Source organism: Ensifer sp. 38_S197, from assembly GCF_056924495.1.
Genome location: NZ_JBXOVZ010000002.1, coordinates 2,354,317 through 2,467,648, shown reverse-complemented (window position 1 = coordinate 2,467,648; position 113,332 = coordinate 2,354,317). Strand labels below are relative to the sequence as shown.

Below are 113,332 nucleotides of genomic sequence, written 5' to 3'. Positions count from 1 at the left end.
ACCGCCAGCGACACGCCGAGTATCGCAACCTTCAGTGACTTCAGTTCACCCGCAAGCATCACAGTCTAATTCTTCCGTTCCAGCCGGCCACGCCGAACTCATCACCGCTGCAAACACAAACACCCGGGCGACCCGCCGCCGCCCAAAACTTCACCACATCCGTCGACGATATCGACGCGCCCATTCCAGAACGAAACTTCGACACATCCGCCGAAAAGACCATTTCAGTCGACCACTTGCACAAAGGCACCGGAGGCCACATCTGACATGAAGATCGACAGTCCAAGTTTCATTTCACACCAAACGCCGCAGGTTTCGTTTTCACGTTGCAGGTTTGTCCCTACTATCGCTGCTCCCTGTTTGTGGCGGGAAATGGACGTAGCCGGGACGAGTCCGATGCTAACAAACTCTAGCATTAAATGTGTTGCTGAATTGTCACATTGCGGGACGCTGCTGGCGCTTGGTTAAACACTCCACACCAAAAGAAAGGCCCGGTTGAAACCGGGCCCGGAACAGTCAGATCAACGAAGGGTCAGAACTTGATCTTGACCGAGGTCGAGACGGCCGCGAAGAAGTCGTCGTCGAAATCGTACTTCACGTCGGTACCGACGGGCTGACCCTGAAACACTTGCGGGCCGGAGCTGCCGCCCGTCAGAATGCCGACCGCACCGGCGAGGCGGAACTCGACGTTCTCAGTCGCGGCATAGGAAAGCCCGGTACCGAATGCCCAGGTATCGGTCTGCGTGCCGAAGCCGTGGCTCGTCCCACGGTCCCAGGTGATGCTGGCTGCACCGCTAAGCTTATCGGTAAACTTGTGGCCGATACCGCCCGAGATCGTCCAGCCGTCACGGTAGAGCAAGTTGAGGCTGGTGCAGGGCGTGAGCGGGCTGGCCGTACGCGGGCAGAAACTCAGAACCTGGAGTTGGCTCCAGTCGGTCCACTTGACCGAGCCGAACGCCACCCAATCCGGGGCGATACCCGACTGCACTTTCAATTCCAGCGAATCTGGCATGGAAGCGTTGCCGAAGACATCATACTTGGTGCCGATGATGGGCATCCCACCGGGGCCTCGACCAAGCGCCACATCACGCAGATCGATCGAGCCCGAGAGATTGTCGAGGTCGACGGCGCTGTTGTAGACGAGGCTCGCACGGACCGCGTATTCAGGAATTTCATAGGCAACGCCGGCACGCCATCCCCAGCCGTCACCCTCGAGATCCAGGCGACCGACACCGCTCAGGCCGAGCGGCGGGATCGCTGGCGAAACAAGACGCTCCTTGAAACCGCCGACTTCCTGATAGAAAACACCACCGATGACGCGGAACTGGCCCGGGCCGACCGCCCACTTGTAGGAGCAGGTGGCGGCGTAGTTATCGCTTTCGACCTTCGTTTCGCTGTTGTCGTTCGCGCCCGCCCAGTTAACGCCGGGATTCGAGTGCGCGCCCCAGGGCTGCGAATAATCAGCCATACAGTCGAAGCCTTCGCCGATCCCAGCCTTGATACCGACGCGCGGCACCCAGTAGCTGTCGGTATCGCGAACGCCACTGGACGGACCACCAGGCGTGCCGTTCAACGGGTTGAGATCAACGACGTTGTTGAGTTCGCGCTGCGGATTGACGTAGGTCGCCGACGCTTCTGCCGCGTAGTCCGACGGGTCGAACAGTAGGTCGATGTTGTAGCCACCGCGCTCGAGACCGCCGGCGTGGGCCGCCGACGCAAACAGCCAACCAGCCGCCACCGTCAGGACGCCACGCTTAAAATTCATGTGAGCCATCAAGCTCCTCCCCTGCACTGCACTCTGCGACATTCCACCTCATGCCGCGTGTGGCGAAAGTATTCTCACGAACATGTGAAATCGCAAATGCCGGAGGCAGAGGTGGTGCGGCACTATGGGTCACATGATTTACGTAAGATTCTCATGATTTAGACACATTCGCGCATTTCCGAAATGATATTCCGGGAAATAGGTAAATAAGCCAATAAAATAGGAAAAACTTCCAACACTCGCGAAAGCTGTGTCGCGGAGACAACAATATTGGTTTTTGCTGGAGACCACAAAAATGGCCATTGAAACTCCGCCGGCACATGCCCAGCGATTTCGCGAACGGTCTACAGTATTCGGCCCGGAGATTCGATCGCGAAGCTCACGCGCGCAAGTATATCCGGCTATGCTAAAATAAAAAATCCGCGACATTGCTGTCGCGGATTCTGATTTCCTTGGTCAACTGGTCCTGGGGCGGATACACCCCTAGCGTGCTTCTTAACCGGCTTCCGCCACGCGGCTGAGAGCGACGCCAAGCGATTCCTTCTGAAGATCGAGCTCCACCAGACGCTCACGCTCTGCTTCCACCAGTTCAGGCTTTGCGTTCGCGACGAACTTTTCATTGGCCAATTTGCCAAGAATACGCTCGCGCTCTGCCTCCACCTTGGAGATCGCCTTCTCCAGGCGCGACTTCTCGGCGGAGAGATCGATCAGGTTGCCGAGCGGCAGGCACGCAGTCGCCTCGCCGACGACGATCTGCGCGCTGCCGCGCGGAGCGACAGACGCATGGTCGATGTGTTCGACACGCGCCAGGCGGGCGATTGCCGGGGCATGCTGCTGGAGCCGCTCGCGCGTCAGGTTGTTGGCACCGACGACGATCAGCGGCGCCGTTGCCGCCGGCGGGACGTTCATCTCCGAGCGAACCGAGCGGATGCCCGAAACGAGGTCGATCAGCCAGTTGATCTCGTCGGCAGCGGCATCGTCGGCGTAGGAAGCTGCCGGCCATTCGGCGTGGCAGAGCAGCGTCTCGCGTTCGCGGCCCTCGCTCGCCGTCTGCCCCCAGAGTTCCTCGGTCATGAACGGCATGAAGGGATGCAGCAGCTTGTAGATCTCGTCGAGAACATAGGCGACGCAGGCCTGCGACTCGCGCTTGGCCGCCTCGTCCTCGCCATTGAAGACGGGCTTCAGCAGTTCGAGGTACCAGTCACAGAACTGGTTCCAGACGAAACGGTAGAGGCTGCCGGCCGCTTCGTTGAACCGATAGGCCTCGATCGCCTCGGTGACGTCGCGGATGGTGCGCGAAAGCTCCGTCAGGATCCAGCGGTTGATGGTCAGCGATGCGGCTTCGGGGATGAAGCCTTCGCTGTCGACCACGCCGTTCATCTGGGCAAAGCGCGTCGCGTTCCAGAGCTTCGTGCCGAAGTTGCGGTAACCGGCGATACGAGCGGGATCGAGCTTCACGTCGCGGCCCTGGGCGGCCATGATCGCCAGCGTGAAGCGCAGTGCATCGGCGCCATATTCGTCGATGAGTTCGAGCGGGTCGATGACGTTGCCCTTCGACTTCGACATCTTCTGGCCGTTCTTGTCGCGAACGAGCGCATGGACGTAGACCGTATGGAACGGCTCGACCGGGGTGCCGTCTGCATCCTTCATGAAGTGAAGGCCCATCATCATCATGCGGGCAACCCAGAAGAAGATGATGTCGAAGCCGGTCACCAGCACGTCGGTCTGGTAATACTTCTCCAGTTCCGGCGTCTCGTTCGGCCATCCGAGCGTCGAGAACGGCCAGAGCGCCGAAGAGAACCAGGTGTCGAGCACATCTTCGTCGCGCGTCAGGATTTCGCCCGGCTTGAAGTTCTCGAGCAGGTCCTCGACATAGGCCTTCATCGGACCTTCATGCGCAAGATAGTGCTGGATCGCGGCGTGCAGCGCCTCTTCCTCGGTCCTCTCGACGAAGACCTGACCATCGGGGCCGTACCAGGCCGGGATCTGATGCCCCCACCAGAGCTGACGCGAGACGCACCAGGGCTGGATGTTCTCCATCCACTCGAAGTAGGTCTTTTCCCAGTTCTTCGGAACGAAATTCGTCCGGCCTTCCTTGACCGCGGCAATCGCAGGCTTCGCCAGCGTCTTGGCGTCGACGTACCATTGTTCCGTCAGACGCGGCTCGATCGGCACACCGCCACGGTCGCCATGGGGGACCATGTGCTTGTGCGGTTCGATCTTGTCGAGCAGGCCAGCCTCTTCGAAGATGCGGACGATGATCTTGCGAGCCTCGAACCGGTCCTTGCCTTCGAGTTCGTCCCATGCGCCATGCAGGGCAGCCGGGTCGGTCAATCCTTCGAGGAACTCCTCGTTGTCCTTGACGGTGATGCGGCCGTCGATCGTCATGATGTTGATCGCGCGCAGGCCTGCACGCTTGCCGACGTCGAAGTCGTTGAAGTCGTGCGCAGGCGTGATCTTCACCGCGCCGGTGCCGGCCGTCGGGTCCGCATAGCTGTCGGCGACAACGGGAATGCGCCGGCCGACGATCGGCAGGATGACATGCTTGCCGAGCAGCGGCTTGTAGCGCTCATCATCCGGATTGACGGCAATGCCGCTGTCCCCCAGCATCGTTTCCGGACGGGTGGTCGCGACGACCAGATAGTCGCGCTTCTCCCATTCGGTCGCCTTGCCTTCCTCATTGAAGGCAACCGGATGTTCGTAGCTGACACCCGGCTCGAGCGGATAGCGCAGGTACCAGAGATTGCCATTGATCTCGTGCTGCTCGACTTCCAGATCGGAAATCGCCGTCAGAAGCTTCGGGTCCCAGTTGACCAGGCGCTTGTCCTTGTAGATCAGCCCTTCCTTGTAGAGCGAGACAAAGACCTCCAGAACCGCCTCCGACAGACCGTCGTCCATGGTGAAGCGTTCACGCGACCAGTCACAGGATGCGCCAAGCCGCTTCAACTGGTTGAAGATCAATCCGCCGGACTCGGCCTTCCACTCCCAGACCTTCTCGATGAAGGCCTCGCGCCCCATCTGCCGGCGGTGCTGCTGGGTTTCCATCAGCTTGCGCTCGACAACCATCTGGGTCGCAATGCCCGCGTGGTCCATGCCCGGCTGCCACAGCACATCCTTGCCGCGCATGCGCTCGAAGCGCACCATGATGTCCTGAAGCGTGTTGTTGAGCGCGTGGCCCATGTGCAGCGAGCCGGTCACGTTCGGCGGCGGGATCACGATGCAGAAGCTGTCGGCGCCGGGCTTGGCACCCGCGCCTGCACGAAACGCGTTTTCTTCGTCCCACTTCTTGGCGATACGTGGATCGACGGATGCGGAATCGTAGGTCTTATCAAGCATTTTGGAGCCAATTTAGGAGAGTGATGTCTGTGTCTTGTAAACCGGAACGGCCGGTGCAAGTCAACACGAACGCAAAAAGCCGCGACGGTCGCCGCGGCCCCATGCGTCAAACGGATTGAATTTCAGCGACGCGGCCCGCGGGCAACACGCTCGATTTCCTCGCGAACCAGCCGTTCGACGAGTGTCGGCAGATTGTCGTCCAGCCATTCCTGCAGCATCGGCCGCAGCATCTCCTCGGCGATTTCGTCAAACGAACGCCTCGCGCCCTGATCGACCGCGAGAGCGAGATTGTCGAAGGATCGCGCGACCTTCCTGCCGACTTCCGGAGAGACGATGGCTGCGATCGCCTTCTCGGGTGCCAGCGCGTCGACCACCGGTGCCGCTGCCTGTACCGGCGATTCGGGGTTGTCGTGACGCTCCGATGAACCGGGGGCAGCGACGACCTCCACATCCGCGTGCGTTTCAGAGGCGGCAATCGGCTGAACGGCCGGAGCCTTGGGGGCCGATACCGCGGCCATGCGTGACGTTACGACAGGGCTGTCCTGGATCACCGTCGCTGGCGCGACTGGCTGCGTGTCACGCGGGGCAAACCCTGTCGCGTGACGCTCCGACGCAGCGCGAACGCGTGCTGCGACATCCGCCAGGGAGAGCGGCGGCTGTGCGGACACCGTACCAGCCTCGGATGGGACGACGGAAAGCTCTACGGCCGCCGCCGCTGGTGCGGCCCTTGATGCTGTTTCTGTCGGTTCTTCGCGCCGTCCGAAGGCAACCGTCTCGATCTCGCGGTCGATCGTCAACTCGATCTCGTCGCCCGCCTCGTCCTCGAAGTGCTGCTGCGGCGAAAGCCCGGCCTGCCCAGGCTCATTGCTCTCGATGATCTTGCGAATGGATGCCAGGATCTCATCCATCGAAGGTTCACGCGCGACATTGAGCTGTGCCATTTCCATCCTCGTTTGCACGGCCGGCATGTGCTTCAGAACAGGACATGCGCCGATTTCCGACAAACCTTATGTGAGTTCGCGGACGAAACAAACGCCACGAATCAGCCACTCAGATTCTTGCACAGATTTGTTTTCAGGGGAAAAAATAGAAACGCCCCGGGGAGACCGGGGCGTTTTCTTCAGCGACCGTCGACGGTTCGAAGGCCGAACCATTTATCCTTGACCGCCTCGTAGTGTTGCTCGGCGCGGTACTCCGCAACCTGCAACCCTTGGCTCTTCACCGTAAGATTCGCCGCTGCCGCAAGCAACGTGTAGCTGGCTACGACGGCGTCGCGCTGTGCCAGGGCGAGCAGTTCCTGCGCCTGAAGCACGTCCTGCTGCGAATCGAGAACGTCCAGGGTCGTACGCTGGCCGACCTTGCGCTCTTCGATAACGCCATCCAATGCCAGCTTGGCGGCGGAGATCTGCGCCTTGTTGGCAGAAATACGGGCAATCGCGGCTTCAAGCTGCGCGTAGGCGGAAACGATGGTCTGCTGAACAGCCGCGCGAGCCGAATCGACCAGGATACGCTGCTGCCCCAGGCGTTCCTTTGCCTGGCGGATCTGGCCGTATTCGGCGCCGCCCTGATAGATCGGAACTTCCAGCCGCGCCGTTATGCTCGAGGTGTTGTTGTCGAGACCGTTGGTGCTGGCGTTACCGGTGGTGCGGCTGACCTCGCCTTGAAGCCGGACGCCCGGCAACATCGTGCCTTCCGCAGACTTCACCTGGTAACCTGCCGAGTCGACCGAATATTGCGCGGCCAGAATCGTCGGATGCTCGCGCAGACCCGTTGCGACAGCCTGATCGAGCGAGCGTGGCAGCCCCTTCGAAGCCGGCGAAGCCTGCTTGATGCCCTTCGGCACGTCGCCGACGATCTGCACATAGGTCGCTTCGCTCTGCTTCAGCTGAGCGACGGCCACGATGAGCTGCGATTGCGCGTTGGCGAGCGATGCCTCGGCAAGGCTCACGTCCGTGCGCGTGCCTTCACCCACGTCCAGGCGCGCCTTGGCAGCGTTCACCTGTTCCTGCAGGAAGGCGATGTTCTGCTTGCGGATAGAGACCAGCTGCTGATCGCGGGCGATGTTGGAGTAGATGGTCGCAGCCGAGAGCAGGATCTGCATTTCGTTGGCGCGCAGCGTTTCGCGGCTCGAGAACACGTTCGCTTCGGCCGCGCGAACGTTGTTCAGCGTCTGAAAGCCGTCGAAGACCATCTGCGTTATGGAGACGCCGACCTGTCCCTGGTGAAAGTCTTGGGACCTGGTTTTCTCTCTTTCGAGAGTCGTAAGCGTTCCCGTTGCGAAAGCCGCGACTTGGGGCCGAAAGCCAGACTTGGCGATCGGCACACTCTCGTCCGTCGCGCGCAGACCCGCACGTGCAGCATTCAGATCCGGGTTGTTCTCGTAGGCTTTGGCCATTGCGCCGAATATCGTCTCGGCCAGTACTGCATGCGGGGCAACCAGTACACTCGTCGAAACGGCGGCCCACAGAGCCGCTTTACGGACAATCGACACCATTACTTCTCTCTCCGATCGGGGCGGCAGAGCCTGCCCTCTATTTTCCGCAGCGCCGTCCTCGCTATAAAACGGCGCCGCCTAGATACGGCGATGAAGCGCTCACACCGCCCACTGGTGAGCAAATCACTACCACTGCACTCTTTGAACCCCGGATTGCAGATTCCGACAACTGCGCAGACCTACTCTGCGCAGGCATTTCAAAAAGAAACAAGCACCCCGTTGCGAATTGGCAACATTGTTATTTTAGCAGCGCATTTGAATGTTGATGTCCCTCAATAAGCGGGACCTCAAAAAACAAATTCCTGCTCGCGGCGGAAGCCGGGAAGCGGCTTCACCGCAGTGTTGAAATCGGCACGCTCGGAGGTTCTTCCGTGCTCGTGCACATAGAGTTTAGCGCGCGAAGCGTTGCCAAATCCTTCGACCACGACGAGCCGGCCGCCATCGCGCAATTGTTCGAACAGACCCGCAGGCAACACCTCAACCGCACCGTGGACGAAGATGACGTCGTACGGCGCTTCGGCAGCGTAACCCTTCTCGAGTTCGCCGGTGACGACGGCGATATTGTCATAGCCGAGACGCGCCAGGGTCTCGGTGGCGGTGGCGGCAAGACCCTGATCGCTTTCGAGCGCCACGACCGAACCGGCGATCAGCGACAAGAGCGCCGAAGCGTAGCCGGTGCCGCAGCCGATCTCGAGCACGACGTCGGACTTGGCGATCTCGGCAAGCTGCAGAAGCTTGGCGAGCGGCGAAGGCTCCATCAGGAATCGCGGGGCTGCACCGTTCGTGCCTTCAAGCGCGATGTCGGTGTCGATATAGGCGAGCTCCTTCATCTTGGCGGGCACGAACTCCTCGCGCGGCACGGTGAGGAAGGCGGACAAGACCGAGTGGGACGTCACATCCGTCGTGCGGATCTGGTTGTCCACCATCTTGGTGCGCGCTGCTTCGAAATTCATGCTAGTGCCCTCGTATCCGGATAGGCGCGGCGCCGCTTTTCGGAGAAGCCCGCGCGATCGTCTTGTGGCTCTCAACGGAAAGCCTTTGACGTAAGCTCTTAAATCGCCGCCCCGCCGGATTCAAGCGACAGCGGCAAATTGCGCCGGAAAAACGGGGAAGAAGGGCCCTGATCAGCAAAGCGCGGCGGCGTGCCGACAGGGCACGACGCATCGTTGAGGCATGGACCCCGGCTAGGTCAGCGCCCGGGCGCACCTTCCAGGCCCACGAGGGCGATCTTGGTATAGCCGGCGTTCTGGATGAGGTTCATGACCGTCATCAGCTCGCCATAGTCCACGGCCTTGTCGGCCCTCAGCAGCACACGCGTCTCGGTGTTGCCCTCGGTCAGGCGCTTCAGCTCGTCGGCGAAGGTCTCGCGGGCCGTCTCTTCGTTGCCGATCGCAAGCGCCAGATCGGCCTTCAAGGTCACGAAAACCGGCTTGTCGTCGCGCGGTGCGGGCTTTGCCGCCGATTGCGGCAAATCCACCTTCATGTCCACCGTGGCGAGCGGGGCCGCCACCATGAAGATGATCAGGAGTACGAGCATGACGTCGATGAAGGGCGTGACGTTGATTTCGCTGTTCTCGTCGAGATCGCCGCCGTCCTGGCTTACTTTTCCGGCCATGGGTCACCCGATCCGTGCGATGGTCGTTTCCGCATGGACGAAGCCTTCCTGACGGCGGGGCTGCGCCCTGCTGACCAGGCGGTGGTCGAGGTCGCGGCTGACGAGCCGCTCCACGGCGGCCGCCGCATCGGCAAGGATCACCTTGTAGCCGCCCACAGAACGGGCGAAGTAGTTGTAGATCACCACTGCCGGAATGGCCGCGATGAGGCCGATCGCGGTGGCGAGCAGCGCTTCGGCGATGCCGGGCGCGACGATCGCGAGATTGGTCGTCTGCGCCTTACTGATGCCGATGAAGGAATTCATGATTCCCCACACTGTGCCGAAGAGGCCGACGAAGGGACCGACCGAGCCGATCGAGGCCAGAATGCCGGTTCCACTGGCCATGCGCTTGCCGGCGCGAACCTCGATGCGGTTCAGCAGCGAAGAGACGCGCTCCTTGATACCATTTGCCGGCGCATGGTCGACCACCGCCTCCGAACGCACCATTTCGTCGATCGCCGCCGCCGCCATCTCGGGCGCGGGGCCCGACTTGCCATCGAACGCATTCTTGACATCAGCGAGGCCGTTGGCGGCTGACAGGATACGAACTGCGCGGGTAAGGCGTGCCTTGGCACCGAAGAGCTCCAGCGCCTTGACCAGGAAGATGGCCCAGGTGGCGATGGACGCCACTGCCAGGCCGATCATTACGCTTTTGACGACCACGTCCGCAGCCATGAACATGCCGACCGGCGAGAGGTCATGCGGCAGCACCGGGCTCGCCGCACCTTCGGCCGCAGCAGCGGTGCCCTCGACAGCAAGGGGGACAGCCTCAGGCGACGTGGCCTGCGCTGCAGGCTGCATCTGCGTGGCTGGCGTCGCCTGGTTTACCGGTGCGCTGCCGGCGGTCTGGCCCTCTGCGACCGGCGCCTGCACAGGCGAACCGGTGGCAGTTTCCTGATTGCCGCTCGTGACCGGGGCTGACGATGTCGCTTCACTCACTGATTGAGCGAACGCAACCGCAGGCAAAGCAGCCGATGACAGACCGAGCATCGCGGCTACCAGTAGATTGATCGTCGATCGGGCTCGGTTCGGCATCTTGTTCCTCACGTACTGGTCCGTTTCGTCGTATCAGAACGAAGGGATGGTCGTCATTCGCCGCATCCCTTGCGTGCATTTTGGGTTCTTTACGCAAAGGGGAGCCGAAAGACAAGGATTTGTGGAGTTTACTAATCAAGAATAAATTCGCAACCTCCCCGGCGCCCAGGACATGCACTGGGACCGCCGTCAAAAGCCTGGCGGATCATCCGTGAAGGTAGCCGTCCGCCAGTCATAGGCGCGGTGCCGTTCCCACGGGCGGGCAAGAGTCGCGAATGCCGTCCGAAATTGCATTGCGGGCGGCGCTTGCTCCGAATCCGGCTGCGCTCGTATTTCGATTGCACCCGTACGACGCAGCGCCTGTGCATTCACAAGACGGGCGCGATCGCTCGGGCACGTCGCGCCATCGACCCGGGCGGCGGTCACCACCAAATCCGCCAGGCCGCACAATGCTGGAAAGAGGCGCGGGTTCTCGAGCGCGATGATCGTCCAGCCGTAAGTGTTGCGCGCCGCACACCATTGCTTTTCCCGGCAGATGAAGACACCCGCGGCGTTCGCCTCGATCGCCGACGACAGATCCGCGCGGATTGCGGCCACGTTTTCCTGGTCGAGCGGCGGAGCGCCCTTCCCGGTCGGCTCCGTAGCCGGATAAGGATCGACGGAGGCAGGCGCTGGAAGCGTCACCGGCGCAAGATGGTTTCCCAGCGCGAGTGCTCGCTGCCATTGTGAAAACACGAAATCCGACGGGCGCGTCCTGTTTGTGGCGATCGCGCCGTTCGCAACGAGACCGATGAGGCGGCCATCTTCGGCTATCACGACGTCGGGAAGACGGTCGCGCTCCACGGCGAGGCTGACGAGACCGGCGCAGATCAGCAGGGCCCCTGACAGCGCCAGCCAACTCCGCAGTACACAGACGAGAACACCGCCCGTGGCAATCAGCACAAAGCCGAGATGCCCGATGCGACCAGTGACGATCTCGCCGTCAAGCGAGGTTACGAAGCGGGCGATGTCGAGCATCCGGTCGAGGCCCCATGCCATTGCCACCAGCGGGTAGTGTTCAAGCCCCAGTGGCATCAGAAGCATGGCGAACAGGCCGAACGGCATGATCACGATGCTGATCACCGGCATGGTGAGAACATTGGCGAGCAGACCGTAAGCCGGCAACCTGTGAAAATAGGCGATCGAATAGACCGATGTCGCCAACCCGCCGATCAGCGAGGTGATGACAACACCGGCGACCACGCCCGTGACCAGCCCCCTTCCCTTGCTTCGTCTCTCCGCCGCCGGTAGCTCCGTTTCCCGCCGCTCGCGCCAGCGCGCATAACCGGCAACGAGCGCAAGGGTCGCGGCGAACGACATCTGAAAGCCCGGCCCGGCAACCGCCGACGGCGTTAGCGAGACGATGACGATCGCCGCGAGCGCGACGTTGCGCAGGCTGATCGACATGCGGTCGAAAAACACCGCCACGAGCATGACCGATATCATGATCCAGGCGCGCAATGCCGACACGGCGCCACCGGCGATGAGAATGTAGAAACAGACCATCAGCAGTGCGCCGGCCGCCGCGACCTTCTTGATCGGCACGCGATGGGCCACGCCAGGGACCATGCTGAGGACCGTGCGGGCGCCGATCAGAAAGGTTCCGGCGGCAAGTGCCATGTTGAGGCCCGAGATCGCCAGCACATGCGCAAGGCCGGCTTGCCGCAACACCTCGACCGTCTCGCGGCTGATGGCACGCTCTTCCGCCGTCACCAGTGCAGCGGCAAGTGCTCCGGTATCGCCGCCGATCGCGGCGCGGATGCGCTCTCCGACTGCCTCTCGTAACGAGGCGATCCTGGTCGCCAAGGATGAGCTGAAGGAAGGGGTCGCTTCCGATTCTCCGGGCGCAGGCGCTTTTCCGCTCGCGGGCGAACCGTAGAAGAAGCCGACTGCGCCGATGCCCCTGAAATAGCTGTCAAACGCAAAGTCGTTCAGACCCGGCAGCGCCGGACCGGACGGCGGCGACAGCCGCGCCCTGCCCTCGATGGTCGCTCCTATTGGCAGCGGCTCATCCCGACCCCGCGCCACCAGCGTTATTCTCGTTGGCTGGCGGCGCAGGCGCGGCTTGGCCGTCTCTCGAACCTCTACCCCGTAGCGCCATTGGCCCCGGTCGTCCTGTTCGCGAGAGAACACCACGCCCCGCACATTCGTCGTCACCGGTGCGTCGAGGATAATTGTATCGATACGCGCTGTCTCGGCCGCGATCAGCACCATTCCCGCTACAAACAGCGTCGCCGCGATCAGCGGTGCCCGCAGCAATGTTGATTTTCCAACACAAGCCACCGCCGCCATGCCAAAAACGCAAAGCAGCAGTGCAAGTTTGGCGATTCCGACATCAAAAGGGAGCGACAGCCAAGTGAGGACACCGAAGCTCAGCAGTACCGGTATCAACACAAAACCGTGACCGAACGCGCGCTCGTCTTCGATCGCGGAGGCGAAAGACGCCTTGACCAGACGCGGGCTGAGGTGAGCCGAGACCATCGACATCCCGCGTTTCACCCGTGTCGAGGGCAAGGCGGGCGGCGCATTGGGAGCAAAGACTGTAACGGCATTGGCGGGATCGGAACCGGACAACAGGAAGCTGCCGCGCTCCGCGTCGTGCGACGCATACCGCCTTTCAGTATCGCTCATTGCGCCAGCGCTCTTTCCCCCGAATATGCGCTCGATCATGCAACCAAAGGCACACAACCGCAACCGCTGCGCTATCTGCTGAAAAAAGCGGCAAACCTATATAGAATGGTACCGCACCATCATCCGAGGAGATTATTGATCTCCTTGGACTTATTGCCGTAACATGCCATTGTTGCGTCGCCATATGCACATTTTCGCATCGCACAATTTGCCTTTCGTACAGCTTGGCAGTCGAAAATAAATCATATAGCAAATTCGCAACGTTCATTGTCGTGGCACCGTCTCGGTGCCACGTTGCCATAAGACGGAGGGTCCGATGACTGAAAAAACCGCGGTTGTAACACTCGATGGAAAGTCTGCGGATCTTCCGGTGCGATCGGGGTCCATCGGCCCTGACGTCGTGGACATCGGCTCGCTCTACAAGCAGACGAAGATGTTCACCTACGACCCGGGCTTCACCTCCACGGCGTCGTGCGAATCCAAGATCACCTATATCGACGGCGACGAAGGCGTGCTTCTGCACCGCGGCTATCCTATCGAGCAGCTCGCAGAACACGGCGACTTCCTGGAAGTCTGCTACCTGCTGCTCTACGGCGAACTGCCGACGAAGGCACAGAAGGCCGACTTCGATTATCGCGTCACGCACCACACCATGGTGCATGAGCAGATGTCGCGCTTCTTCACCGGCTTCCGTCGCGACGCGCACCCGATGGCCGTCATGTGCGGCTGCGTCGGCGCGCTGTCGGCCTTCTATCACGACTCGACCGACATCACCGATCCGCATCAGCGCATGGTCGCCTCGCTGCGTATGATCGCCAAGATGCCGACGATCGCGGCAATGGCCTACAAGTACCACATCGGCCAGCCCTTCGTTTACCCGAAGAACGACCTCGACTACGCCTCCAACTTCCTGCGCATGTGCTTCGCCGTTCCGTGCGAGGAATATGTCGTCAACCCGGTCCTGTCGCGCGCCATGGATCGTATCTTCATCCTGCATGCCGACCACGAGCAGAACGCGTCGACCTCGACAGTTCGTCTCGCCGGTTCGTCGGGCGCAAACCCGTTCGCCTGCATCGCTGCCGGTATCGCCTGCCTCTGGGGCCCGGCGCACGGTGGCGCCAACGAAGCTGCGCTCAACATGCTCGCCGAAATCGGCACGGCTGACCGCATTCCGGAATACATCGCCAAGGCCAAGGACAAGAACGATCCGTTCCGCCTGATGGGCTTCGGCCACCGCGTCTACAAGAACTACGACCCGCGCGCCAAGATCATGCAGAAGACCACGCATGAGGTGCTCGCGGAGCTCGGCCACAAGGACGATCCGCTGCTCGAGGTCGCGATGGAACTTGAGCGCATCGCACTCACGGACGAGTATTTCATCGAGAAGAAGCTCTATCCGAATATCGACTTCTACTCCGGCATCACGCTGAAGGCGCTGGGCTTCCCCACCACCATGTTCACCGTGCTCTTCGCGCTCGCCCGCACCGTCGGCTGGATCGCCCAGTGGAACGAGATGATCGAAGATCCGGAACAGCGCATCGGCCGTCCGCGCCAGCTCTATGTCGGCGCTCCGCAGCGCGACTACGTGCCGGTCTCCAAGCGCTAATCGGTATCAGACCAGAAAGCGAAGCCCGGTCAGCGATGACCGGGCTTTTGCTTATGGGGGCCGCGATATCGGCTCGTACGCGTTCGGGCAGACCGCTGCAAGCATGCCGATCGCAAACTGGCCCCCGCCGGGCAGAAGCCCAGTGCATCGTTTCAGCGTCATCGGCGCATCAAGGGATGCATCCTGCGCGCTCAAGGAACTATGAAGCTTACCTACTGGTCTTCTGGAGATAGCCGAGAACAATCTCGGCCGCCATCTCTCCAGGCGGGCGGCTCGTCGCCATGCGCTGCTGTACCACTGCGTAGCCATCCAGCATCGAGGCGCGCTGCGCCGTTGCACCGGAAAGCCGCTCCATCCAACGCGTCAAGGCACCGGGGCGGATTGCCTGATTGAAGTATTCCGGGACGATCGGGAAGTCCGCGATCAAATTCGGCAAGGCGCCGCTCCAGATGCGGATGCGCTTGTGCAAAAGCTTCACCAGGAAATCGGGATCGTAGGTCGAAACGACGGGAACGCCGGCCAGCGCCAGTTCCAGGAGGACCGTTCCCGAGGCAGCGATCGCCGCATCGGCCTGATCGAAGGCGGCCCATTTTTCCGCCGCGCCCACGGTGATCTCCGGCTGAATGGGCCAGGACGCCGTGATTTCGCGCACCAGCTTCTCCTGCCGCGAAACAGTCGGCAACAGGAAGCGGATGCCAGGATGCCGCCTGGCGAGCTCCTCGACCACCCGGCCGAAGATCGGCAACAGGCGGCCAACCTCGCTCGCGCGGGAGCCCGGCAGAAGGAGGCACGTCGACACGCGCCGATCCATGGCTCCGGCAAGGCGCTGCTGGCGGCTCGCCCGAACCGCAAGCACATTCGCATCGCTTGCGAGGCGATGACCGACATAGGTCGTCGGAGGCCCCTGCAGCTTCTGCATCGCCTCCGGTTCGAACGGCAACACGGCCAAAACATGATCGACATAGCTGCGCATGCGCGGCGCGCGCTCCGGCTTCCAGGCCCAGACGCTCGGGCAGACATAGTTGATCACAGGCACATCCGGCAGTGCCGCACGCACCTTCCGCGCCACGCGGTGGGTAAAGTCCGGGCTGTCGATGATCAGCAACGCATCGGGACGCGCGGCAATGATCGCCTTTGCAGTCTGGCGAATGCGCATGATGAGCTTCGGCAATCGTGCCAACACCTGGGTGAAGCCCATGATGGACAGTTCGGAATAGTCGAAGAGGGAACGAAGGCCCTCGGCCTCCAGCGCCTCGCCGCCGACACCGACGAGCTCTATCGTGCCGCTGCTTTGCGTCCGAAGCGCCCGGACGAGATCGGCGCCCAGAAGGTCTCCGGAGACCTCACCCGCGATCACCGCGAGTTTGTAGCTCGACGCACTCATCGCTCGGTTCCCCTGGCCGATCGCTCGACCCCGGCGACAAACAGACCGGAGCGATCGGCCACGTCGATCACGTTGGCGCGTTCCAGCACCAGAGCCCTGCCAGCTTCGACCGCGATGCCTGCGAGACCGGCCCTTTCTGCGAGCGCAACGGTAGAGGGGCCGATCGACGGCAAGTCGGCGCGAAGATCCTGCCCCGGTTTGCAGAGTTTGACGAGAACCCCCCGTCGGCGAGACGAGACACGGCCTTCGGCCTTCAAGGCGACGACACGCTCCAGCATCGCATCGGTACCTTCAGCCCCCTCCAGCGCCACGACGCGCCCGCCGACGGCCACAGCACCCTGCCCCACATCCAGAGCGCCGAGGGCATTGGCAGCGGCGATGCCGGCCTCGATGTCGCGGCGGTCGTCGGCATCGGGCGTGACCGCGCCGATCGCCCCCGGCTCCGCCAAAAGATTGGGCACCACTTCATGGACGCCGATGACATGGGCTCCGCTTGCCTCGATCAGTGCCATGGCCATGCGCAGCACGGCGTCGTCTCCACCGGAGACCAGCGTCTTCAAGACGGCCGGGATCTTTGCGAGCGTTCTCAGCGTCGGGCGAATATCACGCCATTCGGGCCGGCGGCGAACCCAGCCCGACAGGACGACGCGATCGATCCCCTCTTCCCTGAAGGTACGGCTGATATTGGCGAAGTCGCCGATCCCCAGGACGGAATGATCGAAGCCGACCCAATCGGCCTCTTCCGCCTCTCGCGACAATGCGATGATGAAGGGATCTTCGCCGCGCGCCCGGACGGCCTCGGCCACATGGTGTGGCAGCGCACCCCCGCCGGCGATGATTGCGAGCCGACCGCCGGTCGCTGCGTGGCTCGCAGCAGCCGACATCACGCTCACGCCTTGCCGCGGGACGGCGACGATAGTGCCCGGTCGCTCTCGGCCGCGATGAAATCAAGGATTTCGACGACCGGTGCGCAGTCGGCGTATTCTTCGCGGATGGCGGACGCATTGACGCGGATCGACTCCGGGCCTTCAAAGATCTGCTTGTAAGCGCGACGAACGACGTGGATCGTTGCGCGGTCGATCCCGGCTCTCGTCATGCCGACAACGTTCAGCCCGCTCAGCACGCCCGGATTGCCGTTCAGCATACCGTAGGGAATGACGTCATAGCTGACGGCGGAGAGGCCCCCGACGAAGGCCTGGCGGCCGACACGGGTAAACTGATGCACGGCGCAGCCGCCGCCAAGAATGGCGCGATCTTCGACCGTGACATGGCCTGCCAGCATCACATTGTTCGACAGGATGATATTGTTGCCGAGCCGGCAATCATGTGCCACGTGTGAATAGGCCAGGAAGAGATTGTTGTTGCCGACGACCGTCTTTCCGCCATGCTCGACGGTGCCCGTGTTCATCGTCACGCCTTCGCGGATCGTACAATTCGTGCCGATCAGCAGTTCCGTATCGACGGCGCTATGATGAACGCTCTGCGAATCGGCGCCGATAACGGCCTGCGGGAAGATCCTGGACCCCTTGCCGATGGTTGTGCGGCCGGTCACTACGACATGACTGTGAAGCTCAATATCGTCGCCGAGAACGACTTTCGGACCCACGTGGCAAAAAGGGCCGATCTTGACGTTTTCGCCGACCACAGCGCCGTCTTCGATGATCGAGGACGGGTGGATCTTCGCTGTTGCTGCAATCATGTTCAGGCGTCTTCCTTGCTGACGATCATCGCGCCGATATCAGCTTCTGCGACCAGTTGCCCGTCAACTTTTGCATCACAGTGAAATTTCCAGATATTGCCGCGCTGCTTCTGCTTCACGACATGGAATTCGACGCGATCGCCCGGAACGACCGGTTTGCGGAACCGCGCATTGTCGATGGTCATGAAATAGACGAGGTTCGTTCCGGTCCCCACCTTGCGGGCACAGATCGCACCGGCCGTCTGCGCCATGCCCTCGACAAGCAGGACGCCGGGCATGATCGGCTGTTCGGGAAAGTGACCGGTGAAATGCGGTTCGTTCGCCGAGACGTTCTTGATGCCGATCGCCGAATTGTCGCCGTCGATCTCGATGATCCGATCGACGAGCAGAAATGGATAACGATGCGGGAGCAGCTTCAGAATTTCCTGAATGTCCGCCGTACCGAGAACCGTTGCTGCCTCACTCATCCGAGCCGCCCTTCTTCTTTTTCTGTCTGTCGCTTGCCCGCATCGCCATTTCCGCGACATCGCGCAGGAAATCGCGCATCGGGCGCGCCGGAATACCACCATAACGTTCGCCGGCGGGAACATCGCTTGCCACGCCGCTCATCGCCGCGATCTGCACGCCATCGCCGACCGTGATGTGACCATTGACGCCGCTACCGCCGCCGATCATCACGCCGTCGCCGATCTTCGTGCTGCCTGCAATGCCGACCTGGCTGACGATGCCACAATAGCGGCCAATGCGCACGTTGTGGCCAACCTGGACGAGATTGTCGATCTTCGTCCCCTCACCGATCACGGTGTCATCCATCGTGCCACGGTCGATCGTCGTGTTGGCGCCGATCTCTACGTGATCCTGAATGATTACGCGCCCGACCTGAACGATCTTGATCATTCCGCCCTTCGGACCCGGGGCATAGCCAAACCCATCCTGCCCGATACGGGCACCCGGATGGATGATCACGCTGTTGCCGATGAGAGCACAGAGCACGCTTGCGCCCGAGGCTATCGTACAGTCACGGCCGATGCGCACACCCGGGCCGATGACCGCGCCGGCAGCAATGCGGGTACCGCGACCGATTTCGGCGCCGGCTCCGACGACCGCCATGGGCTCGACTTCGACACCGTCTTCGAGGCGCGCGGTCGGATCCACGAAAGCGCCCGGCGCCACGCCCTTGAGGCTGGTGTTGCGCGCGGGGCGCATCGCCACCTCGTGCAGCAACGTACCGGCAAGGGCGAAGGCCGTATGCGGGCGAGCCGCCAGTAGGACCGGGATATGGGCAGGCACAAGGCTGGAGATCGTCTTGTCGCAGATGATCGCCGATGCCTCACACGTATCAAGCTCGGCTCGGCTCTTGCGAGACAACATGTAGCAGACGTCACCGGGCTTTGCCCGATAGACCGGCGCTACCGAACGGACGGCGCGGCCTGCGACCGCGACATCCACCAACTCCGCCCCAATTTGATCCGCCAGGTCACCCAGGCGAATCCCTTCATGGGGTGGAAAAAACCAGTTCTGTTCCATGGACACTCCAGAACGATCTTTTCTGGCAGTTCTGGACTGCTCTTTATCAGAACGACGAGGAAATACCGAACTTCAGGTTCTGTACCCGGTCGAAGTCTTCCTTGGCAACCGGCCAGGCATAGTCGACACGCAGCGGACCGAACGGCGAAGCCCAGATCAGGCCGATACCGACCGATGCGCGCAGCGAGGAGTCGTTACCCTCAACCGTTTCGCCCGGCGCCATCGTGACCTTGCTGCTGTAAAGCGTGCCGGCATCGGCGAAGACCGCACCACGGAAGCCGCTGTCACGCGGGATACCCGGAAGCGGGAACGTAGCCTCGGCCGAAGCCGTGAAGTAGGTCGTGCCGCCAAGCGCATCGCCCGTCGCCTTGTCGCGCGGGCCGATACCGTTGCGCTCGAAGCCGCGGATATCGTTGGAGCCGAGCTGGAACTGGTCGAAGACCTGGAGATCGCTACCGGTTTCGAAGACATGACCGGCGCTACCACCGAGCGACGCGATAATGTCCGCCTCGTCGTTCACGGTGTAGTACCACTTGGCCTTACCGGTCATCTTGTAGAAATCGGAGTCGCCGCCGAGGCCTGCAAATTCGTGCGTGAAGGTCGCCAGAATACCGTCATGCGGCAGCTGCGCATCGTCGAGCGTGTTGTAGGTGATCGACTGCGATACCGACGAACGAACCCAGTTTCCGCCCTCGACCGCACGAACGTAGGGCGACGACAGCTTCGCGACGTTGCCGCTATAGTCGAACTGCGTGAAGTTGTAGCGCAGCGTGGTCGACAGGTTTTCGGTGATCGGCGCCGTTACGCGCAGGCTGAAGCCCTGATCTTCGTAGCTGTAGTTGTCGTCGTCGAAGTCGTTCTCGTTCTTGAAGACGTCGAAACCGGCAGCCAGACGATAGCCGAGGAAATACGGCTCGGTGAACGAAACGTTGTAGGTCCGGCTCTCGTCACCGCGACCGGCGGCGACGCGGATATACTGACCGCGACCAAGGAAGTTCTTTTCTTCGATCGACGCCTCAACGAGGAAGCCGCCACCACTGCCGGCGGAGTAGCCAGCACCGATACCGAACGAACCGGTCGATTGATCCTGAACATCGACGATCACGACGACGCGGTCGGCAGCGCTGCCCGGTGCAGTCGAGATATTGACGCTCGAGAAGTAGCCGAGAGCCTCCAGGCGACGCTTGGCGCGCGCAACCATCTCCTGGTTGAAGGCATCGCCTTCACCCATGTCGAATTCGCGACGGATGACGTAGTCGCGCGTGCGGGTGTTGCCGCGGATCTCGATGCGCTCGACGTAAGCTCGTTCGCCCTGGTCGACGAGGTAGTCGACGGCGATCGTGTGGTTGGCGAGGTCGCGGTTGCCGCGCGGCGTGACGCGCGCAAAAGGATAGCCGGCCGAAGCGACACGCTTCGAAATCTCGCTCATCGTCGCCTGAACGTCCTTGGCCTTGTAGACCGAGCCTTCACGGCTCACGACGAGACCCTTCAGCTCTTCGGCATTGATGCCCTCGACGGTCGATTCGACGTTGACCGCGCCGAAGTCATAACGCGGACCTTCTTCGACGGTGATCGTCACCGTGTACTCGTTGGTCGCTTCATTGAGCGTCGCGTCGGAGGAAACGACCTGGAAGTCCGCATAACCGCGGTTGTAATAGAACTGGCGCAGCAGTTCCTCGTCGGCGCGAAGCTTGTCCGGATTGTAGACGTCCTTGCGCGTGATGAACGAGAAGATGCCCGATTCCTTCGTCGCGATGACCGACTGAAGGCGGCCGTCGCTATAGGCTTCGTTGCCGACGAAATTGATCTGGGAGATCTTGGTGCGCTCACCTTCGTTGATCACGAAGGCAAGGTTGACGCGCCCTTCGGCAACCGGAACGACCTGCGTCGTCACCGTGATGTCGCTGCGGCCGATGGCAGCATAGGCGTCCTTGATGGCCTGAATGTCCGTTTCGACCGTCGCTTCGCTGTACGGGCCGAGCGGCTGCGTGCGAACGACGCCCTGCAGCTTGTCGTCCTTGATCTTGCGGTTGCCGTTGAAGACGACCTGGTTGACCAGCTGGTTCTCGCTCACGTTGACGACCAGCGTACCGCCGGCGACGTTGATGCTGACATCGGAGAAGTAGCCGGTGGCATAGAGCCGCTTCACGGAAGCGTCGATGTCAGTGTTGCTGAAGGCCTTGCCCGGGACGATCGTGATGTTCGCGCGGACCGTCTCAGCGCTGACGCGCGTTGCCCCGCGCACTTCGACACGATTGATGACCGCAGCTTCTGCGACAGACGTGCCTGCGAGCAACCCAACACCAGCGCCGGAAACAACAATGCTTGTTGACAGCGCAGCCGCCGACACCGCGTTCAAAAACCTTGAACCAGCTTTCATGTTCAAATCTTACCTTTTCCAAACGTCGCGCGGCAGTTTCGTGCCGACTCCGGTCACGGTTGCCGTTTTAACCGCTTTTCCCATACAAGCAAGCCAGCTCGTTAATTTCTGTTTACTTCAATTCGAACCGTGGCTTAACGGCCACTACAGCCTCGAGTTATCGTAAACAAAACCTTTCTTCGCAAGCCGTTGAAAACCATTCGTTCACAGTGTCCGCCGAATTCCCCTCGCCGTTTCCCCGACCGAACGTTAGCCGAAGAACATCGATATGTCGTTCCAGGTGGCAAAGACCATGAGCATAAGCACCATGGCAAAGCCGATCCGATAGGCGACATCCTGCGCGGCAGGACCGACAGGCTTCCCGCGCAAGGCCTCAACCGCATAGAACATCAAATGGCCGCCATCAAGCACCGGCACGGGCATGAGGTTAAGCAATCCTATGGAAACTGACAGGATTGCAGCGATATTCAGCAGGAATGGAATACCGAGCGTCGCCATCTGTCCGGAAACCTTGGCGACGCGGATCGGACCACCGATCTGGTCCGCTTTCATCCGTCCGGTCAGCACATTGCCAAGGTAGTCGAAGGTGCCCGTGATCACGTGCCAGCTTTGCAGGACGCCCTGCCCCACGGCCTCGATCGGGCCATAGGTGACGGTGCGGAAATTGCCGGCTTCCTGGTCGGTCAGGATGCCGATGATGCCAATCTCCATCTTGTTGCCGAACTGGTCGGCGAGCTCCGTCCGCTGAGGCACCATCGGCAGATCGAGTATCGCGCCATTGCGCTCGATCCGAATCGTGATCTTCAGTTCGGGCCGAACGCTGACATAGCGGCGAACGTCATCGAAGGTCGTCACGGGCGTGCCGTCGATCGAGATCAGCCGGTCGCCCGGGATAACGCCCGCCTGCGCGGCTGCGCTGTTTTCGTTCACCCGCGCCACCACCGGATCGGCGACCTGGCGGCCATAAACGGAGAAAAGAACGGCGAAGATCGCAATCGCGAGGATGAAGTTGGCGATCGGTCCTGCGGCAACGGTGGCCGCCCGCTTCCAGAGCCTGGCGCCAACAAAGGTCTTGCCGCGCTCTTCCGGCGCGATCGCTTCCAGGCGCTTATAGTCCGGCACGCTCGCCGCGTCCTCGTCGCCGAAGAACTTGACGTAGCCGCCGAGCGGGATCACCGACAATTTCCAGCGTGTTCCGCGCCGATCGGTCCAGCCGACCAGTTCGGGACCGAAGCCGATCGAAAAGGCAAGGATACGTATTCCCGACCAGCGGCCAACGAGGTAGTGCCCCATCTCGTGTACGAATACCAGCAAGGTCAGCACGAGAAGGAAGGGGATGATATAGCCGGTCAGAAGCTGAAAGGCATCAAGCAGATAGGTCATGAACGTTCCTCAAGTCCCTGCGGTCGGCATCAGGGGCCGAGCAGGACCGAACCGAAGGCGATCTGGCGCCCGTCGCTGACGAAATACTGAATCATGACCAGAATCAACGCCGCGACGCAGGCGAATATCAAACCGTCGACTCGATCCATGACTCCGCCGTGCCCTGGAATGAGACGACTCGAATCCTTCACGCCAAAGCGCCGCTTGATGAAGGATTCGAACAGATCCCCAACCTGGCTGGCAACCGAAAGCACCAAGGCAATGATCGGGATCCGAAGATCTTGCAGCGAAAAGTATGCCATAAAAACGGCAACACCGGCGAGGATGCCACAAATCGTGCCACCGATGGCGCCGGACCAAGTCTTACCGGGCGATATGCGCGGCGCGAGCTTCGGGCCACCGATCGCACGGCCGGTGAAATAGGCGAAAATGTCGGTTGCCCAGACCACCGCAAAGACGAACAAGGTTGCGATCAGGCCGAGATCGTCGGCGCCACGCAGCGCGGCCAGCGAGATGCCGGTGAGACCCGCATAGGCAATGCCCCCGGGCAGCCACCAGCTCGTCTTTTGAACAAGGACCCAAAGCAATGCGGCGCCGATGCCGAACGCCAGGACGGGAAGGCTGTAGCCGATGTAGCCGGTGACGACGAGACCTGCGATCACCGCCATGGAAAGCCAACCAAAGGCATTGCCCTGGAAATCGCGCTCAACAAGGCCGGTGATCGTCGACCACTCGTAGTAGACGAGAAGCCCGATCAGGACGGAAAGGAACTGGAAAGCGAGCCCGCCGAACCAAGTCGCAGCGAGAGCGACCGCTGCGAGCACCACTCCCGAAGCGATGCGAAGCTTGAGTTCAGTTTGCATCAGGAACCAACCGCCCGCGTCGGCTCGACCAATCCGCCGAAACGGCGCTCCCGGCAAGCATACTTCTCCAGAGCCGCCAGGAAGATCTCGCGTGTGAAGTCGGGCCACAGTTCGGGAACGAAGATCAGTTCGGAATAGGCGCCCTGCCAGAGCAGGAAATTCGACAAACGCTCTTCGCCGCTCGTACGGATGATGAGGTCCGGATCAGGTATATCGGCGGTGTCCAGCGCGGCCGCAATGCGTTCCTGGTTGATGTCCTCTGGGCGCAAGCGCCCTTCGGCGACATCGACGGCGAGGCGGCGCATCGCTCGGCTCAACTCGTCCCGCGCGCCGTAGTTGAAGGCGATAACCAGGGTAATTCCGGTATTCGCCCGCGTCGTCTCCTCGGCCTCGATCAACAACGGCAGGATGTCGCCGCGCAGGTTCGAGCGGTCGCCAATGACACGGATGCGGACGTTCTCGCGGTGCAGGTCGGCGAGATCCCGGCGGATGAAGGTCTTGAGCAGCCCCATGAGGTCGCTCACCTCCGGCTCCGGCCGGCTCCAGTTTTCCGAGGAGAACGCAAAAAGCGTCAGATAGCGAATACCCAGTTGGGCCGCCGTCTTGACGGCATCGCGAACGATCTCGACGCCTTTGCGATGCCCCATGGTGCGCGGTAGCCCACGCGCGTTCGCCCAACGTCCGTTGCCATCCATGATGATGGCAACATGTTCAGGAACGGTCGTGGAGATGAGATTTTGCATAAGGCGTCCGCGAAAGGAGACTCAGATCACGAGCAGATCAGACCTGCATGATTTCCTTTTCCTTCTCGGCGAGCAAGCGGTCGATCTCGGAAATCGTTTCGTCGGTCATCTTTTGCACGCGCTCGGACTGAGAACGGCTGATATCCTGACCGATTTCGCCATCCTTTTCGGCTTTTTTCAGGTCATCCATACCGTCGCGACGCACGTGGCGTACGGCTACCTTGGCTTTTTCAGCGTAGTCGTGGGCCACCTTGACCAGCGACTTGCGGCGCTCTTCGTTGAGCTCGGGCAACGGAATGCGCAGGTTCTGGCCGTCGATGATCGGATTAAGGCCGAGGTTCGATTCGCGAATGCCGCGATCGACGGCGCCAACCATCTGCTTGTCCCAGACCGAAACGGACAGCATGCGCGGCTCGGGAACGGTGATGTTGGCAACCTGGTTGAGCGGCACGCGCGAGCCGTAGGCTTCAACGGTCACCGGATCGAGAACGTTCGCCGACGCCCGGCCGGTACGAAGCGATGCAATATCGCTCTTGAATGCGGAAATGGCGCCATCCATGCGACGCTTCAGTTCCTTCAGTTCAACACCTTCACTCATGGTCGAAACTCCCGTTCTATCATTCGCCGGCCCGAGGGCCGTTCTGCGGCGTACTTAGTTGTCTGTGACGATGGTCGCGCGACCGCCGCCGGTCAAGATTTCCGCGAAACCACCCTTTTCGTGGATCGAGAAGACGACGATCGGAATGGTATTTTCGCGTGCCAGCGCGACGGCGGCAACATCCATGACGGCCAGGCCCTTTTCAAGGACCTCGCTGTGGGTCAAGCGATCGAAACGGGTTGCGGTCGGATCCTTCTTCGGGTCGGCTGAATAGATACCATCGACCTGGGTGCCCTTGAAAATGGCCTGAGCACCCATTTCCGCCGCGCGCAGCGCCGCAGCCGAGTCCGTCGTAAAGAAGGGGTTGCCGGTGCCGCCGGCGAAGATCACGACGCGGCCGAGCGAAAGATGATGAAGCGTTGCGCGCTGCGAGAAGCTCTCGCAGATCTCCGGCATCGCGATCGCCGAAAGCACGACCGTGTCGATGTCCAGCTTGCGCAGCGAGGTTGCCAGCGCCAGCGCGTTGATGACCGTTGCCAGCATGCCCATGTGGTCGCCGGTCACCCGGTCTCCACCCTTGGAGGCCACTGCGACGCCGCGGAAGATGTTGCCGCCACCGACGACGACACCGACTTCGACGCCCATGGCGCGCGCTTCGGCGATGTCGGCGGCGATGCGGTCGGCGACCGCCACGTCGATACCGAAGCCTTGGCTGCCCATCAGGGCTTCACCGGAGGCTTTGAGGAGAACACGCTTATAGATTGGCTCGGCCGGCATCATCGCTCCTGATCAGATCGGTGCGCGTGCGCACGAAGGCGGCGCACAGCGCATAAGGACATATTGCGCTCTCCGGTTTCAACCGCCGCGGAATAATTTCCGGCGGGTCCGGCGCATTGACGAAGCCCGATACACGAAGGGCACCGCGTTGTCACGCGATGCCCCGAGGTTTTCCCAATATGGGTGAAGAAATCAGCCCTTGGCGACGGCCGCAACTTCTGCGGCGAAGTCGGACTCTTCCTTCTCGACGCCTTCGCCGAGCAGCAGGCGAGCCATGCCGGTCACTTCGATCGGTGCGCCAGCGAGCTTTTCAGCGTCCTTGACGGCCTGACCGACGGTGATTTCCGGGTTCATGACGAAGGCCTGCGACAGCAGAGCGACTTCTTCGAAGAACTTGCGCATGCGGCCTTCGACCATCTTTTCGATGATGTTGTCCGGCTTGCCCGAAGCGCGCGACTGCTCGATGAAGACGTTGCGCTCGCGCTCGGCGACAGCAGCGTCGACTTCTTCAGCGCGGATCGCCAGCGGATTGGTCGCAGCGATGTGCATGGCAACCTGGCGGCCGACCGAGTACAGCACTTCCTTGTCGCCGACCGACTTCAGCGCGACGAGAACGCCGAGCTTGCCGATGCCGTCGCCGGCAGCGTTGTGGATGTAGGTTGCGACAACGCCGTCTTCGACCTTAAGCAGAGCTGCGCGACGCAGCGTCATGTTCTCGCCGATCGTGGCAATCGCGTCCTTGATCGATTCGTCGACAGACTTGCCGGTCGCCGGGTAGTTTGCGGCTGCAATGGCTTCAACCGTGCCGTCGGTGCCGAGCGCTACGTTGGCAACGCCGCGAACGAGTTCCTGGAAGGCTTCGTTACGGGCAACGAAGTCGGTTTCGGAGTTGATTTCGACGACGACGGCCTTGGCGCCGCCGCTGACGATGCCGACGAGGCCTTCGGCAGCCGTACGACCCGACTTCTTGTCGGCCTTCGCGATACCCTTGGCGCGCAGCCAGTCGATCGCTGCTTCCATGTCGCCGTTGGTTTCAGCAAGTGCCTTCTTGCAATCCATCATGCCTGCGCCGCTCTTTTCGCGCAGTTCCTTCACCATTGCTGCAGTCACAGTCATCTTTTTTGCCTCTTTGTCTGTTTGGCGGGGCGTACCCGCGCATGGCGCGATGCCAGGAGGTTTGGCAGGGAATGGCTTTTCAATGTGACACCGTGATGAATGCATCACGCTGATGTTGCTCGGATCCAACGATCCGAACGGATCGGCGCCATCCCCGGCTTAAAAGAACAAGGCCGTTCAGACTTTCATCACAAACGGCCTCGTCCCGACATTTCATTGGGGGCGACAGAGGTTATCTGCCGCCAGGGCCCGATCAGGCGTCGGTGGCCTCGTCGAGTGCCGGCTCGACCGGAACTTCGGCAGAGGCGCCGAGGTCACGGCCCGCTGCGCCCTGCTGGCGTGCGATGCCGTCGATGGCAGCGCGAGCGATGAGGTCGCAGTAGAGAGCGATGGCGCGCGAAGCGTCGTCGTTGCCCGGGATCGGATAGTCGATCTGGTCCGGATCGCAGTTCGAGTCGATGACGGCGACGACCGGGATGCCGAGGCGCTTGGCTTCGTCGATCGCGATCGATTCCTTGTTGGTGTCGATGATGAACATCAGGTCCGGGGTGCCGCCCATGTCGCGGATACCGCCGAGTGCGCGGTTCAGCTTTTCGCGCTCGCGCTCGAGGTTCAGGCGTTCCTTCTTGGTGAAGCCCGAAGCTTCCGAAGCGAGGATTTCGTCGAGCTTGCGCAGGCGCTGGATCGAGTTCGAAATCGTCTTCCAGTTCGTCATCATGCCGCCGAGCCAGCGAGCGTTGACGTAGTACTGGGCCGAACGCTTGGCAGCGTCAGCGATGATTTCCGAAGCCTGGCGCTTGGTGCCGACGAACAGAACGCGGCCGCCGTTGGCAACGGTGTCGCTGACGACCTGCAGGGCGCGCGACAGCATCGGTACGGTCTGAGCGAGGTCGATGATGTGAACGTTGTTACGATCGCCGAAAATGTACGGCTTCATCTTCGGGTTCCAGCGGTGCGTCTGGTGGCCGAAGTGAACGCCAGCTTCCAGAAGCTGACGCATGCTAAAATCAGGCAATGCCATGCCTTTTCTCCTTTTCCGGTTGAACCTCCGCGAAGCGTCGAGCATGGTCTTTCGACCGGCCCACCGGCGGAACGATCCGGATTTCTCCCGGAACATCCCATGCTTCACGTGTGGAATGGGCAGCCCCTTAACCTCAACTGCCCGAGAAATCAAGACGCGAAAGCCGCTTTTTGGCGGGATCGCCTATTTGCAGTCCTCGGAATTGAAGACTTCGAGGTCGGCGAGCTTTCCGCTGAGGACAAAATCGCCGTAGTCCATCGTCAGGTCCCGGGTGATCCCGTTTTCATAGAGCTTGAACGACATGCGGTAGATCGGCAGTGCATCGCCGCTCTTGTCGTCGTTGAAATAGGAGATCGTCACCGGCCAATAGCTTTCGCTGCCGAACTTGCCGGCCTTGCCCGCATCCGGCTCGTCGGCGGTGGGCTTGCGCGCTTTGCCGACGAAGGTCGAGGTGATCAGCGTCTTGTCGCCGGAGTCGGAACCGTCGAAAATGCGCGCCTCGAACAGGCTTTCTCCCTTTTTCGCCCGCGAGATCACTTCCATCATATGGGCGGTCGGGAACCGGCTGGCCGCGAGTTCCACCTCACGCTTGTCGGGCGCGGTCAACTCGACCTTGACGCCGGCCTTTTCCTCGTGCGCGGTGCCGCGCACTTCCTTATCCAGTTTCTCGTCCGTGAAGGAACGTGTCAGGAAGCGGAAGTTGCCGCTCTTCAGGTCCTCATAGGTGGTCGTCTGCTGGTCGGTGAGACGCACTTCCTCACCGGTGTCGACCTGGGTCACGAAGCGGAAGCTGACCGTATAGCCCTCGCAGGCGGAGCCATTGAATTCATAGACCATACGACCATACATTCCGGCAATGCCCGAACGATCAGACGCATCCTTGAGTTCAAGATCATAGACGGCGCGATGCGGTACGAGGATGTTCGCACTCGCCGCCGTCGCGCCCGACGCCGTCATGACGGCGAAACAAACGCTGCCCAGTGTGACGAGACCGAAGCCTTTATGAAACATCCGTTTCCTCCTGTTGGACTCGCCGGCAATGCTATAAACAAGCGTTCGGCAGAAGCGAGGCGGTGATTGCAGGAAAAGCCGGCCCCCCGCCGCGATCCGGCCTGAATGCAGGATTTTAACACAAAAGACAACAATGGAGCTTTCCATGTCCGCAGAGATCGAAACGCGCCTCAAGGACCTCGGCGTCACCCTTCCCCAGGCTGCGACCCCGGTCGCGAACTATGTGCCGTACGTGATCAGCGGCTCCATGCTGTACATCTCCGGGCAGCTTCCGATGGAGGACGGCAAGGTCGCGGTGACGGGCATTGTCGGCAAGGATGTCGACGTCGCCCGCGCGCAGCGCGCCGCCGAACTCTGCTCGATCAACATCCTCGCACAGGCAAAATCCGCGCTCGGCGGCGACCTCGGCCGCATCCGTCGTCTCGTAAAGATCAACGGCTTCGTCGCCTCGACGCCGGAATTCACCGAGCAGCATCTGGTCATCAACGGCGCATCCAATCTGTTGGCCGGCGCGCTCGGCGAAGCCGGCAAGCACGCCCGCGCCGCCGTCGGCATGGCCTCGCTCCCCTTCAATGCCGCCGTCGAAATCGACGCGGTCATCGAGATTGCCTGATCAGGGTGCCCGGCATGGCTGATATTTCCTGGCTGAAGGCCCAACCGATCGCCCATCGCGGCTATCACGACATGAACAGGCAAGTGTGGGAGAATACGCTCTCGGCATTCTCCCGCGCGGTCGAGGCGGGTTTTGCGATCGAGTGCGACCTGCAATACACCGCCGACAGCATCCCGGTCGTCTTCCATGACGACGACACGCAGCGCCTCTGCGGTATCAAGGGCGACGTTCGCTCACGCACCGCCGGCGAGCTCGGGCTGATGGCGATTGGCGGGACCAAAGACAAGGTGCCGACCTTGACGCAGATGCTGCGGCTGGTCGACGGCAAGGTTCCCCTCGTCATCGAACTCAAGGGCCGCAAGGGCGACGACGAAGGCTTTGCCGCCGCCGTTCTGGAGACCCTCGAAGGATACAAGGGGCACGTCGCCCTGATGAGCTTCGATCACTGGCTGCTCAAGGATCTGAAGGCGCTCGACGCACCCTACCCGCTCGGCCTGACCGCAGAAGGCGCCAATCCCGAAACCTTCTTCGTGCACGAGGAAGCGATGCAGCTCGGGCTCGATTTCATCTCCTATCACTACGGCCACCTGCCGAATTCGTTCATCACCAAGGAGCGGACACTCGGCAAGACGATCATCACCTGGACCGTGCGCGACCGGCAGGCCGAGGCTTACACTTACGCCCACGCGGACCAAATGACCTTCGAGGGTTTCGACCCGCGGGAGGCCCTGGTTTCCTGAACTGATGTCAGACGCCGTCACCATCCGCATAGCCCAGTCCTTCGCCGATGTGCCGGCAGCACGTTGGAACGTGCTTTCCGGTGCGTCGAAGGAGCATCCCGACGGCGTCTACAATCCCTTCCTCTCGCATGCCTATCTCTCCGCTCTCGAAGAATCCGGATCGGCAACCGCCAAGACCGGCTGGCTCGGCCAGCACCTGCTTCTCGAAGGATCGGACGGCCATCTGCGCGGCGGCCTCGTCTGTTATCTGAAGAACCACAGCCAGGGCGAATATGTCTTTGACCATGGCTGGGCCGACGCGTTTGAGCGGGCCGGCGGGCGCTACTATCCGAAGCTGCAAAGCTCCATCCCCTTCACGCCGGCCACCGGACCGAGACTGCTTACGGCGCCGGGTGAGAACGGGCGGGCGGTGCAGGATGCGCTTGCCGCGGGCTTGAAGGAGCTTGCGCGCAGGCACGATGTGTCGTCGGTGCATGTCACCTTCGTGCCGGAAGCCGAGATGCCTGCCCTCGAGCGTGCCGGCTTCCTGCACCGCACCGACCAGCAGTTCCATTTCTCCAACGAGGGTTACGGATCGCACGCCGATTTCCTGGAGACCCTTGCCTCGCGCAAGCGCAAGGCGCTCAAGAAGGAACGCAGGGCTGCGCTCGAGAACGGCATCTCGATCGACTGGCTGACAGGCCGCGACCTGACGGAAGCGATCTGGGACCAGTTCTTCGCCTTCTACATGGACACCGGCGGCCGCAAGTGGGGTCGTCCCTATCTGACGCGCGCCTTCTATTCGCTGATCGGCGAACGCATGGCCGACGATATTCTGCTAGTGATGGCACGCCGCAACGGCCGCTACATTGCCGGCGCGATCAACTTCATCGGCGGTGACGCACTCTACGGCCGTCACTGGGGCTGCATCGAGGACCATCCGTTCCTGCATTTCGAAGTCTGCTACCACCAGGCGATCGACTTCGCGATCGCCAAGGGCTTGAAGCGGGTCGAGGCCGGCGCCCAGGGCGAACACAAGCTCGCGCGAGGCTATATGCCCGTCATCACCCATTCGGCGCATTTCATCACCCATCCAGGGCTCGCCCGCGCGGTCGCCGACTATCTTGACCGCGAGCGCAGGGATGTGGAGGAAACGGGCGAGATTCTTGCAGAACACGGACCTTTCCGCAAAGGTGAGCGGCAAGACGACTAGACCGCTTCGGCGAGGGCCGGCCTGCGCCAATTCATGAGGAACGACAATGAGCTATGACGACAACAACATCTTCGCCAAGATCCTGCGCGGCGAAATCCCTTCGCATCGCGTCTACGAGGACGATGCGACGATCGCGTTCATGGATGTCATGCCGCAGGCCGAAGGCCATTTGCTCGTCGTTCCGAAGGCGCCCTCGCGCAACCTGCTCGATGCCGATCCGGCGACGCTGCCAACGCTGATTGCCACCGTGCAGAAACTGGCGGTCGCAGCGAAAGAGGCCTTCGAGGCGGATGGCGTCACGGTCATGCAGTTCAACGAGGCGCCGGCCGGCCAATCGGTCTTCCACCTGCACTTCCATGTCATTCCGCGGCGCGCGGGCGTGCCGCTGAAGCCGCATTCCGGTACGATGGAAGACGGCGCCGTGCTGGCGGCCAATGCCGAAAAGGTTCGGCAGGCGCTCTGATCGCGCCTTCAATCTCTTCCAGAGTTGTTGTTCCGCCGAGACGGCTTTCGTGCTCGGCGGATGGTCTTCTTGCGTCACCGGCCTGCGGCGAAGATGAGCGCTCAGAAACCGAGAAACCAGAGCCCCGACGCAAGCCCGGCGATCGCAGTCGCTATCCCGATCGCCGGCTTTCGGCCGAAGAGAAAGAAAGCCACGGCCCCAAGCGCAACGGCCCCCGTGCGCAGCCAGAGTGGGGATTGCTCGAGCACACCCGTCGGATAGAGGACGAGCTTGGCGATGACCGCGGCGACAAGAGCGGTCGCGACCGCCCTCACCCAGTTCAGCGCTTCGGAATCATCGCGCAGCTTGTTGCCGGCAACGACGCCCAGCCAGCGCCAGATGTCGGTTGCCAGCCAGCCGGCGATCGCGATGAAGGCATAGGGCCACCAACCGTCCTGCCACGTCATGCGCCTACCTCCTTGCGTTGGCGCCAAAGGCGCTCGACCAACCAGGCGAGCGTGCCGCCACCAAGGCCGGCAATCAGGATATCGAATTCCGGAAACAGCCAGTAGAACAGCGGCCCGCCGGCGAGGCCGAACAAGAGCGCGACGTAGACGACGGGGTGGCGCGCTGAATGCCATATCGATGCGAGGAAATAGACGGGTGTCAGGAAGAAGAGGCAGCCGGCGACGATCGGCGGAAAGTCCGCGACGAAGTGGTAGACGACGGCGACCAGCAGCATGTTTGTCGCGACGAGCGTGATGCCGAAGCCGGCAAAGAAGGCGGCACGCCGCCCACGCGGCACCTTCGGCACCTTCTCCATTGCGAACACCCAGGCGGTGATCGCGATGAAGTGCGACAGGACGAGGAGCAGCCATGTCGGCGTTCGCGACGTGCGCAATTCCGGAACGAGCGCCGCAACCATCGGCATCAAACGAACGGACGACAGCGAAACCGCCAGGAACGCGGCCGCAAGGTTTGCGCCGCTCATCATCGAGCCAACAAGGATAACCTTGGCCGGAAGCGCCCAGACGATGCCGGTCATGAAGACGACCTGCTGCACCGGAATTCCGGCCTGCGCCGTCAGCGAGCAGAAGCCGACGAAGGACAGCATCAGGATGAAGGCCGGCAGGCTGAAGATGCCGCGCATACCCTTCCCGAACCAGGCGAGCGAAGATTGCTCGTCTTCTTCCCTATTCATCGGCACTTCCGGACTGTCTTGACTCAGAAAAACGGTGCCGGATGGTTTGCATCCGACACCGTCGAACATTTCTTGCAAGCGCCTATTTCTTGCGCGGCACCTTCGGCACCGTGCGGCCCTTTCTCGGAGCCGCGTCGCTGGCCCCAGCGTCGCCACCCGACGACGCCTTGGCGGCGGCCTTCTTCGGCTTGGACTTCGACGCAGGCTCGGCGCCCACTTCTTCCTTGTCCTCGGCCTTCTTCGGCTTTGTCGTCTTCATCGCCGGACGGGAAACCTCTGCCTTCGGCTTGATCGGCGTAGTTTCGGGAACGGCATCCAGCAGCAAGCCCTTGGTGCCATCGGCCTTGGTGCCGATCGTCACCTTGACGACGCCGCCCTTCTTCAGCTTGCCGAAGAGGATTTCATCGGCGAGCGGCTTCTTGACGTTTTCCTGGATGACACGAGCGAGAGGCCGGGCACCCATCTTCTCGTCGTAGCCCTTCTCGGCAAGCCAGGCGATCGCCTCGGGCGCGAGGTCGAAGGTGACGTTGCGCTCGGCAAGCTGGGTCTCCAGCTGCATGACGAACTTCTGCACCACCTGGTGGATAACCGGGGTCGGCAGCGAGGCGAACGGGATCACCGCGTCCAGACGGTTGCGGAATTCCGGCGTGAACAGGCGGTTCAGCGCCTCTTCATCCTCACCCGTGCGCTTGGAAGAACCGAAGCCGATGGCGGCCCGGGCCATTTCCGATGCGCCGGCATTGGTCGTCATGATCAGGATGACGTTGCGGAAGTCGATCTTCTTGCCGTTATGATCGGTCAGCGAACCGTGATCCATGACCTGCAACAGGATGTTGAATAGGTCCGGATGCGCCTTCTCGATCTCGTCGAGCAGCAGCACGCAATGCGGATGCTGGTCGACGCCATCGGTCAATAGGCCGCCCTGGTCGAAGCCGACATAGCCGGGAGGTGCACCGAGCAGGCGCGAAACCGTGTGCCGCTCCATGTATTCCGACATGTCGAAGCGCAGAAGTTCGACGCCGAGCGAGGTCGCAAGCTGCTTGGCAACTTCCGTCTTGCCGACGCCGGTCGGGCCGGAGAAGACGTAGCAGCCGATCGGCTTGTTCGGTTCCCGCAGGCCGGCACGCGCCAGCTTGATCGACGAAGCGAGTGCTTCGATCGCCAGGTCCTGGCCATAGACGACCGAGCGCAGCTCCTTCTCGAGATTGGCAAGCACTGCCTCGTCGTCCTTGGAGACGGTTTTCGGCGGGATGCGCGCCATCGTCGCGATCGTCGCTTCGATCTCCTTCTCGGTGATCAGCTTACGGCGCTTGCCGGCGGGCAGCAGCATCTGCGCCGCGCCGGACTCGTCGATCACGTCGATCGCCTTGTCGGGCAGCTTGCGATCGTTGATGTAACGGGCCGAGAGCTCGACAGCCGCCTTGATCGCCTCGTTCGAGTATTTCAGGTGATGATATTCCTCGAAGTAGGGTTTCAGACCCTTCATGATCTCGATCGCATCGGCAATCGTCGGCTCGTTCACGTCGATCTTCTGGAAGCGGCGGACGAGCGCCCGGTCCTTCTCGAAGAACTGACGGTATTCCTTGTAGGTCGTCGAACCGATGCAACGGATCGCGCCGGAAGACAGCGCCGGCTTCAGCAGGTTGGACGCATCCATCGCGCCACCGGACGTGGCGCCAGCACCGATGACGGTGTGGATCTCGTCGATGAAGAGCACGGCGCCCGGATAGTCCTCAAGTTCCTTGACGACCTGCTTCAGGCGCTCCTCGAAATCGCCGCGGTAACGCGTGCCGGCGAGCAAGGTGCCCATGTCCAGCGAGAAGATCGTCGCATCCTGCAGCGCCTCCGGTACCTTCTTTTCGACGATCCGCTTGGCAAGGCCTTCGGCGATCGCCGTCTTGCCGACGCCGGGGTCGCCCACATAGAGCGGATTGTTCTTGGAACGGCGGCACAGCACCTGGATGGTGCGGTTCACCTCGGCGTGGCGCCCGATCAACGGGTCGATCTTGCCGGACTTCGCCTTTTCATTGAGGTTGACGCAATAGGCAGTCAGAGCGTCCTGCTGCTTCTTGGGGCCGTTTTCCTCGGTGTCGCGCGAAGGCTTCTGCTCGGATTCGTGATCGTCGGCGCCGCGTACCGGCCGGGACTCGGAACTGCCGGGGCGCTTGCCGATACCGTGCGAAATGAAGTTGACGGCGTCGTAACGCGTCATCTCCTGCTCCTGCAGGAAATAGGCAGCATGGCTCTCGCGCTCGGCGAAGATGGCAACCAGCACGTTGGCGCCGGTCACTTCCTCGCGGCCGGACGACTGGACGTGGATAACAGCGCGCTGGATGACACGCTGGAACCCCGCCGTCGGCTTGGAGTCCTCATCGTAGCCGGTCACGAGATTGGAAAGCTCGTTGTCGACATAATCCGTCACGGTCTTGCGCAGCGTCTCGAGATTGACGTTGCAGGCGCCCATCACGGCGGCCGCGTCGGCATCGTCGATCAATGCCAAAAGCAGATGCTCGAGCGTGGCGTATTCATGATGGCGCTCGTTGGCAAAAGTCAGTGCCTGGTGCAGCGCCTTTTCGAGGCTGGGCGAAAATGTTGGCACGTTAGTTCCTCATTTCTTTTCCATGACGCATTGCAACGGATGCTGATGCTGCCGGGCAAAATCCATCACCTGCGTCACCTTGGTTTCGGCGACCTCATAGGTGAAGACGCCGCACTCTCCGACGCCGTGATTGTGGACGTGGAGCATGATACGGGTCGCCTCTTCCGGGTCCTTCTGAAAGAAGCGCTCCAGAATATGGATGACAAACTCCATCGGCGTGTAATCGTCATTCAAAAGCAGAACACGATACAAACTTGGCTTTTTGGTCTTCGGCTTGGTACGCGTGATGACGGACGTGCTGCGGTTGTTGCCGTTTCCCTCGTCATCGCTACCTTGCTGCATCCGGACCGGCATGGCGATCATTCTTGTCAGTTCCTTGTACAGCAGCGACCCCATTGAATACGGCCGCAGCGTGCTTGCCCTTTATCTAATGGTTCGTTTTCAGATTTTAAGACCGAACCAACGCACTGCAATCATAATCGCACGACCGCGCGCAAGATTGATCAACTTTCTTCGGGCCGCTCACAGCAAAAGCGGGAAAACAAAAGGGCCGGTCGCAATTGCTGCGACCGGCCCTCGAGAAACTTGTTCCGTGCTCGGCGATCAGGCGGCGGCAGCGGCGGCCTTCACTGCTGCCGTTGCCTTGGCAACCGGCGCTTCGTAGGGCTTGTAAGCATCCTTGGCGAGATCAGCGTACATTTCGCCGATCTTCGTAGCCTCGGCGACGAAGCCTTCGTAGCTCGACTTGATGTAGTTGGTCTGCAGTTCGAAAACAGCTTCGACACTCTTGGTGGCCGACAGCTTCTCAACGTGCGCGACGCCTTCTTCGAAGGACTTCTTGGAATAGTCGGCAGCCTCGGTCGCGATAGCCTGGAGACCCTTGGTCCAAGCGGAATAGCTCTTTACAGCCACGTCAATGGCTTCTTTGCTCTTCTTGTTTGCATCATCGAAGTTGAACATCGGGTGTCTCCTTAGTGACGGCCTGATCTGGGAGGCTTCAGTTTATGTGCACCGCACAAAAAGTCAAGACGAGTGTGCAATGCAATAAAATACAACGGATGCAACAACTTGATGAAGAAATGCCGTCGAGCGTAAAATTTCCTTCGATCTTTGCCGAAGACAGAAGATGAAGGCCGCGAGCAATTGCCCAAAGTGACATCAAGGCTTCACCAGAAACAATAAGCCCCAAAAATCGCAGGGATTTTCGGGGCTCGCTACTTTGTCGTCCCTCGTCAGGACTTAGAGGTCGATGTCGAGGATCGCCATGGAGAAGTTGTAGGAAAGCTCGCCATCTTCCTCATCGCGGAAAACGACACCGAGGAACTCGTCACCGAGATAGACCTCAGCGGACTCGTCCTTCTTCGGGCGAGCCTTGACGACCATCTGCTGGTTGAAGGTGCGCTTGAAATAGGCTTCAAGCTTGCGGATTTCTTCGGGCTTCAAAACACGTCTCCGTAGCCGTTTATCTGTGCGGCGCTTCTCGCACGCTGCATCGCCGGGTGTAAACCCCTCGAAAGAGGCTTACGCACCGGTTCCCGTATGTTCAGATATCGAAGCTGCTCAGGATCTGGTCCATCTGACGCGACGGCTCGGAGCAACCGGCCTCCCCCACCACCTTCGCCGGCACGCCTGCAACGGTCGACTTCGGCGGTACCGGTTTCAAAACGACCGAGCCCGCGGCGACACGCGAGCAATGGCCGATATGGATATTGCCGAGGATCTTGGCGCCGGCGCCGATCAGGACCCCATCGGCGATCTTCGGATGGCGATCGCTGCCTTCCTTGCCCGTGCCACCGAGCGTCACGCCGTGCAGGATAGAGACATTGTCGCCGATCACGGCCGTCTCGCCGACGACGAGACCGGTGGCGTGGTCAAGGAAGATGCCGCGGCCAATGCGGGCGGCCGGGTTGATGTCCGTCTGGAAGACGCTCGACGAACGGCTCTGCAGATAGAACGCGAAGTCCTTGCGGCCGCGCTTCAAGAGCCAATGGGCCAGGCGGTGCGTCTGGATGGCGTGGAACCCCTTGAAATAGAGCACCGGCTCGATGAAGCGGGTGCAGGCGGGATCGCGGTCGTAGACCGCCTGGATATCGACGCGCAGAATGGCGCCCCATTCCGGCCAATCCTCGAGCATCTCCGAGAAGGTCTGCCGCAGGAGGTTCGCCTGGAGGTCGGGATGATCCAACCTCTCGCAGATGCGATAGATCACGCTTTCTTCGAGCGAGTGCTGATTGACCACCGTGGAATAGAGGAAGGCCGCCAGCATCGGGTCCTGCTCGGCTGCCACGCGGGCTTCCTCACGCAGGCTGTTCCAGATCGGGTCCATCACCTTCAACGCTTCCGTCTGGCGAAGTTCGGTCTTGGCGACCATCGTCGCTCTCCTTCCTGTCCGTCCCACAGTCACTATAGGGGAAATCCGACATGACTTAAATGGCCCGGCCCCAGTTCCACTCTCGGTCGAGCAGCTCAGGAGCGGGCAAGCCTACGGTGCTCTCCGTCAACCTCCTCGAGGAACTCGAGTACGGCCTTCTTGAAAACCCGATCTCCAACCGCGAGCATATGGTCCCGGCCCGGAATATCAAGCGCACGCGCATTGGGCATCAGCGCCGCCAGTTCCTGCGGCGAGCCGGCAATGTCGTCCTTCGTCCCGACGCCGATCAGGGTGGGCACGTCGATGCGCGCCATGTCCTCGGCCGTCAGCAGATCGCGGGATGTCGAGATACAGGCCGCAAGCGCCTGCCTGTCGCTTTTGGTCTGGTCGGCAAAGGCGCGGAACATGCGGCCGCGCGCATGGGTCACGACCTCCAGAGAGGGCGCCACCAGGGCATCGGCGATCGGGTCCCAATCCCCTACCCCTGTCACCATGCCGATGCCGAGGCCGCCGAAGACCAGGGAGCGCACCCGGTGGGGATGCGCAAGTGCCAGAAATGCGGAGATGCGGGCGCCCATGGAGTAGCCCATCACATGCGCCTCGGCGATGCCGAGATGGCCCAGAAGCGCCACGGCGTCACCCGCCATCTGCTGCGGATGATAGAGTGCTGGATCATAGGGTTTGCTGCTGATGCCATGCCCGCGATTGTCGAGCGCGATCACCCGGTAACCGGCATCGCCCAGCGTCTTCAGCCAGCCAGGGAACACCCAGTTGACGTTGGCGCTCGAGGCAAACCCGTGAATGAGCAGAATGGGTGCGCCGGCTGGATCACCTTCGTCGAAGAAGGCTATCTCCAGGCCCTCGTGGGTAAAGCGGGAAAACGGCGGCGGATTGAGATCCATCTTTATCATCCTAGGGGTATCGATCCGGTGCAACCTAGTTCGTCGCCCTGGCGAGTGAAACCCCGCCCCGGCAAAAACCACAGCTGCGGCGTGTTTGCCGCTACACTTTTGCAGCAAAGCTCACTATGGTGCCGGCAACTTTCAGACTTGCATTCATCGGAGCATGACATGGCCGGCCACAGCATCCCGCACTTCCAGAACGACGGCGGACATCAGGCAATCGAAATCGGCGTCAAGGAATTCATGTGCACCGGCGCGTCCATTCCGTACGATCACCCGCACATCTTCATCGATATGGGCGACGGCAACGAAAAGGTCTGCTCCTACTGCTCCACGCTCTATCGCTACAATCCGAAGCTGAAGGCGACGGAAACCAATCCGCCCGGCTGCCTCTTCGCCCACAAAGCCGCCTGACAAGCCACGATGTCGCGTGCTGTCGCGATCATCGGTGCCGGTATCGGCGGGCTTACGGCCGCCTTGTGCCTCGCCCGCCGCGGCTTCGAGGTTGACATCATCGAGCGAGCCGAGGCACTGACCGAGGTCGGCGCCGGCCTGCAGCTGTCACCGAACGCCTCGCGCATCCTGATCGAGCTCGGCCTCCTCTCGAAGCTCGAAGGCTACTGGAGTGAACCCGAACACATCGGCCTGGTCGATGGCGTAACCCTGAGCCCTCTGGCCAGCGTATCGGCTGGCGCTTTCGCCCGCCGCCGCTGGCATGCCCCCTATGCCGTCATGCATCGTGCCAGCCTGCAGAAGGTCCTGCTTTCCGCCGTCGAGGCCGAGCCTCATTGCCGCCTGCAGCTTGGCCACCAGACCGATACTCCCGACGAGCAGACCATCGCAAAACTGACGGGGCGCCGCCCGGACATCATCGTCGGCGCCGACGGGATCTGGTCGCGATTGCGCAACAGCGTACCCGGTGCCGGCCGCGTCAGCTTCTCGGGCAACGTCGCCTGGCGCATGACGCTCGCGCGCGATAAGGCCGCGGGCCTCCTCAAACCGAACCAGGTGACGGCGTTCCTCGGTCCTCGCGCCCATCTCGTCGCCTACCCGTTGCGGGAAGTTGACGGCTTCAATCTCGTCGCGATCATCGAGGGCAAGGAGACCGACGCCGTCTGGGTCGGCAAGGATTCGGACGAGCGGCGCCAGGATTGTCTGAATGCTTTCTCACGCTGGAATGCAGGCATCCGCTCGCTGCTCGAAATGGCTGCGGCCCCCACCTATTGGCCATTGTGCACCGTGGACGATGGCGCCTGGCAGGACGGACGCAAGACCGTGCTGATCGGAGATGCGGCCCATGCGATGACGCCTTTTGCGGCACAGGGCGCAGCCATGGCAATCGAGGACGCCTTCGAGCTTTCCGACTGCCTGGCCACCGGCACCAATGTCCCACAGGCGCTGGCGACATTCGAAGCGAAACGCCGGCCACGCATCGCCCGGGTCCGCCGGCGTGCGGCATTCAATCACTTCGCCTACCATGCCCGGGGGCCTTTGCGCCTCGGCCGCGACATCGTCCTGAAACTCAAGGGACCAGACGCGCTCGCCGCCGACCTCGACTGGCTCTACGGCTACGGCGCCAAGCGGCCCTAGTTTCCGACGCTACCGTATCTCTCCTTAAATCGACCTCGATTCGAGGGCGAAGACAGGCAGCAAACAAGTCTGCGGCGGCGACCTTTGCGAGTCCGACAAGACGCTCGACGAAGCCTCCAGCCTTCAATAATCGATGGTGGCAAGGCGCCGCGAATGGTCGCGGCGCCCTTTTCGTCAGACGGCGTTCGCGGCCGCCAATCCCGCTTCGATGTCGCGGCGGATATCCGGCACATCCTCGAGGCCGATCTGCAGGCGGATGACCGGCCCTTCCGTCGGCGCCAGCGCGACCTTGCGATCTCCCAGGCCAACGTGAACGGCGAGACTTTCGAACCCGCCCCAGGAGTAACCCAGCCCGAACAGTTTCAGCGCGTCGAGGAAAGCGTGCGCCTTGACCTTGAAACGATCAGGGCTTTCCGCCTTCAGGACGAAGGAGAAGATGCCGCTCGCGCCGCTGAAATCACGCTTCCAGAGTTCGTGGCCGGGGAAGCTTGGCAGCGCCGGATGCAGTACGCGCGCGACTTCGTCCCGCGTTTCGAGCCATTTCGCCAGTGTCAGCGCACTTTCCTGATGGCGTTCGAGACGGATGCCCATGGTTCTGAGGCCGCGCAGGATCTGATAGCTGTCGTCCGGCGAGACGCAGACGCCAAGCGTGACCATCGCCTCCGTCAATGCCGGCCAATGCGCAGCGTTCGCCGACACGGTGCCGAAAAGCACGTCCGAGTGCCCGGATGGATATTTGGTGGCCGCATGGATCGATACGTCGACGCCATGGTCAAGCGGCTTGAAATAGACCGGCGTCGCCCAGGTATTGTCCATGGTGACGACGCAGCCATGGCGATGGGCGGCGGTGGCAATCGCGCGGATGTCCTGCATCTCGAACGTGTTCGAGCCCGGCGCTTCCGTGTGCACCAGACGCGTGTTCGGGCGGATCAGCGATTCGATACCCGCACCGATCATCGGATCGTAATATTCGACGGTGACGCCGAGACGCGTCAGCATCGTGTCGCAGAAGTGGCGCGTCGGGAAATAGACCGAATCGACGACCAACGCGTGGTCGCCCGCTGAAAGGTAAGCGAGGAACGGCACCGTCACCGCAGCCAGACCCGAGGGCACCAGGATCGTCCCGGCGGAACCTTCGAGCTCGTTGATCGCGTCACAAAGCGCATCCGTGGTCGGCGTTCCGCGCGTCCCGTAGGTGTATTTCTGTGCGCGCGTTTCCATCGTCTTCGCATTGGGAAACAGCACGGTGGACGCATGCACCACCGGCGGATTGACGAAGCCGAAATAGTCGGAGGGATTGTTGCCGCTATGAGCGAGACGGGTGTTGATGCCCCTCTTGCCATTCACATTGCCGCTGTCTGCCATTGCATGTTCCGCTTCTAATTTCGAATGAGAAACTCTTCGAATGAGCTACAACCGCGGTCAAGTGGCAAAAATCATGGAGTGTCGTTTTGGCAGTTATTGGCGGGCATTTGGCGATTTTTCGTCCAGCGCCCGCTCGCTTCCCCCAAGAACTGCCTAACTTTCTGGCTTGTTTCGAGTTTTTCACATGCAAAATCAGAAAATCGGCAGCCTCTCTTGACCCTCATGGAATTTGAGCATGAGATAGCCTGTACTCGCGCCAGGAGGGTGGCGGAGACTGCACGCGCCAGGAGAGGCGGCGGTGCAGGCGGGAACTAACGACAACAGAAAAAGGTTCTAAAAATGGCAAGAAGAATTCTGACAGCTCTCGTTGGCGCTGCTGTCATGGGGATTGGCACACAGGCGGCTTCCGGCGCCACCCTTGACGACGTGAAGGCCAAGGGCTTTGTCCAGTGCGGCGTGAACACCGGCCTTGCCGGCTTCGCGGCACCGGATGCTTCGGGCAACTGGAGCGGTTTCGACGTTGACTACTGCAAGGCAATCGCCGCCGCGATCTTCGCGGATGGCAGCAAGGTAAAGTACACGCCCACTTCGGCCAAGGAACGCTTCCCGGCACTGCAGTCCGGCGAGGTCGACGTCCTTGCCCGCAACACCACCTGGACGATCAACCGCGACACCGCGCTCGGCTTCAACTTCCGCCCGGTGAATTACTATGACGGCCAGGGCTTCATGGTTCGCAAGAGCCTGAACGTCAAGTCGGCCCTCGAGCTTTCGGGCGCAGCCGTCTGCGTGCAGACCGGCACCACCACCGAACTTAACCTTGCCGACTACTTCAAGTCCAACAACCTGCAGTACAATCCGGTCGTCTTCGAAAAGCTCGAAGAAGTGAACGCCGCCTATGACGCTGGCCGTTGCGACGTTTACACTACCGACCAGTCGGGTCTCTATTCGCTGCGTCTGACGCTGTCGAAGCCCGACGATCACATGATTCTGCCGGAGATCATCTCGAAGGAGCCGCTTGGTCCGGCCGTTCGCCAGGGTGACGACCAGTGGTTCGACATTGTCAGCTGGGTCCACTACGCCCTGATCCAGGCCGAAGAGTTCGGCATCACCCAGGCAAACGTGGAAGAAATGAAGAAGTCCACGAACCCGGACGTCCAGCGCTTCCTCGGCGTCGAAGCTGACTCGAAGATCGGCACCGACCTCGGCCTGACCAACGAATGGGCCGTGAACATCATCAAGGCCGTCGGCAACTACGGCGAAGTCTTCGACCGCAACATCGGCGCCGGCAGCCCGCTCAAGATCGAGCGCGGCCTCAACGCGTTGTGGAACAAGGGCGGCATCCAGTACGCACCGCCGATCCGCTAAGGCGATCTGACACGACTGGGGAAGCGGACAACCGCTTCCCCATCCCAACGATAAGAACACCCAAAAGGGTGAAAAGGGGAAAGAGGCATTGTATGGCGATTGGCGTCACAACTACGCCTGAGAAAAGCAAAACGTCCGGGTCGATCATCAACGACCCGCAGGTCCGTGGCATCTTTTATCAGGTACTCACTCTCGTCGTTCTCGCGGCCTTCGTCTATTGGGTGGCCGACAATACGATCGAGAACCTCAAACGGGCGAACATCGCCTCCGGCTATGCCTTCCTGAAGGGGCGCGCCGGCTTCGACGTCGGACAATCGCTGATCGCCTATACCAGCAATTCAACCTATCAGCGCGCGCTGTTCGTCGGCCTGTTCAATACGCTGCTCGTGGCGATCTGCGGTATCGTCACGGCCACCATCATCGGCTTTACGGTCGGCATCGGCCGATTGTCGCACAACTGGCTGATCGCCAAGTTGTCGCTCACCTATGTCGAAGTGTTCCGGAATATCCCGCCGCTGCTCGTCATCTTCTTCTGGTACAGCGGCGTCCTGGCGATCCTGCCTCAGCCGCGCGAATCGGCGGCGCTGCCGCTCAACATGTTCCTGAACAATCGCGGTCTGGCCTTTCCGAGGCCGATCCTCGGTGATGGCTGGCAATTCACGCTCTTCGCCTTCGTCGTCGCGATCGTCGCAAGCTTCGCGGTGGCGCGTTACGCGCACAAGAAGCAGGAAGCCACCGGACAGCGCTTCCCGCTTCTATGGACCGTCGTCGGTCTCCTCGTCGGCCTGCCGCTGCTGACATTCCTTGCGAGCGGATCGCCGATCACCTTCGACGTCCCGATTGCCGGAAAGTTCAACCTCACCGGCGGTTCGGTCATTGGACCGGAGTTCCTGTCGCTGTATCTGGCGCTCTCGTTCTATACCGCGGCCTTCATCGCGGAGATCGTGCGCGCCGGTATTCGTGGCGTTTCCAAGGGACAGACCGAGGCCGCGCACGCGCTGGGAATCCGACCTCGCCTGACGACGCGCCTCGTTGTCGTTCCGCAGGCGCTGAGGATCATCATTCCGCCGCTTACCAGCCAGTACCTGAACCTCACCAAGAACTCGTCGCTCGCCGTCGCGATCGGTTATGCGGATCTCGTCGCCGTCGGCGGGACGATCCTCAACCAGACAGGTCAGTCGATCGAGATCGTCACGATCTGGATCGTCGTCTACCTGTCACTGAGCCTGGCGACATCGCTGTTCATGAACTGGTTCAACGCCCGCATGGCCCTGGTGGAGAGATAAGACAATGAGCACACACCAGGCAACTTTCGTCCGGGCTTCGATGATCGAAGCTTCGGCTCCGCCGATCGCAGAAGGCGGCATCGTCCACTGGCTGCGCCAAAACCTCTTCGCCACGCCGAAGGACATGGTGCTCACCATCATCGCCGCGCTTGCGCTCGCGTGGCTCCTGCCGCCGGCGATCCAATGGCTCTTCCTTGACGCCGCTTGGACCGGAGGCGGGCGTGGTGTCTGCGCCACGGTTGCACAGGGCGGCTCGCAGCCGGAAGGCTGGAGCGGCGCGTGCTGGGCTTTCGTCAATGCGAAGCTCGATCAGTTCGTCTACGGGCGCTACCCGCTCGACGAACGCTGGAGGCCGACCCTTGTCGGCATCCTCTTCATAGTTTTCCTCGTGCCGATGTTGATGCCGAAGCTCCCTTACAAGAGCATCAACGCCATTTTGCTGTTTGCGGTGCTGCCGGTCGTTTCCCTGATCCTGCTTCCGGGCGGCTGGTTTGGGCTGACCTTCGTCGAAACGCCGCTTTGGGGCGGCCTGATGGTGACGCTCATTCTCTCTTTCGTCGGCATCGCGGTGTCGCTGCCTTTCGGCATTCTCCTGGCCCTCGGCCGACGATCACATATGCCGGTGATCAAGATGCTTTGCACCGCCTTCATCGAACTGGTGCGCGGTATTCCGTTGATCACGGTGCTGTTCATGGCCAGCGTCATGCTGCCCTTGTTCCTGCCGCAGGGCGTCACCTTCGACAAGTTCCTGCGCGCGCTGATCGGTGTCTCGCTCTTCGCCTCCGCCTATATGGCTGAGGTGGTGCGCGGCGGCCTGCAGGCCATTCCCAAGGGACAATATGAAGGGGCCGATTCCCTTGGCCTCAGCTATTGGCAGAAGATGAACCTGATCGTGCTGCCGCAGGCGCTGAAGCTGGTGATCCCGGGTATCGTGAACACCTTCATCGGCCTCTTCAAGGATACGTCGCTGGTCTCGATCATCGGCATGTTCGATCTGCTCGGCATCGTTCGCTTCAACTTCACCGATGCAAACTGGGCCTCCTCGGTCACGCCGATCTCGGGTCTAATTTTCGCTGGCTTCATATTCTGGCTTTTCTGCTTCGGTATGTCGCGCTATTCAGGCTTCATGGAACGCGTGCTCGACACGGCCCATAAACGATAAAATGAGGGGAGGATCGCATGGCAAATACCGCCACTGCTTCCAAAATGACTGTATCTGCAACGGATGTTGCAGTCGAAATCACCGGAATGAACAAATGGTACGGGGACTTCCACGTCCTTCGTGACATCAACCTAAAGGTTATGAAGGGCGAGCGCATCGTCATCGCCGGCCCGTCAGGCTCCGGCAAATCGACGATGATCCGCTGCATCAACCGGCTGGAAGAACACCAGAAGGGCAAGATCGTCGTCGACGGCATCGAGCTCACCAACGACCTGAAGAAGATCGATGAAGTGCGCCGCGAAGTCGGCATGGTGTTCCAGCACTTCAACCTCTTCCCGCACCTGACGATCCTGGAAAACTGCACGCTTGCACCGATCTGGGTCCGCAAGATGCCGAAGAAGCAGGCGGAAGAAATCGCGATGCACTTCCTGAAGCGCGTCAAGATTCCGGAACAGGCCAACAAATATCCGGGCCAGCTCTCCGGCGGTCAGCAGCAGCGTGTGGCGATCGCCCGCTCGCTGTGCATGAAGCCGAAGATCCTGCTGTTCGATGAGCCGACCTCGGCACTCGATCCGGAAATGGTCAAGGAAGTGCTCGACACCATGGTGAGCCTCGCCGAAGAAGGCATGACCATGCTGTGCGTGACCCACGAAATGGGCTTCGCCCGCCAGGTCGCCAACCGCGTGATCTTCATGGACCAGGGCCAGATCGTCGAGCAGAACTCGCCGGCCGAGTTCTTCGACAATCCGCAGCACGAGCGCACCAAGCTGTTCCTCAGCCAGATCCTGCACTAACCAATTCCGGACGGAGAACCGTCCGAGAGAAACGCCCGCCTCGATGAGGCGGGCGTTTTCATTTTCAGCGATCGGATCGTCGTCCTATTCCACGCGATAGCGCAACGTGCCGACGGACCAGCGAATACCGCGCCTGTCGAGATCATCGGTCCAGGTCTTCTGCAATCGCCCAACGATGTCGCCAAGCGCCTCCCGGGCGTTCAGCTCGATCTTCAGCCCACGGGCTTTCGGCGCAATGCCGCTCAAATCGACGGCATCGCTGACCACAAATGCGACGAGGACGTTTTCGCCCAAGCCCGAAGCTTCGAAATCAAAGCCGTAGTATTCATCCGGCAATGCCAGCGGCACGTCTGGCGCAAGCGGCGTGATCTTCTGCGCGAACTCATTCGGAAAGATCTGCGTCGCCTTGCCCTGGCTGTTCACGTCGAAGAGCAGCAGGTCGCCGCTGATGCGGCTGGTTACCGTCAGCTTGAAAACGTCGCCAGCCTTCATGGTTGTCGGTCGGTCTATGGCAATCCTGACATCTCCGGTCTCTGTCTTGCCGATGACGTCGCTGACGGCGTTGACGGCATTGGCGTCTTGATGGGTGGGGTGGGCTAGGTTCGGAGTGCCAGCTTGCAGATAAGCCCCCTGCCCGTTGCCACTTGCATCCAGCTTTTCGGTCACGACTGCGCTCTCACCAAGAGCCTGCGCCTTGCTTTCCAACTGCGGGTCGAGATTGCCGCATTTGTCCTGCGATGCACAGTAAGCGGTCGATTGCGCCTTTACGAACTCGAGAAGCTCGGCGTTGCTCGTCAAGCCGTTGCCGTTCGCATCGGCGGCATTTCCGGTCTGGCCAGCAATGAACGCGGCCGTGAACACGCCGTGGCGACCCTCAGCAGGTAGCCGCACATCGTCCCAGGCGACCTGGTATGGCGCAGCCGCGCTCCAGACGGTCACGCCCGCTTCCGCGAGCTTCGGCTTGTCGACGACGGCAAGATCGATCCTGAGGCCGCGCGTCAATGCCTGCTCAACCGGCTTGGCATGAGGGCGCGGCAGGAAACGGGCACCCTCGATGCTCGCGGCTATATCGTCGGAGAGCGTGCGAGAGATCGGGCCGGAATGGCAAGCGTCGATCACCATCGTCACCGCCCGTCCCTGCAACTGCTCCAGGACCTGGTTGATCTCGTCGTCGAGGATCGCGCCTTGCCAATCGGTTTCGCCGGACATGATATCGACAGGCGCCAGCGCCTCGTCCAGTCCATCCGCCTCGTCACCATCCGCATCCTTCACCTGAAGGCCGTGGCCGGAAAAATAGATGTAGACGCGATCGCCGGGCTCGGTTGCATCGACGAGCCACGAGTTCATCGATGAGAGTATCTCCGCTCGCGTCGCCTGTTCGTCCTTCAAAACACGGATCGAGGACGCGTCGAAACCGAGCCTGCCCGTCAGCAGGCCCTGCATTGCCACGAGATCGTTCTTCGGACCTTGAAGCGCGAACTGCGGCGGCAGGCTCGGATAGCTTCCGACACCAATGAGCAAGGCCCGGTCGCCGGCCGTGGCCGGAGCCGCGTGCAAGGCGAGACATGTCACCACAGCAAGCACCGCACGCCATGACTTGCCATGCGTGCTCATTGGCCCCGCTCCCTCGTGTAAAGCGGCTGGATGGCGACCGTGCTGTCGCTGCCTTCCAGTCGCGTCTCAAGAAGGCGCAGAAGCGCTGCGGCATCGAGCTTGGAGTTGGAGAAGGCGGCCGCAATGGCGTCGATCGGCGCATTGGTCGAAATGACGACCAGATGATCGGCGCCGAAGGGTTTCACCACCTCCAGGCCCTGAAGCTGAAATGCATGGCTGCCGCTGCCGGCGATCTGCGCATCGAGAAGCTGCGCTTCACCGGTATTCGCCAGATTGAAAACCAGCATGTTGGCGTAGTCGCCCTGCGTCGCCTTAAAATTGAGACGGTCCCCTGCTGCATAGATGTCCTTGAGCGGTGTCAGCGATACGCTGCCAGGACTCTGCGCCGCCAAGGTCTTCAGGAAGTCGACCAGGATAAACTTGTCGACGGCGCCCTGGAGCATCTCCGGTGCGATATGCTCGCCGGCGACATCGCCGTTCGGCGTATAGAACTCGCCGGTTGCCGCATCCCAACGGTAGGGCACGCCATTGCCGCCCAGATTGTTGAGCGGCGGCGCCGCACCAGTGACGCGCAGTGCCAATTTCCCCGTCCAACCCATGTCACGCGGTGATTTCAGCCTCGTCCTGGCCGCGCCGGTCGCGGTCGTATCAATCGTCGCACTGCGCGGCAGCGACAGAACAATCTCCTTGTCGGAGCGCGGCAACTGCGGCGTAAAGTTCGGCACCTGCAGGGCTTCCGACTGAAGCTTGACGTTGGAGAAGACGTAGTCCTCGAGTTCGATGCGCGAGATCCGGCCATCGCCGTCGCGATCGGCAGCGCCTTCGAGGGCCCGAGCAAAGCTCCAGCTCAGCGCCCCGCGCGGCTCTCCGCCGATCACCACTTCCGGCGTCGGCTGACTTTCCAGCGACGCGGCGAGGATCGTCACGCGGGACAGTTCCGCCTCCTTCACCTTAGCGCCCTTGAGCGCCGCCTCGGACGGCGGAGGTACCTTCGCTCGCACGATCGGCGCAAGCCGCGTCTTGCCGGATATGGATCGGTTCATGCCACCGGAAAAGCAGCTGTCGGAAACGAACAGAACCTGAATGGCCTTGGCCTCCGCTTCCGCGAACCAGGCGTTCAGTTCGTTGTCGACGATGATCTCCTTGCCCGTTTCCTCCGCACGGCTTCTGTCGAAGCCTGGGAGTTCCAGGAACTCGTCGAGGCCGTCTTCCTCGCTGCCGGCGACCAATTCCGGCATCTGCGCACCATGGCCGGCATAGGTGAAGACGATCGTATCGCCGCGGGCTGCGCCGGCGACCAGTTCGCTCCAGGCGGAGCGAATGGCGTCCTTCGTCGCCTGCTCGTTGATGAACTGCCGTATCGTGCCTACATTGGCCGCCTTTAACGCCTGCGCGACATCGCGTGCATCCTTGACCGCGCCGTCGAGGCTCACTTCATGGGGATAGGCATCTATCCCGACGACAAGCGCCGACGTGGCGGCGAGGACGGGAGCTACCGGCAGGAGCAAGAGAGCCGTCGAAAGCAGGATCCTGTGCAGCACCGCTAGTTCCCCACATCCACTTCTACCCGCCTATCGAGCTGGTGCAGCATCATCTCGTCATAGGCGCTCGGATCGTCCGGTTTGAACGGCTCTTCCTCACCCCTGCCGACGACTGTCCAGGTGCCCGGATAGCCGGCATCGACGAGGTACTTCGCCAATGCCTCGGCGCGCGCGATCGACAGCGCCTTGTTCGCCTCTGTCGTGCCAACCGGATCGGTATGACCAATCAGCGTGATTGTCGGCGGCTTCGCCGATTTCAGGCATTCGAAAAGATCCTTTGCCGACTGCAATCCCTCGGGCGTGAACTCGGCGGTGCCGAAGACGTAGCGCACCGGCGTGGCCTTCTTCCTGATCGATATGCCGCGGTAGGAGAACTTGCAGGCGCCGCGCGCCGCGAGCTTGACGGGCTTGGCTGCCGCAAGCCGCATCTCCGAGGCCAGCCTGTCCAGCCGTAGGATGTAGTCCTTGTTCGGCGCCATCCAATCAGGTGTCAGCTCTTCGTTCGCCGTATCTTCCAGCGCCTGTTGATAATAGGTCGCCGCCGCCTCATAGTCCCGGCGCTCCCGGTTGATGTCACCGAGAGCATCGAGGATCTGCCAGGGGCCACCGGCGTCCCTGCTCGCAGTCGTCAGGTCGCCTTCGAAGCTTTCGAGCTTGGCGCCCTGGCTCACGGCGGCCGCGACACGGTTGAAGGTCGCCAGTGCCGCGACCCGACGCGTCAGCGCGATCTCAGTCGCCGAACATCCCGCGAAGCGCTCGGGATCGACCGCTGCACGCGTAGCCGCCTCGTCGCCGCGGTTCAGCGCCTCGGACGCCTGGCGAAGGCCATCGCAGGCCGCCGCCGGCAAGGCGAAAGGCAGCGCCAGTGCCGACGCGAGAATGAGGGATGTCATCACCGCTGCCATGGTTCGCCCGTCAATCCTTGATCTCGAACGTCACCATCTGAACGCTGCTGGCTCCGGCATCGCCCTGGGCCTGCTTGGCTAGATTGATCGCCAGCCCCCTCGTCGGCGGCAACCGCGACGTCGCCACGTAGTCGCGCGCCTTCTCCACGGTGAGCCTCTGATCGCCAAGCCCGCCGACACGGCAGAAAGCCAACATCGACTCGGATGGTGCCGGCGTGTCGAAGGTCAGTGTGCCTGTCCCAGGCTGCGGGATCAGGCGCCGTTCGCCCGGCTGCAGCGTCGTGTTGCCAATCATCACATCCGGGATGACCTCTACATTGCCGTTCTCCTCGACATAGAGGATCTGCAGCTCGCAGGCCTGATTGGCACTGAGCTCGAAGGAAAGCTGATCGCCGACCTTCGCCGTCGTCGACTTCACGTTCAGTGCGAGTGCGAGCCTGTCGCCAGCTTCCGCTTTCTCCTTGCGATAATTGGGCACCGCGACCGCGATCGATTGTGGCCTCGCATCCGACGGCTGATCGGCACCGGCAACGACGATTGCCGCAGTGTCCAGGGGACGGCGCTGGAGCAAAGGTTCCAGCAGCAAGGCATATTGCTGTTCGACCTCATTGCGCGGAATCGTTCCGCCGGCTTCCAGGGTCGTCACCCAGTCGAGCCCCAGGCGCAGGACATCGGTGTTCGTCACGCGCTTGATGGCGTCGGAGAATTGCTTCGGCGTCATGTCGAACTCTGCCGCCAAACCGTCAAAGTCGAGCTCGTCTTCGTATTTGTCCGCGAAGTAGGTGATGATCTCCGCATCGCCCGGCGCATGCCTGCTCTGCAGACCGCCATCGGGCGTCGGCTCGGTGACGCCGAGCGCCTTGAGGGCGGCGACGAAGCGCTCGCGATCCTTGCGATAGGCCTCGTCCAGTTCCTCCTGCTTCACATACATGGCGAGCAGCACGTCCTGCTGATCCTTGCTGAAAAGCGTCGATGTCTCGATATGCTCCCGCAACTGATCGCGCTTCGACAGAATGCCGTCGGCATGGCAATCGACGCAGGAACGCGCATTGATGATCTCGACGCCCTTGCCGATCGGACGCTTGCGGAACGAGACGATCGTCGTCGGGCCAACATCAAGCTGTTTGCCCGCCGCCGTGGATAAGTAGTACCCCTGCAACCCGTTCGGGAGCGAAAAGATCATCTCGCCCCCATCATGTTCGAACGGCACCAGACCCGCATCGAGCGGGGCGAGTTCCTTCGGCCCGTGCGGGAACCGCTTCAGCACCTGCTTGCCGACGTCGCCGCCGAAATCGTAGGATTTCCAGTAATAACCGCCGAAGGGCATGTCGTGCCGCTCCAGCATGCGGTTATGGTCGGATACGCCGGAAGAGCCATCGGCGAAGCCCGCGCGCAGGACGTCTCGTCGGCGGATGTTGGCGGCGACATCGATCTTGAAGCGCGCCTCGAGCTCGCTAATCTGGGTCGGCAGCCTCATCAGCCGATTGTAGATCTCCGGCCTGGCGCCATTGCTCATGAACCAGTCGATCCGCATGATCGGCAGTTGCGTGGCCGTCTCCCTGGAAAGCGCCGCCAGTGACGGGTCGCTCTGCGGATCGATGCCATAGAAATAGCGTTTGATCAGGAAGTCATAGTCCGTGGCCTCCCATTGCAACTCGCGCAGATCGACGCGCACCAGCAGCCCGTTGGTGCCGTCGACCTCCTTCGGCAGTACCAGTTTCGGTCCATAGGAGAGCGAATTCAGCAGTTTCTTGAAGCCGCCCGCGAGCACGTCCATGCGCTTCATGAAGGTCTGGTCGTCCTCGCAGCCCATCATGCCGTTATATTGGTCGCGATAGGAGAAATAGCGCATGAACGGACGATCGCGTTCGCTGACAGTCCCTATGTCCTTCAGCGCCGCCTCGACGAACTGCCCGTAGGTCAACATCGGGCGCGCGCGCTCGGGCTTCGTCGCTGCGGTTTGCGGCAGGCTTTTCTCGCTCAGCGCGTTGATCCAGTCCTCCAGCACCTTGATCTCTTCGGCCGAGGGCCGTTTGCCGAGCGGCATGCGGCCGCTGACGACAGTCGAATAGAGACGCGACTTCGATGCGTCGCCCGGCGTCACGAAATTGGCATCGGCGGCGATCGAGGCGAGATCGCCGGCCGGGTAGCTTCCCTGCGAACTTTCGCCCGGTCCGTGACAGTTGCGGCAATACTTGCCGATGAAGGCATCCGCCTGCTGCGCCAGCGCCGCATTGTCGCCGCCGAGCGCTTCCGCTGCCGTGCTTTCCTTGCAGACGGCGGTCACAGATTGCGCCACCGGCGCCGGCGCCTTCACTTCGCGGTCGGAAAGAAAGGCGTAGATCGCCCGCCGGTCGTCCTCCGTCAAAACTCTCAGGCCCTTGGCGATGCGCCGCATGACGGGATCGCTGACTGGCGCGCCTGAAAGTTTCTTGCCTTCGTCGATCAGGCCCTTGGTGAAGACCTCGGGTGAAGCAAGGCCCGCCATCTTCGCCTTGCTGATGTCAGGCGCAACCGCGCCCGTCAGATCCTTTTCACCCTGGTAGGCACGCTCCAGATCGAGGCCATAGGTGGTCGTGCGCGGCGTATGGCAGTCGCCGCAAGCGCCGACATTCTCGACGAGGTAACGACCGCGCTCGGCTTGCGTCTCTTCCCGCGGCTGATAGCCCGGCACGGTGAAGTGGCTGCGCTTCCAGAGCGTGATTGTCGTCTGGCGACTGAAGGGGAAGGCGATCTCGTGTTCCTTCGAGGCGGCGTCCGACTGCGGCAGTGTTTCGATATAGGCCTTGATGTCGAGCGCATCCTCCGGCTTCATCCCGCCATAGGACGTGTAGGGCATGACCGGGTAGAGGTTGTTTCCCTCCCGATCGAGGCCGACCAGCACCGCGTTCAGGAACTGTGCGTTTGTCCACCCGCCGATACCGTTGGCGTGCGGAGAAATGTTCGGCGCATAGAAGGTGCCGATCGCGGTGTTCATCTCCATGCCGCCCGAAAGCAGTTCCAGATTGTCGCCGGATCCGTGACAGGCGCCACAGCCCGCGGCGTTGAACATGTACTGGCCGTTTTCCACGTTCGCCTTGTAGGTCGAAAACGCGTCATCGGCGAAGGCATCGCGTGCTTCTGCAAGGGCGGGACAAAGCGAGATGGCAAGCAGTACCGCCGCCGACAAGGCCAATGATCGCGTGCCGGGGCCGGCTCTTCGCGAGACGCTCTCCAGCCTTCTCCGCAGACCGCGCATGAAACCCTCTCCTCAATCAACAAATGGCTCGTAAAATCTGCTGCTTATCGAAACTGAAACCGCTCGAACTCGATTCGCCTCGGTTTCTTGCCGAGTTCCTTCAAGCCTTTGACGATTGCTTCTCTCAACGGCGGCGGACCGCAGAACCACAGGTCGGCCTCCGACGGATCGATCATGCTTCCGGTTGCCAGCTTGGCCGCGTCCAGGCGTCCATCCGCAGAGGAGTCGTGCAGGACGAAACTGAAGTTTCCGAGCGTGCGCGCCTGCGCCTCGAAGGTTTCCAGGCCGATCGCCTCGCGTCGGTCGCGCACGCAATAGACCATATGGATCTGCTGCCCTTCGTCGCCCTTCAGGTGCCGCGCCATCGCCAGGAACGGCGTAACGCCGATGCCGCCGGCAAGCCAGATCTGCTTCTTGCCGCCACGACGATGATTGAAGCGGCCGTAGCCGCCTTCGAGCTTCAGCCGATCACCGGCCGCGATATTGGCACGGAGCGCTTGCGTATAGTCCCCGAGCGGCTTGATCGCGAAGCGGACGATGCCGTCAGCCTCGATGCCGGCGATTGTAAACGGGTGCGGCTCCCGAAGGCCCGGCTTCATCACGCGCAGAAACCCGAATTGCCCCGGCTTCGCGCGGAGGCGACGCCCGAGTGGCCGCGCCGCGATCACGGTCGCGCCGTCCTCCCTGGCGACATCAAAAACTTCGTAGCCACGCGTTCTGAGCCAAGGCAGAAGCTGGGTATAGGCGTAGCTCAGAATGCCGAGAGCGGCAAAAACGTTCAGATAGACCGCGAGCATCGCGGTGCCGTCATAGGGGCGCTTGATAAACATCTGGTGGAAAGCGACGAGAACAAAGAGCAGACCGATCAGGCGGTGCGTGTATCGCCAGAGGTGGTACGGAATCTCCATCTTTGTCCTCGGGATGACCTTGACGATGCTGAGAACCAGCAGGACGACGAAACCATAGAAGGCATATTTCCCGGCCGAGGCGGCTAGGTGGTTCAGGCCGCTCGTCAGTGCAAGCCCCTTGAAATCGGGCTTTAGAAAATAATGGACGAGGATCAAGATCAGCACGGAGATGCCGATCCTGCGGTGGAAGTGATAAACGCGGTCGAGACCGCCGAACAAGGCTTCGACGAATGGCGGGCGCGCGGCCATGAATTGCGCGATCGCCATACCGACGAAAGCGGCGGACGAGGCCATCAGGGAGAATGTCGTCAATGCGTTGGTGTGGCTGACCACGGGCACGGCCAGCAGCCCCGCAAACACCATCAGCGACCAGACCAGAAACGCGCCCACTTGCATCCTGCGCCCCTCAACGCCGACGTCAGACGGTTGTTGCCAAGGGGAAGACTGACAAGCCCCTTACCGTTCGTCAACATCATTCCCGCTGGAAACGGCTGATGAGCTTCCTTTATTCATGCCTTTGAAATTCGTGATTTTTGAGCGCTTGCTCATTTACCTTCCTCAAGGCTCGCATCAGCTTGAAAGGCGATACTCGGATGCGACGATCGCCTTGCTTGCCTCCCTATGAGAAATTGTGCAAGCTCCTGATATATCAGAAGCAAAGGAACGGCATGTCACTGCAATCCCAAGCGCACCTCGCCTACCTCGCGCTCGAACAGCTCATCGTGACACTGAAGCTCGAGCCCGGCGCCCTGGTCACCGAGAAACGGCTGATCGAGCTCGCGGGGCTTGGCCGAACGCCGGTTCGCGAAGCGATCCAGAAGCTCGCCTGGCAGGGCCTGATGGATGTGCGGCCGCGCGTCGGCCTGCAGATCACCACGATCCGTCCTGACGACCAGGTCCATGTCATGCAGGCCCGGCAGAAGCTGGAGCCGCTTGCGGCAGCTCTGGTCGCGACACACGCGAATGCTGATGACCGAAGCGCGATGAAAGCCTGCGGCGTGGAGATGGCCGCCTGCCTCGACGCAGGCGACATGGAGGGTTTCCTCGTGGCCGACAAGGTCTTTGACGAACTGATGGAAGAGGCCTGTCCCAACCGCTTCCTGACTGCGGCGCTGGCACCTTTGCAGACCCATGCGCGCCGCATCTGGTTTGCGTCCTCCTCTCCGGAAAAGATGGCTGGGTCGGTCCGCCGCCACGTCACCGTGATCGATGCGATCGAAAGGGGGGATGCTCCAACTGCATCTGCGGCCATGACGGAATTGATGAACTATCTGTCAGACGCCTGAGGACCGGTCGCACACGTGCGAAGAAATCACCACAACCATTTGCTTTGACAATGATTTCTTCGCTCGCAAGCCTTGATGTATCACGCCGTTGGCATCATGCTTCCGGTCTTCAGGCGGCGCACATGCCAATCGAAAGCCTCTTCAAGGATATGAGGCGTCTGGCCACCACGGGTCGCGGCGGCACGCTCGAAGTAGTCGGAGAGCAATTCACGATAGGCCGGATGGCAACAGTTGTTGATGACGACGGGCGCGCGCTCGCGCGGCGCCAGGCCACGCAGATCGGCAAGCCCGTGCTCGGTCACCAGGATATCGACATCATGCTCCGTGTGGTCGACATGGGATACCATCGGCACGACGGATGAAATGGCTCCGCCCTTGGCAACCGACTTGGCGACGAAGATCGACAGGAAGGCGTTGCGCGCGAAATCACCCGAGCCGCCGATGCCGTTCATCATGTCCGTACCGCCGACGTGAGTAGAGTTGACGTTTCCGTAGATATCGAATTCGAGCGCCGTGTTGATGCCTATGACACCTAGGCGCCGAATGATCTCCGGATGGTTGCTCACCTCCTGCGGCCTGAGGACCAGCTTGTCCTTGTAGGCGCCGATGTTGCGGAACACCCGGTCGGCCCAGGCGCTGCTCAGTGTCATCGACGATGCCGAGGCGAAACTGAGTTTCCCTGCCTCGAAAAGTTCGAAAGTGCTGTCCTGAAGCACCTCGCTATACATGCGCAGATCATGGAACGGGCTGTCGACGAGGCCGCTCAGCACCGAATTGGCGATCACGCCGATGCCGGCCTGCAGCGGATTGAGCGTCATATCGAGACGTCCCTTGCGCACCTCTTCCTGCAGGAAGCCGATCAGATGGCCGGCAATCGCCTTGGTTTCGGCATCCGGCGGCGAGATGCGCGCGGCGCTGTCCTGTTTCTCCGTCACGACGATGGCGACGATCTTTTCAGAATCGACCGGGATGTAGGGTGAACCCGCCCGGCTGTCGCAGGCAACGACAGGGATTGGCGTGCGGCTTGGGCGCTTCGCCGGAATGAAGACATCGTGCAGGCCCTCGAGCTGCGGGCTGTGGCTGAGATTGAGCTCGACGATCACCTTCTTCGCCAGGATCGCGAAGCTCGCGGAGTTGCCGACCGATGTCGATGGCACGATGCCGCCATCCTCGGTGATCGCCACCGCCTCCACCACCGCATAGTCGATCGGGCTGATCTGGCCGGAACGCAGCTGCTCGACGGTTTCCGAGAGATGCTGGTCGATGAACATCACCTCGCCGCGGTTGATCGCGGCCCTGAGCACCGGATCAGACTGGAACGGCAGGCGACGGGCAAGGACGCCGGCTTCCGTCAGCGTCTTGTCGATATCGTGGCCGAGCGAAGCACCGGTCAACAGCGTGATGCGGAACTTTTCCGTGGCGGCTCGTTCGGCCATCGCGAGCGGCACCGCCTTGGCATCACCGGCCTTGGTAAAGCCGCTCATACCGATCGTCATGCCATCCTTGATGAGCGCGGCGGCAGCCTCCGGCGTGACGATGCGATCACGCAGCGGCTTGCAGCGAATCCTGCTCTCAAGGCTTGTTCGGGTATCTCGGCTCATCGGGCACTCCCTGCAGAGCCCGCGGGGCTCACATCAGGATAGCGCGGGCTTGGTTTTTGGTGCGCTTATTTTGCATGGCTGCACGCACACGGTATGAAGTTTTGCGGCGACACGATAGCTCTTGGCGAAGGCGGGCGGTACGCAGAATGGACAAAGCGGGACTACCGCAAACGCATAACTCCACCACGCGTCGCCACAAACGACGAGGGGCGCACCCCAGGCGCGCCCCTCGAACGATAAGACTGCACAAAAAAGGATCAGCCGACGAAGGCCCGCTCGATCACGAATTCGGCCGGCTTGTTGTTGGCACCCTCGGTCAGCCCGGCTGCCTCGAGGATTTCCTTGGTGTCCTTCAGCATCGCCGTCGAGCCGCAGATCATGCCGCGGTCGACAGCCGGATCGAGTGGCGGCAGGCCGAGATCGGAGAAGAACTTGCCGTTGACCATCAGGTCGGTGACGCGGCCTTTGAACGGATAGTCCTCGCGGGTCACCGTCGCATAGTGGCGCAGCTTGTCGCCGACGATCTCGTTCAGGAACTCGTGGTTGCGGATTTCCTCGACGAGATCAAAGCCGTACTTCAGTTCGGCGACGTCGCGGCAGGTATGGGTGAGGATCACTTCCTCGAATTTCTCATAGGTTTCCGGATCGCGGATCAGACTTGCGAAAGGTGCAATGCCGGTGCCGGTCGAGAACATATAGAGCCTGCGGCCGGGAACCAGCGCATCAAGCACCAGCGTGCCGGTCGGCTTCTTGCGCATCAGCACCTTGTCACCCGGCTTGATCGCCTGCAGGTGCGAGGTCAGTGGGCCATCCGGCACCTTGATCGAGAAGAACTCCAGCTCTTCATCCCAGGCGGGGCTGGCGATCGAATAGGCGCGATAGATCGGCTTGTCGCCAACCATCAGGCCGATCATCGCGAATTCACCGGAGCGGAAGCGGAATTCCGCGGGGCGGGTCATGCGGAAGCGGAAGAGCCGATCCGTATAATGCTCAACGCTCGTCACCGTCTCGACGTAAACGCCTGCCGGTGCCTGGATCGCGAAATCTTCCGTTTTTGCCGGAGCATTCATCTGGCTAAAGTCCTGTAATGATGACCCTGTTTATCAACAATGACCGGATATTCCAAGCCACGCGCGATGGGAAGGAATTCCCTTCCAAATATAGTCGCTTTCGGGGATTTCAGCGTGCTTCACACTGTCGCGGCCGATCCGACCCAATTCTTGCGCGAGGCCAGACGGAAAACCGCATCACATTATTCCTGGCATTGCGTCATGAAACACGCCGCCAGCTATAGGATTTTGCATCGGTCGAGGGCTTTGCCGTCGGTTGGTAGTGAACGGCTATCCCAGGCAGGCGTCCTTCCGAAAGGCGCTTGAGCGCCGTCGCATTGCTGACCGCGAAGCTGTCGACACCACAGCGCAGCATCAGCGGGATCTGGTCGATCAGCACGTCGCCGACCGCCCTCACCTCGCCGTCGAAGCCGAGACGCGAGCGCAGCAGCGACGCGTGGCTGAAGGCGCGACCGTCGTTGAAGGCCGGGAATGCCACCGCCACGAGAGCGACGCGATCGAGATGGGGCGCCAGCTTCGTCACATCATCTGCCGGTGCGATGACCACGCCGAGGCCGGTTTCGTCGCTCGTTTCCACCTTGGCGAGGAACGCGTCGAGGCCAATGATCGCCTTCTCGTTCGAGCCCGCCTTCGTTTCCTCCGTCTCGATGACCCAGGGATCATCGCCCACGAAGCCGGTTTCCTTCCAGATTTTCGTCATATCCGTTCCTTGCGCCTCAGGCAGCTTCCTGCGCACTGCCGTAGAGCGCGTCCTTGAAGGGTTGCGGGCCAACGCGGCGATAGGCTTCGAGGAAGGTCTCGTCCTTGTCGCGGCGCAGTCCCAGATAGGTGTCGACGATCGTCTCCACGGCGTCGGTCACCTTCTCCGGCTCGAAGCCGCGGCCGATGATCTCGCCGATCGAGGTGTTCTCATCGCCGGAGCCGCCGAGCGTGATCTGATAGAGTTCCGCACCCTTCTTCTCGACACCGAGCAGGCCGATATGGCCGACATGGTGATGACCGCAGGCGTTGATGCAGCCGGAGATCTTGATCTTCAGTTCGCCGATCTCGGCCTGGCGCTCGGGCGAACCGAAACGGTTCGAGATCTCCTGCGCCACCGGAATGGAGCGTGCATTGGCGAGTGCGCAATAGTCCAGCCCCGGACAGGCAATGATATCCGTGATCAGGCCGGCGTTGGCGGTCGCAAGGCCGGCGGCAACGAGCGCACGGTAAACCGGCTCGAGATCGGCCAAGGCCACATGCGGCAGGATGAGGTTCTGCTCGTGGCTGACACGGATTTCATCAAAGGCATATTCCTCGGCGATATCGGCAACGGCATCCATCTGCGCGTCGCTTGCGTCGCCCGGAATGCCACCGATCGGCTTCAGCGAGATCGTCACCATGCCGTAATCCGGATGCTTATGCGGTTGCACGTTCTGCTGCACCCAGCGGGCAAAGTCCGCATCGGTCTTCTTCCAGCGCGCGAGGCTCTCCCAGCCTTCGGCGCGGTTACCGAGCGCCGGCGGCGCGAAATAGGTGGAGATCGCCTGGATGTCCGTTTCAGGCAGCTTCAGCTCGGTGTCCTTGAGCGCGGCAAATTCGACCTCGACCTGGCGCGCCAGTTCCTCGGCGCCGGTCTCGTGCACGAGGATCTTGATGCGGGCCTTGTACTTGTTGTCGCGACGACCGTGGAGGTTGTACACGCGCATGATCGCCGTCGTGTAGGACAGCAGATCCTCTTCCGGCAGGAAGTCGCGGATCTTCTTGGCGATCATCGGAGTGCGGCCCTGGCCACCGCCGACATAGACGGCAAAGCCGATGCGGCCGTTCTCGTCCTTCTTGAGGTGCAGGCCGATATCGTGGACCTGGATCGCGGCTCTGTCGCGCTCGGCGCCGGTGACAGCGATCTTGAACTTGCGCGGGAGGAACGAGAATTCCGGATGAACGCTCGACCATTGTCTCAAGATTTCTGCATAAGGCCTTGGATCAGCGACCTCATCGGCCGCCGCGCCGGCGAAATGATCGGCCGTGACGTTGCGAATGCAGTTGCCCGAAGTCTGCAGCGCATGCATCTCGACCGTTGCTAGTTCCTGCAGGATATCCGGCGTATCGGAAAGACGCGGCCAGTTGTACTGGATGTTCTGCCGCGTGGTGAAGTGACCATAGCCGCGGTCATATTTGCGCGCGATGTGGGCGAGCATGCGCATCTGACGGCTCGACAACGTGCCGTAGGGAATGGCAACACGCAGCATGTAGGCATGCAACTGCAGATAGACACCGTTCATCAGGCGCAGCGGCTTGAAGGCATCTTCGGCAAGCTCGCCGCTCAAGCGGCGCCCGACCTGATCGCGAAACTGTTCGACGCGGGAGGAAACGAAAGCGTGGTCGAATTCATCGTAACGGTACATTGGGTATCGGTTCCTCAGGCAGCGTGTTTCGGGCCGGCCAAACCGCTGTAGCCGGCAGCATAGGGGATGGACGGGCCTTCGGCGCGGATGCGTTCACGCATGCGCAGCGGCCGAAGCGTGCCGTTGATCTCTTCCACGTCGACGACATTGACGTCGACGACCTTGTTGTCCTCGAACGCCTGCTTGCCCGTGGCTTCGAGCGCCGTCACGGCCTCGGCATGGCGGGCAACAAAGGCATCCTGAAGCGATTCGGCCCAGTTGCCGGCGGCATCCAGCCAGACGGAGATGCCGTCCGAAAGCCGATTTGCCGTCAAAACCTTGCTCACCATCGTCTCTTCCTCAGCTCAAAATCTGTTCGTTGCGCCCGGAGGCGACTTCGGCGGTTTTCTTGCCACCGCGTGATTTGCCGACGACGAGCGGTTCAGACCGCCCGAAGTTGGCGCCGGCAACGGCATCGCCAATGATGACCATGACCGGACCTGAAAGCTCACTCCGGTTTTCGAGGTCCGGAAGATCCTTCAGCGTGCCATGCAGCAAGCGGCGATCCGTGCGGCTGGCATTTTCGATGACGGCGACGGTCGTTTCGGCCGGAAGGCCCGCCTGCATCAGACGGCCAGCGACGGACGCGGCGACGGTCCGGCCCATATAGACCGCGATCGTGGCACCGGAAACGGCAAGCCGTGCCCAATCGGGCAGAACTTCGCCGGTCAGATCGTGACCGGTGGTGAAGACCAGCGAAGAGGCGACGCCGCGCAGCGTCAGCGGCAATTCGAAATCAGCGGCGGCGGCAAAGGCCGACGTAATACCCGGGACGATCTCATAGCTGATACCGGCTTCGCGCAGTGCCGCCATTTCTTCGCCGGCGCGGCCGTAAACCAGGGGATCACCGGACTTCAGGCGAACGACTCGCTTGCCTTCGGCCGCGAGTGTCACGAGCAACTGGTTGATCTCGTCCTGAGACTTGGTGTGACAGCCCTTGCGCTTGCCGACGGACAGGCGCTCGGCATCGCGGCGGCCCATATCGACGATCGCCTGCGGCACCAGTGCGTCATAGACGATCGCGTCGGCTTCCATCATCACCCGCTGGGCGCGAAGTGTCAGCAGGTCTTCGGCGCCCGGACCGGCACCAACGAGCCAGACATGGCCAGCCGCCTTCTCGGGCGCATCGAGCAGGCGCGCCGCCTCGCGGCGGGCAGCCGCCAGATCGCCGCCGGCGACCCTGTCGGCGACCGGCCCCTGGAAGAAACGGCGCCAGAAGAGCCGACGCGCCACGCCACGCGGCACCAGGCGGTCAACCGCCTCGCGATAGCTCGCGGCGAGCGACGCGACAACACCGAGCGAAGGCGAAAGGAGCTGATCGATCTGAGCGCGGATCATCTGGGCCAGCACCGGCCCTGCCCCTTCCGTGCCGATAGCGACTGCGACCGGGGCACGATTGACCAGCGCCGGCGTGAAGAAGTCGCAAAAGTCGGGTTGGTCGACGGCGTTGGCCGGGATCTTGCGTTCACGCGCGGCGACAACGATGCGCCGGTCATCGGCGGCATTGCCGGTCGCGGCAAAAACGAGGATGGCGCCGTCGAGCTGCTCGGGAGCGAAGGCGGCGGCGACATGTTCTATCATGCGATCACGAAGATACTGCGCGAACTCCACCTCGGGCTCGTCTGCGTAGACGACGATCGAGGCTTCCGTGTTCGACAACAGCCGCACCTTGGCAAAGGCCTCGTCGCCATTGCCGAAAACCGCCACGCGCTTCTGCGCGACGCGAAAGAATGCGGGGAATACGGCGAGCTGCTGCGTCATGGTCTGGCAGAGGGTTCCTTCTACAGGCTGCGCCGAATATCCCGCATAGGGCACGACAATTGAAGGAACAGAAATTTCAATGCCTTTGCGGTCCCGTATTGTTTTGCTCGGTGGTGCACCATTTTGAGCAAATATCTCCGGTCCCGTTAAGCCGCCGGCCCTTCTGCAGCCATTGCGCCGCGGGGGTAACCTCCGTTAAATGCGGTCACTGACCTGAGAGAGATGCAAGACATGACCCAATCGGACCTCGCCGAACGGCTTTTGACCGTCATCGAGCAGGATATCCTGCCGCTCACCGAAAAGGGTGTGGCCGCAGGCAACAAGGTGTTTGGCGCTGCGATCCTGCGCAAGTCCGACCTGTCGCTGGTGCTGGCGGAAACCAATAACGAGACGGAAAATCCGCTCTGGCATGGTGAAGTCCACACGCTGAAGCGTTTCTACGAGATGGCGGAGAAGCCCGATACGCGCGACCTCATTTTCCTGTCGACACACGAGCCCTGCTCCATGTGTCTTTCGGCGATCACCTGGGCCGGTTTCGACAACTTCTATTACTTCTTCAGCCATGAAGATTCGCGCGACCGTTTCGCGATCCCGCATGACCTCAAGATCCTGAAGGAAGTCTTCCGCCTGGAGCCGGGTGGCTACGCCAAGGACAATGCCTTCTGGCATTCGGCCTCAATCGCGGCCCTTGCCAAGGACGCCGATGCTGAGACCCGTGCGCGGCTTGCCGCCCAGGATGCCCGCATCCGCGCCCGCTACCAGAGCCTTTCCGACAGCTACCAGTCGGGCAAGGATCAGAACGCCATTCCGCTGAACTGAGATCCATGGAACCTTCACGCGACATCCAACGCCTGCTCGACATCATGGCGGCGCTTCGCCAACCTGAGACCGGCTGCCCTTGGGACATCGTCCAGACCTTCGAGACGATCAAGCCCTATACGATCGAGGAAGCCTATGAGGTCGCCGACGCCATCGAGCGCGGCGACATGCACGACCTCTGCGACGAACTCGGCGATCTCCTGCTGCAAGTGGTGTTCCACGCCCGCATGGCGGAGGAAGCCGGCGACTTCGCCTTCGGCGACGTCGTCGAGGCGGTGACGCGCAAGATGATCCGCCGGCATCCGCATGTCTTTGCCCGTTCCGACGCCGATACGCCCGAGGCGGTCAAGCTGCAATGGGACGAGATCAAGAAGGCAGAGAAGGCAGAACGACAGGCGCGTCGCACCAAGCGCGGCCTCGCCCCGGATGCCGCTGCAAGCCATCTCGGTTCGGTCCAGCGCTCCTTTCCGGCGCTTGTCGAAGCGCTGAAACTGCAGGAGCGTGCCGCCAAGGTTGGCTTCGACTGGTCGGAACCCGAACCGATCCTCGACAAGATCGAGGAGGAGATCGGCGAACTGCGCCAGGCGCTGCGCGAAAAGGACCGCGCCAAGGTCAGCGACGAGCTGGGCGATTTGATCTTCGCAGTGGTCAACATCGGCCGCCACGTCGGGACTGACCCGGAAATGGCCCTTCGTGGCACCAACACCAAGTTCCGCCGCCGCTTTGCCCATATCGAGCGCGAGCTAGAAGCCGGCGGCGAGACGCTGGATAACGCGACGCTGGAGCGCATGGAAGAACTTTGGCAGGCGGCCAAGGCGATCGAGCGGCAGTTGGGGTAGGGCCGTCGGGGACGCAGATTTGCGATAGCATCCCCCCGCACGCAGCCAGTGAAACGAGTGGATCGGAGCAACGCGCTCAGGCTTACCAGTCTTCCTCGACGGGCTTCGGCCCGTTTCCGAGGCGACGCTCCAGATCGGCGGCTTCGTTTTCGGTCAGCCGGAGATCGAGGCTCACGCGCCCGTCTTCCAGATCCTCGCGGCCATCGACGATGGCGTGCTGATAGATCCAGGGCAGAAGCTGCAACTGGTCGATGCCGAGCACGACGGTGCATTCCGTCAGAACGCCCGACAGGCGTCGGCCGATTTCGGCGAGCAGCTCGTCGACGCCCTCACCGGTGATCGCCGAGACGGCAACCGTATTGTCCGAGGTCGCTGCCTTGCCGCGCAACGCTTCGCGCGATTCGACGTCCAGCCGGTCGATCTTGTTCCAGACCTCGATCAGCCGTTCGGAGGCTTCCTTCTCGTCGATGCCGAGATCGGCGAGAATGCGGAGCACATCGCTTGCCTGCGCCTGGTTGTCCGGGTCGGAGAGATCGCGCACGTGCAAGATCAGATCCGCCTCCAGCACCTCTTCAAGCGTCGCGCGGAAGGCGGCGACGAGGTGCGTCGGCAGGTCGGATATGAAACCGACGGTGTCGGAGAGGATCACCATGCGGCCATGCGGCAGCTTCAGACGCCGAAGCGTCGGATCGAGCGTCGCAAACAGCATGTCCTCGGCGAGCACGCCCGCCCCGGTCATGCGGTTGAAAAGCGTGGACTTGCCGGCGTTGGTATAGCCGACGAGGGCGACGATCGGGTGCGGAACCTTCTTGCGCTTGGAACGGTGCAACTGCCGGGTCCGGCGGACCTGTTCCAGTTCGCGCTCGAGCTTGACGATGCGGTCCTGCAGCAGGCGCCGGTCCGCTTCGATCTGGGTTTCACCCGGACCACCCATGAAGCCGCCGCCGCCGCGCTGACGCTCAAGGTGGGTCCAGCTTCGGACCAGGCGGCCCTTCTGGTAGTTGAGATGTGCAAGATCGACCTGCAGCGTGCCTTCCTTGGTGGAAGCGCGGCGCCCGAAAATCTCGAGGATGAGGCCCGTTCGGTCGATGACCTTGGCGTTCCATTCCTTCTCGAGATTGCGCTGCTGCACAGGCGTCAAGGGATGGTCGACGATAACGAGGCCGGCATCCTGTTCGACGAGGATGTGGCCGATCTCCTCGATCTTGCCGGTGCCGAGCAGGGTGCCGGGCTTCGGCTGCGCCACCGGAACGATGGCGCCATGCACGACATCGAGGTCGATCGCCAGCGCCAGCCCGGTCGCCTCATCGAGGCGGCTTTCATCCGAGCGTGTGGTCGCGGCCGAGAGTATCTCTGCGGACTGTCTTCCGGTCTTTTTCAAGACCGGAACGATGACGACCGCGCGCATGTCGTCGCGGAGCTTCTCGAGCTCCGGAATGATCGACGACGATTTTGAATCCCGCTTGGTAATGTGCCTAACGTCCCGTCAGGATGCGGCTTCTTCGTTCTCGAACATCTGCAGCGGCTGGCCGGGCATGATGGTCGAGATCGCGTGCTTGTAGACCAGTTGCGAGTGGCCATCGCGGCGCAACAGGACGCAGAAATTGTCAAAAGACGTCACGACACCAGTGAGCTTGACACCGTTGATAAGGAAAATTGTCAATGAAATCTTTTGCTTGCGGACCGTGTTGAGAAAGAGATCCTGCAAGTTTTGAGAACGTTCCGCCATCGCGCCGCTTCTTTCTTATTTGCCGGCGTTTCGCGCCGGTGCATTTTTGTCGATATCTGCAATCAGAGGCGCCACAAGTACCTTCCCCGACACCTCTCTAAGTTTGGTATCAAATCAATGTCTTTTCCGCAACGCCGAAAAAGGCTTCACGAATATTCTGTGCTATGCTTCCCGGATGCCCATTGCCGATCGGCCTGCCGTCCACCGAAACCACCGGAAAGCAGATGCTGGTAGCGGCGGTGATGAAGACCTCGCGCGCCGCGAGCATCTCCTCGACCGAGAACGCTCTCTCCTCCACCTTGAGCCCAAGCGGGCCCGCGACGTCCATCAGTGTGGTGCGGGTGATTCCCTTCAGGATTCCGAGCTCCGCCGGGCGTGTGCGCAGCGTTCCGTCGCGATCGACGATCCAGACATTGGTCGCGGCGCCCTCCTTCACCGTGCCATCGGCATCGACGAAAATCGCCTCCTGCGCGCCCTCCTCCTTCGCCTTCTGGCGGGCAAGCACGTTAGGGAGAAGCCCGACGGACTTGATGTCCACCCGGTCCCATCGGTTTTCCGGCACGGTGATCACCGAGATCCCCTGCGTCGCCTTTTTTGCAATGGCTTCGGCATCGGTGCGCTTCGCCGTCACCACGATCGTCGGCATGGTCTCCTTGGCCGGAAACACATGATCGCGGCGCGCCACGCCGCGCGTGACCTGCATGTAGAACAGGCCATTCCGGACCCGGTTGCGCCGGATCACCTCCCGGATCACATGCACCAGCGCCGCACGACCCATCGGCCAGTCGATGCGCAATTCACGAAGCGAACGGTCGAGACGATCGAGATGCCGGTTGAGATCGACGATGTAACCATGACGGACCTCGCAGACCTCGTAGACGCCGTCTGCAAACTGATAACCGCGGTCCTCGATATGGACTGCGGCGTCGGCATGCGGCACGTAGGCACCGTTGACATAGGCAATTCTCGGCATGGATCTCGGCCCTAGAAATACTGGATGCTGACGCGGAAAAGCTGTTCGACATGCCGCACGGCATCGGCAGTGGCAAAGAGCACGACACGGTCCTTCGCCTTGATCTTCGTGTTGCCGTCCGGGCGGATGAACGTCTTGTCGCGGTAGAGCGCGCCGATGCGGATGCCATCGGGAAGCTCGAGATCACGCAGGGCCCTGCCGACCAGCGGTGACGTTTCCAGCGCTTCGGCCTCGATCACCTCGGCCATCCCCTTCTGCACCGCGTAGACGGAGCGGATGCGTCCCTTGCGCACGTGTTGCAGCACGCGGGAGATCGTCACGGCACGCGGATTCACATAGGCGTCCACGCCAGCCGTGCCGGCAAAATCCTGATAGGATGGTTCGTTGATCAGCACGAGCGTCGACTTGGCGCCGAGCCGCTTCGCCATCATGCTGCCGAGGATGTTGATCTGGTCATTGTTCGTCAGCGCAACCACGAGGTCGGCATCCTGAACGTCCGCCTGCGCCAGGATCCGCTGATCCATCGCCGAGCCGTTGAGGACAACGGTGTTGCTCAGCTTATCCGCCATCACCACTGCCCGGTCGCGATCGCTCTCGATCAGCTTCACCCGGGTCCGCGGCTGATGCTCCTCGATGGCCCTGGCAACGAAGTAGCCGACATTGCCGCCGCCGAAGATGATAATGCGCCGCGCTTCCTGCTCCTCGTGACCGAAGAGCGCCAAGGTCCGGCGGGCATGGTCCCGGTCGCAAACGACATAGGCGATATCGCCCGCCTGCAACTGGTCATCAGAGTGCGGCACCATGACCTTGCCGTTGCGGAAGATGCCGGTCACCGTCGCGAGCAGATCGGGGAACAATTCGCTCAACTGCTGCAGCGGCGTGCCGACAACCGGGCAATCTTCGAGGCACTCGAAGGCGACCATGGCGACGCGATCTTCGGCGAAACGCACGACGTCGATCGCGCCGGGAAAGGAAATACGCCGCAGCACCAGCCGCCCAACCTCGACTTCCGGCGAAATGGTGACGTCGATCGGCACGTTCTCGCGGGAGAAGAGGTTCGAATATTCGGGCGCGAGATAGCTTTGCGCCCGGATGCGGGCAAGCTTCGTCGGCACGTTGAAGATTGCGTGCGCCACTTCGCAGGCAACGATATTGACCTCGTCGGAAAGGGTGACTGCGATCAGCATGTCGGCCTGGTCGGCGCCGGCTTTGGCGAGCACGTCCGGATGCGCGCCGTGTCCGACATAGCCGCGCACGTCCAAGCTTTCGGTGATGTTGGCAATCAATGCCGCCGACGTATCGATCACCGATACGTCGTTGTCTTCCTGTGCCAGCCGCTCGGCGATGCCGTACCCAACCTGGCCCGCACCACAAATGACTACCTTCATGTCGACCTTTCAAAGAGCTACAGCGACCTTTGCGTCTACAGCGCCGCGCGTCTCATCAGACGCGCAAAGGTCGCTGCAGCATTTTGAATTGCTGCCTGTTTTTGTCCTTTAATCGGCTACGATTAAAGGAAACATGCAGTAGGACGCGCAGCGCTGTAGGAGCGCGGGTGCCAGGGCCGTAAGTTGTATCGGCTCAGACGCCCAGCGACTTCAGCTTTCGATGCAGCGCCGACCGTTCCATACCGACGAATTCCGCCGTGCGCGAAATATTGCCGCCGAATCGATTGATCTGCGCGATCAGATAGTCGCGCTCGAACATTTCGCGAGCCTCACGCAACGGCAAGGTCATGATGTGCTGGTCGCCCTGGGCCGAGATCTTCGGCAGGGTGTCGCCCACTTCCGTCGGCAGCATGTCAGCCGAGATTGGGGTATCCGGACCGTCGCTGCGCGCAAGGATCATCAAACGCTCGATGTTGTTGCGAAGCTGGCGGATGTTACCGGGCCAGTCATGGGCCTGGAGTACGGCCAGCGCGTCGTCGCCGATCTTGCGCGGACGGATCCCCGCCTGCTCGCTGACCTGGCGCATGAACATGTCAACGAGGAACGGAATATCCTCGCGCCGCTCGGCAAGCGCCGGCACCCGCACCGGAATGACGGCAAGCCGATGGAACAGGTCTTCGCGGAACAGGCCCTCGGAGATCATGTTTTCGAGATTGTAGGCCGTCGAAGAGATGATCCGGACATCGACCCGGACGCGCTTGGTGCCACCGACGCGTTCGAACTGTTGGTCGACGAGCACGCGCAGGATCTTGTTTTGCGTCTCGCGCGGCATTTCGCCGATTTCGTCGAGATAGAGGATCCCGCCATGAGCCTCCTCAAGAGCGCCCGTGCGACGCGGCTGGCCCGGGGTGCCCTCGGTTCCGAAGAGCGCAATCTCCATGCGGTCAGGCGTGATTGCCGCGGCGTTCAGCGCCACGAATGGACCGGCAGAGCGCGTCGACTTGCGGTGGATCATCCGCGCGACCAGTTCCTTGCCCGACCCGGACGGTCCCTGGATCATGATGCGGCTGTTGGTCGGCGCAACCTTCTCGATCGTCTGACGAAGCTGCGACACCGCAACCGACGTGCCGATCAGTTCAACGGGATCGCCGGACTTCCTCTTCAGCTCAGAGACTTCACGCTTGAGCTTCGAGTTTTCCAGCGCCCGCTCGGCAATCAGAATCAACCGGTCCGCCTTGAAGGGCTTCTCGATGAAGTCGTAGGCGCCACGCTTGATGGCGTTGACCGCGGTCTCGATGTTGCCGTGACCCGAAATCATGACGACCGGAAGATCCGGATACCTTCCCTTGATCTCGTCGAGCAGCGCCAGTCCGTCGAGACGGCTTCCCTGCATCCAGATATCGAGGAAGACGAGACGCGGCACGCGATCGCTGATCGCCGCCAGCGCGCTGTCGCTGTCGAAGGCGGTGCGGGTTTCGTGCCCTTCGTCGGAGAGGATACCCGATACGATCTCACGGATATCTTCCTCATCGTCCACAACCAGAATATCAGCGGCCATCGCTCGCACCCTTATCCTTCAAACTGTCTTCGCCCCCGGTCTCTCCGGCAGGCGGCAGGATCACGCGGATCATCGCCCCGACACCGCCGTCGAAATCGGCTGGCGCATCGTGCAATTCCAATTGTCCGCCATGGTCCTCGATGATCTTCTTGACGATGGCGAGCCCGAGGCCCGTGCCCTTCTCGCGCATCGTCATGTACGGCTCCAGAATCCTGTGCCGGTTCTCCGTCGGCAGGCCCTTGCCGTTGTCGATGATATCGACAACGAAGCGACCCGAGGCCAGGTCTATTCGTGCTCGCGCAACGATCATCGCGTGGCCGCGCACCGCATCAGCCGGCACCGCCTCGATCAATTCGACCGCATTCTTGACGATGTTGCCGAAGGCCTGACCAAGCATGCGCCCATCGAACAGGCCTTCGAGCGGCTCTTCGCCGAGGTCCCGAACGAAATCGATGTGATTGTTGCCCATCTCGCGCAGGAACATCGCATCCTTCAGGATCGCGCGGAGATCGGCCTTCTCCTTGGTCGGCTTCGGCATGCGCGCGAAAGCCGAGAACTCGTCGACCATGCGGCCGATGTCTTCCACCTGACGCACGATCGTATCAGTGCACTGGTCGAAGACGGTCTTGTCTTCCTGATTGATCTGCTTGCCGTAGCGGCGCTTCAGGCGCTCGGCGGAGAGCTGGATCGGCGTCAGCGGGTTCTTGATCTCGTGTGCAATGCGGCGCGCCACATCGGCCCAGGCCGTCGAACGCTGGGCGATGACGAGGTCGGTGATGTCGTCGATGGTGATGACGTAGGACTCGTTCGACTCGCCGCCCTCTTCGCGCGTTACCTGAACGTTCAGCGTCCGCTCGGTCCCGCCGCGCATGATGTTGATCTGTTTGCGGTAGTCGTTGCGGTGGCGGTTTTCGGCCTCGACCAGGACCTCTTCGATCTCCGGCGCCACCGTGCGCAAATCGGCTCCCAGGAGCTCAGGCGCCGCCTTCTTCAGGAAGTCTTCGGAGGAAGAATTGACGATGGTGATCTGCCGGTCGCGGCCGACACCGATCACGGCCGCGGTCACGCCTGAAAGGACGGCCTCGATGAACCGGCGGCGATGGTCGACTTCGTCCTTCGCCTCCAGGATCTGCTCCTGCTGGCTGCGAATTTCCGAGACCATCTTGTTGAAGGTGCGCGACAGGTTGCCAACGTCGCCGTCGACGGCGCGGACCGGCACGACGACATCGAGATTGCCCGAGGCGACGCTATCGGCAGCGCCGATCAATTGGCGAATGGGCCGGACGATCCGGTCGGCGACGGCGATGGCTGTCCAGATCGCAGCCAGGAGAACGATGAGCGCAAAGCCGATGTAGAGGACGCCGAAGGCGATCTGCGTGAAGGTCCGCCCGGCCTCCAGCATCTTGTACTCGGCGGTGTTCTCTTCCATCAGCCGCAGCGAGCGCATCACTTCCGGATCGACGTTGCGAACCGTGTAGAGATAGGTGCCTGGAATATCGTCGAGCGGAATCACGGCGCCGACGAGGTTGGTGACCCCTGGCGGGATCAGGGTCGGCTGGCCGGAGACGGAGCTTTTCAGCGCGTCCGGCGGAATGGCCGGCAGCGGGCGGTCCGTGGAAATGTTGGCCTGGATGATGGCGCTGCCGTCGGCTCGCACGAGGAAGGCGCCGAGCATGCCGCGGCCCCGCGCCTGGCGGGTCATCAGTTCCGTAAAGCCGGTGCGATCGAGGCTATAGAGCTGCCGGTTGCGTTCGAGGTCGTTCGCCATCGACACGGTCTGGCCCTGCAGATAGCTGGCATTCTCGAGCACATAGGCCTGGGCAACGTTGATCGACGAGCGGACGATCGCCTGGGTTCGAAGCGAAAACCAGCGATCGAGACCGACGTCGAGGGTGATGCTTGCAAAAATCGCGACGAGAACCGCCGGCGTGATCGCGACGATCGAAAACAGGGCAACGATGCGCACGTGCAGGCGCGCGGCGGCGCGGCCCTTGCTGCGGGCACGCAGCAGCCGCAGGATTTCGCGGGCGATCAGGTAGATAAGGCCGACGACGAACAGGCTGTTGATGGCAGCGCAGGCGATGACGACATTTCTCTCGAGCCGTATCGGCGTCAGTCCGAGAAGCACGAGCAGCGAGATGGTGGCGCAGATCAAGGCGCCGGTCGCCAGCATCAACCCCGGGAGAGCAAAGGACGCGCGCCGGTCCTGCGCCGCGAGTCCCTCATCTGTGCCCAGCGGCAAGGCCATTGCGTCCACCATAAAAAGCGTTCCCCCAACCGCCGCCTGTCGGCGACGGCATCACTTGCTGGCATTCTCTGGTCAAAGGTTGACCTCACCGCCCAAATGGGCTGCTGCGTTGCGCCCCCAGTCAATCAATTGGGTCAAATCGATTGAACGAGACGGCAACGACGCACGATTCGGCGGTCGTCACACGTTCAAGCAACGCATTGTGGCGAAAATGCAACGCTGGTCGGGGCCAAGTCAAGCGCTGCGTGAGCTGCGATAGACCGAAACGCCGAGTTCGCGGATTTTCTTGCGCAGCGTGTTACGGTTGAGGCCGAGCAAATCGGCCGCCTTGATCTGGTTACCACGGGTTGCGGTAAGCGCCGCCAGGATCAGCGGATACTCCATTTCGGCAAGCACCCGGTCGTAGAGGCCGGCCGGAGGCAAGGCATCGCCGAAGCTTGCGAAATACTGGCGCATGTTTTCTTCGACGGCCTGCGAAATGGTGAGCGATCCGGGCCGCGCCGCGGTCTTCTCGATCGGGCTGTCCGGTATCTCGGAACGCAACTCGTTTTCGATGATTTCGCGGGTGATCACGTCCTGTGGATAAAGTGCCGTGAGGCGCCGCACCAGGTTTTCCAGCTCGCGTACGTTGCCCGGCCAGGCATGCGCCTTCATCAGTTCCAGCGCTTCGTGATCGAAGCGCTTGACGTCGAGCCCTTCCTTTTCCGCCTGCTGGACGAAGTGGCGAACGAGATCCGGAATATCCTCTGCGCGATCCCGCAGCGGCGGCAGCCGCAACGGCACGACGTTGAGGCGATAATAGAGGTCTTCGCGGAACAGGCCCTGATTGATCGATTGCTTCAGGTCCTTGTTGGTCGCCGCCACGATGCGCACGTCCGAGCGGATCGGCGTGCGGCCGCCAACGGTGGTATACTCGCCCTGCTGCAGCACGCGCAGCAGACGGGTCTGCGCGTCCATCGGCATGTCGCCGATTTCATCGAGGAAGAGCGTGCCGCCCTCGGCCTGCTCGAAACGACCGGTCGAGCGCATCTGTGCACCGGTGAAAGCGCCCTTCTCATGGCCGAAGAGTTCCGACTCGATCAGATCGCGCGGGATCGCCGCCATGTTGATCGCCACGAACGGGCCATTACGGCGCTTGCCGTAATCATGCAGCGCGCGGGCGACGAGTTCCTTGCCGGTGCCGGACTCGCCGGTGATCATCAGCGTCAGGTCCGTCTGCATCAGGCGTGCGAGCACCCGGTAGATTTCCTGCATCGCCGCCGAACGGCCAACCAGCGGCATGCCGTCCTGGGTGTCGTCGTCGAGCTTCGCCGGGCGACGCTTGGGTTCCGAAAGCGCCCGGCCGATGATGCCGATGAGTTCGGTCAGGTCGAAAGGCTTCGGCAGATAGTCGTAGGCGCCCTTCTCCGAAGCCTTGATCGCCGTCATGAATGTGTTCTGGGCGCTCATGACCAGCACCGGCAGATCGGGGCGCGCCTTCTTGATGCGCGGCAGCAGGTCGAAGGCATTCTCGTCGGGCATCACGACGTCGGTCACGACGAGATCGCCGTCGCCCGCCGCAATCCAGCGCCACAGCGTCGCCGCATTGGAGGTGATGCGTACATCGTAGCCGGCGCGGCTCAGCGCCTGGTTCAGCACGGTGCGAATGGCTGCGTCGTCATCCGCGACGAGGATCGTGGCACCCGTCATGCAAGGTTTCCTTTTGTCATCGGCATGTCGTCTTCATCCGCTGCCTGGCCCTTGGAGGCCGGCATGAGGACACGGAAAGTCGTGCGGTTCTGCTGGCTGTCGCATTCGACGATGCCGCCATGGGCACCGATGATCTTGGCGACCAGCGCAAGCCCCAGGCCGGAACCGTTGGTCTTGGTGGTGATGAAAGGATCGAAGAGCAGCGGCAGGAGATCGGAGGGCACGCCCGGCCCATTGTCGTGCACGCAGAATTCCAGCGGCAGCGAGATCTTCTCGCGCGTTCCGGCAACCGACAGGCGGATGCCCGGTCTGTAGGCCGTCGTCAGCACGATCTCGCCATCTGAGCGCTCGCCGATCGCTTCGGCCGCATTCTTGATCAGGTTCAGGAACACCTGAACCAGTTGATCGCGGTTGGCGAAGACCGGCGGCAAGGACGGATCGTAGTTCTCCGCGAACTTGATGTGTCGCGCGAAGCCGGCCTTGGCGATCGCTTTCACGTGGTCGAGCACCGAGTGAATGTTCAGCGGCACGCGATCCACGGGGCGCTCGTCGGAAAACACCTCCATGCGATCGACCAGCGAGACGATGCGGTCGGTCTCATCGCAGATCAGTCGCGTCAGCGCCCTGTCTTCGTCATTGACCGAGGTTTCCAGAAGCTGTGCGGCACCGCGTATGCCGGAAAGCGGATTCTTGATCTCGTGCGCCAGCATCGAGGCAAGGCCCGTCACCGAACGGGCGGCGCCGCGATGGGTCAGTTGCCTGTCGATCTTGTCGGCCATCGAGCGCTCCTGGAAGACGACGACGACCGCGCCCGGCTCGGAAAGAACCGGCGCGACATAGAGATCGACGAGCTTGTCGGCGCCGAGACGCGGCGAACTCAGGTCGACGCGGTACTCATTTACCGGCGCCTTGCGTTCGCGAACCTGCTCGATCAGGGTCAGCAGCGGACTGCCGAAGGGGATGAAGGCGCTGATATTGTGGCGCGCTAGGTGATTGGCGCTGGCGCCGAAAAACGATTCGGCCTCCCAGTTGGCGAAGGCGACCAATCCATTGGCATCGACCAGAATCACCGGGTTCTGAATGGCGTTCAGAACCGCCATCGACAGACCGTTCGCGGCGGTATCGGGAATGCTCGGTTTCTCGGTCATGCGGCGATTCCTTCTGCGACCATCTCGCCGTCAGGCTTGGCCGGCGCCGCATCCAGCATCGCCGCGCGCGCCCTGTCGCGGACAAATCGGACATCGGTCGACGTCAGGATTGCAGCCTTTTCCGCGCCTGCCATGTCGGGGGCGGCGCGGTCGAGATACCAGGCGACATGCTTGCGGGCATGCCGCAAGCCGACGTCGACGCCATAGAATTCGAGCATCATTTCGTAGTGCTCCGCAAAGATATCGGCGGTCTGCGCCTGCGAGGGGTGCTCGACAGCACCGGCGAGAAAGCCGATGTGCCACGGGCGCCCCTGCGACGAGCGCCCGGCCATGACGGCATCGGCACCCGACCGGCGCAGAATCTCTTCCGCGTCGGCGATCGTCTCCACGTCGCCATTGGCGACCAGCGGGACGGTAACGACGTCGCGAACCGGGCGAATGGCATCCCAATCGGCCTTGCCGTTGTAGAACTGCATGCGCGTGCGACCGTGCACGGTGATCGCCTTCACGCCCGCTTCTTCGGCGCGTTTCGCAATCAGCGGCGCATTGATCGAGTTTTCATCCCAGCCGAGCCGCATCTTCAGCGTCACCGGCACATCGACAGCGTTTACCGTCGCCGCGACCAATGACAACGCGTGGTCGGGATCGCGCATGAGCGCCGAGCCGGAATAACCGCCCGTCACCTTCTTGGCCGGGCAGCCCATGTTGATATCGATGATATCGGCACCATTGTCGGCGGCGATCCTGGCGGCTTCCGCCATCCAATGCGCTTCGCGACCGGCGAGCTGGACGATGTGCGGCTTGATGCCCGAATTCTTCAGGCGCGCCCAGGATTCCGACGCGTTGCAGACCAGCTCGCGGCTCGCAACCATCTCGGTAACGACGAAGCCGGCACCGAAGCGCCAGGCGAGCCGCCGGAACGGCAGATCGGTGACACCGGACATGGGTGCGAGCGCGACCCGGTTGCGGATTTCGATCGTCCCGATCCGGAGCGGCGATGAAAGAGCCGGAATTGGCAAATGCTTATCTTTCAGGCACATATTGTTGCTGCACTATTTTTAGACATTGTTCTTGAGCTTGCCAAGCGATTTCGGCGCCTTGCGCAAATTTCCTAGCTTGGCTGGCAAAGCACGACCCTTCGCGGTACATCACGGCGAAGATCGGCGAATGCGGGACCTCATACGGAAGATGCAGCCTCAAGAACAGCTTAAGTGCGGCGTGGTGATCGTTGCAGCCGGGCGCGGCGAACGAGCAGGACAATCCGCCGAAGGTCCGAAGCAGTATCGAACCATCGGCGACCGCCCCGTTATCGCCCATACGCTTGACACTTTCGCGACATGGCCGGGCGTGGGCCCGATTGTCGTCGTCATCCACCCGGACGACGAGGCCCTGTTCGACGCGGCGCGCAAACACTCGGTGGCCGGCGATATGATCATCGTCCATGGCGGTGCAACGCGGCAGGTATCCGTGCTCGCCGGCCTCGAGGCACTCGCCGGGACCGGCGTGGGCCACGTCATGATCCACGATGCGGTCCGCCCCTTTGCCGATCACGCGCTGCTTTCGCGTTGCGCCGCCGCGCTCGGCGGCGAGGTCAAGGCCGTGTTGCCGGCGGTCGCGGTCGCGGACACGCTCAAGCGCGCGGGCAAAGGCAGCGTCGTGCTGGAGACTGTGCCGCGCGACGGTCTCTATGGCGCGCAAACACCGCAGACCTTTGACCTTCCGGCCATTCTTGCCGCACACCGGGATGCGGCCAAGAGCGGCCGCACCGATTTCACTGACGATGCTTCCATCGCCGAATGGGCCGGCCTCAAGGTCGTCCTCGTCGAGGGCGCGGTCGACAACATCAAGCTTACGTTGAGAAGGGATATCGCCATGGCCGACGAGAAGCTCAAGCGCACCGCCCTGCCGGATGTGCGCACGGGCAACGGTTACGACGTGCACCAGTTGATCGAAGGCGACGGCGTCACGCTCTGCGGCGTCTTCATTCCGCACACGAAGACGCTCTCCGGCCATTCCGATGCGGACGTGGCGCTGCACGCGCTCACCGACGCGCTGCTCGCCACCTGTGGCGCCGGCGACATCGGCGACCATTTCCCGCCGTCCGATCCGCAATGGAAGGGCGCGCCGTCGCGCATTTTCCTGGAGCATGCCGCACGGCTCGTGCGCGAGCGCGGCGGCATCATCACCAATGCCGACATCTCGCTCATCGCCGAAGCGCCAAAGGTCGGGCCGCATCGCCTGACGATGCGTCAGAACCTCGCGGACATGCTGGGAATTTCGCTCGACCGCTGCTCCGTCAAGGCCACGACGAACGAACGCCTCGGCTTCGTCGGCCGCGATGAAGGCATCGCTGCGATCGCCACAGCCACCGTCGTCTATGGGAGCCTTTCGTGATGTGGCCTGCCGACATCGAAGTCAAAGCCGGTGAAATCATCGCCGAGTTCACGGCACGCGGTCTCAAGGTCGCGACGGCCGAATCCTGCACCGGCGGCCTGATCGCGGGGGCGCTCACCGAGATTTCCGATTCGTCTGCCGTCGTCGACCGCGGTTTCGTCACCTATTCCAACGAAGCGAAGGTCGCCATGCTCGACGTCGAGACGGCGACCCTTGCCGCCCATGGTGCGGTTTCGCGCCAAACGGCAATCGAGATGGTACAAGGCGCGCTGCGACATTCGGCAGCGGATTTTGCGGTTGCCGTCACCGGCATTGCCGGCCCGGGCGGCGGATCGGCTGAAAAGCCAATCGGGCTCGTGCACCTTGCGGCATCGGGGCGAAATGGCGAGATGCTGCATCGGGAGATGCGTTATGGCGACATCGGCCGCAGTGGCATCAGGCTTGCGACCGTCCGCACCGCGCTCGATATGCTCGCGGAAATCGCTCAGATTGCGTAGATGCTGTCGGCGCGCTTTTCGAAGGCGTCGGAGAACATCCGGAAGGCGCGGTCGAACATCGAGCCCATCAAGGCGCCGAGAATGCGGCTCTTGAACTCATAGTCGATATAGAAATGCACGACCGACTGACCCTCGCCCGCCGGTTCGAAACGCCAACGGTTGTCGAGGTACTTGAACGGCCCGTCGATGTATTTGACGTCAATCGCACGCTCGGCCTTGTTCAACAACACCTGTGTCGTGAAGGTCTCGCGGATCGCCTTGTAGCCGACAGTCATGTCGGCAAGCAGCAACACCTTGCTGTCGCGCTCCTTGCGTGAGCGCACCGTCAGCGCCTCGCAGAGTGGCAGGAATTCGGGATAGTGCTCGACATCGGCGACGAGATCGAACATCTGGTCGGCGCTATGCTTGACGACATGGTTGGTTTCGAAATGCGGCATGATCGAGAGCTAGTGGCCCCGCCTTATCTTAGCAAGTAGCAACGCCGTTTCGGCGTGCGATTTCAACACGAGAACCGGCAGGTCGGCATGAGCCGCCAGTTGCATCTCGATCTCAACCGCGTCCCTCCGCTCGAAGTTCCAGACGTAGCGGAGGAAATCGAGATCGATCTTCTCCGGACAACCGTCGGCCATATCCGGGCGGGTCTTTTTCCAATAGGCGAACCAGCGCCAGAGCACCCCGCGCAGCGACACCCACCGCGGCGGCCGCATCCAGACCACGACATGCGCGCGCGGCAGCCGCAGCGGCAGCGTCTTCGGACCCGTGCCATCCATGATCCAGCGTTCGCCGGCCGCAGCCTTCGAGATCAGCGCGAGCATTTCCTGCCTCGGCCGAAGCTTCCATCCCGGCAACCAGAAGAACTCCCGGTCCATCGCCAGATGCGGCAGGTCGAGCCGCTCGGACAGTTGCCGGGAAAGCGTGCTCTTGCCGCTGCCGGAACAGCCGATCACCAGAATACGTTGCGCATTCCCGAGATGCGACGCTGCCTCTTCCCCGTTCACGTATCGCGGCATCGGCAAGCCTCCTCTGGAGACAGCCGTTAGGCGATCGAGCGGGCGGATGCAAGATTGGCGCGAGCGTCCGAAAGTCGCGCCATGGCGCGGCAAGCGTTCCGGTAAAAACAAAAGCCCCAAAACAAAAAGCTCCGGCGCAAGCGCCGGAGCCGATCATTCTCGAAACCCGCAGTCCGCCTTACTCGGCAGCCTGCAGTTTTTTCTCGCGCGCCGCCCTCAGACGGGCAAAGTCATCGCCCGCATGGTGCGACGAGCGCGTCAGCGGGCTTGAGGAAACCATGAGGAAACCCTTGGTATAGGCGACGGTCTCGTAGGACTTGAACTCCTCGGGTGTCACGAACTTCTCGACCTTGTGGTGCTTGCGCGTCGGCTGCAGGTACTGACCGATCGTCAGGAAGTCGACATCGGCGGTGCGCAGGTCGTCCATCAACTGCAGCACTTCGTTGCGCTCTTCGCCGAGGCCGACCATGATGCCGGACTTGGTGAACATCGTCGGGTCCAGTTCCTTCACGCGCTGCAACAGGCGCACGGAGTGGAAATAGCGTGCACCCGGGCGGACTGTCAGATAGTTGCCCGGCACGGTCTCCATGTTGTGGTTGAAGACGTCGGGCTTGGCGGCAACGACGCGTTCCAGCGCACCCGGCTTCTTCAGGAAGTCCGGCGTCAGGATCTCGATGGTGGTCGTCGGCGAAGCCTCGCGGATCGCCCAGATGACCTTCTCGAAGTGCTCGGCGCCACCATCCTCCAGATCGTCGCGGTCGACGGAGGTAATGACGACGTGGCTCAGCCCCATCTGCTTGACGGCCTTGGCGATGTTCGCGGGTTCTTCGAGATCGAGCGCATTCGGCTTGCCGGTCGCGACATTGCAGAAGGCGCAGGCACGGGTGCAGATCTCACCCATGATCATGAAGGTGGCGTGCTTCTTGTCCCAACATTCGCCGATGTTCGGGCAGCCGGCCTCTTCGCAGACCGTGACGAGCTTGTTGCTCTTCACGATCGAGCGCGTCTCCTGGTAGCCCTTCGACATCGGCGCCTTGACGCGGATCCAGTCCGGCTTGCGCATCACTTCCGTGTCGGGCTTATGCGCCTTTTCCGGGTGGCGGACGCGTTGCGCCCGGTCAGAGACGGCATCGAACACCGTTACCATACTGTCTTCCTCATCGCGGCGGGACCGGCATCAGGCCGGGCGACCCATTTTCGCTCTATATAGACGGCCCGACGGCAAATGTCAGGCCGTCTGCAGCGCCGCGCGTCTCTCAGACGCGCAAAGGTCGCTGTAGCCCTTCAAATTGCTGCATCCCTAAGTCGGAGACGACCCCAGGAAGCATGCGAGATTGAAGCCCGACGGAAGCGCTGGTCGCCCGGCAGGCTATCGTTTGACGGCGCGACCAGCGGCAATCAACAGGCAGGCGCCGATGAAGCCGATGACCAGGTAGGCGACCCATCCGACAAAAGCCATGCCGAAGGCCGCCAGGATAAAGTTCAGCACCACCGCGCCGATGATGCCGAGCAGTATGTTCATGAACAGACCCATGTCGCTGTGCATGAACTTCTCCGCGAGCCATCCGGCCAAACCGCCGATGATGATCGCAGCCAGAATGCCGACGCCGTTCACGCTCATTTTGGTCTCCGTGCATTGAGGACGGTCCTCAATGCCGAAGCCGCCTGAAAGGTTCCGGCGCAGTAACACTTTGAACGCTGCTAATTTTGTCCTCAAATCGATGCCGATCTAAGGAATTATGCAGCACATCAGGCGTTGAGCGCGCGGCCGTAGGCGTCGAGCACGCTTTCCTTCATCGTCTCCGAAATGGTCGGATGCGGGAAGATCGTGTGCATCAGGTCTTCTTCGGTCGTCTCGAGGTTCATCGCGACGACGAAGCCCTGGATGAGTTCGGTGACTTCGGCGCCGACCATGTGGGCGCCCAGCAATTCGCCGGTCTTCTTGTCGAAGATGGTCTTGACCAGGCCCTGGTCCTCGCCGAGCGCGATCGCCTTGCCGTTGGCGACGAACGGGAAGCGGCCGACGCGGATCTCGCGGCCGAGTTCCTTGGCCTTGGCTTCGGTGAGGCCGACGGAGGCAACCTGCGGATGGCAATAGGTGCAGCCCGGGATCTTCAGCTTGTCCATCGGGTGGACGTTCGGCAGTCCGGCGATCTTCTCGACGCAGATCACGGCCTCGTGCTCGGCCTTGTGGGCAAGCATCGGCGGGCCGGCAACGTCGCCGATGGCGTAGATGCCCGGGACATTGGTCTTGCCGTAGCCATCGATGACGATGCAGCCGCGGTCCGTCTTCACGCCGAGCGCCTCGAGGCCGAGATTCTCGATATTGCCCTGGACGCCGACGGCCGAGATCATGCGGTCGGCGGTGATCTTCTCGACCTTGCCGTCCTTCATCTCGACATGGGCGGTGATCGAATTGGCGCCCTTCTCGACCTTGGTCACCTTGGCCTGGAGATGGATCTTCATGCCCTGCTTCTCGAACTGCTTCTTGGCAATCGCCGAGATTTCCGCATCTTCGACGGGCATGACGGTCGGCATGACCTCGACGACGGTCACGTCGACACCCATGGTGCGATAGAACGAGGCGAATTCGATGCCGATCGCGCCGGAGCCCATGACGACAAGCGACTTCGGCATTTCCTCGGGCTTCATCGCCTCAAAGTAGGTCCAGATCAGCTTGCCATCGGGCTCGATGCCGGGAAGTGCGCGCGGACGGGCACCGGTCGCAATGATGATGTGCTTGGCGGTGTAGGTGCCCTCGCCCTTGGTGTTCTTCGGCAGCGGCGCCTGCGGCTGGACGACCGGCTTCGTCGACTTGCCGACGACGATTTCGCCGGGCTTCGTCAGCTTCGCCTCGCCCCAGATCACGTCGACCTTGTTCTTCTTCATCAGGAAGCCGACGCCGCCGTTCATGCGCTCGGCAATGCCGCGCGAGCGGGCGACGATCGCCTTGAGATCCGGCGTCACCGTGCCTTCGATCTTGACGCCATAGGCGCCCGGATGCTGGGCATAGTGCAGGACTTCGGCCGAGCGCAGCAGCGCCTTGGTCGGGATGCAGCCCCAGTTGGAGCAGATGCCGGCCAGATGCTCGCGCTCGACGACCGCGGTCTTCAAACCAAGCTGTGCTGCGCGGATGGCGGCGATGTAGCCCCCCGGACCCGAACCGATGACGATGACGTCGTAATTCTCAGCCATATGTTTCCTGCCTTTGTCTCAAGCGACCTTGCGGGTGAACAGCACCCAGTCGTGTTTCTTGCTTTCGTCGAAGAGCGGAACCGCCTCGGCGCGCGCTGCCTCGCCGAAGCCGTTTGCTCTGTATAGTGCCTGGGCCCTGTCATTGTGGCTTTCGGTGATCAGGCTCACCGGCGCCGATCCGGCGCGTTCGAATTCCCTTGCCAGGAGCGCGCTACCGATCCCGCGGGCGCGCTGGTGGCGATAGACGCCGAGGCTTTCGATGAACCAGTGGCCGACGATCTGCCTTTGCAGCGCGAGCAAGGGTTCCAGCACCGGATGCTTGGCGACGATCTCCAGAACCTCCGGGCCGATCGCATAGCCGACCGACAGACCGGCAACCTCGTCATCGGTTTCGGCAACCAGCGCGTCGCGCCAGTTTCCAGGCCCGGGCTCTTCGCGAAGCTTGTTGCGTCCGCGCTCGAAAGCCGTGTCCGTCACTCCATGGAGGACGGCGCCGTACCAGAGCCAGGAGGCAAAGCCGTGCGCGGCGATGTCGACGAGAATGGCGAGCTCGGCCGCCTCACGTCTCTCCGCTGGACGAATGGTGACGCCCCCCACCATCCTTAGACCCCAAGCATCATCCGCACGACCGGTTCGAGACCCCGGCCGATCGCACGCGTATTCTCCGCATCGAGATGCACGCCATCGAGCGGCGTGGTCACCGCCACCGAACCGGCATCGAAGAACCCGCAATCAAGTTCGTCGGCAAGATCGCGGTAGAGCGGCGCCAGCATCGCTGACTGTTCGATGCCACCGGCGAACATTGCACCGAAGGCGGCATTGGCGGTTTCGCAGAGCGCCGGCGGCGCGACGATCAGGATCTCGGGGCCTTCCTCGCCCTCGACCGGCCAGTCATGCCGGCGCACGAGGTTGACGAGGCGCTGAATGCCCTTCACGGCGCCGAAAGCGGTTCCGTGGATCACCGGCTTCATGTCGTTGGAGCCGAGAAGAAATATGATGAGATCGAGCGGCGCGTGGCTGTGCAGCACCGTTGGCAACACTCTTGCACCATTGCGATCGCAATCGGCGAGATGATCGTCATAGGCGGTCGTGCGACCGTTCAAGCCCTCGGCGATAACCTGGACATCCGTGCCCAGCGACTTCTGCAGCACACTCGGCCAGCGATCGGCAAGCGGGTGGCGGCCTCCGTCCGCGGCATCATAGCCCCAGGTCAGACTGTCGCCATAGCAGAGAACTGTTTTCATCGTCCGGGGCCCGCCTTCGACTGCGCGAAAAGGAACGGACCGGCCCGAAGGCCGGTCGTCATCCAACTCAGACCAGCATGCCCATCGGGTTTTCGATGTAGCGCTTGAAGGCACCGAGCAGTTCCGCGCCAAGCGCACCATCGACGCAGCGATGGTCGGTCGAAAGCGTGACGGTCATGACGTTGGCGATGACCATCTGCTTGTTCTTGACCACGACACGCTCCTCGCCCGCACCGACCGCGAGGATCGTCGCGTGCGGCGGGTTGACGACGGCGGCGAAGTTCTTGACGCCCATCATGCCCATGTTGGAGACGGCCGTGGTGCCGCCCTGGTATTCCTCGGGCTTCAACTTGCGGTCCTTGGCGCGCTGGCCGAGGTCCTTCATCTCGTTGGAGATGGCCGACAAGCTCTTCAGTTCCGCCTGGCGCACGATCGGGGTGATCAGGCCGCCCGGGATCGACACGGCAACGCCGACATCGGCGTGCTTGTGCTTGACCATGTTGCTTTCGGTCCAGGAGACGTTCGCATTCGGAACGTCACGGAGCGCCAGCGCCAGGGCCTTGATGACCATATCGTTGACGGAGAGCTTGTAGACCGGCTTGCCACCCTGTTCCGGAGCAGCGGCGTTGAGCTGGGCACGGAGCGCCAGCAGCGCGTCGAGTTCGCAGTCGACCGACACGTAGAAGTGCGGGATCGTCTGCTTGGATTCGACGAGGCGCTTGGCGATCGTCTTGCGCATGCCGTCATGCGGCACCAGTTCGTAGGAACCCGGCTCGAAGAGCTTGAGAACGGCGTCGTCCGACGGGCCCTTGGCAAGCGGTGCGGTCGCGGGAGCAGCAGCGCCGGTAGCCGGAGCGGCTGTGGGCTTCGCGGTACCACCGGAAACGGCAGCCTCGACGTCCTTCTTGACGACGCGGCCGTGCGGACCGGTACCGGCGATTGCCGAAAGGTCGATGCCGGCGTCCTTTGCCAGGCGACGCGCGAGCGGCGAAGAGAAGACGCGTGCACCTCCCTCGGACTTCACCGGCTGCGCGGCAACCGGGGCGGGTGCGGCTGGTGCAGGAGCGGCCGCCGGAGTGCTCGGCGCTGCCGGCGCGGGCGCTTCCGCCTTGGCCGCGGGAGCCGGTGCGGCTGCGCCGTTGCCACCCTTGGCAGCGGCTGCGACATCCTCGCCATCGGCGGCGAGAACGGCAATCAGCGCGTTGACCTTGACGCCTTCGGTGCCGGCGGGAACGACGATCTTGGCAACGGTGCCTTCGTCGACGGCTTCGACTTCCATCGTCGCCTTGTCGGTCTCGATCTCGGCAATCACGTCACCGGACTTGACCTTGTCGCCTTCCTTGACGAGCCACTTGGCCAGATTGCCTTCTTCCATCGTCGGAGAGAGGGCAGGCATTGTGATGTTGATAGGCATCGAAGGGCCCTCCCCTTATTTGTAGCAAACGGCTTTCACCGCATCGACGACCTCTGCGACGCTCGGAAGCGCCAGCTTCTCGAGGTTCGCGGCGTAAGGCATCGGCACGTCCTTGCCGGCGATCGTCAGGATCGGGGCGTCAAGGTAGTCGAATGCCTGCTGCATGACGCGGGTGGCGATTTCGGTGCCGACGGATGACTGCGGATAGCCTTCTTCGACGGTGACGAGACGCCCGGTCTTCTTGACGGATTCGATGACCGTCGGCAGGTCCATCGGGCGGATGGTGCGCAGGTCGATCAGTTCGACGTCGATGCCCAGGGCTTCGAGCTCGGCAACCGCCTTGACGGCATAGGTCATGCCGATACCGAAGGAGACGATCGTCGCGTCCTTGCCCTGCTTGTGGATGCGGGCCTTGCCGATCGGCAGAACGAAATCGTCGAGCTTCGGCACTTCAAAGGAGTGACCGTAGAGGATTTCGTTCTCGAGGAAGATGACCGGGTTCGGATCGCGGATCGCCGCCTTCAGCAGACCCTTGGCGTCGGCTGCCGTGTAGGGCATGACGACCTTGAGGCCGGGGATATGGCTGTACCAGGCAGCATAGCACTGCGAGTGCTGGGCGGCCACGCGGGCAGCGGCACCGCTCGGGCCGCGGAAGACGATCGGGGCGCCCATCTGGCCGCCGGACATATAGAGCGTCTTGGCGGCGGAGTTGATGATCTGGTCGATCGCCTGCATGGCGAAGTTGAAGGTCATGAACTCGACGATCGGACGCAGGCCGGTCATGGCAGCGCCGACGCCGACACCGGCAAAGCCATGCTCGGTGATCGGGGTATCGATGACGCGGCGAGAGCCGAATTCCTGCAGCAGGCCCTGGGTGATCTTGTAGGCGCCCTGATATTCGGCGACTTCTTCGCCCATGACGAAAACGTCATCGCTGGCGCGCATTTCTTCGGCCATCGCATCGCGAAGGGCTTCGCGAACGGTCATCGTGACCATTTCGGTGCCGGCCGGGATTGCCGGATCGGCGGCAACTTCGACCTTCGGCTGGGCTGCTACCGGAGCCGGCGCGGAAGCGGCCGGAGCCTCGGCTGCTGCCGCCTTCGGCGCTTCGGCCTTCGGAGCAACGGCGATATCGCCGGCGGCTTCACCGTCCTGCAGCAGCACGGCGATCGGCGTGTTGACCTTGACGCCTTCGGTGCCGGCCGCGATCAGCAGCTTGCCGATCGTGCCTTCATCGACGGCTTCGACTTCCATCGTTGCCTTGTCCGTCTCGATTTCGGCGATGACGTCGCCGGAGGACACCTTGTCCCCCTCGTTCTTCAGCCATTTTGAGAGCGTGCCTTCCTCCATCGTCGGGGAAAGGGCGGGCATAAGAATTTCTACTGGCATGTTTGTCCCTCCCCGGATCAAAGCAGGATGTCTGTGTAGAGCTCGGATGCATCCGGCTCCGGATCGGCCTGGGCGAAATCGGCGCTATCGGCAACGATATCGCGGACTTCCTTGTCGATCTGCTTGAGCTCGTCTTCGCTCGCCCAGCCCTTCTCCATGAGACGGGCCTTCACCTGCTCGATCGGATCATGCTCCGAGCGCATCTTCTGCACTTCATCCTTCGAACGATACTTCGCCGGGTCGGACATCGAGTGGCCGCGGTAGCGGTAGGTCAGCATTTCCAGAATGATCGGGCCCTTGCCCGAGCGGCAATGGGCGACAGCCTCGTCGGCCGCGGCCTTGACGGCGCGAACGTCCATGCCATCCACCTGAAAGCCCGGAATGTTGAAGGAAACGCCACGCTGCGAGAAGTCGGTCTGTGCCGAGGCGCGGGAAACGGCGGTGCCCATGGCGTAACGGTTGTTCTCGATCACGTAGATCACCGGCAGCTTCCAGAGCTGCGCCATGTTGAAGCTTTCGTAAACCTGGCCCTGGTTGGCCGCGCCGTCACCGAAGTAGGCAACGGAAACATTGTCATTGCCGCGGTAGCGGTTGGCGAAAGCGAGACCGGTGCCGAGCGACACCTGGGCGCCGACGATGCCGTGACCGCCGTAGAAGTGCTTTTCCTTGGAGAACATGTGCATCGAGCCGCCCTTCCCCTTGGAAAGACCGCCGCGACGACCGGTGAGTTCGGCCATCACGCCGCGGGCGCTCATGCCGCAGGCCAGCATATGGCCGTGATCACGGTAACCGGTGATGACCTGGTCGCCTTCCTTCAGCGCCGCCTGCATGCCGACAACGACCGCTTCCTGGCCGATATAGAGGTGACAGAAGCCGCCGATGAAGCCCATGCCGTAGAGCTGGCCGGCTTTTTCCTCGAAACGCCGGATCAGCAGCATCTCGCGGTAGGCATTGAGATCTTCTTCCTTGGAGAATTCGGCGAAGGTGCCGCCGTTGAAATCTTTCTTCGCCGGCTTTGCGGCACTCTTGCGGCTGGAAACGGACGCGGATTTTCGCGGAGCCATTCGTTCCTCCCAATGGTTAGCCTTTTGCGGTTACCATAGGGAAAGAAAGCAGCCACAGCAATGCCATATTTGCATGGCTCGCATTCCACGCAAATAGTTGAATTTACTTTACAAATCTTAATTAACTGAATTCAGGTTAATTTGCGGCGCGGTGAAAAATAACGATCTCGTCGCTTCGCGACATGTTCAGCGCGAGGCGAGCTTTTTCATCCAGCATGTCCCGTTCCAGCGACCCGTCACTCATCAGCTGAACCTCTTTTTCAAGGATCATTCGCCGCTTCGTGAGCTCATCCAGCCGCGCCTGCCGCTCGACGATCTGGCGATCGAATTGCTCGGTCGCCTTCAGGCCATAGCCGCCGTGGATGGAATGATAGCCGAAGTAAGAGAGAAAGGCGACCGCGATCAGCGGCATCACCAGCCGACCCAGTTTCCGTTTCTTATGATGCCGTGTCCACATCCGTTCACGCCCTGATACGCAATACGGAAGTCAGATTAGCGGCGATTGATTAACCGACCGTTGACCATGAATGGCAGGAAAACAGAAACCCGCCCACGTGGAAACGTGAGCGGGTTCGTTTGTTAGCTGCTGCATTGCGCGTCCGACCGGACGCGCGGCGCTTCAGTAAGTTAGAGCGGGATGCGGGCGGAAAACCGCGCACACTTTTCCTCATCCCGCTCTGGGATCAGCCGCGCAGGATCGAGCGGCCGGCGTACTTGGCCTGCAGGCCGAGCTGCTCTTCGATGCGGATGAGCTGGTTGTACTTGGCGAGCCGGTCCGAACGGGCGAGCGAGCCGGTCTTGATCTGGCCGCAGTTGGTGGCAACCGCGAGATCGGCGATCGTGGCGTCTTCGGTTTCGCCCGAGCGGTGCGACATGACGGCGGTGTAGCGCGCCTTGTGCGCCGTCTCGACGGCATCGAGCGTCTCGGAGAGCGAGCCGATCTGGTTGACCTTGACGAGGATCGAGTTGGCGACGCCCATCTTGATGCCGTCGCGCAGGCGCGCCGAGTTGGTGACGAACAGGTCGTCGCCAACGAGCTGGACCTTCGAGCCGATCTTGTCGGTCACGGCCTTCCAGCCGTCCCAGTCGTCTTCCGCCATGCCGTCTTCGATCGAGAAGATCGGGTACTTGGCAGCGAGCTCCGCCAGGTATTCGGCCATGGCGCCCGGCTCCAGCGTGCGGCCCTCACCTTCGAGCACGTACTTGCCGTCCTTGAAGAATTCGGTTGCGGCGCAATCAAGCGCGATGAACATATCTTCGCCCGGCTTGTAGCCGGCCTTCTCGATCGACTTCATGATGAAGTCGAGCGCCGCCGGAGCAGAGGCAAGCCCCGGGGCGAAGCCGCCTTCGTCGCCGACATTGGTGTTGTGGCCGTCGGCCGCAAGCTGCTTCTTCAGCGTGTGGAACACTTCCGAACCCATGCGCACCGCGTCGCGCATCGTATCGGCACCGACAGGAACGATCATGAATTCCTGGAAGTCGATCGGGTTGTCGGCATGGGCGCCGCCGTTGATGATGTTCATCATCGGGACCGGCAGCACGTGGGCGTTCGGACCGCCGACGTAGCGGTAGAGCGGCAGGCCGGCAGCTTCGGCCGCGGCCTTGGCGACGGCCAGCGAAACGCCGAGGATGGCGTTGGCGCCGAGGCGCGACTTGTTCGACGTGCCGTCGAGTTCGATCATGGTCTTGTCGATCTGGATCTGGTTCTCGGCATCGAGACCGCCGATCGCTTCGAAGATCTCGCCGTTGACGGCTTCGACGGCGCGCTCGACGCCCTTGCCGAGGTAACGCGTGCCACCATCGCGCAGCTCGACAGCTTCATGCGCACCGGTCGAGGCGCCCGACGGGACCGCCGCACGGCCGAAGCTTCCGTCTTCCAGGTACACGTCGACCTCGACGGTCGGGTTGCCGCGGCTGTCCAGAATTTCTCGGCCGATGATGTCGATGATTGCAGTCATGATCTCTTCCCTGTTGAGGACGGTGGGTGGTCGGGGCCTGTCATACGCCAAGGCCTCGAAATTACAATGGCGCGCAAGATGCAAAACCGTTCGCGCCATTGCGGTTCATGAAAACTTCGCGAAGCGTCGCTGAGGGCTCAACCCTTGGCGATCGCGTCGAAGGCGAGCAGCTTTTCGAGCAGCCGCGGCATGTCTTTCAGGTGCACCATGTTCGGGCCGTCCGACGGTGCGTTGTCCGGGTCTTCATGCGTCTCGACGAAGACGCCGGCGACACCGACGGCCACGGCCGCACGGGCCAGCGTCTCGACGAATTCACGCTGGCCGCCCGAAGAACCGCCCTGCCCGCCCGGCTGCTGCACCGAATGGGTGGCGTCGAAGACGACGGGTGCGCCGAGCGAAGCCATGATCGGCAGCGAGCGCATATCGGAGACCAGCGTGTTGTAGCCGAAGGAGGCGCCGCGCTCGCAGAGCAGGACGTTCGGATTGCCGCTTTCGGTGAATTTCGCCAGCACGTTCTTCATGTCCCAGGGCGCCAGGAACTGGCCCTTCTTCACGTTAATCGCGCGGCCGGTCTTGGCGGCAGCGACCAGAAGGTCGGTCTGGCGCGACAGGAAAGCCGGGATCTGCAGGACGTCGACTGTCGGGGCCACCAGAGCACACTGCTCCTCGGTGTGCACGTCGGTCAGTACCGGGAAACCGAATTCCTTCTTGAGATCAGCGAAGATCTCCATCGCCTTCTCGAGGCCGATGCCGCGCTTGCCGGAGAGCGACGTCCGGTTCGCCTTGTCGAAGGAAGACTTGTAGACGAGGCCGATACCGAGCTTCTTGCAGAGTTCAAAGAGGGCGCCCGCGATCATGAAGGCGTGTTCGCGGCTCTCCATCTGGCAGGGGCCGGCGATCAGCGACAGCTTCTCGGTTTGCGCGAAGGCGACCTGGTGGGCGCCGTTGCCGACTACTACTCTGGCATTGGTTTTCATCATCAAGCTCCAAAAGCGAAGATCACCCCTTGCCCCGGCATTTCGGGGACAATGAGGCGTCCGCCCATTTCTGCAAATTCGATATCGTTCTCAGCGAAAAGAGCGCGTGTCGCCTCCAGGTCGGTGACGCGGAAAACGACGGCGCGGCCACGCAGGCCGCGCTCGGCACCCCGCACCGAACAGCCGAAGAAGGCTTCCATTCCGGCAGGGTTCAGCACCGAAATCTTGGCGTTGGTGGCCGATACATCCATGCCGAAGGAATGGGCCGTGACCTCGCGTTCGTCGACCGCCTCCTGCAGGAGGTACTGGAAATCGGTCGGGTTGGTTTCCGACAGGACCACCTCGGCGATGCCGGTCACGCCGTTTTCATGCTGCTCCAGTGCGGCCCGATCGGTGGGCAGCGCCCGGACACGCTGACAGTTGAAGAGGAAGAAATCCGGCGAGCGCAGATCAGCCGCGAAGGCAAGGCGGAAGGAGCCCAGTCCCTCACGGCCATCCGGCAGCTTCATCGGGCGGGAAAACTCCAGCATGTCGCCGCCGGAAATGCCGCGTGCCCGAAAGCGGATGTGATCGCTCGCGGCATCCTCGGTGCCGAAGACCAGCGCCGAGAGACCTTCTGGCCCCTGGCGAAAACGGAAGGCCTGATCGCGCGCGACAAAGGCATTGCCATCGAGTGCGGCGGCTTCACATTCCTCGCGGGAAGCAACGGCCAACGGTTCGAGATAGGTGCCATCGGAAAAGAAGACGCAGGCATTCTCGGTGCCGAAAGGATGGCGGGCGTCCTCAGCGACGGTAAAACCGAGTTCGGACAGGCGACGCCGGGCCTGGGTAAGCGTATCCACCGGCAGCACGAGGTGATCGAGCGGGCGGGTGGTGCGCTTGGAGAGGCTCATGGCGTTTTCCCTGATGGTTCGCCGCTGTTTGCAACTTTTGGCCGGCGAATGCAAGTCGGGTCACGGCCATGGAGCCGATTGGTCGCTGGCGTCCGAAGACGGGCCGTAACCAGAAACGCTCCGCGCCGGGCCGCGCCCGCCGCAGAGTTACCTTTGCCTAGCGAGTGTCGGACTGCCTCAGTAGTAGCCCGGAGCCGCCGTCGCGTTGGCCGTATTTCCCGCCCCGAGACCGGGGGCGAAGGTTTGGGGCTGCGCGTAGGTCGTATTGGTCGAGGACGTGGAGGCACAGCCGGCAAGCCCCGCCACGATCGCCAACGGCACGAATAACAAGGTGATCAAGCGCATGCGTATTGCCCCTTTCCAGTTTCCCTGACGAACAGAAAAGAATGAAACCGGTGATTTGGCGAGTACGTAACAGTAACGCGACGTAACAAGGGTCGATGATCGACGTGCAGCTTACCCCGGGAACGCAACCGCGGGTCACCGCAGACGCCGCGATCGCTCTGATCGTCCGGTGCGCCGCACGAGGCGCGCACGGTTCTCGGCTCGCTTACCTCAAAGACCAAGATCGTTCTTGATGGCGCAGGTGGCGATGAAGGTCGGCACGAACCTGTCGATCAGGAAACGAGGTGACGGCTGCCAATCCTCGTGAAAGCCGGCAAGCACGAAGCCAGCCGGCAAATGCCCGTCGATCTCAGTTCGGTCGATTGCTGTGGATCCATCCCCGTCTGCCGAGAGCGAATATCCAAGGCGCCCGGCACGTTATCACCCTGCCTGTGATTTCGACCGCTTGAGAAGCGGATACAATCGCGTAATGTTGTTCGATGCAGCCTGGAGTTACGCCGGGCGGCAGGCTGAGGGGCAGCGCTTGATCTTCTTGTTGCAAGGCATGAAACGCATCCGGGCACGGCCGATAGGCTGCGCAAGGCGCGTCGGGACGCCGATCTGGTTTCCGCTTGGATATGAATCGACATGATCCGCGATTTGACGGCCAAGCTCGCCTCCATTGCGATCATGATGTTTGCGCGCGCGCTGACTGCGGCGCGCGCCATCTGGCATGAGACGGGTCTCCCGCCGAAGCAGAGCATCTATTTCGCCAATCATTCCAGCCACGGCGATTTTGTGCTGATCTGGGCGGTGTTGCCGCCCTGGCTTCGGGAACGCGCGCGGCCGGTTGCCGGCGCGGAATACTGGCTGAAATCGAAGCTGTCGGCCTTCATCGGCCGCGACGTCTTCGATGCGGTGCTGATCGAGCGCGACCCGGCGGCCCGCACCCAGGATCCGGTCGAGCAAATGACGGCCGTTCTTAACGACGGCTCGTCGCTGATTCTCTTTCCCGAGGGAACGCGCAATCAGACCGAGGCACGGCTGCTGCCCTTCAAAAGCGGGCTCTATCACCTCGCCTGCAAGCGGCCGGATGTGGCACTGGTTCCTGTCTGGATCAACAATCTCAACCGCGTCATGCCGAAGGGGGAGTTCGTGCCGATCCCGCTCATCTGTACCGTAACCTTCGGCGAACCGATGCATCTCAAGGCGCAGGAGACGAAGGACGAGTTCATCGCCCGCGCCGAGGCGGCCATGCTCGCGCTCTCACCTTCATCGACGGAAGACGACGCATGAGCGCGGCGACCTTGGACATGCTCAAACTGCTCCTGGGCGTCGGCGGCATTCTCGTCCTGGCGTCGAGCATCGGCTACGTCCTGAAGCAAAAGCTCTCGCCGGATGGGTCGAACGGCGCAATCGAGAACCTCAACGCCCGCATCAAGGCATGGTGGGCGATGGTGGTGCTGATCGCCATCGCCTTCGTTGCCGGCCGGGTCGGCGTGCTCCTGCTTTTCGCCTTCTGCTCTTTCGCGGCGCTGCGCGAATTCATCACGCTGATCAAGACCCGCCGCGGCGACCATTGGGCGATTGCTGCCGCGTTCTTCGTTGTTCTGCCGATCAACTACGTCCTGCTGTGGGCCGAGCAATACGGCATCTACTCGATCTTCGTGCCGGTCTACGCCTTTCTGCTGATGCCGATCATCGCCGTCATGCGTGGCGACACGCGCGATTTCCTGCTCAGGATCGCGGAGGTGCAATGGGCGCTGATGATCTGCGTCTTCTGCGCCTCGCACGTGCCAGCACTCCTGACACTGCAGATCCCGGATTACGAAGGGCGCAACGTCCTTCTCATCGCCTTCCTGGTCATCGTCGTTCAGTCCAGCGACGTGCTGCAATATGTCTGGGGCAAGCTCTTCGGGCGGACCAAGATCGCACCGACCCTTTCGCCCTCGAAGACGGTCGAGGGCTTTATCGGCGGGGTCGCAAGCGCCACCCTGATCGGCGCGTCGCTCTGGTGGATCACTCCGTTCACGCCGTCCCAGGCCGCGTTGATGTCGCTGCTCATCACCCTGATGGGCTTTTTCGGCGGACTCGTCATGTCGGCGATCAAGCGTGACCGCGGCGTCAAGGACTGGGGCCATCTGATCGAGGGCCATGGCGGGCTGATCGACCGGTTGGATTCCGTCGTCTTCTCCGCACCGATCTTCTTCCACCTGACACGTTACTGGTGGTCACTGACATGACGGCGAAGCTGAGGGGCCTGGCGGGCAACGGCATGGTGCACGTGGCATTCGCCTTTTTTGCCATGGGCGGCTGGGCGCTTTTCGCCAATCGCCATCATCCGATGCCCAAGCCGCTTCTTGCCGCGATCGTGCAAGGTACACTCTCGGCACTTCTGACCCTCTACCTCAAGACAGTGATCGACGCGCTTTCCAGGCGGTTTCGCGGGGCAAAACGTTTGTTCCTGCCGCCACTTCTCGCCTGCCTCGGTTCGTCAGCAATGCTCGCCGCGATCCACACGGCCAGCGGCACGCCGGAGATCCTGAGGACGATCGCCCTGCCGCTCGCGGTGTCGACCACCTACGCCGCCATCTATAACTATTCCATCAGCCGAAGAGAGCCTGGGCATGACCGAGACCGGTGACCGCAGGCCGCTCGCAAGCCGCAACAGCCGCTGGGCACAGGCGATCGCGCGACGGCTGGCGTCGATGAATGTCACGCCCAACCGGATCTCGCAGGCAAGCATGTTGGCCGCCGCCTTTGCAGGGCTTGCCTTCTGGCTGACGGGCGAAACTCAGGATGGGATGAGGGGCGCGCTGTTCATTGCCGCCGCCCTCTTCTGCCAGTTGCGCCTGCTCTGCAATCTCTTCGACGGCATGGTCGCCGTCGAGGGCGGCAAGGGCGAGGCCGACGGCCCGTTCTGGAACGAATTTCCCGACCGCATCGCGGACATTTTCATTTTCGTCGGCGCTGGATATGGCATCGGCTTGCCTGCGCTCGGCTTTGCCGCGGCCGCCTTCGCCGTGCTGACGGCCTATGTGCGCGAACTTGGCCGCGCCAATGGCGCTCCGAGCGACTTCTCCGGCCCGATGGCCAAGCAGCACCGCATGGCGACCATGACGGCCGCTGCTGTCCTATCGTCCCTTGAAGGGCTTTGGCTTGGTGACGGCGAAATCCTCTGGGCAGCGCTGCTGCTGGTGTCGATCGGGGCGGCGCTGACCGCCCTCTTGCGCGCCCGCCGCCAAATCACCTGGCTCCGGCAGAACGCCATCCAGAAAGGCTGACCGCGTCCCTATCGCCGCCACCGGTCGACGCCCGCGCGACAAACCCCGCGGACGCCGCCCTGATGTTTCGCCGATCAACTATCAAATGGTTACGGCGTGGCGCTTCTGCTCGGAATCCTTCTCGTCAGCACCATTGCCTTCACCCCTACGGCCTTGAACGCGCAAACGTTGCGGACACCGGCGCATATGAAAAAGGCCGATCATGCGACCGGCCTTTCTCAATTCTTGCAATCCCGACTTAGACGAGGCGGGACTGTTCCAGTGCCGCTTCGACGAAGCTCGCAAAAAGCGGATGCGGGTCGAGCGGGCGCGACTTCAATTCCGGGTGGTACTGGACGCCGATGAACCACGGATGATCCGGATATTCGACCGTTTCCGGCAACACGCCGTCCGGCGACATGCCGGAGAAAACGAGGCCACAGGACTCCAGGCGGTCCTTGTAGTCGACGTTGACTTCGTAGCGATGGCGGTGACGCTCGGAAATATCAGTCGAACCATAGATCTCGGCGATCTTGGTATTGCCCTTGAGTGACGCGCGATAGGCGCCGAGACGCATCGTGCCGCCGAGATCGCCAGCGGCGGAACGCTTCTCGAGTTCGTTGCCTTTCACCCATTCGGTCATCAGGCCGACGACCGGCTCCTTGGTCGGACCGAACTCCGTGGACGAAGCCTTCTCGATGCCGGCGAGATTGCGGGCCGCTTCCACGACCGCCATCTGCATGCCGAAGCAGATGCCGAAGTAGGGCACCTTGCGCTCGCGGGCAAAGCGCGCAGCATTGATCTTGCCCTCGGAGCCACGTTCGCCGAATCCGCCGGGAACGAGGATACCGTGCACCTTCTCGAGATAGGGTGCGGGATCTTCCTTCTCGAAGACTTCGGACTCGATCCACTCGAGTTTGACCTTCACCCGGTTGGCGATACCGCCGTGGTAAAGCGCTTCGATCAGCGACTTGTAGGCATCCTTGAGGCCCGTGTACTTGCCGACGATCGCGATCGTGACCTCGCCCTCCGGCGTGCGGATCCGGTCGGCAACGCGTTCCCAGGCTTCCATGCGCGGCTTCGGCGCCGGCTCGATGCCGAAGGCGGCGAGCACTTCGTTGTCGAGGCCTTCCTTGTGGTAGGCGATCGGAACGTCATAGATCGAGGCAACGTCGAGCGCCTGGATAACGGCCGACTGGCGGACGTTGCAGAACAGCGAAAGCTTGCGGCGCTCGGCTTCCGGAATTTCGCGGTCGGCGCGAACGAGCAGGATATCGGGATGAATGCCGAGCGCCTGCAGTTCCTTGACCGAATGCTGCGTCGGCTTGGTCTTCAGCTCGCCGGCTGCCGGAATATAGGGCATCAGCGTCAGATGGACGTAAACTGCGGTGCCGCGCGGCAGGTCGTTGCCGAGCTGGCGGATCGCCTCCATGAACGGCATCGCTTCGATGTCGCCGACCGTACCGCCGATTTCACAGAGCACGAAGTCGTAATCATCATTGCCTTCGGTGACGAAGTTCTTGATTTCGTTGGTGACGTGCGGGATCACCTGAACCGTCGCGCCGAGATAGTCGCCGCGCCGTTCCTTGTCGATGATGTTCTTGTAGATCCGGCCCGTGGTGATGTTGTCGGTCTTCGTCGCCGAACGCCCCGTGAAGCGTTCATAATGGCCGAGATCGAGATCGGTCTCCGCGCCATCGTCGGTTACGAAAACCTCGCCGTGCTGGGTCGGGCTCATGGTGCCCGGATCAACGTTGAGGTAGGGGTCGAGCTTGCGCAGTCTCACCCGGTAGCCACGCGCCTGCAGCAGTGCTCCGAGAGCCGCTGCAGCGATGCCTTTTCCGAGGGAGGAAACCACGCCGCCAGTGATGAATACATATCGCGCCATGGGAGTCACCGGATACCTTTTCACAAATGATTCCGCCACCGAAAAATTCATGTTCCAGAACTTTTCGCCTAGGGATGGAGGCAGATTTCACACAAAACAAAACCGGCGGATGAAACATCCGCCGGCGGGTTCTTTAGAAGTGCGACCTTATTGGCCGCTGGGAACTTGCGATCCCGAATTGTTGTTGGCGGGCGTCTCGGTCGTTGCGCCGCCTGCCGGAGCTTGGCCCGACGTTGCGGGTGCCGTCGAGGGGACACCGTTGCCCGTTGCCGGGGCAGTTGCCGGCTGCTGCTGCGTCGCACCACCGGCGGGAGCCTGGGTATTGCCGCCGCCAAGCGAGTTAAGAACGCCACCGCCATTGGAGCTGGTGCCCGGGATACGATCAAGGATGTCGGTCGCCTGCGGCTGGTAGCGTGCAAGGATACCCATGGCAAGCGCCAAGGCGAAGAACAGGGCCGCGAGGATTGCGGTCGTCCGGGTCAGCGCATTGGCCGTGCCGCGCGCGGACATGAAGCCCGAGCCGCCGCCGATGCCGAGACCACCGCCTTCGGAACGCTGGATGAGAACGACGCCGATCAGGGCGACGACGACCATGAGATAGATGACGAGTAGTACGGTCTGCATCAGCTTCCAGTCCTGCCCTTTGGGCACACGAATCAAACCATGCGCAAACTCGGCATGGCCGGGCGCAATTTTCGCGCCTCTTTATACCATGCCGTGCGCCATTCCAAGCCCCTGCCCGGCGATGCGGGCGATCAGGCCGTCAATTCTTCATAAGCCCGGTAGATGGCGAGGAAGTCTTCCGCTTTCAAGCTCGCGCCGCCGATCAGGGCGCCGTCGACATTGGCGACGCCCATCAGCTCCTTGGCATTGGACGGCTTGACCGAGCCGCCGTAGAGGATGCGCATCTTGGCTCCGGTGTTGCCGAAGCGCGAAACGAGTTCCTTGCGCATGAAGGCATGCGCCTCCTCGACATCGGCTGCCGTCGGGGTCAGGCCGGTACCGATCGCCCAGACGGGTTCGTACGCGATAACGGTGTTTTCGGCGGTCGCCGCATCCGGCAGGCTCTCGGCGAGCTGGCGCTGCAGAACATCGAGCGTCTTGCCGGACTTGCGCTCATCGCCGGTCTCGCCGATGCAGACGATCGCCACGAGCTCGGCGGCATGCGCCGCTTCCGTCTTCGCGCGAACCAGCGCATCGCTTTCGGCGTGGTCGGTGCGGCGCTCGGAATGGCCGACGATGACGTGGGTGCCGAAGCAATCGGCGATCATTTCGGCGGAAACGTCGCCGGTGTGGGCGCCCGACTGCTTCTGATGGCAATCCTGCGCGCCGATCATCAGCGGGCTGTCGTCGCAAAGCGCCGTTGCCACATAGAGCAGGGTCGCGGGCGGGCAGATCAGGGTTTCGACCTTGGCGGAAAGTTCGCCCTTGACCCCTTCGGCCATCGCCTTGATCTGATCGAGCGAGGCGCGGGTTCCGTTCATCTTCCAATTGCCGGCGACGAGCGGGCGGATATCGGGCGTCATGCAATTTCCTCCGGATCTTATGCTTTTCTCCGGAAGCGGCCTAGCAAATGCGGCAGGCAAATAAAAGCGCTGCCGGCGATTATTCCCGTACGGTGAGGCGAGTTGCACCACCCCACTGCGCTGGGATTGTCATGCGCTGCGCATCATGGCGATCACGGCGAAAGGCAGTCCTTCATCGTCCGTATCTCTGCGCCCGGTTTCGACGAAGCCGCGGCGACGATAGAAGTCGACGGCCGCCCGATTGTCCGCTGACTTCGAGTTGCCCGAGGCGCGCCGCGGCATCCTCGACAAGGGCGCGACCGACGCCGGCGCCGTGGATGTCCGGATCGACGAACAGTCCGCCAATAAAGTTCTCGATCAGGCCGATGAAGCCCACGACCTGCCCGTCGATTTCGGCGACCCAATTGTCTGCCATCGGCAAGTAAGTGTCCCGCACCAGCTGCTGCTGCTCGACAAGGCGCGCCTCACCGAGAAACGGATGGCCGATACGCGATGCGGCGAGCCAGATTGCAAGCAACCGTTCGCCTTCCTCCGGACGCCAGGGGCGAATGGCGACGGGCACGGCGCCGGCGGTGACCGTCGCCGCGTTCCAGGTGAGGCGATTGGCCTCGTATAGATCGTTACTCATAATCGTATTCATAAAATCTGATCGGCAGAGATGACGCCGGCGAGCCATGTCCGCACGGTTCTAAAACTTCAGTACGGCCTCAAGCTCGCCATCATAATGCTCGCCCGTCGGCTCAAAGCCGAGGCCACGATAAAATCCATCGGGGCTGCCGGACCCCTGCCCATAGCTCGTGTAGAGTTCGCGAAGACCGCGGGCTTTCAGATCGCGCACGACGAGGGCGATCGCCTGCTTGCCAAAGCCCCGGCCCTGAAACGGACGGGCAATCATGAAGCGCCAGAGATAGACGCCGGGGCAATCGATGCCGTCGTCCCAGTCGGATCCCTCATGTAGCATGATGAAGCCGACCAGCGTCTCCTCAGCATAGATCGCGCGGAACCAGGCATTCTCGGAAAAATGCGCCTCGGCGATCGAGGTGCCGTTGTCCGCCACCATGTTGCGCTGTTCGTCGCTCAGCGTTTCGCTGAGCTCACAGACGTCACAGACGGTCGCGGCTGAAATGCGCCGGAGGCTAACCTCGGCATCAGACGGCAATACGGTTTCACGCATCGGGAAACTCCTAAGAAAAATCAAAACGTAAAAAAATCCGAGGCCAGGACGGTCGGCATCCCGCAAAAAGGGCTATTGGCGCGTAAAATGAAATCATGGCGAGAAGGCGCCTGCCCGTTCGCAGTGGCGAACGCCGGTGAAATCCGGTTCGCTATTGGTCGTGGCTCCGGCTCAGGAACCCGACCTCACTTTGGTCGACCCGCTGTCGGCTGCGTTTCTCCGTTCTCCAGGCCGGCAATCGCCGCGTGAACGTCCGCCTCCAACTCTTCGTCGAACTGCTCGAAGATCGCATCGCCGATCAAGCCGTGAACCTCGCGGAGGTAAGGGGCGGCTGCCTCGCCTTCGCCAAGAGCGAGGTAGGAGCGCGCGATCGAAAGCGACGAGAGCGGCTGGCGCCGCTGCAAGGTCCATTCTCGAGCCAGCAGCGAGACGGCAATGCTCTCCCGGTATTGCCCGGCATCGCAAAGTGCCGCGCCGTAGCCGCTCTTGACCCAGTAATACATGTCCGTGAAAGCGAGGTGCGCGTCGGCTATGTCGGACGCCAGACGCCAGGCGTCGATCGCCTCGCCATATTTGGCTTCGGTTCCAAAACGGATGCCCTTACGTGCATGTTCGTAGGCCTCCCGCTCGTGCGGACTCATCGGTGTCGTTTTTTTCTTCGCCATGTATGCCAGCCCAACTGCTCCCGGGAACAACTCCTCCGTGTCCCCCTCCACTGCAAGTGGATCACAGCTTGCCGACTGCAACAAGATCGCAGTGCAATTTTACGGTATTATCAGCGAATAAAAGCATGGGCTCATGGGTCTCATCGCCGTAACCGGGTTGTAGCGGCCGGGCTGGTGAACACGGAGACGATCATGTTGCGCAACGACAAGGCCGGGTTCGGCTGGATCACCATCGTCCTTCACTGGACGATTGCGGTGATCATTCTTGCCTTGCTCGCCCTCGGCTTCATCATGCGCCGGGTTCCGATCGATCCAGCGCTGCAGTTTTCGCTCTACCAGTGGCACAAGTCGCTGGGTTTCACCGCGCTTGGCCTGGCGGCGATCCGCGCCCTCTGGCATGTGGTCGAGCCTCGCCCCCAGCCGCCGGCAGGCCTCAGCCCACTTGAACAGCGTGCCGGCAGCGTCACCCATATCATGCTCCTCGGGCTTGCTCTCGCGGTCCCGTTCGCCGGCTGGGCCGTCGCCTCGACCTCGACGCTGAACATTCCCAGCTTCTACTTCAACTGGTTCGTCATACCGCATCTACCGATGGCGAAATCGGCGCCGGCCGAGGACTTCTGGACGCTCGTCCATATGACGCTCGCCTACCTGCTCCTCGCTTTTGTCGCGTTTCACGCGTTGGCTGCCCTCTACCACCACTTTGCGCGCCGGGACGACGTCCTCGTTCGCATGCTGTCGGCCGGATCGCACCGTCGCAAACACTCCCAAGCGGCGGGCTCGGATCCGGTGATCGCTGGAAGGAAAAAACCATGACACTGCGCCTGCAACCATCACCCAGGGCAATAGCGCTCGCCTTTCTGGCGGTCATGCCCGTCGATCCGTCACTCGCATTCGCCGCCGCGCCAGACCTTGCCGACGCCGCCGGCAACTATGGCATCACCTCTGCCTCGCGCATCCATTTCACGGTGGCGCAGGCCGGCGGTGGAGGAATTGTGGGTGACTTCGGCAAATTCTCCGGCAGTTTCCGCATCGACCGAAATGATGTCGGCCACTCGACGGTCGAGTTCACGCTTTATCCGGAGAGCGTGAAAACGGGAGAAAAGCGTGTCGAGGATTTCCTGAAATCGAGCGCCGTCTTCGATGCCGCCAACTACAGCACCGTCACCTTCCGCTCGACGAACGTGAAGCAAACCGGCCCCGATACGGCGGCGGTCGAGGGAACATTGACGGCCCGCGGCACCTCCCGCAAGGAGCGCTTCTCCGTCACGCTGCTTGACTGGAATCGCAGTTCGATCGCCTTCAACATCCGCGGCAATATCCACCGTTCGCCCTACGGCATGGATGTCGGCACGCCGATCTATTCCAACGTCGTCGAATTCGACATGAACATCAAAGGGCAGAGGCGCTGAACGCCCCTGCCCTTCGCAAAAGGATGGGTTCGTCGTTCAGCCGATCTGGCTGCCGACAAAATCCTTGACGATGCGTACGATGCCACGGCCAAGCAGGTCGTCCAACGCAGCGATGAACTGTTCGACATGGGCGCGCTCGCAGATCAGCGGCGGCTCGAGGCGGATGACGTTGCGATTGTATTCGGTGAAAGCAACCAGCATGTCGTAGTCGCGCAGCAGCAGCGCGCCGATGAAGCCCGAGAGCGAGCCCTTGAGCTTTTCGTCGAGCATCGAGACAACAGGGCGCAGCACCATCGGCAGCGTCTGGCTGAAGTCCTGGAACTCGAGACCGACCATCAGCCCCTTGCCGCGCACGTCCTTGATGATCTTCGGATACTTCTCCTTCAGCGCCTGCAGGCGCTCGAGCAGATAATCGCCGCTGTCGGCGGCGCGATCGATCAGGTGTTCGTCGTAGAGCACGTTGATGCCCTCGATCGCCGTCACGCAGGCCTCGCCCATGCCGCCGAAAGTTGCCATGGCGTGGATCATCGCGGTCTTCGGCGTGCCATAGGCCTTCATGTAGACTTCGCGGCGCGCGATCATCGCGCCAACGGCCGCCTTGCCGGCGCCGAGCGACTTGGCAAGCGCGGTCACATCGGGCACGACGCCGTAGTGCTCGAAGGCATAGAAGCGACCGGAGCGGCCATAGCCGCACTGCACTTCGTCGGCGACCCAGAGCACGCCGTATTTGTCGCAGAGCGCGCGCAGCTTCTGCCAGTATTCGGCCGGCGCCTGGATGATGCCGCCGCCGCCCTGGATGGTTTCGAGCACGATGACGCCGATTTCCGGATCGGATTTGAAGGCGTTCTCCACGGCTTCGATATCGGCAAAGGGTACGCGGACGGTGTTGTCGGTGACCTTGAAGTCGGCACGGTAAAGCTGGCCGTCGGTGATGGCGAGCACGCCCTTGGTCTTGCCGTGGAAAGAATTCTCCGCATAGACGACCTTCGGTCGCTTCGGACCGGCAGCGCGCTCGGCGAGCTTGACCGCAGCCTCCATCGCTTCCGAACCGGACGATCCGAGAAAGACCATGTTGAGATCGCCGGGTGAGCAGGCAGCGATGTTCTTCGCCAGCGCCGCCGCATATTGCGACATGAAGGCGATCGCGATCTCGTGGCGCTTTTCGTCCTGGAACCTCTGGCGGGCGTCGAGGATACGCGGATGATTGTGGCCGAAGGCGAGCGAGCCGAAGCCGCCGAAGAAATCGAGAATCTTGCGGCCGTTCTGGTCGGTGTAGAACATGCCCTCGGCGCTCTCGATTTTCACCTTGTGGAAGCCGAGAAGCTTCATGAAGTGGAGCTGTCCTGGGTTCAGGTGCTCCTTGAAAGCCGTGGTGATGTCGCCGATCGACATGGCCTTGGCCTGTTCGACGGTAATGAGATCGGGCTTGGCGACGCCACCGTCAAGCGAAGGGGCGGCAACGGCGATACGGTTCGGTATATCCAGCATGATGTGTCCCCTCATTCGGCCGGCACGGCGACGGCAGCGGCGGAAACTGCGCCCGCCTTCTTCGCCCGATATTCGTCGTAGGCGGCGATCAGCATGTCGCCATCATTGTATTCGGCGCGCCAGCCGAGCTCGCGCTTCAGCTTGCCGGTTTCGCGCACGCACATCTCGTCGGCGATCAGATACTGCTCCGGGTCCATGATTGGCTTGTTGATCAGGTCGAAGAAGGCCAGTGTCTGCTTGACCGCAAAGGCGGGCGTCGGCAGCAGGAAGGACTTGGAACCCGCGTGCCTGATGAGATTGCCGAGCAGGTCGCGCACCGAGGGCGGATTGTCGGAGCCGAGATTGTAGGCTTCGTTCGGCACGCCACCCTTCCAGGCAAGGCGCGCGGCTTCGGCGCAATCGAAGACCGAAATGAACTGATAGGGCACCTTGCCCGAGCCGATCATCGGCACCGGCAGGTTCATATCGATCAGCTTGAACAGTTTTTCGAGAATGCCGAGACGGCCCGGGCCAATGATGAGGCGCGGGCGGAAGATCGAAATGTTCATGCCCTGCTTGCGCCATTGCACCGCAAGCTGTTCCGTCGCCCACTTCGATTTACCGTACTCGCCGAGCGGTTTTGCCGGGTGATCCTCCGTCTGCGGCGACTGGACCGTATGGCCGTAGATCATATCGGTGGTGAACTGCACCAGACGCGACGCACCGGCCGCGTCCATGGCCTTCATGATATTTTCGGCGCCGTAATAGTTGACAGGCCAGAAGAATTCCCAGCGCTTCGAGCGGATCTGCAGCGGCGACAGCATCTTCGCCGCCATGTTGTAAACCATATCGTCCGCGCCAATACCGACCTTTTGAACAGATTCCAGATCGGTAACGTCGCAATGCACGAAGCGGGCGCGACCGTAATGCGGCAGGTCGGACTTGACGATGTCGGCGATCACGACTTCCTCGCCGTCCTTGACGAGGCGTTCCGCCAGGTGACGGCCAACGAAACCGTCGCCACCAAAGATGATGTGTTTCATGACTTGCTCCCGAATTCTGCGGTACTCACCCCGGCTGCATCCGCCGGCTTGTCATCGGTGTGGGATGAGATGCCCGACTGGGCGATAAGAACGGTTCCTGCGCAGATCAGCGCGATGCCGGCGATGCGCCAGGCATTGAGGTCCTCGCGAAAGACGAAATAGGCGAAGACCGCGACGGCGACGTAGGCGAGGCTCAGGAACGGATAGGCAAAGGAAAGCTCGACCTTCGACAGCACATAGAGATGCGACGCCATCGAAATGACGAAGGTCGCGAGGCCGGCAAAGACCCAGGGATTGAAGACGATCTGGAACAGCCGGACGATCGCCGTTTCAGCGGTCATCGAAATCGGTCCGAGCGTCAGCATGCCTTGTTTCAGCATGAGTTGAGCGGCAGCGTTGGTAAGCACCGTAAAGAGAATGAATGGAATATATTTCATTGTTTTACTCCCAGTCCCGCAAATGTACTTACGGGCAAGAGACGGATTTTCCGTGAAGTTTGAAAGTTTAATTGAATAAAATTGTCTGCATTCTCATTCTGGCAAAGCCAGAGCCGTGCGCTTCCAGAAGTTGGAAACGAGCGCAGGATCGCGCAGCGCCTCGAGCTTTTTCCAGGAAGGGAACGATTTTTCAAAGACTTGCGGGCTCATGCGAGCATCCTTGTAGGGATTGATCGCACCGCCGGCCTCGATCACGATGTGGTCGAGCGCATCCAGGAGCTTTACCGTCCGTTCACCTTGATTGGCGAAGTCCAATGTCAAAGTAAAACCGGGTCGCGGGAAGGACAGAATACCGCGCGGGCCGATGTCGCCGAAACGCTTCAGAACCGTCAGGAACGACGCGTGGCCGGCAAGACGAGCGGTCTCCATCAGCTTCGACGTGATCTCTGGCGCACGCTCCGTCGGATAGACGCTCTGATGCTGGTAGAGACCGCGCGGACCGTAAAGCCTGTTCCAGGCGCCGATCGCATCCAGCGGATAGAAATAGGAGGTCCAGGGAACCGTCGTCACGGTTTCACCCGGTTTTTCCTTGCGGAAGTAATATTCGTTGAAGGCCTTGAGCGTTGCCCGGTTCAGAAGGTTGAAGGGTGGCGCGAAGGGCACCGATAGCTTCAGCCCCTTGGGAATATCAGGCAGTTCGCAGGAGCCATCGGCGTGGTCGCCGGCCAGCAATACACCTCTGCCCGTGCGGGAACCGGTTGCGAGTTGATCGATCCAGGCAACGGAATACTCGTGCTCCTCGTCGACGCGATCGACGAGAGCGAAGTATTGGTCGAGATTGTCGAAGCGGATCGCATGTTGCTGGACATGCGGCGACGGCACTTTCATCAGGCGTAAATCCACGGTCAGGATCAAGCCCGTCAGGCCCATGCCGCCGATGGTAGCGGCGTAGAGTTCAGAGTTCTCTTCCGGCGAACAGGTCAGCCGATCCCCATTCGAACGCAGGAGCGTGAAACCTGTCACGTGATTGCCGAAGGTGCCGCGCGCATGGTGGTTCTTGCCATGCACGTCGTTGGCAAGGGCGCCGCCGATAGTGACGAAAGCCGTGCCCGGGGTGACCGGCAGAAAGAAGCGATGCTCGATCGCGCGTTCGAGCACCTGACGCAACGTCGCGCCGGCCTCGCAGGTCATCTTGCCGGTGCCGGGATCAAAGGCGATGATCCGGTCATGTCGGCGGCTTTCGATCAGCGTGCCCCGGTCATTGTGGCAACTGTCGCCATAGCTGCGGCCATTGCCGAAGGGCAAGTAGCCCCCAGCCTCCAGGCTGCCGAGACGATCCTCATAGTCGTCGGGCGAGATGGCCGGCCGCGCGCGATTGTCGAGCCGACCCCAGCTTTCATGATCTAGCAAACTCATTGCGGCCCGATGGCTCCAAACAGGATCAACAGCGCGCCGACCAGCATGGTCAATTGGCTGCGCCAGTCACGCATGATGAAGACAACGGGGTCTTCATGCAGCATGCCGCGACGCGCGAGCATCCAGATGCGCAACAACATATAGAGCACCAGCGGGCAAAGCGGCCACAGCGCCCAGGGCGTGGTGTACATTTCCTGGAGCTCCTTGCTGTGCACGTAGAGCGCAAGGACCAGGGCCGCGGTGAAGGCGGAAGCGACGCCGGCCTGCCCCACCATCTCGAAATCGACAGCGAGATAGCCGCGGCCCGGGACGTTGCCGCCGTCCTTGTCGTCGAACTCGTGCAACTCGACATAGCGCTTCACCAGCGCCAGGCTGAGGAAGAAGAAGATCGCGAAGGAGACCAGCCAGAAGGAGAGTTCCGTGCCCGTGGCCGCAGCACCGGCAACAATGCGCGTGGTGTAGAGGCCGGCAAGCGTGAAGACGTCGACCAGCAGCTTGCGCTTCAGCACGAAGGTATAGGCGGTCGTCGCGCAGGCATAGAACGCCAGTACACCGGCGAATTTCCACGGCAGCAAGAGCGTCAGCGACAGCGACGCCAGGACCAGGCAGGCGGCAAGAATGAGCGCCGTCGGCACCGACATCTGGCCGCTTGCGAGCGGCCGGTGACGCTTCTTCGCGTGGCGGCGGTCATTCGAAAGGTCCGAAAGGTCGTTGATGACGTAGACCGCCGAGGCGAGGAAACTGAACGCGAAGAAGGCAATGATGACGCTGACGATCGCGTCGAGATGCAGGACTTCGTGATTGAGGATCATCGGCACACCGATGAGCACGTTCTTCGCCCATTGATGCACCCGAATGGATTTCAGCGGCGCGAGCATGCTCACCTTGCCGGTATCCAGGCGCTCGGCATCATGATTGCGGCGCCACTTCTCGGCGGCGGCGTCCGGAGCAACCACGATCGCGCGCCGCGCCGCCTCGAAGACGGCGATGTCGTCACGGCTGTTGCCCATATAGTCGAAGGCACCGTCGCCGAAGCGTTCGACCAGAGCCTGGCGCTTGCGGCCGCTCGTCAGATTGAGCGCGTCGGTCGAATGCATGACCGAGGAGAAGAGCCCGACATGATCGGCAACGTCTCTGGCGACCGACGGCGCCGCACCGGTGACGAGCACCAGTTCGCGCCCGGATTTTCTCTCCTCCGCGAGCCGATCGATGACGGCCTGGCGGTAAGGCCAGTCCTGAGCCTGGCGGCCGGAACGCAAGGCCACCTCATGCTTCAGCCGCGCCTTGCCCTTCGCCAGCCAGAACAGCATGGGAACGAGCATCAGCGGATTGCGCAAGAGGATGATCGCCGCACCTTCCCACAGCGTATCGGCGGCCAACAAGGTACCGTCCAGATCCACACACAGCGGAACGTGCCGTGTTTCGGTGCGCGCGTCCATGCATTCCACCCCAGCTATAATTGCGGGGCATGATGACGGCTTCAACTTTCCAGAGTGGAAACACGGCCTACAATCTCGCCCGGAAACTGTCGGGCTGGTTAACAAATGTCAGCGGCGCCGACAAAGGTCAGTGGCGACCGATCCAGTTCAACGCATCGCGCCAGTCGGTCATACGCACGGGCGTGCCATGCGAGCCTGTTTCGAAAAGCACGAAGCGTGTCGGGTAGCCTTGGGCCTTAAGGGTACGATAGAGCGCCTTCTGGCTTTCAGCCGGGTAGACGCTGTCGCGGCTGCCGTGGCTGAAGAACATCGGCAGCTTCGCCTTGTAGGCGGCGCTCTTGGTGAAATCGGGGTCGCTCACGCCCCCCATCACCATCATGCCGCCGAGAGCCGCGACGGCAGAGGCATCGCGCGAAACGCCCCAGCAGATGAAGCTTCCCATCGAGGCGCAGGCGAGCACCACGGGGCGACCGCCGGAACGCTCGGAAGCCTGCTTGACCAGGCCGGCAATATCCGCAGCACCTGATGTATCGAAGGAGCGGACGCTCGGTGCGTAGTAGGTGCCGCCATTGGCGACGGCGAGGTTCTTTAGCCGGTTGAAGTTACCGCCGAAGGAAAAATCGTTGGCGCCGAGCCGGCGATCGCCGCCGCGGCCGTGGATGAAGATCACCGTGAAGGCAGCGCCACGGTCGGGACCGACGCGGGTCACGTCAAGCGAGCGGCCGCCAATATCGAGCGTCTCGTTGACTTGCTCGCTCTTCACGCCAAGCGAAACATAGGCACGCTTTACCCGGCGCTCCGGGATATCGTCCCGTTCGTTGATGTCGCGCAGTTCCTGGTAATCGACGGTCAGGTCATCGCCGTCATCATTTTGCTGCAGCACCTTGCCATAGGAGAAGAGTTCGTCCTTGAAGGGCTTCAGAGCCTGTGCCTGGGCGACGGAAGTCGCAGAAAACAAAGCAACGGCCAGCAAAAGCCGACGAAACGGAAAAACAATTGTGGACACGGCCAATGACGGGCTCCCTCGTTCGCCGAAAGCCTTGCCATCGCCCGGACGCCAAAGCAACACTTGCGCCGTGACATGGCCATGAAGGCGGCATTTCGCCCCCGGCCACGGCCAGCATTCTCCTTTTGTTCGCGTATCCTGTGAGAGTCTGGCAGAATTCAGGTGATTCGACCGCCGGGGGATGGCGGCAGAGCCGAGGTCTTGCTATGGCCTCCGGCATCCCCAGACGACAGGAACGACCCGAACGGCCCCATGGACGACAACAGCGACCTCTTTTCAATGCCCGAGCAACCGAAACCTGCACAGCCGAGCGCCAAGCCGGCGGTGCCAGCGGTACCAGTCGCGCGGGAAGAACCGCGCCCTGCGCCGAAAGGCAGTGATGGCAGCGACTATGACGCTTCGGCGATCGAGGTGCTCGAAGGGCTGGAGCCGGTTCGTCGTCGTCCGGGCATGTATATCGGCGGCACCGACGAGAAGGCGCTGCACCATCTCTTCGCAGAAGTCATCGACAACTCGATGGACGAAGCGGTCGCCGGCCACGCGAATTTCATCGAAGTCAACCTCGATGCCGACGGCTATCTGACGGTGACCGATAACGGCCGCGGCATCCCGGTCGAAAACCATCCGAAATTCCCGGGCAAGTCCACGCTCGAAGTCGTCATGACCGTGCTCCACGCGGGCGGCAAGTTCGACGGCAAGGCCTATGAGACCTCGGGCGGTCTTCACGGCGTGGGCGTTTCCGTCGTCAACGCCCTGTCCGATGCACTCGAGGTCGAGGTCGCCCGCAACCGCAAGCTCTATCGCCAGCGCTTCTCCCGCGGCATCCCGCAGGGCGGGCTCGAAGAACTCGGCGACGTGCACAACCGCCGCGGCACGCGCGTTCGCTTCCATCCGGACCCGGACATTTTCGGGCCGCACGCGCATTTCGAGCCCGGGCGACTTTTCCGCATGGCGCGCTCGAAAGCCTATCTCTTCGGCGGCGTCGAGATCCGCTGGTCCTGCGATCCGTCGCTCCTCCAGGAAGGCTCGGAAATCCCGGACAAGGCCGTCTTCCACTTCCCGGGCGGCCTGAAAGACTATCTCGCCGCGACGCTCGGCAAGGAATTCACCGTCACCCGCGAGATCTTCGCCGGCAAGTCGGAGAAAGCGAACGGACACGGCTCGCTCGAATGGGCCGTCACCTGGTACGGCGGCGACCAGCAGGTGCATTCCTACTGCAACACCATCCCGACGCCCGAGGGCGGCACGCACGAGGCCGGCTTCCGCATCGCGCTGACCAAGGGCCTGAAGAGCTATGCCGAGCTGACGCAGAACAAGCGGGCGGCGATCATCACCACCGACGACGTGATGATCTCCGCGGCGGGCATGCTGTCGGTCTTCATCCGCGAGCCGGAGTTCGTCGGCCAGACGAAGGACAAGCTCGCGACGGTCGAGGCGCAGCGCATCGTCGAAAACGCACTTCGTGACCCCTTCGATCACTACCTGGCCGACAATCCGGGAGAAGCCGCCAAGCTTCTCGACTGGGTGATCGAGCGCGCCGAAGAGCGCGTACGCCGGCGCAAGGAGAAGGAAGTCAACCGCAAGACGGCGGTGCGCAAGCTGCGCCTGCCCGGCAAGCTGGCGGACTGCTCGCAGAACACCGCGGAAGGCGCTGAGCTCTTCATCGTCGAAGGGGACTCGGCAGGCGGATCGGCAAAGCAGGCGCGCAACCGCTCCAACCAGGCGATCCTGCCGCTGCGCGGCAAGATCCTCAACGTTGCGAGTGCGGGCCGCGAAAAGCTCAGCGCCAACCAGCAGATCACCGATCTCGTCCAGGCGCTCGGCTGCGGCACAAGAACCAAGTATCGCGGCGAGGATCTGCGCTACGAGCGCGTCATCATCATGACCGACGCCGACGTCGACGGCGCGCATATCGCCTCGCTGCTGATCACCTTCTTCTACCAGGAGATGCCGGAGCTGATCCGCGGCGGCCACCTCTATCTCGCCGTGCCGCCGCTCTACCGCATCAGCCAGGGCTCGAAGACGCTCTATGCCCGCGACGATGCGCATCGCGAAGAGCTGATGCGGACCGAATTTGCCGGCCGCGGCAAGGTCGAGATCGGTCGCTTCAAGGGTCTGGGCGAAATGCTGCCGGCACAGCTCAAGGAAACGACGATGGACCCGGCTCATCGCACGCTGCTGAAGGTCGAGATCGACGAGATCGATTTCGAGGGCACGCGCGAGGCGGTGGACAATCTCATGGGCACGAAGGCCGACGCCCGCTTCCGTTTCATCCAGGAGCGCGCCGTGTTCGCCGAGAACCTGGACATCTGATCGGGGATGGACGCAAAGACGCATGACGTTCTTGCGCGTCGCATTCCCCCTCTCAGCGATCGAGATTGAGACGGTGGCGCGCGTGCTGCCGTTTTGGTTTCAGCGCATTGTGGTTCGGCGCGCCGATATCATGCCGCCCGCCGAACAGGCTTTTCCATGAACAGGCTCAGCGGATCCGGCTGGTAGCCACCAAAGGGCGGACGCTCAACATAGCCGGCCGCCTTGTAAAGCCCGATCGCCTCGGGCTGGTAGATGCCGGTTTCGAGGCGAATTGCCGTGTATCCGAGTTCACCCGCACGTGCCTCCAGCGCCTGCAGCAACAGCTTGCCGATCTTCAGCCCCCTCGCCTCCGGATCGACGAACATGCGCTTGATCTCTGCCGTGCCGTCGTCGGCTTCCACCAGGGCACAGCAACCGACGATGTCGTCGTTACGCCGTGCCACATAGAAGGAAACGCCAGGCTGCTCCAAGCTCGACAAGTCGATCATATGATTGCTTTCGGCGGGATAGAGCGAAGCGGCATAGGCGTCGGAGAGTTCCAATAGACGCACGACCTGAGCTTGGCGCGGCGACTCCAGGGCTATGGTTACGGCAGGCACTTGTTTCGTCCTTCTCGATCTCAACTATTTCTGCCGGACGTTAGTGTCAGCTTTTTCGCCAGCCAATACGTCAAATGACGCAGACGCCCGGTCCTATCAATCCGGCGAATAGGCCGAAACAATTTGTTCCGCGTCACCCGCAGCGCCGCCCCAATTCGGAGAGAATCGCACAGGCATAGGTTGATCCCTTACAAGCTCCAGGGACCAACGACAGGAACACCATGCAAGCGGCGCTGATTGTCATGACCATTCTCGGCTGCAACCACGATGTCAGCCAATGCCAGTACATCTCGACGGTCAACGGCACATGGCCGTCGATCGCCCAATGCGACACGGACTCGCAGGCGCAATTGCCGAAGTTCTCGAACGCCAACTATCCGGTTGTCGTCGCCGTTTGCGAAAGCTCCGGCCCGGCCCTCGCCGACCTGCCCCCACCACCGGCCGGCTCGCAACAGAGCCAGATACCACCCTCGCAGGTGGCGGAGCCGGAGCCTGAACCAACCTTGCCGAAACGAACACTGGCCTTCCTGTCGGGTGCCATCCCGGATCGGGAAAAGCTCAAGACCATCGTGACAAGGCCGGTGCATTACATCGAGGACGGCTATTCCTGGGTCGCCCGCCGTTTCACCAACTAGAGCGGACGGGCACACTCACACGAGACCGGCGCCGATCAGGCTTTCGGCGCTGGCCATGACCGCCTCTTCCGCGGCTCGTGGCTGCCACCCCAGAACGCGACGCGCCTTTTCGTTGGAGATACGGGAGTCGTGTCCCAATTCCCCGACGATCAGGCGCAAGCCGGCATCAAAGGGAGCGGCCAAGCCTGCCAGCCAGTTCGGCAGAATGAACTTCGGCAGCTTGGCGGCATATTCCGGAAACTGGCGACGAAGGATGGACGCCATGTCGGCAAGAGACAAGGTCTCTCCAGCGACCAGAAAACGCTCGCCCGCCGCGCCGTCAACGGTCATCGCCCGCAGATGGGCGTCGGCGACGTCGCGGACATCGACGACGGGTACGCTGAACTTCGGCAGAGCGGGGTAGCCCCCACTCAGGAGGTTGCGGACCACGGCAACAGAGGTGCCGATCTCACGCCCAAGCACCGGCCCGAGAACCATGCCCGGATTGACGACCGCCAATTCGAGCCCGTTCGCGGCTGCATAGTCCCATGCCGCGCGTTCCGCGAAGGTCTTCGAGCGATAGTAGGGCGTCGCCAGCGGCGAATGTGGGTCCGTCCAGTCGTCCTCAGTGAACGGCGCGCTTCCAGGCCCATAGATGACCGCAGCGACCGAGGAGGTCAGGACGACGCGGCGAACGCCGGACGAGCGGGCGGCTTGCAGTACGCGCAGCGTGCCGTCACGCGCCGGCCCGATCAGTTCGACTTCGTCCGCAGGCAGTCGTGCGGGGAACGGCGATGCCGTGTGCATGACATGGGAGACGCCGGCGAAGGCCTCCGCCCAGCTCGCTTCCCCCAGCAGGTCCGCTTCGGCAAAGGTCAATTGCGCCAGGTCCGTGCCGCCGGCGGCACGGATCGATCGTTCGATTTCCTCCGCGCGCGCCAGGCTACGAACGGTGCCGCGCACGTCATAGCCCCGCCGCAGCAAGAGGAGCGCGACGTGACGCCCGACAAAGCCGCCTATGCCGGTCACAGCAACGGTTGCGGCGGCCTTCATGCTCATGCGTCAGTTCCTTGTCGACCGGAGGCCCGCCATCGCCGGAGCGCCTGCAGAGAAATGGGTGGAAACGTTGCGGGACGCAATCGACCGCAATCGAAGTCAGGCGGCCTGTCGCGCGGCGAGCTCCGCATAGTCGCGGGCTGACTGCCGCTCCTCGGCAAAGGCCAGGCGCTCGAGCAGGTCGATCATCGCAGTATTGACCGGCGACGATGATCGCTCATTCCGGAGGCGTG

Annotated in this window: 108 protein-coding genes (2 of these 108 running past the window's edge); 25 read left to right on the top strand and 83 right to left on the bottom strand. The window is 61.9% G+C overall.

Annotation, left to right across the window (positions count from 1 at the left end):
- The 9 genes from exoR to AC1Z3V_RS25060 all read right to left on the bottom strand — a co-directional run.
- A protein-coding gene (gene exoR / locus AC1Z3V_RS25100; protein ID WP_429817027.1) for an exopolysaccharide production regulator ExoR crosses the window boundary here: on the bottom strand, positions 1–59 show its 5' end (the start). 748 nt of this gene lie to the left of the window's left edge; the window shows 59 of its 807 coding nt (coding positions 1–59); it begins with the start codon at positions 57–59; its stop codon lies off the left edge, out of view.
- A gap of 473 nt (positions 60–532) precedes the next feature.
- Positions 533–1,774, bottom strand: coding sequence for an outer membrane protein transport protein (locus tag AC1Z3V_RS25095; RefSeq protein WP_483502339.1), 1,242 nt, complete (start codon positions 1,772–1,774; stop codon positions 533–535).
- A 486-nt stretch (positions 1,775–2,260) separates the two neighbouring features.
- The gene (locus AC1Z3V_RS25090) at positions 2,261–5,101 is read right to left on the bottom strand and encodes a valine--tRNA ligase (RefSeq protein ID WP_483502338.1); all 2,841 of its coding nucleotides are present in this window, start codon (positions 5,099–5,101) and stop codon (positions 2,261–2,263) included.
- A 122-nt stretch (positions 5,102–5,223) separates the two neighbouring features.
- Positions 5,224–6,042, bottom strand: a complete 819-nt coding sequence (locus tag AC1Z3V_RS25085) for a PopZ family protein (RefSeq protein WP_483502336.1) — start codon at positions 6,040–6,042, stop codon at positions 5,224–5,226.
- Between the two features lie 179 nt (positions 6,043–6,221).
- Positions 6,222–7,595, bottom strand: a complete 1,374-nt coding sequence (tolC, locus tag AC1Z3V_RS25080) for an outer membrane channel protein TolC (protein ID WP_483502334.1) — start codon at positions 7,593–7,595, stop codon at positions 6,222–6,224.
- Between the two features lie 287 nt (positions 7,596–7,882).
- Complete coding sequence (locus AC1Z3V_RS25075; protein ID WP_173516402.1) at positions 7,883–8,548, bottom strand: protein-L-isoaspartate O-methyltransferase family protein; 666 nt, start codon at positions 8,546–8,548, stop codon at positions 7,883–7,885.
- A 236-nt stretch (positions 8,549–8,784) separates the two neighbouring features.
- Positions 8,785–9,210, bottom strand: coding sequence for a TonB system transport protein ExbD (exbD, locus tag AC1Z3V_RS25070; RefSeq protein ID WP_057255784.1), 426 nt, complete (start codon positions 9,208–9,210; stop codon positions 8,785–8,787).
- Between the two features lie 3 nt (positions 9,211–9,213).
- On the bottom strand, positions 9,214–10,284 hold the full coding sequence (exbB, locus tag AC1Z3V_RS25065; RefSeq protein WP_483502332.1) for a tonB-system energizer ExbB: 1,071 nt from the start codon (positions 10,282–10,284) through the stop codon (positions 9,214–9,216).
- A 189-nt stretch (positions 10,285–10,473) separates the two neighbouring features.
- Positions 10,474–12,810 carry a ComEC/Rec2 family competence protein gene (locus tag AC1Z3V_RS25060; protein ID WP_483504143.1) on the bottom strand — a complete coding sequence of 779 codons (2,337 nt, stop codon included), beginning with the start codon at positions 12,808–12,810 and terminating at the stop codon, positions 10,474–10,476.
- 460 nt (positions 12,811–13,270) lie between these two features.
- On the opposite strand from AC1Z3V_RS25060, the gene gltA reads away from it, so the two are divergent.
- A complete protein-coding gene (gltA, locus tag AC1Z3V_RS25055; protein ID WP_173516397.1) occupies positions 13,271–14,560 on the top strand; it encodes a citrate synthase in 1,290 nt (429 codons plus the stop codon).
- A gap of 208 nt (positions 14,561–14,768) precedes the next feature.
- On the opposite strand, the gene lpxB is transcribed toward gltA, so the two are convergent.
- From lpxB to bamA, 6 genes are read right to left on the bottom strand one after another with little or no spacing between them, the layout of a single operon-like run.
- Positions 14,769–15,944, bottom strand: a complete 1,176-nt coding sequence (gene lpxB, locus AC1Z3V_RS25050) for a lipid-A-disaccharide synthase (RefSeq protein WP_483502330.1) — start codon at positions 15,942–15,944, stop codon at positions 14,769–14,771.
- Positions 15,941–16,828 (bottom strand): LpxI family protein, encoded by an 888-nt coding sequence (locus tag AC1Z3V_RS25045; protein WP_483502329.1) that lies wholly within the window; start codon positions 16,826–16,828, stop codon positions 15,941–15,943. Before AC1Z3V_RS25045 ends, lpxB begins: the two co-directional genes overlap by 4 nt.
- Before the next feature lie 5 nt (positions 16,829–16,833).
- A complete protein-coding gene (lpxA, locus tag AC1Z3V_RS25040) occupies positions 16,834–17,643 on the bottom strand; it encodes an acyl-ACP--UDP-N-acetylglucosamine O-acyltransferase (protein WP_483502327.1) in 810 nt (269 codons plus the stop codon).
- Between the two features lie 2 nt (positions 17,644–17,645).
- The gene (fabZ, locus tag AC1Z3V_RS25035) at positions 17,646–18,110 is read right to left on the bottom strand and encodes a 3-hydroxyacyl-ACP dehydratase FabZ (RefSeq protein WP_034796695.1); all 465 of its coding nucleotides are present in this window, start codon (positions 18,108–18,110) and stop codon (positions 17,646–17,648) included.
- Positions 18,103–19,170 (bottom strand): UDP-3-O-(3-hydroxymyristoyl)glucosamine N-acyltransferase, encoded by a 1,068-nt coding sequence (lpxD, locus tag AC1Z3V_RS25030; RefSeq protein ID WP_483502324.1) that lies wholly within the window; start codon positions 19,168–19,170, stop codon positions 18,103–18,105. The genes fabZ and lpxD overlap by 8 nt, the downstream gene beginning before the upstream one ends.
- 46 nt (positions 19,171–19,216) lie before the next feature.
- Complete coding sequence (gene bamA / locus AC1Z3V_RS25025; RefSeq protein WP_483502323.1) at positions 19,217–21,550, bottom strand: outer membrane protein assembly factor BamA; 2,334 nt, start codon at positions 21,548–21,550, stop codon at positions 19,217–19,219.
- On the opposite strand from bamA, the gene AC1Z3V_RS25020 reads away from it, so the two are divergent.
- On the top strand, positions 21,492–21,716 hold the full coding sequence (locus AC1Z3V_RS25020; protein ID WP_173514879.1) for a hypothetical protein: 225 nt from the start codon (positions 21,492–21,494) through the stop codon (positions 21,714–21,716). The two genes, bamA and AC1Z3V_RS25020, sit on opposite strands and share 59 nt — an antisense overlap.
- Before the next feature lie 83 nt (positions 21,717–21,799).
- Here AC1Z3V_RS25020 and rseP read toward each other — a convergent pair whose 3' ends face one another.
- The 8 genes from rseP to AC1Z3V_RS24980 form a co-directional block, all read right to left on the bottom strand.
- Positions 21,800–22,933, bottom strand: coding sequence for an RIP metalloprotease RseP (rseP, locus tag AC1Z3V_RS25015; protein WP_483502322.1), 1,134 nt, complete (start codon positions 22,931–22,933; stop codon positions 21,800–21,802).
- 29 nt (positions 22,934–22,962) lie between these two features.
- The gene (locus tag AC1Z3V_RS25010; protein ID WP_483502320.1) at positions 22,963–23,796 is read right to left on the bottom strand and encodes a phosphatidate cytidylyltransferase; all 834 of its coding nucleotides are present in this window, start codon (positions 23,794–23,796) and stop codon (positions 22,963–22,965) included.
- Positions 23,796–24,539, bottom strand: a complete 744-nt coding sequence (locus AC1Z3V_RS25005; protein WP_483502319.1) for an isoprenyl transferase — start codon at positions 24,537–24,539, stop codon at positions 23,796–23,798. The genes AC1Z3V_RS25010 and AC1Z3V_RS25005 overlap by 1 nt, the downstream gene beginning before the upstream one ends.
- Before the next feature lie 37 nt (positions 24,540–24,576).
- Positions 24,577–25,137: a ribosome recycling factor gene (gene frr, locus AC1Z3V_RS25000; protein ID WP_173516389.1), complete on the bottom strand. Its 561-nt coding sequence runs from the start codon at positions 25,135–25,137 to the stop codon at positions 24,577–24,579.
- 54 nt (positions 25,138–25,191) lie between these two features.
- On the bottom strand, positions 25,192–25,914 hold the full coding sequence (gene pyrH / locus AC1Z3V_RS24995; protein ID WP_247959054.1) for a UMP kinase: 723 nt from the start codon (positions 25,912–25,914) through the stop codon (positions 25,192–25,194).
- 192 nt (positions 25,915–26,106) lie between these two features.
- Positions 26,107–27,030, bottom strand: a complete 924-nt coding sequence (gene tsf, locus AC1Z3V_RS24990) for a translation elongation factor Ts (protein WP_429816987.1) — start codon at positions 27,028–27,030, stop codon at positions 26,107–26,109.
- Positions 27,031–27,283: 253 nt separating this feature from the next.
- The gene (rpsB, locus tag AC1Z3V_RS24985; RefSeq protein ID WP_429816986.1) at positions 27,284–28,051 is read right to left on the bottom strand and encodes a 30S ribosomal protein S2; all 768 of its coding nucleotides are present in this window, start codon (positions 28,049–28,051) and stop codon (positions 27,284–27,286) included.
- A 183-nt stretch (positions 28,052–28,234) separates the two neighbouring features.
- On the bottom strand, positions 28,235–29,062 hold the full coding sequence (locus AC1Z3V_RS24980; protein WP_429816983.1) for a cell envelope integrity EipB family protein: 828 nt from the start codon (positions 29,060–29,062) through the stop codon (positions 28,235–28,237).
- 145 nt (positions 29,063–29,207) lie between these two features.
- Between AC1Z3V_RS24980 and AC1Z3V_RS24975 the strand changes: the two genes are divergently transcribed.
- From AC1Z3V_RS24975 to AC1Z3V_RS24960, 4 genes are read left to right on the top strand one after another with little or no spacing between them, the layout of a single operon-like run.
- Positions 29,208–29,675 (top strand): RidA family protein, encoded by a 468-nt coding sequence (locus AC1Z3V_RS24975; protein WP_483502317.1) that lies wholly within the window; start codon positions 29,208–29,210, stop codon positions 29,673–29,675.
- 14 nt (positions 29,676–29,689) lie between these two features.
- Positions 29,690–30,415 (top strand): glycerophosphodiester phosphodiesterase, encoded by a 726-nt coding sequence (locus AC1Z3V_RS24970; protein ID WP_483502316.1) that lies wholly within the window; start codon positions 29,690–29,692, stop codon positions 30,413–30,415.
- A 4-nt stretch (positions 30,416–30,419) separates the two neighbouring features.
- On the top strand, positions 30,420–31,607 hold the full coding sequence (locus AC1Z3V_RS24965) for a GNAT family N-acetyltransferase (RefSeq protein WP_483502315.1): 1,188 nt from the start codon (positions 30,420–30,422) through the stop codon (positions 31,605–31,607).
- Between the two features lie 46 nt (positions 31,608–31,653).
- Entirely contained in the window at positions 31,654–32,070 is a 417-nt protein-coding gene (locus AC1Z3V_RS24960) for an HIT family protein (protein WP_429816976.1), read from the top strand.
- A 101-nt stretch (positions 32,071–32,171) separates the two neighbouring features.
- On the opposite strand, the gene AC1Z3V_RS24955 is transcribed toward AC1Z3V_RS24960, so the two are convergent.
- From AC1Z3V_RS24955 to AC1Z3V_RS24920, 8 genes are all read right to left on the bottom strand, one after another.
- On the bottom strand, positions 32,172–32,516 hold the full coding sequence (locus AC1Z3V_RS24955; protein ID WP_483502313.1) for an AzlD domain-containing protein: 345 nt from the start codon (positions 32,514–32,516) through the stop codon (positions 32,172–32,174).
- Entirely contained in the window at positions 32,513–33,250 is a 738-nt protein-coding gene (locus tag AC1Z3V_RS24950; protein WP_429816971.1) for an AzlC family ABC transporter permease, read from the bottom strand. The genes AC1Z3V_RS24955 and AC1Z3V_RS24950 overlap by 4 nt, the downstream gene beginning before the upstream one ends.
- 82 nt (positions 33,251–33,332) lie before the next feature.
- Positions 33,333–35,849, bottom strand: a complete 2,517-nt coding sequence (gene clpA / locus AC1Z3V_RS24945) for an ATP-dependent Clp protease ATP-binding subunit ClpA (protein ID WP_429816968.1) — start codon at positions 35,847–35,849, stop codon at positions 33,333–33,335.
- A 9-nt stretch (positions 35,850–35,858) separates the two neighbouring features.
- Positions 35,859–36,212 (bottom strand): ATP-dependent Clp protease adapter ClpS, encoded by a 354-nt coding sequence (gene clpS, locus AC1Z3V_RS24940; RefSeq protein ID WP_173516377.1) that lies wholly within the window; start codon positions 36,210–36,212, stop codon positions 35,859–35,861.
- Between the two features lie 240 nt (positions 36,213–36,452).
- Positions 36,453–36,809 (bottom strand): phasin family protein, encoded by a 357-nt coding sequence (locus AC1Z3V_RS24935; RefSeq protein ID WP_429816966.1) that lies wholly within the window; start codon positions 36,807–36,809, stop codon positions 36,453–36,455.
- Positions 36,810–37,088: 279 nt separating this feature from the next.
- Positions 37,089–37,292 (bottom strand): DUF3126 family protein, encoded by a 204-nt coding sequence (locus AC1Z3V_RS24930; RefSeq protein WP_034796738.1) that lies wholly within the window; start codon positions 37,290–37,292, stop codon positions 37,089–37,091.
- Positions 37,293–37,392: 100 nt separating this feature from the next.
- On the bottom strand, positions 37,393–38,220 hold the full coding sequence (gene cysE, locus AC1Z3V_RS24925; protein ID WP_429816962.1) for a serine O-acetyltransferase: 828 nt from the start codon (positions 38,218–38,220) through the stop codon (positions 37,393–37,395).
- 95 nt (positions 38,221–38,315) lie between these two features.
- Positions 38,316–39,122, bottom strand: a complete 807-nt coding sequence (locus tag AC1Z3V_RS24920) for an alpha/beta fold hydrolase (RefSeq protein WP_483502311.1) — start codon at positions 39,120–39,122, stop codon at positions 38,316–38,318.
- 168 nt (positions 39,123–39,290) lie between these two features.
- Here AC1Z3V_RS24920 and AC1Z3V_RS24915 point away from each other — a divergent pair, with 168 nt between their 5' ends.
- Both AC1Z3V_RS24915 and AC1Z3V_RS24910 read left to right on the top strand, forming a co-directional pair.
- On the top strand, positions 39,291–39,536 hold the full coding sequence (locus tag AC1Z3V_RS24915; RefSeq protein WP_483502309.1) for a zinc-finger domain-containing protein: 246 nt from the start codon (positions 39,291–39,293) through the stop codon (positions 39,534–39,536).
- 9 nt (positions 39,537–39,545) lie between these two features.
- Positions 39,546–40,712 carry an FAD-dependent monooxygenase gene (locus tag AC1Z3V_RS24910; RefSeq protein WP_483502307.1) on the top strand — a complete coding sequence of 389 codons (1,167 nt, stop codon included), beginning with the start codon at positions 39,546–39,548 and terminating at the stop codon, positions 40,710–40,712.
- Positions 40,713–40,886: 174 nt separating this feature from the next.
- Here AC1Z3V_RS24910 and AC1Z3V_RS24905 read toward each other — a convergent pair whose 3' ends face one another.
- Positions 40,887–42,077 carry a cystathionine beta-lyase gene (locus tag AC1Z3V_RS24905; RefSeq protein WP_483502306.1) on the bottom strand — a complete coding sequence of 397 codons (1,191 nt, stop codon included), beginning with the start codon at positions 42,075–42,077 and terminating at the stop codon, positions 40,887–40,889.
- 339 nt (positions 42,078–42,416) lie between these two features.
- On the opposite strand from AC1Z3V_RS24905, the gene AC1Z3V_RS24900 reads away from it, so the two are divergent.
- From AC1Z3V_RS24900 to AC1Z3V_RS24885, 4 genes are all read left to right on the top strand, one after another.
- Positions 42,417–43,442 carry an amino acid ABC transporter substrate-binding protein gene (locus AC1Z3V_RS24900; protein WP_483502305.1) on the top strand — a complete coding sequence of 342 codons (1,026 nt, stop codon included), beginning with the start codon at positions 42,417–42,419 and terminating at the stop codon, positions 43,440–43,442.
- A gap of 92 nt (positions 43,443–43,534) precedes the next feature.
- The gene (locus AC1Z3V_RS24895) at positions 43,535–44,728 is read left to right on the top strand and encodes an amino acid ABC transporter permease (protein WP_483502303.1); all 1,194 of its coding nucleotides are present in this window, start codon (positions 43,535–43,537) and stop codon (positions 44,726–44,728) included.
- Between the two features lie 4 nt (positions 44,729–44,732).
- Positions 44,733–45,890: an amino acid ABC transporter permease gene (locus AC1Z3V_RS24890; protein WP_429816944.1), complete on the top strand. Its 1,158-nt coding sequence runs from the start codon at positions 44,733–44,735 to the stop codon at positions 45,888–45,890.
- A gap of 17 nt (positions 45,891–45,907) precedes the next feature.
- Positions 45,908–46,684, top strand: coding sequence for an amino acid ABC transporter ATP-binding protein (locus AC1Z3V_RS24885; protein WP_113537665.1), 777 nt, complete (start codon positions 45,908–45,910; stop codon positions 46,682–46,684).
- A gap of 84 nt (positions 46,685–46,768) precedes the next feature.
- Here AC1Z3V_RS24885 and AC1Z3V_RS24880 read toward each other — a convergent pair whose 3' ends face one another.
- From AC1Z3V_RS24880 to AC1Z3V_RS24860, 5 genes are read right to left on the bottom strand one after another with little or no spacing between them, the layout of a single operon-like run.
- Positions 46,769–48,298 carry a caspase family protein gene (locus AC1Z3V_RS24880; RefSeq protein WP_483502302.1) on the bottom strand — a complete coding sequence of 510 codons (1,530 nt, stop codon included), beginning with the start codon at positions 48,296–48,298 and terminating at the stop codon, positions 46,769–46,771.
- Positions 48,295–49,839 carry a caspase family protein gene (locus AC1Z3V_RS24875; protein ID WP_483502300.1) on the bottom strand — a complete coding sequence of 515 codons (1,545 nt, stop codon included), beginning with the start codon at positions 49,837–49,839 and terminating at the stop codon, positions 48,295–48,297. Before AC1Z3V_RS24875 ends, AC1Z3V_RS24880 begins: the two co-directional genes overlap by 4 nt.
- 2 nt (positions 49,840–49,841) lie before the next feature.
- Entirely contained in the window at positions 49,842–50,732 is an 891-nt protein-coding gene (locus tag AC1Z3V_RS24870; protein ID WP_483502299.1) for an OmpA family protein, read from the bottom strand.
- Positions 50,733–50,754: 22 nt separating this feature from the next.
- Positions 50,755–53,982: a c-type cytochrome gene (locus AC1Z3V_RS24865; RefSeq protein WP_483502297.1), complete on the bottom strand. Its 3,228-nt coding sequence runs from the start codon at positions 53,980–53,982 to the stop codon at positions 50,755–50,757.
- A 44-nt stretch (positions 53,983–54,026) separates the two neighbouring features.
- The gene (locus AC1Z3V_RS24860; RefSeq protein WP_483502296.1) at positions 54,027–55,286 is read right to left on the bottom strand and encodes a ferredoxin reductase family protein; all 1,260 of its coding nucleotides are present in this window, start codon (positions 55,284–55,286) and stop codon (positions 54,027–54,029) included.
- Between the two features lie 272 nt (positions 55,287–55,558).
- Here AC1Z3V_RS24860 and AC1Z3V_RS24855 point away from each other — a divergent pair, with 272 nt between their 5' ends.
- On the top strand, positions 55,559–56,176 hold the full coding sequence (locus tag AC1Z3V_RS24855) for a GntR family transcriptional regulator (RefSeq protein ID WP_483502294.1): 618 nt from the start codon (positions 55,559–55,561) through the stop codon (positions 56,174–56,176).
- A gap of 80 nt (positions 56,177–56,256) precedes the next feature.
- Here AC1Z3V_RS24855 and scpC read toward each other — a convergent pair whose 3' ends face one another.
- The 6 genes from scpC to cysG all read right to left on the bottom strand — a co-directional run bounded on the left by scpC (position 56,257) and on the right by cysG (position 63,034).
- Positions 56,257–57,777 (bottom strand): succinyl-CoA:acetate CoA-transferase ScpC, encoded by a 1,521-nt coding sequence (gene scpC, locus AC1Z3V_RS24850; protein ID WP_483502292.1) that lies wholly within the window; start codon positions 57,775–57,777, stop codon positions 56,257–56,259.
- 257 nt (positions 57,778–58,034) lie between these two features.
- Positions 58,035–58,847 carry a ferredoxin--NADP reductase gene (locus tag AC1Z3V_RS24845; protein ID WP_173516359.1) on the bottom strand — a complete coding sequence of 271 codons (813 nt, stop codon included), beginning with the start codon at positions 58,845–58,847 and terminating at the stop codon, positions 58,035–58,037.
- Positions 58,848–59,046: 199 nt separating this feature from the next.
- A complete protein-coding gene (locus tag AC1Z3V_RS24840) occupies positions 59,047–59,547 on the bottom strand; it encodes a DUF934 domain-containing protein (RefSeq protein WP_429816924.1) in 501 nt (166 codons plus the stop codon).
- Positions 59,548–59,563: 16 nt separating this feature from the next.
- Positions 59,564–61,234 (bottom strand): nitrite/sulfite reductase, encoded by a 1,671-nt coding sequence (locus AC1Z3V_RS24835; RefSeq protein WP_483502290.1) that lies wholly within the window; start codon positions 61,232–61,234, stop codon positions 59,564–59,566.
- 14 nt (positions 61,235–61,248) lie between these two features.
- Positions 61,249–61,563 (bottom strand): DUF2849 domain-containing protein, encoded by a 315-nt coding sequence (locus AC1Z3V_RS24830; RefSeq protein WP_429816921.1) that lies wholly within the window; start codon positions 61,561–61,563, stop codon positions 61,249–61,251.
- A 10-nt stretch (positions 61,564–61,573) separates the two neighbouring features.
- Entirely contained in the window at positions 61,574–63,034 is a 1,461-nt protein-coding gene (cysG, locus tag AC1Z3V_RS24825; RefSeq protein ID WP_483502288.1) for a siroheme synthase CysG, read from the bottom strand.
- Between the two features lie 231 nt (positions 63,035–63,265).
- On the opposite strand from cysG, the gene AC1Z3V_RS24820 reads away from it, so the two are divergent.
- Together AC1Z3V_RS24820 and mazG are read left to right on the top strand one after the other, a co-directional pair.
- Positions 63,266–63,853 carry a deaminase gene (locus AC1Z3V_RS24820; RefSeq protein ID WP_483502286.1) on the top strand — a complete coding sequence of 196 codons (588 nt, stop codon included), beginning with the start codon at positions 63,266–63,268 and terminating at the stop codon, positions 63,851–63,853.
- A 5-nt stretch (positions 63,854–63,858) separates the two neighbouring features.
- Positions 63,859–64,692, top strand: a complete 834-nt coding sequence (gene mazG, locus AC1Z3V_RS24815; RefSeq protein WP_429816915.1) for a nucleoside triphosphate pyrophosphohydrolase — start codon at positions 63,859–63,861, stop codon at positions 64,690–64,692.
- A gap of 82 nt (positions 64,693–64,774) precedes the next feature.
- On the opposite strand, the gene hflX is transcribed toward mazG, so the two are convergent.
- From hflX to dusB, 9 genes are all read right to left on the bottom strand, one after another.
- Positions 64,775–66,100, bottom strand: coding sequence for a GTPase HflX (gene hflX / locus AC1Z3V_RS24810; protein WP_483502284.1), 1,326 nt, complete (start codon positions 66,098–66,100; stop codon positions 64,775–64,777).
- 78 nt (positions 66,101–66,178) lie between these two features.
- On the bottom strand, positions 66,179–66,421 hold the full coding sequence (hfq, locus tag AC1Z3V_RS24805) for an RNA chaperone Hfq (RefSeq protein ID WP_003535434.1): 243 nt from the start codon (positions 66,419–66,421) through the stop codon (positions 66,179–66,181).
- Positions 66,422–66,530: 109 nt separating this feature from the next.
- The gene (locus tag AC1Z3V_RS24800; RefSeq protein WP_483502278.1) at positions 66,531–67,394 is read right to left on the bottom strand and encodes a D-amino-acid transaminase; all 864 of its coding nucleotides are present in this window, start codon (positions 67,392–67,394) and stop codon (positions 66,531–66,533) included.
- Positions 67,395–67,405: 11 nt separating this feature from the next.
- Complete coding sequence (trkA, locus tag AC1Z3V_RS24795) at positions 67,406–68,782, bottom strand: Trk system potassium transporter TrkA (RefSeq protein WP_483502276.1); 1,377 nt, start codon at positions 68,780–68,782, stop codon at positions 67,406–67,408.
- A gap of 193 nt (positions 68,783–68,975) precedes the next feature.
- On the bottom strand, positions 68,976–70,340 hold the full coding sequence (gene ntrX / locus AC1Z3V_RS24790) for a two-component system response regulator NtrX (RefSeq protein ID WP_173516350.1): 1,365 nt from the start codon (positions 70,338–70,340) through the stop codon (positions 68,976–68,978).
- Positions 70,330–72,600 (bottom strand): sensor histidine kinase NtrY-like, encoded by a 2,271-nt coding sequence (locus AC1Z3V_RS24785; protein WP_483502274.1) that lies wholly within the window; start codon positions 72,598–72,600, stop codon positions 70,330–70,332. The genes ntrX and AC1Z3V_RS24785 overlap by 11 nt, the downstream gene beginning before the upstream one ends.
- 222 nt (positions 72,601–72,822) lie before the next feature.
- Positions 72,823–74,277 carry a nitrogen regulation protein NR(I) gene (gene ntrC / locus AC1Z3V_RS24780; RefSeq protein ID WP_173516348.1) on the bottom strand — a complete coding sequence of 485 codons (1,455 nt, stop codon included), beginning with the start codon at positions 74,275–74,277 and terminating at the stop codon, positions 72,823–72,825.
- Complete coding sequence (locus AC1Z3V_RS24775) at positions 74,274–75,425, bottom strand: two-component system sensor histidine kinase NtrB (RefSeq protein ID WP_483502272.1); 1,152 nt, start codon at positions 75,423–75,425, stop codon at positions 74,274–74,276. Before AC1Z3V_RS24775 ends, ntrC begins: the two co-directional genes overlap by 4 nt.
- The gene (gene dusB / locus AC1Z3V_RS24770; protein ID WP_483502271.1) at positions 75,422–76,465 is read right to left on the bottom strand and encodes a tRNA dihydrouridine synthase DusB; all 1,044 of its coding nucleotides are present in this window, start codon (positions 76,463–76,465) and stop codon (positions 75,422–75,424) included. Before dusB ends, AC1Z3V_RS24775 begins: the two co-directional genes overlap by 4 nt.
- Positions 76,466–76,613: 148 nt before the next feature.
- On the opposite strand from dusB, the gene AC1Z3V_RS24765 reads away from it, so the two are divergent.
- Complete coding sequence (locus AC1Z3V_RS24765) at positions 76,614–77,819, top strand: bifunctional 2-C-methyl-D-erythritol 4-phosphate cytidylyltransferase/2-C-methyl-D-erythritol 2,4-cyclodiphosphate synthase (protein ID WP_483504142.1); 1,206 nt, start codon at positions 76,614–76,616, stop codon at positions 77,817–77,819.
- A complete protein-coding gene (locus AC1Z3V_RS24760; RefSeq protein ID WP_483504141.1) occupies positions 77,819–78,316 on the top strand; it encodes a CinA family protein in 498 nt (165 codons plus the stop codon). The genes AC1Z3V_RS24765 and AC1Z3V_RS24760 overlap by 1 nt, the downstream gene beginning before the upstream one ends.
- Here AC1Z3V_RS24760 and AC1Z3V_RS24755 read toward each other — a convergent pair.
- From AC1Z3V_RS24755 to AC1Z3V_RS24680, 16 genes are all read right to left on the bottom strand, one after another.
- Complete coding sequence (locus AC1Z3V_RS24755; protein WP_429816901.1) at positions 78,304–78,753, bottom strand: type II toxin-antitoxin system RatA family toxin; 450 nt, start codon at positions 78,751–78,753, stop codon at positions 78,304–78,306. The genes AC1Z3V_RS24760 and AC1Z3V_RS24755 overlap by 13 nt on opposite strands.
- Positions 78,754–78,762: 9 nt before the next feature.
- A complete protein-coding gene (locus AC1Z3V_RS24750; protein WP_483502270.1) occupies positions 78,763–79,326 on the bottom strand; it encodes a P-loop NTPase family protein in 564 nt (187 codons plus the stop codon).
- Between the two features lie 178 nt (positions 79,327–79,504).
- The gene (gene lipA, locus AC1Z3V_RS24745; RefSeq protein ID WP_173516343.1) at positions 79,505–80,473 is read right to left on the bottom strand and encodes a lipoyl synthase; all 969 of its coding nucleotides are present in this window, start codon (positions 80,471–80,473) and stop codon (positions 79,505–79,507) included.
- A gap of 222 nt (positions 80,474–80,695) precedes the next feature.
- Positions 80,696–80,947 carry a GlsB/YeaQ/YmgE family stress response membrane protein gene (locus AC1Z3V_RS24740; RefSeq protein ID WP_429816895.1) on the bottom strand — a complete coding sequence of 84 codons (252 nt, stop codon included), beginning with the start codon at positions 80,945–80,947 and terminating at the stop codon, positions 80,696–80,698.
- Positions 80,948–81,075: 128 nt separating this feature from the next.
- The gene (gene lpdA / locus AC1Z3V_RS24735) at positions 81,076–82,521 is read right to left on the bottom strand and encodes a dihydrolipoyl dehydrogenase (RefSeq protein ID WP_483502268.1); all 1,446 of its coding nucleotides are present in this window, start codon (positions 82,519–82,521) and stop codon (positions 81,076–81,078) included.
- An 18-nt stretch (positions 82,522–82,539) separates the two neighbouring features.
- Complete coding sequence (locus AC1Z3V_RS24730) at positions 82,540–83,121, bottom strand: GNAT family N-acetyltransferase (protein ID WP_429816891.1); 582 nt, start codon at positions 83,119–83,121, stop codon at positions 82,540–82,542.
- Between the two features lie 2 nt (positions 83,122–83,123).
- Positions 83,124–83,765 carry an SGNH/GDSL hydrolase family protein gene (locus tag AC1Z3V_RS24725; RefSeq protein ID WP_483502266.1) on the bottom strand — a complete coding sequence of 214 codons (642 nt, stop codon included), beginning with the start codon at positions 83,763–83,765 and terminating at the stop codon, positions 83,124–83,126.
- 67 nt (positions 83,766–83,832) lie between these two features.
- A complete protein-coding gene (locus tag AC1Z3V_RS24720) occupies positions 83,833–85,179 on the bottom strand; it encodes a pyruvate dehydrogenase complex dihydrolipoamide acetyltransferase (protein WP_483502265.1) in 1,347 nt (448 codons plus the stop codon).
- Positions 85,180–85,194: 15 nt separating this feature from the next.
- A complete protein-coding gene (locus AC1Z3V_RS24715; RefSeq protein WP_429816883.1) occupies positions 85,195–86,568 on the bottom strand; it encodes a pyruvate dehydrogenase complex E1 component subunit beta in 1,374 nt (457 codons plus the stop codon).
- A gap of 17 nt (positions 86,569–86,585) precedes the next feature.
- Positions 86,586–87,632 carry a pyruvate dehydrogenase (acetyl-transferring) E1 component subunit alpha gene (gene pdhA, locus AC1Z3V_RS24710; RefSeq protein ID WP_429816880.1) on the bottom strand — a complete coding sequence of 349 codons (1,047 nt, stop codon included), beginning with the start codon at positions 87,630–87,632 and terminating at the stop codon, positions 86,586–86,588.
- A gap of 136 nt (positions 87,633–87,768) precedes the next feature.
- Positions 87,769–88,089 carry an FtsB family cell division protein gene (locus AC1Z3V_RS24705; protein ID WP_429816877.1) on the bottom strand — a complete coding sequence of 107 codons (321 nt, stop codon included), beginning with the start codon at positions 88,087–88,089 and terminating at the stop codon, positions 87,769–87,771.
- 226 nt (positions 88,090–88,315) lie between these two features.
- Positions 88,316–89,590, bottom strand: a complete 1,275-nt coding sequence (gene eno / locus AC1Z3V_RS24700; protein ID WP_483502263.1) for a phosphopyruvate hydratase — start codon at positions 89,588–89,590, stop codon at positions 88,316–88,318.
- Between the two features lie 137 nt (positions 89,591–89,727).
- A complete protein-coding gene (gene kdsA / locus AC1Z3V_RS24695) occupies positions 89,728–90,570 on the bottom strand; it encodes a 3-deoxy-8-phosphooctulonate synthase (protein ID WP_483502262.1) in 843 nt (280 codons plus the stop codon).
- Positions 90,570–91,460 (bottom strand): VOC family protein, encoded by an 891-nt coding sequence (locus tag AC1Z3V_RS24690; RefSeq protein WP_483502261.1) that lies wholly within the window; start codon positions 91,458–91,460, stop codon positions 90,570–90,572. Before AC1Z3V_RS24690 ends, kdsA begins: the two co-directional genes overlap by 1 nt.
- A 177-nt stretch (positions 91,461–91,637) precedes the next feature.
- Positions 91,638–91,805: a hypothetical protein gene (locus AC1Z3V_RS24685; protein ID WP_483502260.1), complete on the bottom strand. Its 168-nt coding sequence runs from the start codon at positions 91,803–91,805 to the stop codon at positions 91,638–91,640.
- 210 nt (positions 91,806–92,015) lie between these two features.
- Positions 92,016–92,141, bottom strand: coding sequence for a hypothetical protein (locus AC1Z3V_RS24680; protein WP_483502259.1), 126 nt, complete (start codon positions 92,139–92,141; stop codon positions 92,016–92,018).
- 291 nt (positions 92,142–92,432) lie between these two features.
- Between AC1Z3V_RS24680 and AC1Z3V_RS24675 the strand changes: the two genes are divergently transcribed.
- From AC1Z3V_RS24675 to AC1Z3V_RS24660, 4 genes are read left to right on the top strand one after another with little or no spacing between them, the layout of a single operon-like run.
- Positions 92,433–93,080, top strand: coding sequence for a lysophospholipid acyltransferase family protein (locus tag AC1Z3V_RS24675; RefSeq protein ID WP_483502257.1), 648 nt, complete (start codon positions 92,433–92,435; stop codon positions 93,078–93,080).
- A complete protein-coding gene (locus AC1Z3V_RS24670) occupies positions 93,077–94,027 on the top strand; it encodes a phosphatidate cytidylyltransferase (protein WP_429816860.1) in 951 nt (316 codons plus the stop codon). Before AC1Z3V_RS24675 ends, AC1Z3V_RS24670 begins: the two co-directional genes overlap by 4 nt.
- Positions 94,024–94,428 carry a hypothetical protein gene (locus AC1Z3V_RS24665; protein WP_483502256.1) on the top strand — a complete coding sequence of 135 codons (405 nt, stop codon included), beginning with the start codon at positions 94,024–94,026 and terminating at the stop codon, positions 94,426–94,428. Before AC1Z3V_RS24670 ends, AC1Z3V_RS24665 begins: the two co-directional genes overlap by 4 nt.
- Positions 94,412–95,068 carry a CDP-alcohol phosphatidyltransferase family protein gene (locus AC1Z3V_RS24660; protein WP_429816856.1) on the top strand — a complete coding sequence of 219 codons (657 nt, stop codon included), beginning with the start codon at positions 94,412–94,414 and terminating at the stop codon, positions 95,066–95,068. The genes AC1Z3V_RS24665 and AC1Z3V_RS24660 overlap by 17 nt, the downstream gene beginning before the upstream one ends.
- A gap of 238 nt (positions 95,069–95,306) precedes the next feature.
- Here AC1Z3V_RS24660 and AC1Z3V_RS24655 read toward each other — a convergent pair whose 3' ends face one another.
- From AC1Z3V_RS24655 to AC1Z3V_RS24630, 6 genes are all read right to left on the bottom strand, one after another.
- Positions 95,307–96,944, bottom strand: a complete 1,638-nt coding sequence (locus tag AC1Z3V_RS24655) for a CTP synthase (protein WP_429817203.1) — start codon at positions 96,942–96,944, stop codon at positions 95,307–95,309.
- Positions 96,945–97,082: 138 nt separating this feature from the next.
- Positions 97,083–97,559, bottom strand: a complete 477-nt coding sequence (gene secG / locus AC1Z3V_RS24650; protein ID WP_429816853.1) for a preprotein translocase subunit SecG — start codon at positions 97,557–97,559, stop codon at positions 97,083–97,085.
- A gap of 131 nt (positions 97,560–97,690) precedes the next feature.
- Positions 97,691–98,461, bottom strand: a complete 771-nt coding sequence (gene tpiA / locus AC1Z3V_RS24645; protein ID WP_429816850.1) for a triose-phosphate isomerase — start codon at positions 98,459–98,461, stop codon at positions 97,691–97,693.
- A 172-nt stretch (positions 98,462–98,633) separates the two neighbouring features.
- The gene (locus AC1Z3V_RS24640) at positions 98,634–99,089 is read right to left on the bottom strand and encodes a GNAT family N-acetyltransferase (RefSeq protein WP_483502254.1); all 456 of its coding nucleotides are present in this window, start codon (positions 99,087–99,089) and stop codon (positions 98,634–98,636) included.
- A gap of 60 nt (positions 99,090–99,149) precedes the next feature.
- Positions 99,150–99,635 (bottom strand): GNAT family N-acetyltransferase, encoded by a 486-nt coding sequence (locus tag AC1Z3V_RS24635; RefSeq protein WP_429816844.1) that lies wholly within the window; start codon positions 99,633–99,635, stop codon positions 99,150–99,152.
- Positions 99,636–99,820: 185 nt separating this feature from the next.
- Complete coding sequence (locus AC1Z3V_RS24630) at positions 99,821–100,300, bottom strand: hypothetical protein (RefSeq protein ID WP_483502252.1); 480 nt, start codon at positions 100,298–100,300, stop codon at positions 99,821–99,823.
- A 192-nt stretch (positions 100,301–100,492) separates the two neighbouring features.
- Here AC1Z3V_RS24630 and AC1Z3V_RS24625 point away from each other — a divergent pair, with 192 nt between their 5' ends.
- Positions 100,493–101,113 (top strand): cytochrome b, encoded by a 621-nt coding sequence (locus AC1Z3V_RS24625; RefSeq protein ID WP_483502250.1) that lies wholly within the window; start codon positions 100,493–100,495, stop codon positions 101,111–101,113.
- Between the two features lie 53 nt (positions 101,114–101,166).
- Complete coding sequence (locus AC1Z3V_RS24620; RefSeq protein WP_429817200.1) at positions 101,167–101,709, top strand: YceI family protein; 543 nt, start codon at positions 101,167–101,169, stop codon at positions 101,707–101,709.
- Between the two features lie 36 nt (positions 101,710–101,745).
- Here AC1Z3V_RS24620 and AC1Z3V_RS24615 read toward each other — a convergent pair whose 3' ends face one another.
- From AC1Z3V_RS24615 to AC1Z3V_RS24590, 6 genes are all read right to left on the bottom strand, one after another.
- Positions 101,746–103,101 (bottom strand): aspartate aminotransferase family protein, encoded by a 1,356-nt coding sequence (locus AC1Z3V_RS24615; RefSeq protein WP_483504140.1) that lies wholly within the window; start codon positions 103,099–103,101, stop codon positions 101,746–101,748.
- Between the two features lie 107 nt (positions 103,102–103,208).
- The gene (locus AC1Z3V_RS24610; protein WP_483502249.1) at positions 103,209–104,219 is read right to left on the bottom strand and encodes an NAD-dependent epimerase/dehydratase family protein; all 1,011 of its coding nucleotides are present in this window, start codon (positions 104,217–104,219) and stop codon (positions 103,209–103,211) included.
- Positions 104,216–104,656, bottom strand: a complete 441-nt coding sequence (locus AC1Z3V_RS24605; RefSeq protein WP_483502247.1) for an EamA family transporter — start codon at positions 104,654–104,656, stop codon at positions 104,216–104,218. The genes AC1Z3V_RS24610 and AC1Z3V_RS24605 overlap by 4 nt, the downstream gene beginning before the upstream one ends.
- Positions 104,657–104,749: 93 nt before the next feature.
- Entirely contained in the window at positions 104,750–106,072 is a 1,323-nt protein-coding gene (locus AC1Z3V_RS24600) for an FAD-binding oxidoreductase (protein WP_483502246.1), read from the bottom strand.
- Entirely contained in the window at positions 106,069–107,511 is a 1,443-nt protein-coding gene (locus AC1Z3V_RS24595; protein WP_483502245.1) for a UbiA family prenyltransferase, read from the bottom strand. The genes AC1Z3V_RS24600 and AC1Z3V_RS24595 overlap by 4 nt, the downstream gene beginning before the upstream one ends.
- 127 nt (positions 107,512–107,638) lie before the next feature.
- Positions 107,639–108,469: an alpha/beta hydrolase gene (locus tag AC1Z3V_RS24590; RefSeq protein WP_483502243.1), complete on the bottom strand. Its 831-nt coding sequence runs from the start codon at positions 108,467–108,469 to the stop codon at positions 107,639–107,641.
- 300 nt (positions 108,470–108,769) lie between these two features.
- Between AC1Z3V_RS24590 and parE the strand changes: the two genes are divergently transcribed.
- Positions 108,770–110,830: a DNA topoisomerase IV subunit B gene (gene parE / locus AC1Z3V_RS24585; protein WP_483502241.1), complete on the top strand. Its 2,061-nt coding sequence runs from the start codon at positions 108,770–108,772 to the stop codon at positions 110,828–110,830.
- Positions 110,831–110,958: 128 nt separating this feature from the next.
- Here the strand turns inward: parE and AC1Z3V_RS24580 are convergent, their stop codons facing one another.
- On the bottom strand, positions 110,959–111,429 hold the full coding sequence (locus AC1Z3V_RS24580; protein WP_483502240.1) for a GNAT family N-acetyltransferase: 471 nt from the start codon (positions 111,427–111,429) through the stop codon (positions 110,959–110,961).
- 221 nt (positions 111,430–111,650) lie between these two features.
- Between AC1Z3V_RS24580 and AC1Z3V_RS24575 the strand changes: the two genes are divergently transcribed.
- Complete coding sequence (locus AC1Z3V_RS24575; RefSeq protein ID WP_483502238.1) at positions 111,651–112,064, top strand: hypothetical protein; 414 nt, start codon at positions 111,651–111,653, stop codon at positions 112,062–112,064.
- Positions 112,065–112,079: 15 nt separating this feature from the next.
- On the opposite strand, the gene AC1Z3V_RS24570 is transcribed toward AC1Z3V_RS24575, so the two are convergent.
- Positions 112,080–113,102: an SDR family oxidoreductase gene (locus tag AC1Z3V_RS24570; protein ID WP_483502236.1), complete on the bottom strand. Its 1,023-nt coding sequence runs from the start codon at positions 113,100–113,102 to the stop codon at positions 112,080–112,082.
- Between the two features lie 96 nt (positions 113,103–113,198).
- A protein-coding gene (locus AC1Z3V_RS24565) for a DUF2336 domain-containing protein (RefSeq protein ID WP_483502234.1) crosses the window boundary here: on the bottom strand, positions 113,199–113,332 show its 3' portion. It continues 1,003 nt past the right edge of the window; 134 of the gene's 1,137 nt are visible here — the last part of the coding sequence; its start codon lies beyond the right edge, outside the window — the gene reads right to left on this strand; the stop codon is at positions 113,199–113,201.

Coding starts and splice junctions, on each gene's coding strand:
- exbD (WP_057255784.1), bottom strand. CDS start 9,210: ATGGCCGGAAAAGTAAGCCAGGACGGCGGCGATCTCGACGAGAACAGC.
- AC1Z3V_RS24755 (WP_429816901.1), bottom strand. CDS start 78,753: ATGCCGCATTTCGAAACCAACCATGTCGTCAAGCATAGCGCCGACCAG.
- dusB (WP_483502271.1), bottom strand. CDS start 76,465: ATGTGCCTGAAAGATAAGCATTTGCCAATTCCGGCTCTTTCATCGCCG.
- AC1Z3V_RS24775 (WP_483502272.1), bottom strand. CDS start 75,425: ATGACCGAGAAACCGAGCATTCCCGATACCGCCGCGAACGGTCTGTCG.
- gltA (WP_173516397.1), top strand. CDS start 13,271: ATGACTGAAAAAACCGCGGTTGTAACACTCGATGGAAAGTCTGCGGAT.
- AC1Z3V_RS24915 (WP_483502309.1), top strand. CDS start 39,291: ATGGCCGGCCACAGCATCCCGCACTTCCAGAACGACGGCGGACATCAG.
- AC1Z3V_RS24595 (WP_483502245.1), bottom strand. CDS start 107,511: ATGGACGCGCGCACCGAAACACGGCACGTTCCGCTGTGTGTGGATCTG.
- lpxA (WP_483502327.1), bottom strand. CDS start 17,643: ATGATTGCAGCAACAGCGAAGATCCACCCGTCCTCGATCATCGAAGAC.
- AC1Z3V_RS24665 (WP_483502256.1), top strand. CDS start 94,024: ATGACGGCGAAGCTGAGGGGCCTGGCGGGCAACGGCATGGTGCACGTG.
- ntrX (WP_173516350.1), bottom strand. CDS start 70,340: ATGGCCGCTGATATTCTGGTTGTGGACGATGAGGAAGATATCCGTGAG.
- AC1Z3V_RS24800 (WP_483502278.1), bottom strand. CDS start 67,394: ATGCCGAGAATTGCCTATGTCAACGGTGCCTACGTGCCGCATGCCGAC.
- AC1Z3V_RS24640 (WP_483502254.1), bottom strand. CDS start 99,089: ATGAGTAACGATCTATACGAGGCCAATCGCCTCACCTGGAACGCGGCG.
- AC1Z3V_RS24960 (WP_429816976.1), top strand. CDS start 31,654: ATGAGCTATGACGACAACAACATCTTCGCCAAGATCCTGCGCGGCGAA.
- AC1Z3V_RS24765 (WP_483504142.1), top strand. CDS start 76,614: ATGCAGCCTCAAGAACAGCTTAAGTGCGGCGTGGTGATCGTTGCAGCC.
- AC1Z3V_RS24660 (WP_429816856.1), top strand. CDS start 94,412: ATGACCGAGACCGGTGACCGCAGGCCGCTCGCAAGCCGCAACAGCCGC.
- kdsA (WP_483502262.1), bottom strand. CDS start 90,570: ATGATGAAAACCAATGCCAGAGTAGTAGTCGGCAACGGCGCCCACCAG.
- AC1Z3V_RS24865 (WP_483502297.1), bottom strand. CDS start 53,982: ATGCGCGGTCTGCGGAGAAGGCTGGAGAGCGTCTCGCGAAGAGCCGGC.
- AC1Z3V_RS24880 (WP_483502302.1), bottom strand. CDS start 48,298: ATGAGCACGCATGGCAAGTCATGGCGTGCGGTGCTTGCTGTGGTGACA.
- tolC (WP_483502334.1), bottom strand. CDS start 7,595: ATGGTGTCGATTGTCCGTAAAGCGGCTCTGTGGGCCGCCGTTTCGACG.
- pyrH (WP_247959054.1), bottom strand. CDS start 25,914: ATGCCGGCCGAGCCAATCTATAAGCGTGTTCTCCTCAAAGCCTCCGGT.
- AC1Z3V_RS24720 (WP_483502265.1), bottom strand. CDS start 85,179: ATGCCTATCAACATCACAATGCCTGCCCTCTCTCCGACGATGGAAGAA.
- AC1Z3V_RS24600 (WP_483502246.1), bottom strand. CDS start 106,072: ATGAGTTTGCTAGATCATGAAAGCTGGGGTCGGCTCGACAATCGCGCG.
- AC1Z3V_RS24750 (WP_483502270.1), bottom strand. CDS start 79,326: ATGCCGCGATACGTGAACGGGGAAGAGGCAGCGTCGCATCTCGGGAAT.
- AC1Z3V_RS24965 (WP_483502315.1), top strand. CDS start 30,420: ATGTCAGACGCCGTCACCATCCGCATAGCCCAGTCCTTCGCCGATGTG.
- AC1Z3V_RS24625 (WP_483502250.1), top strand. CDS start 100,493: ATGTTGCGCAACGACAAGGCCGGGTTCGGCTGGATCACCATCGTCCTT.
- ntrC (WP_173516348.1), bottom strand. CDS start 74,277: ATGACGGGTGCCACGATCCTCGTCGCGGATGACGACGCAGCCATTCGC.
- exbB (WP_483502332.1), bottom strand. CDS start 10,284: ATGCCGAACCGAGCCCGATCGACGATCAATCTACTGGTAGCCGCGATG.
- lpxD (WP_483502324.1), bottom strand. CDS start 19,170: ATGGAACAGAACTGGTTTTTTCCACCCCATGAAGGGATTCGCCTGGGT.
- AC1Z3V_RS24895 (WP_483502303.1), top strand. CDS start 43,535: ATGGCGATTGGCGTCACAACTACGCCTGAGAAAAGCAAAACGTCCGGG.
- AC1Z3V_RS25010 (WP_483502320.1), bottom strand. CDS start 23,796: ATGCAAACTGAACTCAAGCTTCGCATCGCTTCGGGAGTGGTGCTCGCA.
- AC1Z3V_RS24615 (WP_483504140.1), bottom strand. CDS start 103,101: ATGTCGATCGGCGACATCACCACGGCTTTCAAGGAGCACCTGAACCCA.
- bamA (WP_483502323.1), bottom strand. CDS start 21,550: ATGAAAGCTGGTTCAAGGTTTTTGAACGCGGTGTCGGCGGCTGCGCTG.
- fabZ (WP_034796695.1), bottom strand. CDS start 18,110: ATGAGTGAGGCAGCAACGGTTCTCGGTACGGCGGACATTCAGGAAATT.
- eno (WP_483502263.1), bottom strand. CDS start 89,590: ATGACTGCAATCATCGACATCATCGGCCGAGAAATTCTGGACAGCCGC.
- AC1Z3V_RS24910 (WP_483502307.1), top strand. CDS start 39,546: ATGTCGCGTGCTGTCGCGATCATCGGTGCCGGTATCGGCGGGCTTACG.
- AC1Z3V_RS24920 (WP_483502311.1), bottom strand. CDS start 39,122: ATGGATCTCAATCCGCCGCCGTTTTCCCGCTTTACCCACGAGGGCCTG.
- lpxB (WP_483502330.1), bottom strand. CDS start 15,944: ATGAGTGCGTCGAGCTACAAACTCGCGGTGATCGCGGGTGAGGTCTCC.
- AC1Z3V_RS24740 (WP_429816895.1), bottom strand. CDS start 80,947: ATGAGCGTGAACGGCGTCGGCATTCTGGCTGCGATCATCATCGGCGGT.
- AC1Z3V_RS24785 (WP_483502274.1), bottom strand. CDS start 72,600: ATGGTGGACGCAATGGCCTTGCCGCTGGGCACAGATGAGGGACTCGCG.
- cysG (WP_483502288.1), bottom strand. CDS start 63,034: ATGACGCAGCAGCTCGCCGTATTCCCCGCATTCTTTCGCGTCGCGCAG.
- AC1Z3V_RS24955 (WP_483502313.1), bottom strand. CDS start 32,516: ATGACGTGGCAGGACGGTTGGTGGCCCTATGCCTTCATCGCGATCGCC.
- AC1Z3V_RS25045 (WP_483502329.1), bottom strand. CDS start 16,828: ATGTCGGCTGCTGCGAGCCACGCAGCGACCGGCGGTCGGCTCGCAATC.
- rpsB (WP_429816986.1), bottom strand. CDS start 28,051: ATGGCATTGCCTGATTTTAGCATGCGTCAGCTTCTGGAAGCTGGCGTT.
- clpS (WP_173516377.1), bottom strand. CDS start 36,212: ATGATCGCCATGCCGGTCCGGATGCAGCAAGGTAGCGATGACGAGGGA.
- hfq (WP_003535434.1), bottom strand. CDS start 66,421: ATGGCGGAACGTTCTCAAAACTTGCAGGATCTCTTTCTCAACACGGTC.
- AC1Z3V_RS24845 (WP_173516359.1), bottom strand. CDS start 58,847: ATGAATGCTCCGGCAAAAACGGAAGATTTCGCGATCCAGGCACCGGCA.
- AC1Z3V_RS24725 (WP_483502266.1), bottom strand. CDS start 83,765: ATGAAAACAGTTCTCTGCTATGGCGACAGTCTGACCTGGGGCTATGAT.
- AC1Z3V_RS24860 (WP_483502296.1), bottom strand. CDS start 55,286: ATGCAAGTGGGCGCGTTTCTGGTCTGGTCGCTGATGGTGTTTGCGGGG.
- parE (WP_483502241.1), top strand. CDS start 108,770: ATGGACGACAACAGCGACCTCTTTTCAATGCCCGAGCAACCGAAACCT.
- trkA (WP_483502276.1), bottom strand. CDS start 68,782: ATGAAGGTAGTCATTTGTGGTGCGGGCCAGGTTGGGTACGGCATCGCC.
- AC1Z3V_RS25090 (WP_483502338.1), bottom strand. CDS start 5,101: ATGCTTGATAAGACCTACGATTCCGCATCCGTCGATCCACGTATCGCC.
- AC1Z3V_RS24870 (WP_483502299.1), bottom strand. CDS start 50,732: ATGACATCCCTCATTCTCGCGTCGGCACTGGCGCTGCCTTTCGCCTTG.
- AC1Z3V_RS24820 (WP_483502286.1), top strand. CDS start 63,266: ATGACCCAATCGGACCTCGCCGAACGGCTTTTGACCGTCATCGAGCAG.
- AC1Z3V_RS24980 (WP_429816983.1), bottom strand. CDS start 29,062: ATGTTTCATAAAGGCTTCGGTCTCGTCACACTGGGCAGCGTTTGTTTC.
- AC1Z3V_RS24705 (WP_429816877.1), bottom strand. CDS start 88,089: ATGTGGACACGGCATCATAAGAAACGGAAACTGGGTCGGCTGGTGATG.
- AC1Z3V_RS24855 (WP_483502294.1), top strand. CDS start 55,559: ATGTCACTGCAATCCCAAGCGCACCTCGCCTACCTCGCGCTCGAACAG.
- AC1Z3V_RS25005 (WP_483502319.1), bottom strand. CDS start 24,539: ATGCAAAATCTCATCTCCACGACCGTTCCTGAACATGTTGCCATCATC.
- AC1Z3V_RS24570 (WP_483502236.1), bottom strand. CDS start 113,102: ATGAGCATGAAGGCCGCCGCAACCGTTGCTGTGACCGGCATAGGCGGC.
- AC1Z3V_RS25085 (WP_483502336.1), bottom strand. CDS start 6,042: ATGGCACAGCTCAATGTCGCGCGTGAACCTTCGATGGATGAGATCCTG.
- scpC (WP_483502292.1), bottom strand. CDS start 57,777: ATGAGCCGAGATACCCGAACAAGCCTTGAGAGCAGGATTCGCTGCAAG.
- AC1Z3V_RS24760 (WP_483504141.1), top strand. CDS start 77,819: ATGTGGCCTGCCGACATCGAAGTCAAAGCCGGTGAAATCATCGCCGAG.
- hflX (WP_483502284.1), bottom strand. CDS start 66,100: ATGCGCGCGGTCGTCATCGTTCCGGTCTTGAAAAAGACCGGAAGACAG.
- rseP (WP_483502322.1), bottom strand. CDS start 22,933: ATGACCTATCTGCTTGATGCCTTTCAGCTTCTGACCGGCTATATCATC.
- AC1Z3V_RS24730 (WP_429816891.1), bottom strand. CDS start 83,121: ATGGTGGGGGGCGTCACCATTCGTCCAGCGGAGAGACGTGAGGCGGCC.
- pdhA (WP_429816880.1), bottom strand. CDS start 87,632: ATGGCTCCGCGAAAATCCGCGTCCGTTTCCAGCCGCAAGAGTGCCGCA.
- AC1Z3V_RS24890 (WP_429816944.1), top strand. CDS start 44,733: ATGAGCACACACCAGGCAACTTTCGTCCGGGCTTCGATGATCGAAGCT.
- AC1Z3V_RS25075 (WP_173516402.1), bottom strand. CDS start 8,548: ATGAATTTCGAAGCAGCGCGCACCAAGATGGTGGACAACCAGATCCGC.
- AC1Z3V_RS24715 (WP_429816883.1), bottom strand. CDS start 86,568: ATGCCAGTAGAAATTCTTATGCCCGCCCTTTCCCCGACGATGGAGGAA.
- AC1Z3V_RS24610 (WP_483502249.1), bottom strand. CDS start 104,219: ATGAAACACATCATCTTTGGTGGCGACGGTTTCGTTGGCCGTCACCTG.
- AC1Z3V_RS24835 (WP_483502290.1), bottom strand. CDS start 61,234: ATGTACCGTTACGATGAATTCGACCACGCTTTCGTTTCCTCCCGCGTC.
- lipA (WP_173516343.1), bottom strand. CDS start 80,473: ATGGTAACGGTGTTCGATGCCGTCTCTGACCGGGCGCAACGCGTCCGC.
- AC1Z3V_RS24970 (WP_483502316.1), top strand. CDS start 29,690: ATGGCTGATATTTCCTGGCTGAAGGCCCAACCGATCGCCCATCGCGGC.
- AC1Z3V_RS24685 (WP_483502260.1), bottom strand. CDS start 91,805: ATGCGCTTGATCACCTTGTTATTCGTGCCGTTGGCGATCGTGGCGGGG.
- AC1Z3V_RS24975 (WP_483502317.1), top strand. CDS start 29,208: ATGTCCGCAGAGATCGAAACGCGCCTCAAGGACCTCGGCGTCACCCTT.
- AC1Z3V_RS24900 (WP_483502305.1), top strand. CDS start 42,417: ATGGCAAGAAGAATTCTGACAGCTCTCGTTGGCGCTGCTGTCATGGGG.
- lpdA (WP_483502268.1), bottom strand. CDS start 82,521: ATGGCTGAGAATTACGACGTCATCGTCATCGGTTCGGGTCCGGGGGGC.
- AC1Z3V_RS24575 (WP_483502238.1), top strand. CDS start 111,651: ATGCAAGCGGCGCTGATTGTCATGACCATTCTCGGCTGCAACCACGAT.
- mazG (WP_429816915.1), top strand. CDS start 63,859: ATGGAACCTTCACGCGACATCCAACGCCTGCTCGACATCATGGCGGCG.
- AC1Z3V_RS24670 (WP_429816860.1), top strand. CDS start 93,077: ATGAGCGCGGCGACCTTGGACATGCTCAAACTGCTCCTGGGCGTCGGC.
- AC1Z3V_RS24905 (WP_483502306.1), bottom strand. CDS start 42,077: ATGGCAGACAGCGGCAATGTGAATGGCAAGAGGGGCATCAACACCCGT.
- AC1Z3V_RS24605 (WP_483502247.1), bottom strand. CDS start 104,656: ATGAAATATATTCCATTCATTCTCTTTACGGTGCTTACCAACGCTGCC.
- AC1Z3V_RS24690 (WP_483502261.1), bottom strand. CDS start 91,460: ATGAGCCTCTCCAAGCGCACCACCCGCCCGCTCGATCACCTCGTGCTG.
- tsf (WP_429816987.1), bottom strand. CDS start 27,030: ATGACTGTGACTGCAGCAATGGTGAAGGAACTGCGCGAAAAGAGCGGC.
- AC1Z3V_RS25060 (WP_483504143.1), bottom strand. CDS start 12,810: ATGTCGATGGTCTCGGCTCACCTCAGCCCGCGTCTGGTCAAGGCGTCT.
- tpiA (WP_429816850.1), bottom strand. CDS start 98,461: ATGACGCCCGATATCCGCCCGCTCGTCGCCGGCAATTGGAAGATGAAC.
- AC1Z3V_RS24830 (WP_429816921.1), bottom strand. CDS start 61,563: ATGGTGAGCAAGGTTTTGACGGCAAATCGGCTTTCGGACGGCATCTCC.
- AC1Z3V_RS24950 (WP_429816971.1), bottom strand. CDS start 33,250: ATGAATAGGGAAGAAGACGAGCAATCTTCGCTCGCCTGGTTCGGGAAG.
- AC1Z3V_RS24935 (WP_429816966.1), bottom strand. CDS start 36,809: ATGTTCAACTTCGATGATGCAAACAAGAAGAGCAAAGAAGCCATTGAC.
- AC1Z3V_RS24635 (WP_429816844.1), bottom strand. CDS start 99,635: ATGCGTGAAACCGTATTGCCGTCTGATGCCGAGGTTAGCCTCCGGCGC.
- frr (WP_173516389.1), bottom strand. CDS start 25,137: ATGAGTGAAGGTGTTGAACTGAAGGAACTGAAGCGTCGCATGGATGGC.
- cysE (WP_429816962.1), bottom strand. CDS start 38,220: ATGGTCGCCAAGACCGAACTTCGCCAGACGGAAGCGTTGAAGGTGATG.
- AC1Z3V_RS24840 (WP_429816924.1), bottom strand. CDS start 59,547: ATGACGAAAATCTGGAAGGAAACCGGCTTCGTGGGCGATGATCCCTGG.
- AC1Z3V_RS24630 (WP_483502252.1), bottom strand. CDS start 100,300: ATGGCGAAGAAAAAAACGACACCGATGAGTCCGCACGAGCGGGAGGCC.
- AC1Z3V_RS24675 (WP_483502257.1), top strand. CDS start 92,433: ATGATCCGCGATTTGACGGCCAAGCTCGCCTCCATTGCGATCATGATG.
- AC1Z3V_RS25020 (WP_173514879.1), top strand. CDS start 21,492: ATGCTTGTTGACAGCGCAGCCGCCGACACCGCGTTCAAAAACCTTGAA.
- AC1Z3V_RS25095 (WP_483502339.1), bottom strand. CDS start 1,774: ATGGCTCACATGAATTTTAAGCGTGGCGTCCTGACGGTGGCGGCTGGT.
- AC1Z3V_RS24620 (WP_429817200.1), top strand. CDS start 101,167: ATGCCCGTCGATCCGTCACTCGCATTCGCCGCCGCGCCAGACCTTGCC.
- secG (WP_429816853.1), bottom strand. CDS start 97,559: ATGCAGACCGTACTACTCGTCATCTATCTCATGGTCGTCGTCGCCCTG.
- AC1Z3V_RS24885 (WP_113537665.1), top strand. CDS start 45,908: ATGGCAAATACCGCCACTGCTTCCAAAATGACTGTATCTGCAACGGAT.